At 52.2% G+C, this 115,343-nt stretch carries 102 protein-coding genes and 3 pseudogenes (1 of these 105 running past the window's edge); 49 read left to right on the top strand and 56 right to left on the bottom strand.

Going from position 1 to position 115,343, the window contains the following annotated elements; translation table 11 throughout:
- The 8 genes and pseudogenes from GF617_RS10685 to GF617_RS10645 all read right to left on the bottom strand — a co-directional run.
- A protein-coding gene (locus GF617_RS10685) for a hypothetical protein (protein ID WP_203451642.1) crosses the window boundary here: on the bottom strand, nucleotides 1-1,151 show its 5' portion. It extends 76 nt beyond the left edge of the window; the window shows 1,151 of its 1,227 coding nt (coding positions 1-1,151); its start codon is at nucleotides 1,149-1,151; its stop codon lies off the left edge, out of view.
- Nucleotides 1,152-2,169: 1,018 nt separating this feature from the next.
- Entirely contained in the window at nucleotides 2,170-2,442 is a 273-nt protein-coding gene (locus tag GF617_RS10675) for a hypothetical protein (RefSeq protein WP_203451641.1), read from the bottom strand.
- Nucleotides 2,443-2,540: 98 nt separating this feature from the next.
- Nucleotides 2,541-2,705, bottom strand: a pseudogene (locus GF617_RS10670) (IS3 family transposase); the annotation flags it as partial.
- On the bottom strand, nucleotides 2,656-2,985 hold the full coding sequence (locus GF617_RS10665) for a hypothetical protein (protein WP_203451643.1): 330 nt from the start codon (nucleotides 2,983-2,985) through the stop codon (nucleotides 2,656-2,658). The pseudogene GF617_RS10670 and the gene GF617_RS10665, both read right to left, overlap by 50 nt.
- 64 nt (nucleotides 2,986-3,049) lie before the next feature.
- Nucleotides 3,050-3,535, bottom strand: coding sequence for a helix-turn-helix domain-containing protein (locus tag GF617_RS10660; protein WP_203451640.1), 486 nt, complete (start codon nucleotides 3,533-3,535; stop codon nucleotides 3,050-3,052).
- Between the two features lie 713 nt (nucleotides 3,536-4,248).
- Entirely contained in the window at nucleotides 4,249-6,894 is a 2,646-nt protein-coding gene (locus tag GF617_RS10655; RefSeq protein WP_203451639.1) for a VapE domain-containing protein, read from the bottom strand.
- Nucleotides 6,891-7,247 carry a hypothetical protein gene (locus GF617_RS10650; protein WP_203451638.1) on the bottom strand — a complete coding sequence of 119 codons (357 nt, stop codon included), beginning with the start codon at nucleotides 7,245-7,247 and terminating at the stop codon, nucleotides 6,891-6,893. The genes GF617_RS10655 and GF617_RS10650 overlap by 4 nt, the downstream gene beginning before the upstream one ends.
- A 176-nt stretch (nucleotides 7,248-7,423) precedes the next feature.
- On the bottom strand, nucleotides 7,424-7,612 hold the full coding sequence (locus GF617_RS10645) for an AlpA family transcriptional regulator (protein WP_203451637.1): 189 nt from the start codon (nucleotides 7,610-7,612) through the stop codon (nucleotides 7,424-7,426).
- A 662-nt stretch (nucleotides 7,613-8,274) separates the two neighbouring features.
- Between GF617_RS10645 and GF617_RS10640 the strand changes: the two genes are divergently transcribed.
- Complete coding sequence (locus tag GF617_RS10640; protein ID WP_203451636.1) at nucleotides 8,275-8,703, top strand: DUF6530 family protein; 429 nt, start codon at nucleotides 8,275-8,277, stop codon at nucleotides 8,701-8,703.
- Here the strand turns inward: GF617_RS10640 and GF617_RS27515 are convergent.
- The 4 genes from GF617_RS27515 to fabR form a co-directional block, all read right to left on the bottom strand.
- Nucleotides 8,700-8,930: an AlpA family phage regulatory protein gene (locus GF617_RS27515; protein WP_203451635.1), complete on the bottom strand. Its 231-nt coding sequence runs from the start codon at nucleotides 8,928-8,930 to the stop codon at nucleotides 8,700-8,702. The genes GF617_RS10640 and GF617_RS27515 overlap by 4 nt on opposite strands.
- Before the next feature lie 198 nt (nucleotides 8,931-9,128).
- Nucleotides 9,129-10,454, bottom strand: coding sequence for an integrase family protein (locus GF617_RS10630; RefSeq protein WP_203451634.1), 1,326 nt, complete (start codon nucleotides 10,452-10,454; stop codon nucleotides 9,129-9,131).
- Nucleotides 10,455-10,732: 278 nt separating this feature from the next.
- Entirely contained in the window at nucleotides 10,733-11,092 is a 360-nt protein-coding gene (locus GF617_RS10625; protein WP_181621445.1) for a YijD family membrane protein, read from the bottom strand.
- 10 nt (nucleotides 11,093-11,102) lie between these two features.
- Complete coding sequence (gene fabR / locus GF617_RS10620) at nucleotides 11,103-11,741, bottom strand: HTH-type transcriptional repressor FabR (protein WP_181621446.1); 639 nt, start codon at nucleotides 11,739-11,741, stop codon at nucleotides 11,103-11,105.
- A gap of 196 nt (nucleotides 11,742-11,937) precedes the next feature.
- Here fabR and sthA point away from each other — a divergent pair, with 196 nt between their 5' ends.
- Nucleotides 11,938-13,338: a Si-specific NAD(P)(+) transhydrogenase gene (gene sthA / locus GF617_RS10615; RefSeq protein ID WP_203451633.1), complete on the top strand. Its 1,401-nt coding sequence runs from the start codon at nucleotides 11,938-11,940 to the stop codon at nucleotides 13,336-13,338.
- Here the strand turns inward: sthA and oxyR are convergent.
- From oxyR to argC, 4 genes are all read right to left on the bottom strand, one after another.
- The gene (oxyR, locus tag GF617_RS10610; RefSeq protein WP_181621448.1) at nucleotides 13,312-14,238 is read right to left on the bottom strand and encodes a DNA-binding transcriptional regulator OxyR; all 927 of its coding nucleotides are present in this window, start codon (nucleotides 14,236-14,238) and stop codon (nucleotides 13,312-13,314) included. The genes sthA and oxyR overlap by 27 nt on opposite strands.
- A 322-nt stretch (nucleotides 14,239-14,560) precedes the next feature.
- On the bottom strand, nucleotides 14,561-15,934 hold the full coding sequence (argH, locus tag GF617_RS10605; RefSeq protein WP_203451632.1) for an argininosuccinate lyase: 1,374 nt from the start codon (nucleotides 15,932-15,934) through the stop codon (nucleotides 14,561-14,563).
- 77 nt (nucleotides 15,935-16,011) lie between these two features.
- Nucleotides 16,012-16,788, bottom strand: a complete 777-nt coding sequence (argB, locus tag GF617_RS10600) for an acetylglutamate kinase (RefSeq protein ID WP_181621450.1) — start codon at nucleotides 16,786-16,788, stop codon at nucleotides 16,012-16,014.
- A 6-nt stretch (nucleotides 16,789-16,794) separates the two neighbouring features.
- Nucleotides 16,795-17,799: an N-acetyl-gamma-glutamyl-phosphate reductase gene (argC, locus tag GF617_RS10595; RefSeq protein ID WP_203451631.1), complete on the bottom strand. Its 1,005-nt coding sequence runs from the start codon at nucleotides 17,797-17,799 to the stop codon at nucleotides 16,795-16,797.
- An 88-nt stretch (nucleotides 17,800-17,887) separates the two neighbouring features.
- Between argC and argE the strand changes: the two genes are divergently transcribed.
- The 3 genes from argE (at nucleotide 17,888) to GF617_RS10580 (ending at nucleotide 22,895) form a co-directional block, all read left to right on the top strand.
- Complete coding sequence (gene argE / locus GF617_RS10590; RefSeq protein WP_203451630.1) at nucleotides 17,888-19,039, top strand: acetylornithine deacetylase; 1,152 nt, start codon at nucleotides 17,888-17,890, stop codon at nucleotides 19,037-19,039.
- Nucleotides 19,040-19,301: 262 nt separating this feature from the next.
- Nucleotides 19,302-21,953, top strand: coding sequence for a phosphoenolpyruvate carboxylase (gene ppc, locus GF617_RS10585; protein WP_203451629.1), 2,652 nt, complete (start codon nucleotides 19,302-19,304; stop codon nucleotides 21,951-21,953).
- Between the two features lie 93 nt (nucleotides 21,954-22,046).
- Nucleotides 22,047-22,895: an AraC family transcriptional regulator gene (locus GF617_RS10580; protein WP_181621458.1), complete on the top strand. Its 849-nt coding sequence runs from the start codon at nucleotides 22,047-22,049 to the stop codon at nucleotides 22,893-22,895.
- Here the strand turns inward: GF617_RS10580 and GF617_RS10575 are convergent.
- The 5 genes and pseudogenes from GF617_RS10575 to GF617_RS10555 all read right to left on the bottom strand — a co-directional run bounded on the left by GF617_RS10575 (nucleotide 22,882) and on the right by GF617_RS10555 (nucleotide 27,839).
- Nucleotides 22,882-23,238, bottom strand: a complete 357-nt coding sequence (locus tag GF617_RS10575) for a PTS fructose-like transporter subunit IIB (RefSeq protein ID WP_203451628.1) — start codon at nucleotides 23,236-23,238, stop codon at nucleotides 22,882-22,884. The genes GF617_RS10580 and GF617_RS10575 overlap by 14 nt on opposite strands.
- A 2-nt stretch (nucleotides 23,239-23,240) precedes the next feature.
- Nucleotides 23,241-24,116 (bottom strand): [formate-C-acetyltransferase]-activating enzyme, encoded by an 876-nt coding sequence (locus tag GF617_RS10570; protein ID WP_181621461.1) that lies wholly within the window; start codon nucleotides 24,114-24,116, stop codon nucleotides 23,241-23,243.
- Nucleotides 24,082-26,376, bottom strand: a complete 2,295-nt coding sequence (locus GF617_RS10565; RefSeq protein ID WP_203451627.1) for a formate C-acetyltransferase — start codon at nucleotides 26,374-26,376, stop codon at nucleotides 24,082-24,084. Before GF617_RS10565 ends, GF617_RS10570 begins: the two co-directional genes overlap by 35 nt.
- A 50-nt stretch (nucleotides 26,377-26,426) precedes the next feature.
- Nucleotides 26,427-26,747: a PTS fructose-like transporter subunit IIB gene (locus GF617_RS10560; RefSeq protein ID WP_181621464.1), complete on the bottom strand. Its 321-nt coding sequence runs from the start codon at nucleotides 26,745-26,747 to the stop codon at nucleotides 26,427-26,429.
- A 14-nt stretch (nucleotides 26,748-26,761) separates the two neighbouring features.
- A pseudogene (locus GF617_RS10555) lies at nucleotides 26,762-27,839 on the bottom strand (PTS fructose transporter subunit EIIC).
- A gap of 304 nt (nucleotides 27,840-28,143) precedes the next feature.
- Here GF617_RS10555 and ptsP point away from each other — a divergent pair.
- From ptsP to GF617_RS10540, 3 genes are read left to right on the top strand one after another with little or no spacing between them, the layout of a single operon-like run.
- Entirely contained in the window at nucleotides 28,144-30,645 is a 2,502-nt protein-coding gene (gene ptsP, locus GF617_RS10550; RefSeq protein ID WP_203451626.1) for a phosphoenolpyruvate--protein phosphotransferase, read from the top strand.
- A 14-nt stretch (nucleotides 30,646-30,659) separates the two neighbouring features.
- Nucleotides 30,660-31,322 carry a fructose-6-phosphate aldolase gene (fsa, locus tag GF617_RS10545; RefSeq protein WP_203451625.1) on the top strand — a complete coding sequence of 221 codons (663 nt, stop codon included), beginning with the start codon at nucleotides 30,660-30,662 and terminating at the stop codon, nucleotides 31,320-31,322.
- 12 nt (nucleotides 31,323-31,334) lie between these two features.
- The gene (locus tag GF617_RS10540; protein ID WP_181621468.1) at nucleotides 31,335-32,438 is read left to right on the top strand and encodes a glycerol dehydrogenase; all 1,104 of its coding nucleotides are present in this window, start codon (nucleotides 31,335-31,337) and stop codon (nucleotides 32,436-32,438) included.
- A gap of 52 nt (nucleotides 32,439-32,490) precedes the next feature.
- Here GF617_RS10540 and katG read toward each other — a convergent pair whose 3' ends face one another.
- The 4 genes from katG to metB all read right to left on the bottom strand — a co-directional run bounded on the left by katG (nucleotide 32,491) and on the right by metB (nucleotide 39,619).
- The gene (katG, locus tag GF617_RS10535; RefSeq protein ID WP_203451624.1) at nucleotides 32,491-34,665 is read right to left on the bottom strand and encodes a catalase/peroxidase HPI; all 2,175 of its coding nucleotides are present in this window, start codon (nucleotides 34,663-34,665) and stop codon (nucleotides 32,491-32,493) included.
- A 208-nt stretch (nucleotides 34,666-34,873) separates the two neighbouring features.
- Nucleotides 34,874-35,764 (bottom strand): methylenetetrahydrofolate reductase, encoded by an 891-nt coding sequence (gene metF / locus GF617_RS10530; RefSeq protein ID WP_181621470.1) that lies wholly within the window; start codon nucleotides 35,762-35,764, stop codon nucleotides 34,874-34,876.
- Between the two features lie 259 nt (nucleotides 35,765-36,023).
- Nucleotides 36,024-38,456 (bottom strand): bifunctional aspartate kinase/homoserine dehydrogenase II, encoded by a 2,433-nt coding sequence (locus tag GF617_RS10525; protein ID WP_203451623.1) that lies wholly within the window; start codon nucleotides 38,454-38,456, stop codon nucleotides 36,024-36,026.
- Between the two features lie 2 nt (nucleotides 38,457-38,458).
- A complete protein-coding gene (gene metB, locus GF617_RS10520) occupies nucleotides 38,459-39,619 on the bottom strand; it encodes a cystathionine gamma-synthase (protein ID WP_181621473.1) in 1,161 nt (386 codons plus the stop codon).
- A 279-nt stretch (nucleotides 39,620-39,898) separates the two neighbouring features.
- Between metB and metJ the strand changes: the two genes are divergently transcribed.
- On the top strand, nucleotides 39,899-40,216 hold the full coding sequence (gene metJ / locus GF617_RS10515; RefSeq protein WP_007369220.1) for a met regulon transcriptional regulator MetJ: 318 nt from the start codon (nucleotides 39,899-39,901) through the stop codon (nucleotides 40,214-40,216).
- Nucleotides 40,217-40,264: 48 nt separating this feature from the next.
- On the opposite strand, the gene rpmE is transcribed toward metJ, so the two are convergent.
- On the bottom strand, nucleotides 40,265-40,477 hold the full coding sequence (rpmE, locus tag GF617_RS10510; RefSeq protein ID WP_181621474.1) for a 50S ribosomal protein L31: 213 nt from the start codon (nucleotides 40,475-40,477) through the stop codon (nucleotides 40,265-40,267).
- Nucleotides 40,478-40,683: 206 nt separating this feature from the next.
- Between rpmE and priA the strand changes: the two genes are divergently transcribed.
- From priA to rraA, 7 genes are all read left to right on the top strand, one after another.
- Nucleotides 40,684-42,879, top strand: a complete 2,196-nt coding sequence (gene priA, locus GF617_RS10505; RefSeq protein ID WP_181621475.1) for a primosomal protein N' — start codon at nucleotides 40,684-40,686, stop codon at nucleotides 42,877-42,879.
- A 131-nt stretch (nucleotides 42,880-43,010) separates the two neighbouring features.
- The gene (gene cytR, locus GF617_RS10500; protein ID WP_181621476.1) at nucleotides 43,011-44,036 is read left to right on the top strand and encodes a DNA-binding transcriptional regulator CytR; all 1,026 of its coding nucleotides are present in this window, start codon (nucleotides 43,011-43,013) and stop codon (nucleotides 44,034-44,036) included.
- A gap of 93 nt (nucleotides 44,037-44,129) precedes the next feature.
- Nucleotides 44,130-45,134: a cell division protein FtsN gene (gene ftsN, locus GF617_RS10495; protein WP_181621477.1), complete on the top strand. Its 1,005-nt coding sequence runs from the start codon at nucleotides 44,130-44,132 to the stop codon at nucleotides 45,132-45,134.
- A 92-nt stretch (nucleotides 45,135-45,226) separates the two neighbouring features.
- Entirely contained in the window at nucleotides 45,227-45,757 is a 531-nt protein-coding gene (gene hslV / locus GF617_RS10490; protein WP_014072345.1) for an ATP-dependent protease subunit HslV, read from the top strand.
- Nucleotides 45,758-45,766: 9 nt separating this feature from the next.
- Complete coding sequence (gene hslU, locus GF617_RS10485) at nucleotides 45,767-47,098, top strand: HslU--HslV peptidase ATPase subunit (RefSeq protein WP_181621478.1); 1,332 nt, start codon at nucleotides 45,767-45,769, stop codon at nucleotides 47,096-47,098.
- A gap of 62 nt (nucleotides 47,099-47,160) precedes the next feature.
- On the top strand, nucleotides 47,161-48,087 hold the full coding sequence (menA, locus tag GF617_RS10480) for a 1,4-dihydroxy-2-naphthoate polyprenyltransferase (protein WP_181623859.1): 927 nt from the start codon (nucleotides 47,161-47,163) through the stop codon (nucleotides 48,085-48,087).
- A 92-nt stretch (nucleotides 48,088-48,179) separates the two neighbouring features.
- On the top strand, nucleotides 48,180-48,665 hold the full coding sequence (gene rraA / locus GF617_RS10475) for a ribonuclease E activity regulator RraA (RefSeq protein ID WP_181621479.1): 486 nt from the start codon (nucleotides 48,180-48,182) through the stop codon (nucleotides 48,663-48,665).
- 96 nt (nucleotides 48,666-48,761) lie between these two features.
- On the opposite strand, the gene zapB is transcribed toward rraA, so the two are convergent.
- Nucleotides 48,762-49,001: a septal ring assembly protein ZapB gene (gene zapB, locus GF617_RS10470; protein ID WP_181621481.1), complete on the bottom strand. Its 240-nt coding sequence runs from the start codon at nucleotides 48,999-49,001 to the stop codon at nucleotides 48,762-48,764.
- 398 nt (nucleotides 49,002-49,399) lie between these two features.
- On the opposite strand from zapB, the gene GF617_RS10465 reads away from it, so the two are divergent.
- From GF617_RS10465 to fpr, 4 genes are all read left to right on the top strand, one after another.
- The gene (locus tag GF617_RS10465; protein WP_181621482.1) at nucleotides 49,400-50,245 is read left to right on the top strand and encodes an MIP/aquaporin family protein; all 846 of its coding nucleotides are present in this window, start codon (nucleotides 49,400-49,402) and stop codon (nucleotides 50,243-50,245) included.
- A 21-nt stretch (nucleotides 50,246-50,266) separates the two neighbouring features.
- Nucleotides 50,267-51,775 carry a glycerol kinase GlpK gene (glpK, locus tag GF617_RS10460; RefSeq protein ID WP_203451622.1) on the top strand — a complete coding sequence of 503 codons (1,509 nt, stop codon included), beginning with the start codon at nucleotides 50,267-50,269 and terminating at the stop codon, nucleotides 51,773-51,775.
- A gap of 109 nt (nucleotides 51,776-51,884) precedes the next feature.
- Nucleotides 51,885-52,895, top strand: coding sequence for a class II fructose-bisphosphatase (gene glpX, locus GF617_RS10455; RefSeq protein ID WP_181621486.1), 1,011 nt, complete (start codon nucleotides 51,885-51,887; stop codon nucleotides 52,893-52,895).
- 96 nt (nucleotides 52,896-52,991) lie between these two features.
- A complete protein-coding gene (gene fpr / locus GF617_RS10450; RefSeq protein ID WP_203451621.1) occupies nucleotides 52,992-53,738 on the top strand; it encodes a ferredoxin--NADP(+) reductase in 747 nt (248 codons plus the stop codon).
- Here the strand turns inward: fpr and GF617_RS10445 are convergent, their stop codons facing one another.
- Nucleotides 53,739-54,158, bottom strand: coding sequence for a DUF805 domain-containing protein (locus GF617_RS10445; protein WP_203451620.1), 420 nt, complete (start codon nucleotides 54,156-54,158; stop codon nucleotides 53,739-53,741).
- A 112-nt stretch (nucleotides 54,159-54,270) separates the two neighbouring features.
- Between GF617_RS10445 and GF617_RS10440 the strand changes: the two genes are divergently transcribed.
- Together GF617_RS10440 and tpiA are read left to right on the top strand one after the other, a co-directional pair.
- Nucleotides 54,271-54,867, top strand: a complete 597-nt coding sequence (locus GF617_RS10440) for a DUF1454 family protein (RefSeq protein WP_181621491.1) — start codon at nucleotides 54,271-54,273, stop codon at nucleotides 54,865-54,867.
- Between the two features lie 111 nt (nucleotides 54,868-54,978).
- On the top strand, nucleotides 54,979-55,746 hold the full coding sequence (tpiA, locus tag GF617_RS10435; protein WP_010436926.1) for a triose-phosphate isomerase: 768 nt from the start codon (nucleotides 54,979-54,981) through the stop codon (nucleotides 55,744-55,746).
- Between the two features lie 81 nt (nucleotides 55,747-55,827).
- Here the strand turns inward: tpiA and GF617_RS10430 are convergent, their stop codons facing one another.
- The 6 genes from GF617_RS10430 to cpxP form a co-directional block, all read right to left on the bottom strand.
- Nucleotides 55,828-57,132, bottom strand: coding sequence for an SLC13 family permease (locus GF617_RS10430; RefSeq protein WP_203451619.1), 1,305 nt, complete (start codon nucleotides 57,130-57,132; stop codon nucleotides 55,828-55,830).
- A 73-nt stretch (nucleotides 57,133-57,205) separates the two neighbouring features.
- Entirely contained in the window at nucleotides 57,206-57,955 is a 750-nt protein-coding gene (locus tag GF617_RS10425) for a CDP-diacylglycerol diphosphatase (RefSeq protein WP_181621494.1), read from the bottom strand.
- A gap of 111 nt (nucleotides 57,956-58,066) precedes the next feature.
- Nucleotides 58,067-59,056, bottom strand: a complete 990-nt coding sequence (locus GF617_RS10420) for a sulfate ABC transporter substrate-binding protein (RefSeq protein ID WP_181621496.1) — start codon at nucleotides 59,054-59,056, stop codon at nucleotides 58,067-58,069.
- 236 nt (nucleotides 59,057-59,292) lie between these two features.
- Nucleotides 59,293-60,255: a 6-phosphofructokinase gene (gene pfkA, locus GF617_RS10415; RefSeq protein WP_181621497.1), complete on the bottom strand. Its 963-nt coding sequence runs from the start codon at nucleotides 60,253-60,255 to the stop codon at nucleotides 59,293-59,295.
- A 175-nt stretch (nucleotides 60,256-60,430) separates the two neighbouring features.
- Nucleotides 60,431-61,336 (bottom strand): CDF family cation-efflux transporter FieF, encoded by a 906-nt coding sequence (gene fieF / locus GF617_RS10410; protein WP_181621498.1) that lies wholly within the window; start codon nucleotides 61,334-61,336, stop codon nucleotides 60,431-60,433.
- A 153-nt stretch (nucleotides 61,337-61,489) separates the two neighbouring features.
- Nucleotides 61,490-61,996, bottom strand: a complete 507-nt coding sequence (gene cpxP / locus GF617_RS10405) for a cell-envelope stress modulator CpxP (RefSeq protein ID WP_181621499.1) — start codon at nucleotides 61,994-61,996, stop codon at nucleotides 61,490-61,492.
- A gap of 150 nt (nucleotides 61,997-62,146) precedes the next feature.
- On the opposite strand from cpxP, the gene cpxR reads away from it, so the two are divergent.
- On the top strand, nucleotides 62,147-62,845 hold the full coding sequence (gene cpxR / locus GF617_RS10400) for an envelope stress response regulator transcription factor CpxR (protein WP_006179159.1): 699 nt from the start codon (nucleotides 62,147-62,149) through the stop codon (nucleotides 62,843-62,845).
- Nucleotides 62,842-64,215, top strand: a complete 1,374-nt coding sequence (gene cpxA, locus GF617_RS10395) for an envelope stress sensor histidine kinase CpxA (protein WP_181621500.1) — start codon at nucleotides 62,842-62,844, stop codon at nucleotides 64,213-64,215. Before cpxR ends, cpxA begins: the two co-directional genes overlap by 4 nt.
- A gap of 82 nt (nucleotides 64,216-64,297) precedes the next feature.
- On the opposite strand, the gene yiiM is transcribed toward cpxA, so the two are convergent.
- Complete coding sequence (yiiM, locus tag GF617_RS10390) at nucleotides 64,298-64,972, bottom strand: 6-hydroxyaminopurine reductase (RefSeq protein ID WP_375290001.1); 675 nt, start codon at nucleotides 64,970-64,972, stop codon at nucleotides 64,298-64,300.
- Between the two features lie 70 nt (nucleotides 64,973-65,042).
- On the bottom strand, nucleotides 65,043-65,663 hold the full coding sequence (sodA, locus tag GF617_RS10385; RefSeq protein WP_203451617.1) for a superoxide dismutase [Mn]: 621 nt from the start codon (nucleotides 65,661-65,663) through the stop codon (nucleotides 65,043-65,045).
- 289 nt (nucleotides 65,664-65,952) lie between these two features.
- Here sodA and rhaT point away from each other — a divergent pair, with 289 nt between their 5' ends.
- Nucleotides 65,953-66,987: an L-rhamnose/proton symporter RhaT gene (gene rhaT / locus GF617_RS10380; protein WP_203451616.1), complete on the top strand. Its 1,035-nt coding sequence runs from the start codon at nucleotides 65,953-65,955 to the stop codon at nucleotides 66,985-66,987.
- On the opposite strand, the pseudogene rhaR reads toward rhaT, so the two are convergent.
- Nucleotides 66,988-67,836, bottom strand: a pseudogene (rhaR, locus tag GF617_RS10375) (HTH-type transcriptional activator RhaR).
- A gap of 73 nt (nucleotides 67,837-67,909) precedes the next feature.
- Nucleotides 67,910-68,746: an HTH-type transcriptional activator RhaS gene (gene rhaS, locus GF617_RS10370; protein ID WP_181621506.1), complete on the bottom strand. Its 837-nt coding sequence runs from the start codon at nucleotides 68,744-68,746 to the stop codon at nucleotides 67,910-67,912.
- 301 nt (nucleotides 68,747-69,047) lie between these two features.
- Here rhaS (GF617_RS10370) and rhaB point away from each other — a divergent pair, with 301 nt between their 5' ends.
- The 9 genes from rhaB (at nucleotide 69,048) to rhaM (ending at nucleotide 78,915) form a co-directional block, all read left to right on the top strand.
- Nucleotides 69,048-70,517: a rhamnulokinase gene (gene rhaB, locus GF617_RS10365; RefSeq protein WP_203451615.1), complete on the top strand. Its 1,470-nt coding sequence runs from the start codon at nucleotides 69,048-69,050 to the stop codon at nucleotides 70,515-70,517.
- Nucleotides 70,514-71,773: an L-rhamnose isomerase gene (gene rhaA, locus GF617_RS10360; RefSeq protein WP_203451614.1), complete on the top strand. Its 1,260-nt coding sequence runs from the start codon at nucleotides 70,514-70,516 to the stop codon at nucleotides 71,771-71,773. Before rhaB ends, rhaA begins: the two co-directional genes overlap by 4 nt.
- 118 nt (nucleotides 71,774-71,891) lie before the next feature.
- A complete protein-coding gene (gene rhaD / locus GF617_RS10355; RefSeq protein ID WP_181621511.1) occupies nucleotides 71,892-72,722 on the top strand; it encodes a rhamnulose-1-phosphate aldolase in 831 nt (276 codons plus the stop codon).
- 78 nt (nucleotides 72,723-72,800) lie between these two features.
- Nucleotides 72,801-73,787 (top strand): rhamnose ABC transporter substrate-binding protein, encoded by a 987-nt coding sequence (rhaS, locus tag GF617_RS10350; protein ID WP_181621513.1) that lies wholly within the window; start codon nucleotides 72,801-72,803, stop codon nucleotides 73,785-73,787.
- A gap of 50 nt (nucleotides 73,788-73,837) precedes the next feature.
- A complete protein-coding gene (locus tag GF617_RS10345) occupies nucleotides 73,838-75,340 on the top strand; it encodes a sugar ABC transporter ATP-binding protein (protein ID WP_181621515.1) in 1,503 nt (500 codons plus the stop codon).
- Nucleotides 75,340-76,344: an ABC transporter permease gene (locus tag GF617_RS10340; protein WP_203451613.1), complete on the top strand. Its 1,005-nt coding sequence runs from the start codon at nucleotides 75,340-75,342 to the stop codon at nucleotides 76,342-76,344. The genes GF617_RS10345 and GF617_RS10340 overlap by 1 nt, the downstream gene beginning before the upstream one ends.
- Nucleotides 76,341-77,345 (top strand): ABC transporter permease, encoded by a 1,005-nt coding sequence (locus GF617_RS10335; protein WP_181621518.1) that lies wholly within the window; start codon nucleotides 76,341-76,343, stop codon nucleotides 77,343-77,345. The genes GF617_RS10340 and GF617_RS10335 overlap by 4 nt, the downstream gene beginning before the upstream one ends.
- A 110-nt stretch (nucleotides 77,346-77,455) precedes the next feature.
- On the top strand, nucleotides 77,456-78,604 hold the full coding sequence (gene fucO, locus GF617_RS10330; RefSeq protein ID WP_203451612.1) for a lactaldehyde reductase: 1,149 nt from the start codon (nucleotides 77,456-77,458) through the stop codon (nucleotides 78,602-78,604).
- On the top strand, nucleotides 78,601-78,915 hold the full coding sequence (gene rhaM / locus GF617_RS10325; RefSeq protein WP_203451611.1) for an L-rhamnose mutarotase: 315 nt from the start codon (nucleotides 78,601-78,603) through the stop codon (nucleotides 78,913-78,915). Before fucO ends, rhaM begins: the two co-directional genes overlap by 4 nt.
- A gap of 38 nt (nucleotides 78,916-78,953) precedes the next feature.
- Here rhaM and GF617_RS10320 read toward each other — a convergent pair whose 3' ends face one another.
- From GF617_RS10320 to GF617_RS10305, 4 genes are all read right to left on the bottom strand, one after another.
- Complete coding sequence (locus GF617_RS10320; RefSeq protein ID WP_181621524.1) at nucleotides 78,954-80,219, bottom strand: MFS transporter; 1,266 nt, start codon at nucleotides 80,217-80,219, stop codon at nucleotides 78,954-78,956.
- Nucleotides 80,220-80,263: 44 nt separating this feature from the next.
- Nucleotides 80,264-82,387, bottom strand: a complete 2,124-nt coding sequence (locus GF617_RS10315; protein ID WP_203451610.1) for an alpha-galactosidase — start codon at nucleotides 82,385-82,387, stop codon at nucleotides 80,264-80,266.
- Nucleotides 82,388-82,491: 104 nt separating this feature from the next.
- Nucleotides 82,492-83,487 carry a LacI family DNA-binding transcriptional regulator gene (locus GF617_RS10310; protein ID WP_203451609.1) on the bottom strand — a complete coding sequence of 332 codons (996 nt, stop codon included), beginning with the start codon at nucleotides 83,485-83,487 and terminating at the stop codon, nucleotides 82,492-82,494.
- Between the two features lie 17 nt (nucleotides 83,488-83,504).
- Nucleotides 83,505-84,053 (bottom strand): helix-turn-helix domain-containing protein, encoded by a 549-nt coding sequence (locus tag GF617_RS10305; protein WP_181621528.1) that lies wholly within the window; start codon nucleotides 84,051-84,053, stop codon nucleotides 83,505-83,507.
- A gap of 102 nt (nucleotides 84,054-84,155) precedes the next feature.
- Between GF617_RS10305 and GF617_RS10300 the strand changes: the two genes are divergently transcribed.
- The gene (locus GF617_RS10300) at nucleotides 84,156-84,815 is read left to right on the top strand and encodes an AzlC family ABC transporter permease (protein ID WP_181621529.1); all 660 of its coding nucleotides are present in this window, start codon (nucleotides 84,156-84,158) and stop codon (nucleotides 84,813-84,815) included.
- On the top strand, nucleotides 84,815-85,138 hold the full coding sequence (locus GF617_RS10295) for an AzlD domain-containing protein (RefSeq protein WP_181621530.1): 324 nt from the start codon (nucleotides 84,815-84,817) through the stop codon (nucleotides 85,136-85,138). Before GF617_RS10300 ends, GF617_RS10295 begins: the two co-directional genes overlap by 1 nt.
- A gap of 3 nt (nucleotides 85,139-85,141) precedes the next feature.
- On the opposite strand, the gene GF617_RS10290 is transcribed toward GF617_RS10295, so the two are convergent.
- From GF617_RS10290 to fdhD, 3 genes are all read right to left on the bottom strand, one after another.
- A complete protein-coding gene (locus GF617_RS10290; protein ID WP_181621531.1) occupies nucleotides 85,142-86,173 on the bottom strand; it encodes a methyltransferase in 1,032 nt (343 codons plus the stop codon).
- A gap of 282 nt (nucleotides 86,174-86,455) precedes the next feature.
- Nucleotides 86,456-86,668 (bottom strand): DUF1471 domain-containing protein, encoded by a 213-nt coding sequence (locus GF617_RS10285; protein WP_181621533.1) that lies wholly within the window; start codon nucleotides 86,666-86,668, stop codon nucleotides 86,456-86,458.
- 114 nt (nucleotides 86,669-86,782) lie between these two features.
- A complete protein-coding gene (gene fdhD, locus GF617_RS10280; RefSeq protein ID WP_181621534.1) occupies nucleotides 86,783-87,619 on the bottom strand; it encodes a formate dehydrogenase accessory sulfurtransferase FdhD in 837 nt (278 codons plus the stop codon).
- A 375-nt stretch (nucleotides 87,620-87,994) separates the two neighbouring features.
- Between fdhD and fdnG the strand changes: the two genes are divergently transcribed.
- The 5 genes from fdnG to GF617_RS10255 all read left to right on the top strand — a co-directional run bounded on the left by fdnG (nucleotide 87,995) and on the right by GF617_RS10255 (nucleotide 94,758).
- Nucleotides 87,995-91,054 (top strand): formate dehydrogenase-N subunit alpha, encoded by a 3,060-nt coding sequence (fdnG, locus tag GF617_RS10275; RefSeq protein WP_181621535.1) that lies wholly within the window; start codon nucleotides 87,995-87,997, stop codon nucleotides 91,052-91,054.
- Nucleotides 91,055-91,180: 126 nt separating this feature from the next.
- Nucleotides 91,181-92,083: a formate dehydrogenase subunit beta gene (fdxH, locus tag GF617_RS10270; RefSeq protein WP_181621537.1), complete on the top strand. Its 903-nt coding sequence runs from the start codon at nucleotides 91,181-91,183 to the stop codon at nucleotides 92,081-92,083.
- Nucleotides 92,080-92,715, top strand: coding sequence for a formate dehydrogenase cytochrome b556 subunit (fdoI, locus tag GF617_RS10265; protein WP_014172232.1), 636 nt, complete (start codon nucleotides 92,080-92,082; stop codon nucleotides 92,713-92,715). Before fdxH ends, fdoI begins: the two co-directional genes overlap by 4 nt.
- Nucleotides 92,712-93,641, top strand: coding sequence for a formate dehydrogenase accessory protein FdhE (fdhE, locus tag GF617_RS10260; RefSeq protein ID WP_203451608.1), 930 nt, complete (start codon nucleotides 92,712-92,714; stop codon nucleotides 93,639-93,641). The genes fdoI and fdhE overlap by 4 nt, the downstream gene beginning before the upstream one ends.
- A 202-nt stretch (nucleotides 93,642-93,843) precedes the next feature.
- Complete coding sequence (locus GF617_RS10255; RefSeq protein ID WP_181621539.1) at nucleotides 93,844-94,758, top strand: alpha/beta hydrolase; 915 nt, start codon at nucleotides 93,844-93,846, stop codon at nucleotides 94,756-94,758.
- 30 nt (nucleotides 94,759-94,788) lie between these two features.
- Here GF617_RS10255 and fabY read toward each other — a convergent pair whose 3' ends face one another.
- The 5 genes from fabY to typA all read right to left on the bottom strand — a co-directional run bounded on the left by fabY (nucleotide 94,789) and on the right by typA (nucleotide 99,640).
- Nucleotides 94,789-95,730, bottom strand: coding sequence for a fatty acid biosynthesis protein FabY (fabY, locus tag GF617_RS10250; protein WP_181621540.1), 942 nt, complete (start codon nucleotides 95,728-95,730; stop codon nucleotides 94,789-94,791).
- A gap of 44 nt (nucleotides 95,731-95,774) precedes the next feature.
- Nucleotides 95,775-96,212, bottom strand: a complete 438-nt coding sequence (gene dtd, locus GF617_RS10245) for a D-aminoacyl-tRNA deacylase (protein WP_181621541.1) — start codon at nucleotides 96,210-96,212, stop codon at nucleotides 95,775-95,777.
- Nucleotides 96,209-97,090, bottom strand: coding sequence for a virulence factor BrkB family protein (locus GF617_RS10240; RefSeq protein WP_181621542.1), 882 nt, complete (start codon nucleotides 97,088-97,090; stop codon nucleotides 96,209-96,211). Before GF617_RS10240 ends, dtd begins: the two co-directional genes overlap by 4 nt.
- Nucleotides 97,084-97,683 (bottom strand): glucose-1-phosphatase, encoded by a 600-nt coding sequence (yihX, locus tag GF617_RS10235; RefSeq protein WP_181621544.1) that lies wholly within the window; start codon nucleotides 97,681-97,683, stop codon nucleotides 97,084-97,086. The genes GF617_RS10240 and yihX overlap by 7 nt, the downstream gene beginning before the upstream one ends.
- A gap of 133 nt (nucleotides 97,684-97,816) precedes the next feature.
- Entirely contained in the window at nucleotides 97,817-99,640 is a 1,824-nt protein-coding gene (gene typA, locus GF617_RS10230) for a ribosome-dependent GTPase TypA (RefSeq protein WP_181621546.1), read from the bottom strand.
- A 389-nt stretch (nucleotides 99,641-100,029) separates the two neighbouring features.
- Here typA and glnA point away from each other — a divergent pair, with 389 nt between their 5' ends.
- The 4 genes from glnA to GF617_RS10210 all read left to right on the top strand — a co-directional run bounded on the left by glnA (nucleotide 100,030) and on the right by GF617_RS10210 (nucleotide 104,318).
- Complete coding sequence (glnA, locus tag GF617_RS10225) at nucleotides 100,030-101,439, top strand: glutamate--ammonia ligase (RefSeq protein WP_181621548.1); 1,410 nt, start codon at nucleotides 100,030-100,032, stop codon at nucleotides 101,437-101,439.
- A gap of 185 nt (nucleotides 101,440-101,624) precedes the next feature.
- Nucleotides 101,625-102,674, top strand: a complete 1,050-nt coding sequence (gene glnL, locus GF617_RS10220) for a nitrogen regulation protein NR(II) (RefSeq protein ID WP_181621550.1) — start codon at nucleotides 101,625-101,627, stop codon at nucleotides 102,672-102,674.
- A gap of 11 nt (nucleotides 102,675-102,685) precedes the next feature.
- On the top strand, nucleotides 102,686-104,098 hold the full coding sequence (glnG, locus tag GF617_RS10215) for a nitrogen regulation protein NR(I) (protein WP_203451607.1): 1,413 nt from the start codon (nucleotides 102,686-102,688) through the stop codon (nucleotides 104,096-104,098).
- A 109-nt stretch (nucleotides 104,099-104,207) separates the two neighbouring features.
- Entirely contained in the window at nucleotides 104,208-104,318 is a 111-nt protein-coding gene (locus GF617_RS10210) for a YshB family small membrane protein (protein WP_181621553.1), read from the top strand.
- Between the two features lie 40 nt (nucleotides 104,319-104,358).
- On the opposite strand, the gene hemN is transcribed toward GF617_RS10210, so the two are convergent.
- Together hemN and yihI are read right to left on the bottom strand one after the other, a co-directional pair.
- A complete protein-coding gene (gene hemN / locus GF617_RS10205; RefSeq protein WP_203451606.1) occupies nucleotides 104,359-105,732 on the bottom strand; it encodes an oxygen-independent coproporphyrinogen III oxidase in 1,374 nt (457 codons plus the stop codon).
- A gap of 188 nt (nucleotides 105,733-105,920) precedes the next feature.
- A complete protein-coding gene (gene yihI / locus GF617_RS10200; protein ID WP_203451605.1) occupies nucleotides 105,921-106,439 on the bottom strand; it encodes a Der GTPase-activating protein YihI in 519 nt (172 codons plus the stop codon).
- Nucleotides 106,440-107,005: 566 nt separating this feature from the next.
- Here yihI and yihA point away from each other — a divergent pair.
- Complete coding sequence (gene yihA / locus GF617_RS10195; protein ID WP_181621556.1) at nucleotides 107,006-107,635, top strand: ribosome biogenesis GTP-binding protein YihA/YsxC; 630 nt, start codon at nucleotides 107,006-107,008, stop codon at nucleotides 107,633-107,635.
- Between the two features lie 311 nt (nucleotides 107,636-107,946).
- Here the strand turns inward: yihA and polA are convergent, their stop codons facing one another.
- Nucleotides 107,947-110,736 carry a DNA polymerase I gene (gene polA, locus GF617_RS10190; protein ID WP_203451604.1) on the bottom strand — a complete coding sequence of 930 codons (2,790 nt, stop codon included), beginning with the start codon at nucleotides 110,734-110,736 and terminating at the stop codon, nucleotides 107,947-107,949.
- A 439-nt stretch (nucleotides 110,737-111,175) separates the two neighbouring features.
- On the opposite strand from polA, the gene GF617_RS10185 reads away from it, so the two are divergent.
- Nucleotides 111,176-112,084 (top strand): acyltransferase, encoded by a 909-nt coding sequence (locus GF617_RS10185; protein ID WP_203451603.1) that lies wholly within the window; start codon nucleotides 111,176-111,178, stop codon nucleotides 112,082-112,084.
- Nucleotides 112,085-112,099: 15 nt separating this feature from the next.
- On the opposite strand, the gene dsbA is transcribed toward GF617_RS10185, so the two are convergent.
- From dsbA to GF617_RS10170, 3 genes are all read right to left on the bottom strand, one after another.
- Entirely contained in the window at nucleotides 112,100-112,723 is a 624-nt protein-coding gene (gene dsbA / locus GF617_RS10180) for a thiol:disulfide interchange protein DsbA (RefSeq protein ID WP_181621561.1), read from the bottom strand.
- Nucleotides 112,724-112,750: 27 nt separating this feature from the next.
- A complete protein-coding gene (locus GF617_RS10175) occupies nucleotides 112,751-113,737 on the bottom strand; it encodes a serine/threonine protein kinase (protein ID WP_203451602.1) in 987 nt (328 codons plus the stop codon).
- Nucleotides 113,738-113,812: 75 nt separating this feature from the next.
- On the bottom strand, nucleotides 113,813-114,082 hold the full coding sequence (locus GF617_RS10170; protein ID WP_181621565.1) for a YihD family protein: 270 nt from the start codon (nucleotides 114,080-114,082) through the stop codon (nucleotides 113,813-113,815).
- Between the two features lie 68 nt (nucleotides 114,083-114,150).
- On the opposite strand from GF617_RS10170, the gene mobA reads away from it, so the two are divergent.
- A complete protein-coding gene (gene mobA / locus GF617_RS10165) occupies nucleotides 114,151-114,735 on the top strand; it encodes a molybdenum cofactor guanylyltransferase MobA (RefSeq protein WP_181621567.1) in 585 nt (194 codons plus the stop codon).
- Entirely contained in the window at nucleotides 114,732-115,238 is a 507-nt protein-coding gene (gene mobB / locus GF617_RS10160) for a molybdopterin-guanine dinucleotide biosynthesis protein MobB (RefSeq protein ID WP_203451601.1), read from the top strand. Before mobA ends, mobB begins: the two co-directional genes overlap by 4 nt.
- Nucleotides 115,239-115,343 lie beyond the last annotated feature (105 nt).

The raw sequence follows: 115,343 nt of genomic DNA, 5'->3' as shown, positions 1-115,343 counted from the left end.
TTTTTTAATTTGTGTAGTAATGTGCTTTTTTTATTATCACTAATGAGTAAGTGCTTGCAGAGCACATCAACCAGGTGAAGGTTTCCTTCTAATGTTTTCCCTATCCTGAGGTACGTTTCAAGAGTATTTATCAGATGTTCTTCAATGCTTGATTTGTCCACAAAGGAACTCTTAATAGACGTGAGTCGAGATATTCTTAGCTCGAAAGTTTTTTCCTCTGGAAATATTTGGTCATATGCTTTTTTAGGCATATATCCATCTCTGAAAAGAAAAGCAATTTTTACATCTGGAATGTAAGAGGATTGTTTTTTTATACTCAATGCAAAGCTATTTAATATTGGACCTAATACCATACAACCAATGATTTTTTCAACATTGACTTCTCTGGTGTTGACTGAGTACCAATCATGATAAAATGAAGGTAAAGCATATTCTTTACGATAATCTGGCAGTAACAAATTCGCGGTATTTCCGCGTAGCGCTAGAATATCATTAATTACATTTTCATTTTGCAGGAAATGATGAGCGTTGACTCCAAGTTTTATTGGGGAATGATAATCTGCTTCGATATTATCACCGATATGAAATATTTGTCCTGCTTTAACATTCTCATGTTGAATAACCTTTTTCCACAAGCCATCATATTTACCTACGCCATAATCAGAAGAGCAGTAAATTTTGTCAATAAGTTGATGTGCTTCTGGCGATACAGCTTCGATTATTTTGCTAAGCTGTTGATTACTATAGTAAATATCACTAACGACAATCGTTCTGATATTGCGTTTTTTGGCTTCGCGCAAAATATTTATTGCTGGCTCAAAAACAAAACCATTTTTGATCTCTGCAGTAATTTCATCCCCAACCATTCTCTCTATTTCTGTAGGTGATGATTTCTTTGATACTTCATTATAAATCTCGTAAATCGTGACTTCTTTTCCATTTATTTTAGCCATCTTGCGATGACGAGCTTTGCTCTCAGCTTTTATTCTAGCCTCATCACCAATGGTTAACTGGCAAAAAATATCTGTCGGCTCTGCGACGTATCGCCAAAATAGGGTATCAAAACAGTCAAGCGATAATATTTTTACTGAATTATCTTGAATAAACGACTGTTCGATTTTATTAAAACTTTCTGAGGTAGTCATAATCATATGAAATTCCCATTATCATTGATAACTGTCATTTATCACGCGACGGCAAGCAGAATTTGATAAGAATTTGCTGAAGAGACAATGGTCAGGAAGGCACGACCACTTTGATTTTTCTCCAAGAAAAGACCATCAAACAAGTATCATGATTAAAATCAACTCACCAAAGCGTAACGTAATGAAGAGAAAGTGATGAAGATAGCAGCGAGTGGAGAGGAGCAATCGTAGGAAAACATAGCATTAATGAGCTTAAATCCTCATTTTATCAGGCGATGAACGGCAGCATAAAAGTCTCGGTGGTGATCCCAATTTACTGATAGTGTTTTATGTTCAGATAATGCCCGATGACTTTGTCATGCAGTTCCATCTATTGGGGTCCGCTTGGAAAAGGGAAAATAACCTACGCTAAGACTATTTTTTAACCAAAGCATTCTTGATTGTTGCCCGAACGGTGGTGCTACGACGTTTCTGTGTCCGAAACCGAGCGATTACGTACACCATGCCGTTGATCTGTCCGAAAGTAGGCAAAACCAGAAACGGACAGCCTACCAGTTCCGTACATCCCTTGCGGTCAGGGGGTTTCCGCTCCATTGGGCTTCAAACCCCTACAAGAGATTACTGATGTAGAGTTCTTGAAGTCTCAGCCCAACTACGGCTAAACTGAAAGGACAGAATTTGGTTTCAGCGGTCTTGTACACCCTGTTACCACGGTTCAGAAGTTCCCCAACTTACTGAACCATCGAAAAAACCGTCTCCCCAGGCGGTTTTTTCGTTTACAGGCCAAGAGATTACGCGCAGAACAAAAGGATCTCAAGAAGATCCTTTCAAGGGGCAGAATTCTTTAGCGCCTAATCATTTCAACGTACCATTCGATGATGCTATCAACTTGATGGTCACAACCTTCGAAAAAGCCATTAATGCATTGCTGTTCCAAGAGACAGACTTTAGAAAAAAAAGTCAGATCACTAAAAAGCAATGTAAAGCCCTATTTAGGCCTATAATGTACGTGAAAATTTAATAATTATTCTGGTTTCATTCCACCAAGCTCTCCATAATGTTCTCCTAATTTAACAACAACAATACCATCAGAAATAAAAACTGACGCTTTCTCTGGCCATGATGGCTTCGTTTTTATCACCGAAGATAAAGATAAGGCTTTGCTTTTTGTGGGGGACGAAATGTTAGCAATCATATTCACCCGCATAAATTCTCTGATGCGTAAATTATTTCCACCATCCCACTGGAAGAATGACCCCCCAAAAGCATCAGAGTTTTTCGGCTTCCAAATATTCACACGATTTAATGAACCATGGAAATACACAGGAGTGATCCCATCTTTATATTCAGGGACTGAATTTCTAATCTCACTTACAATGAATCGCCACAGATAATCTAGACACTTCCGAGCCGCTGATAATATTGTTTTTCGTATTCAGTTGGTGGCATATGATCACTCGAACCATGCCGACGCTTACTGTTATAAAACATTTCGATGTAATCAAAAATATCACCGCGAGCTTCTTCTCGCGTTCCGTAGATCTTTTTCTTTATCTGATCTGACACCCATAACGTTTATACGAGCTACTCCATCACGATGCGAATAGCCGGTCGAGTTCACTTGGGTAATTCCATCTTGCCAATCGATATCCGAATTGGCACGCCAATCCCAACCTAACCTTTCGCCTTTTTCTAACATAGATGAGCGGATAAACTCACCAAGTTCGACACTAGGTTTCCCGGATAGTGATGACGGGAAAATAGCTTCTTTCGATGATTCTGCTGCAGATATTAGTGGTATAGGTAGCAAAACAAACAAAACTACGCTCGCGATTTTCATGAGACCTCCATGGCTAGGCTATGTTCAAGATAGTAGCGTCCATTTTCCTTGCTTGTCGTCTGGTTTATTCGCGCTCGATGACCACCTGCACTTTCTTGCCGGTGTCCGTATCAAGCCCCCACGCCAGGCGCTCGCCCTTCTGCGTGATAGAGGTTGTTTCAGCCACCACCTTCGCCATTTTTGCCTTATCGGTGGAGCGCTCACGAACAGCCTCAGCCAGCAGCGCGCGAGATACCTGCCATTCACGCCGGTGCCGAACCAGCAGCTCGGCGCGCTCATCGACGACCTGCTGCTCAGTAATCGCCTCCACGGCCCTCCCCCGCTCTTCCGGTTTTGCGTCCTCCGGAATCTCCGCCAGTCTGGAGGCAACGCGGTGCGCGCGCTCACTCAGCTCTGGGGTAGTCGTCACCCGCACCCATCCATCTGCAGCACTCCAGCGTTCGACGGTGCGGCTGCTAACACCAATTTCCGCGGCGATCTGCTTGATCGTCACACGGCCAGCCTCATAAAGCGTTTTTGCGGTGGCGCGGAGCGCCTTTTTGTCCGCCATAGGTAAGCCCTCAATTGTCGTTCTTTCCGACAGAGTAGCGTCACGCCCTGTCGGTGAGCCTCAATTTTCAGGCGGTGTAAAAAATACGCGGGCGCGACAGATTGCAGATTGCCCTCGCTGGATGCACCAATAATGTGTTCTTTGAACCCATAGCGGCGCGGGGACACTGCAATTTTACCTGTTTTGGGCAGTGTCCCACCCTAACGATATGAAAGTAAAAAAGAAAAACATCCTTGGGACGCTTGGGACGCTAAAACACCCTTTTCGTAAAACTTTTTCTCCATGCGAGTATGTGAGGGGCAAATGTGATATGCCCTACTCCTCGCCTCACGTAAGTATAAAGTTTCCTGTAAAAGTAGTGTCCCAAGCGTCCCAGTGTCCCATCACCTGTTTCATATCTATAAAACAAAAACTTAGAAAACTTAGACCGGGACACTGGAAATACAGGTAGCGTCCCAACGTCCCGCTGGATTTATATTATTTGAGCAATACTGCTGTTCTTTACCCGCCCTCCCCTGAAATTAGGATGAGAGCAATTGGAAAAAGAAGTGTCCCAAGCGTCCCAGCGTCCCAACCGGTAGCCTGCGAAAAAGCAGCGATATCTTTCGCCCGACGCCTCCGAAAGACTGGCGGAAACCGTCAGTAACAAAAAACCCGCCGAAGCGGGGTCTATTTGTCGCGGGGATCTTATGGCGGCACGAAGGCCATCCCGATCAGATTGGTAGCTCGTCATCTGCGTCTACCTTCACCCAGGCGCGGAAGCGGCGGCCGTCGACGCGCACGCGCTCTGATTTCCAGCCGCACTCGATCAATGCGGAAGCAATCAGTTTGCTCTCGTTGATGTCCTTCGACACCATCGTGCGCCCTGTGAAAGCCTCGAAGATGTCGCTGGTTGACAGGTGTGTCGGGCTGTAAAGGCGTGGAGCACCCCACTCACCACCAGAAAATGCTGGTGGGTTATGTGACAGGAACTTGCTAACGCGAACCCCCCACGGGTTATCGACGGTGCGATCGCTCTGCACTTCTTTGGCCTCGGACTCTTCCTCGTCGGTAAGCCACCATTGCTCGCCGCGATGGTAGAGCGCCACAGCTTCTGCCCATAACTGATCGCGCTCGGTCTTTGCCGTCTCGAGGTCAATCTGGGTACACTTGACCGGCCAGAAACGGCGCCCGCCAGTGGTATCCGTCAGGTAAGAGCCGTCGCCCTCTGGGTTGATGGTACCGATAAAGATGCAACGGCGCGGGTGCGACACGGTTCTGCGTCCATATGATGGTCGGTATTTGTCGTCTCCGGACGCCATAAAGCCCTTAATCGCCTTCACCTCGCCGCGGGTCATACCGGTCATTTCGGCCAGCTCCACAATCCAGCGACCTGCGAGAGACTGCATGGAGTCCTTGCTGCCAACCTCGCCGTCGAGACGGTCAGTGAACCATTCCCCGTTTGGTGCCAGCGCACGAACCAGGGAGGACTTGCGCAGTCCTTGCGGCCCCTCCAGAACCAAGGCCGGGTCATGTTTGCAGCCCGGATTGAATGCCCTGGCTACACCAGCGATGAGCGTGCGCTTACCTGCCGCGCGGTTAAAGAGGGTGTCCTGTGCGCCGGCCAGACGAAGCAACCATGTATCGAGGCGAGGCACGCCGTCCCACTTCAGGGATTTCAGGTACTCTGCAACCGGATCTCTGCGGTCACGCATTGCCAGCAATTGAACGGCTTCTGCCGATACGCCAGATCCAACTGCCACGCCGAACTGAGCCTCAGCCCACGCCGCGAGCATATTATCGTGCTCGTCGCGCCACTCTGTTGGCAGTTCACCCCACGGCGTCTCGCGCTCAACGCGGATCTTTCCGGAGAATTCGTCGTACCAGAACACCCCAGACCAAAGTGAATTGCCGTGCATCAGGTCAGCAAGTGTGGGAGCAGTGACCCGCACACGGAGCTGCGCCAGGCACATCTGGCGGCGAATGTAGTCCGTATCCTCAACGCAAGCCAACTCCGGCTTGAACAGCCCGATTTCCATCGACGTTTGGATAAGCCAGTTCGCGGCAGCGGCTCGGTGCTCTTTCAGGCCGCTATCAAGTGCCCACGCCTCCCAGCGCTGCAATGAAGCCAGCTGAAATAGTCCGTGGTCTTTGCCAACCTCGCTGGGTTTCAGCAGAACGATTCCACGGGTATCTTCACGCCAGAACGAGTAATACTGGCCAGCCGTGCCAACACAGCGAAAAGGCATGCCCAGGTTGTCAGGGATCGCAACATTGTTGTCGCTATCGGCCACTGCAATCTCGTTCTGCACCAGCTCCGCTTTTGGGTTCAGCGTCTCCTCAAACGCTCGAGCGACAGCCTCAGCACCTTCACGCTGTGCCAGATCGTTGAAGTCAGAGGGATTGCCGTCCAGTGACTGGAAGTCGGGGATCGCCAGCAGCCCGTTAACAGCTCGCGCCGCCGTCTTTGCCTGGTGAACACCTGGGTTCTCGACTGGAGTCGTGGTCCACCGGTCGTTATCTGCCGCGAGAACGATTACAGCTTCCTTCTCTTTGGCCTTCAGGGTGTTGTGGATAGCCTGTGCCACCACCGGCAGGTTGCCAGCGTCGAAACAGACAAGGACACAATGCCCAGTAGCCTCATGAATGGATGCGCCAGTAGCGTAGCCCTCACAGAGCACGAAAACCGGCCTGCCGTCATGAATCAGCGGCTTGCCGATGGTGTGGAACAGACCGCGCTTGGCACCGTCCGCCTGGTAATCCTTATTGCGGTCTCCCATCGACTTCATTTTGGCCGGGAAGATCGCCTGCATGGAGTGGATATTGCGCTTGCGGTCGCAGATGGGCACCAGCAGCGCATTGTCGGTGATGAGACGAATCTCACCAGTGTCTTTGTTGATCTTCTCCCATTTGCCCACGCGCAGGCCATGAGCCTTCACGCCTTTGGACTTCAGGTAGGGATGATCATCAGACGCGGGTGAGGAAGCGCCCCAGAGCTGGTTGGCAGCAGCAGCAGCGGCTTCATGGCGCGCCTTTTCAGCGGCATCCTTCTCGGCGCGCTCTCTCGCTACGCGTTCCTTGTAAGCCTGCCGCTCTTCAGGCGTCCATTCCTTCGTTTTCTGGTTAGACTGCCACTGGAATTTCTTATCGAAGCCAAAGCGTTTGTTACAACCGAAGATACCGGCTGGCTTTTCATCATAATGCAGGCAGTAGAAACCGTTGAGTGAGCCTTTCGCATCACCCTCGACGTGAAATCGGTGCAGCTTTCCATCGACCTCGATTGCGTCACGGGTCTCGATGCCCTGCGCCATCATTGCGGTGCGGAATGCCGATATGGTGTCAGCAACGCTCATCACTTCCGCCAAGTGGGTAGCGCTCATAAAGTCACCCCCAACGCCTGGCGGCGCTCAATCAGCAGGTCGATAGCGTCTGCCAGCGTCACCTCACGCAACGGCTCGTTCAGGCCGTCTGCGAAGAACACACGTCTGCCGTCTGGAGTCGCTACAATGTGCGCGCAGCCCAGTGTCGGCATCCTCTTGTGGCGGCACACTTCACCGCCAATTACCGGATCGGCACCAAACAGGCGGAAGCGCTGAGTAGGCAGCGGGGAGCCCCGTAGATCTTCACTGTAGATGAATTCACCTGACTCTGTGCGAGCAGAAGAGAAATCGGCCTCAATGATATCTGCGCCGAAGAACGCCAGAACGTGTTCTGTGAAATCGCTATCGTTCATGAGAGGATATTTATTGCTCAAAATATAATCTCCAATTACATCTTTTTTGAGCAAAACCGCTTGACGATTCACGGCTGCAGCGTCAGAATTGCTATTGTCTAGGTAACAAATCAAGTGCGAAGCCGTTATTTTGAACATTCCGGTTTTGCCATAAGAACCCGCATAAAGCGGGTTTTTTATTGCCCATTCGCAGCCATACGGCGCTGCTCAATCAGTTTTTTCACATCATCTATATGCCATGCAGACTTGCCGGCGCTGAGTTTCAGCGGCTTTGGAATGGTGCCGCGCTTGATCTCTGCATACAGCGTCGTCCTCTTGATGCGCAGCAGGTCCATCATTTCTGGAACCAACAAGAATTTACTCATTTCGATCTCCTTAAAGGGCTGCGCCAGAGTCTGGCATCACGACGCGAACACCGGCGAACACCATCAGCCAAAAAAAATGGCCGCAGCGGTTGTCATGAATGCCAGTGGTGTGAACAGCACGATCAGCCGTTCGCCGGGAGTGAGACAGATCAAATCATCGATGTAACGTTTCATTTTCATCTCCAGTGAGCCCTTCCACAGGCTGTAGGGTGCGACTGGTGGCAGTGGAAGAGGCCTGGAGAGACCAATCGATGCGACTCGATTTTTGCCACCAGCCGCAGTTTTGCTTTCTTGGCCAAGGTTTCTCCATCAGTACGGAGCTTGCTTCCTCTTCCTGATACAAAGAATAACGTCCATTTCACGAACACATCAACACATAACCAATTGATATAGCTTACTCTTTTTTGATTAACGACATCACAATAACCAATGTATAAAAAGGGTTTTGCATCTCATTAATCTTTTATGAGCAATCGATTATTAGAAAAATTCTTAAGGGAGGATATTTTTCTTATTCTTCTAATAAGTGAATGTTGGCGAGCTTTGTATCCAATACAATAAGCACAAAGGTCAAAAATAAAACATTCACAAAATTTAATAAATTTACAAAAATCACAAAAATTGATATGGTGATTTAACCCCATTCACTCAGGAAAGAACAAATGCACGCACCTACACATCTGAAGCACACACCAATTTTAGAAGTCTCGGACTACCACCAGATTGATGGCCCATACGAACCAGGAAAAACAGATGCGAAAGCTTTGTCCCTAGGGCTTGCTCAATGGAATGACGCGGGTGAAACAGATCTATCTGTTAAGACCTGGCGTGAAGTAGATGGCCGGTGGTCACGTCTTTCTGAAGAACTGCCGATCCACAGGGCATTAGACCTTGCGACGTTAGCCGTTAGCGCCATTAATCATGCTAAGAACGGTGCTGACCTTTTGGATGAAGGCGCTTTCAAAATTGCCAAATGCAAAACCAATAGCAGCCTGGAAAAACTCATGCACGATAAACTGGGTTGTAAAAACGATGATATCGACTGTTCATTGGCTCGATTAGCGAAAGAGCTTAAAAAACTCGGTTATTAACAAGCCGCACCAGGGGAGGAATCGCGCATAGCGATCCGCTCCTCTATCCATGCCAGCACCTCAGTACTAACCCAGCCCACAGCAGGACGCCGAGAGCTTCTTCCGGATAAAGTGATCGGGCGAGGGAACTCCCCATCAGCAATGAGCGCATACATTGCTGATTGGCTCATGCCGACTAGGGCAAGGACCTGAGCTCTTCGTAGTATAGTTTTTTGTTGTTCCGCCATTTTATGTAAACCTCCGCATTAATTCTCTGAGCGGACGATATAATGACAATTAAAACATAACAATTTGAAAAACATAGACATTCAGCCTATCAAGCTGATGCTCTAGGTTTGTCCAAATCGGAAAAACAGCCACTTAAACAGCGGCTGAATTTTTTAGGGCGCACATAGGGCGCAGAAAAATAGCACTAAATGCTAAATTTAAACTAACGGGACCTTTTTGAAGGTGCCACGGGCATCATTCCATGGTCGACGAACTGAGCGAATGCGGGATGAGTCTATCTTCGAAAGTATTCCTCCCCATGCGTTTAGAACGTCGAGTTGTCCACCAAGCGGATTATCCGGGTCGGGGTGAGAATAAACAGCCATCATCCCAGGTAGAACATGCCCGACCACCCGTTCAATGTCAGCCGCGTTGATCTTTAATCGTGCGGCGCGTTCATGAAGTCGGCTAATGAAGGTGCGTCGCAGATCATGCGGAGTGAACCCATCAATTTCTGAGAGATTATCATCAATACATCGGCGGACCGAAGCTGGGAATATTTGCCGTCCATTCGTAGCTGGCCAAACTAACTCGTTCCCCGGCTCAACAGCAGCAAGCTGCTCGCGCAAAAGCTGTAGCATGTATCGACTCAACGGAAGTATTCTCGTTTCCTTCGATTTCGTCCTACGGTCAATCTCAGTCTTGGGGATCCGCCACGTCCCTTTTTCGATATCAACTTCAGCACGTCTCATCTCAAGGACAGCACTAATCCGCTGGCCACAAGCAAGTGTGAATTTAAGTAGCCGACGATTGCTGTCACGAGTATGCCAAAACGTCAGCTGTGTTAAGAGGTTTCGAATTTCAGACATCCCAAGGTTCCGTTCCGCTACTCCAGTTTTGCCTCCAAAAGACTTCGCTGGTGAATAGCGCAACGGATCATCCTTCAGCATTCCTCTGGTAATTGCATGGCGGATCGTTTTTTTTATGAGCCGGTATGCTGCTGCAATTTTGCCATGCTTGAGTGAACCATCAGTATGCCGCCAAGTAGATCCAGATATTATTTTTGCGAAGTGCCCGGGACCAAAGTCAACGATGGGCACATCTTTAAGCGTAGCCCGGAGATCACGGTCAAAAATCAGGATACTTTCATCCGGGCGTGATTCACCATGTGTCCCACCCAGGTATAGATCGTCAAACACCTGAGCAAAGGAAATTGTATTGATCTTTTCTTGTGCTAATTTTCGTTCAACCTCAAAGCGAGGATTCTTACCAGAAGAGACAAGTTTGCGATGGTTACCAGCCAAATCTCGCGCTTCTTTTAGATTGAGGCCCTTCCTCCCTGATGGATCCGCAGGGCCAAGTGTCACTTTGTCCGGCTTTCCGTAGATCCTAAAACGATAAACCCAACTCATAGCACCGGAAGGACGTACACGCAAAAACAGACCAGGCACCTCACCAGCTCTCTGGAAAAATTCCCTGTCCTCTGGTTTAACGTTTTTGAATGCTTGCGCATTTAATGACGAGCGCTTCTCCGCTCCAGACATAGCAATGCCCCTACGTATCAAAAATGGTACATATTAGGGTACATATTTTTCTTGGAAGATGGGACATAAAAATGGATTAATACGGAAATTACTTTACTCAAAAATGAGTAAAGTAATTTAATATCATGACATTAAGGTGAAACCATATAACATTGAGGAAGCATGTGGAATGCTTAACTTCATACACGCACCACATGGAGTGCGGCGTACTGCTCACGGCGAAGTAATCTGTTTGCCGGATGGCGTTTCGCTGATCCGGCAAACAACATCCATCCACGTTATTCCGTCAATTGATTCTTGCGGCTACGTATGCGCGAGCCAATCCAGAACACCAGCGCCACAGACAGGACCGCAGGCAGGAAATTAGAGCCAATATCCGGATACTCTGCGCGCACAACAGTGCTATACAACAACACGCCCAAAATAAAGCAGGCGGCGGCAAGCCCCGGCAGCCCCACTGGCATTGTTCGATTCTGGTAACGTTGATGCAGGCAATAAACCGTCAGCACCAGCGCGATTAGCGGGAAAATAGAGAATGGTACGATAGAGCTGAAAATAGCCGAAAACGTGCCATTAATTGATAAGCCAGCGATCAATGCCAGCAACAACGTACCTTTATCCTGACCTGACTGTTTCATTACTCACCCTTCACTCATCGGTTTGATGTGCCATCTTTTCTTGTTCACGGCGATACCAGTAATACGCACCTTTGGAAATCATCCGCAGTTGTAATACCAGTCTCTCTTCAAGCTGTTTCCGTTGTTCAATGCCAACATCCAGTGCCTCCGCGCCTGCACTGAAAACAATGGTCACCATCGCTTCGGCCTGTGCTTCTGTGAAGGCTCGCGGCATATGGTTTTCGAGTTCAAGATAGTCGGCAAGTTCCGCAATAAAATGCTGAATCTCGCGCGCGACAGCGGCACGAAACGCGGAGGATGTTCCGGAACGCTCACGCAATAACAGACGAAACGCGTTCGGATTATTACCAATAAACTCCATAAAGGTGGAGACAGAGGTGCGGATCACGCTGCCACCTTTAGCAATACGCTGGCGCGCCTGACGCATCAGTTGGCGCAGCATCAGACCACTCTCGTCCACCATCGTCAGACCCAGTTCATCAACATCACGAAAATGACGATAGAAGGACGTTGGCGCAATCCCTGCCTCACGCGCCACTTCGCGCAGGCTCAGGCTGGCAAAACTTCGCTCAGCACTCAATTGACTGAATGCGGCTTCCACCAGCGAACGCCGGGTTTTCTCTTTTTGTTGTGCTCTTACGCCCATCACAATAGTTGAATCCTTCCAAAGGCCTGATGGCACTATACCAGAGAATAAAATTAATCTGTTTGCCCTGCTTTGTGAAAGATTGTTTACGTGAGGTTTGTGCTCCACTGCGCGAAAAGAGCACAACGATAATTGGGTTATCCGCGCATTGATGTTATGATTCTGTTGCTTTTATGTATAAGAACAGGTAAGCCTTACCATGCCACACACCTACGATTACGATGCAATAGTTATTGGTTCCGGCCCAGGCGGCGAAGGTGCTGCTATGGGGCTGGTGAAGCAGGGAGCCAGGGTAGCGGTAATAGAGCGCTACCATAATGTTGGTGGCGGTTGTACCCACTGGGGCACAATCCCTTCTAAAGCCCTCCGCCACGCCGTCAGCCGCATTATCGAATTTAACCAAAACCCCCTTTACAGCGATCACTCCCGACTTCTGCGTTCCTCATTTGCCGACATACTGAATCATGCTGACACAGTAATTAACCAGCAAACACGGATGCGTCAGGGATTTTATGAGCGTAACCATTGTGAAATCCTGCAAGGTAACGCCCATTTCGTCGACGAACACACGCTGGCGCTGGAGTGTCACGACGGCTCTGTAGAGACAATTACCGCAGAGAAATTCGTTATTGCCTGTGGTTCACGCCCTTATCACCCGGCAGATGTTGATTTCTCTCACCCACGCATTTACGACAGCGATTCCATTTTGAGCCTGCACCATGAACCCCGCCATGTACTCATCTATGGTGCAGGGGTTATCGGCTGTGAATACGCGTCGATTTTCCGTGGAATGGAGGTGAAAGTTGACCTTATCAACACCCGCGACCGTCTGCTGGCATTTCTCGATCAGGAGATATCAGATTCTCTCTCCTATCACTTCTGGAACAGTGGCGTCGTCATTCGCCATAACGAAGAATATGAGAAAATCGAAGGCTGTGATGACGGCGTAATCATGCACCTGAAGTCCGGCAAGAAACTCAAAGCCGACTGCCTGCTGTATGCCAATGGACGTACGGGTAACACCGATTCGCTGGCGCTGGAAAACATCGGCCTCGAAACCGATAGCCGTGGGCAACTGAAGGTCAACAGCATGTACCAGACGGCGCTGCCAAATATCTATGCTGTGGGTGACGTCATTGGTTATCCGAGTCTGGCATCTGCTGCTTACGATCAAGGACGCATTGCCGCACAGGCGCTGGTGAAAGGTGAGGCAACCGCCCATCTTATCGAAGATATTCCGACCGGGATTTACACCATTCCGGAAATTAGCTCCGTCGGAAAAACAGAGCAGCAACTGACGGCAATGAAAGTGCCTTACGAGGTAGGTCGTGCGCAGTTTAAGCATCTGGCTCGCGCACAAATCGTGGGGATGAGTGTGGGAACACTGAAGATTTTGTTCCATCGCGAAACGAAAGAGATCCTCGGTATTCACTGTTTCGGTGAACGCGCCGCGGAGATCATTCATATCGGCCAGGCGATAATGGAGCAAAAAGGTGGTGGTAACACGATTGAGTACTTTGTTAACACCACCTTTAACTACCCGACAATGGCGGAAGCCTATCGGGTAGCGGCATTAAACGGTCTGAACCGCCTGTTTTAACGCGCTGTCAAAGTGGCCATCCATTGAACTACGGATGGCCTCTGCCAGCTGTTCATAGCGGCTACGCAGCGGCGAACCAGGGCGATAGACCAGCCCGATGGTACGGCGTGGTTCCGGTTTAATACACGGCAGATACACCACACCATCTCGCTTGCGTTCATGCGGAACGGCCAGCGCAGGCAACAATGTGATACCACTTCCTGCCGCGACCATATTACGCAGCGTTTCCAGGCTGGTTGCACGGAAATGGGTATCTTCATCCGCACCCGCTTCAAAGCAGAAGCCCATTGCCTGATCGCGCAAGCAGTGACCATCTTCCAGCATCAGCAGTTTTTCGCCCGCCAGATCGGCCATTGGAACCCGCTCACGATTCGCCCACGGGTGATCCTCATAGATCGCCAGCATCATCGGCTCATCAAACAGCGGCACTTCGATGAAGGCCTCACTCTCTTTGACCAGCGCCAGAATCGCACAATCGAGCTTACCGCTGTCTAACTGCGCCAGCAGCTGATGGGTTTGCGCTTCATGCAGGTACATTTCGAGTTTCGGGAAGGTCTGGTGCAACATCGGAATGATGTGCGGTAACAGGTACGGGCCAACGGTTGGGATCAGGCCAATATGCAGTGGGCCAGACATCGCCTCCCCCTGCTGGCTTGCCATTTCCTTGAGCACTTTGACCTCGCGCAGCACAGTGCGCGCCTGATCCACCAGCAACAAACCGGCCTGGGTGAACAGCACTTTACGACTGGTGCGCTCCAGCAGCATTACGCCCAGTTCATCCTCCAGCTTACGGATTTGACCGCTAAGCGTAGGCTGACTGACGTGGCAGGAATCTGCCGCGCGGCGAAAATGACGATGCTCGGCTAACGCTACCAGGTATTCAAGATCACGAATATTCATTATTCATCCTCCGTCGCCACGATAGTTCATGGCGATAGATAGCATAGCAACGAACGATTATCCCTATCAAGCATTCTGTTGAATAATACGCCACATAGACAAGACGGCACGTGTTTGACCCTTGGCGTGCCGAACTGTCAAACGAGTTTCTCTCAAAACTCGAACAACTAAAGCCAACGTGAACTTTTGCGGACCCCGTGGTCCGCATTTTTTTGCGTAAAAATCTGGGGTAAACGCAAAATGGCAACCGAAGTTGCCATTTTTAGTGTTTGCCTCCTCTCCCGCCGGGAGAGATCGGGGTGAGGGCATCAACCCACACGGATCAAACTAACCGGTTTTTCGCATCCGCAATGGCCTGTGCAACCTGCTTAGGCGACACCCCACCTTTCGCGGCGCGCTTATCCAGGCACGACTGCAACGCCAGAATCGGATAAACATCATCCCCAATAACCGCACTAAATTTCTGCAGATCGGCCAGCGTTAACTCTTCCAGCGGCTTCGCCTGGCGAATGGCCTCAACCACCGCCTCACCCACAATATGGTGTGCTTCACGGAACGGCACGCCTTTGGCTACCAGGTAATCCGCCAACTCAGTAGAATTCGCGTACCCCTGCTGCGCCGCTTCCTGACAACGTGGACGTTTCACCTGAATACCATCCAACACCAGCGCGCCCATGTGCAGACAATCCAGCCAGGTGTCGAGTGCGTCGAATAACCCTTCTTTGTCTTCCTGCATGTCTTTGTTGTACGCCAGTGGCAAGCCTTTCAGCGTCATCATCATGCCCGTCAGCGCGCCCTGCACACGACCACACTTACCGCGGATCAGCTCCAGCGCATCCGGGTTTTTCTTCTGTGGCATCAGGGAAGAACCTGATGTCACGCGATCTGACAACTCAACAAAACCTGCTTCACCAGAGTTGAAGAAGATCAGGTCTTCAGCGAAACGCGACAAGTGCACCATACCGATGGAAGCATTCGAGAGCAGCTCCAGAACATGGTCACGGTCGGATACGCTGTCCAGACTGTTGCGTGTAGCGGATGCAAAACCCAGCCAGCCTGCCAGCTGTTCACGGTCGATCTCATACGCCGTACCCGCCAGCGCACCGCTGCCCAATGGACTAACGTCCAGACGTTTCAGGGTATCCTGCAAACGGCTTGCATCACGTGCCAGCATCTCAACATATGCCAGGCTCCAGTGAGCAAACGTCACCGGCTGAGCACGCTGCAGGTGGGTATACCCTGGCATCACCGCATCCTGATTGTTCTGCGCGGTCTCGACCAGAGCACTCTGTAATTGACGATTCGCTGCCAGCAGCTCCACCACCGTATCTTTACACCACAGTTTCAGGTCGGTCGCGACCTGATCGTTACGGCTACGCCCGGTGTGCAGTTTCTTACCCAGTTGGCCGACTTTGTCGATCAGTTTGCCTTCCACCCAGCTGTGAATGTCTTCGGCATCACTTTTCAGGATCTGCTGCGGGTCCAGACGCACCTCTTCCAGCAGGTTGTTCAGCGCCTCTTCCAGCTGCAGTTGTTCATCCGCAGTCAAGACGCCCACAGTGACCAGCGCTTTGGACCAGGCCACAGAGCCGACGATATCCTGTTCGGCCAGGCGGTAGTCGAAGCGCAAAGAGTCGTTGAACTGTTTGAACCGCTGATCCGCTGCCTGTGTAAAACGCCCACCCCAAAGTGCCATAACATGCTTCCTTAATATCTTTGAATGACTTTGCCCGGTGGCACTGCGCTTACCGGGCCTACAAAACAATAAATCGATTACGCCAGAATACGCGTGCCAATCGGCGTGCCGTTAAACAACGCCGGAAGTTGCTCCGCATGACGCCACGAGGCGATATCCACCGGACGGCCGAGCGTACGCGCAGCATCCAACGCCGCATTCACTTTTACAATCATGCCATCGGTAATAATGCCCTGAGCAATCAGTTGCTCTGCTTTTGCGGCAGTCATTTCCGCAATACGCTGGCCTTTGCCGTCCAGAATGCCGCTCACATCGGAGAGCAGGATCAGGTCTGCACCCAGCGTCGCCGCCAGTGCCGTAGCAGCCTGATCGGCATTCACGTTCATCAGTTGACCTTCTTCTGTCACACCGATGGAGCTAACCACTGGCAAGAAACCGCCTTCCAGTAAGGTGTTAATCAGATTAGGCGAACCCGGCTGCGCCAGTCCAACGTGGCCGAGGTCTTCGTCGAGCTGGGTCACTTTTACGCTATCGCCATCGCCCAGATAGAGGCCGACAGAAGCGATATGGTGTTTCTTCGCCCACGCCAGCAACGTTTTGTTTGCCGTCCCTGCCAGTGCACCGGTAATGATGTCAATCTGATCGGCTGGCGTTACACGCAGGCCATTTTTCTTTTTCACTGGCAGGTTAAGCCCTTTCATCAGCTCATCCACCACACAACCGCCGCCATGAACAATCACCAGAGGACGTTGGTGTGATTCGCGATAGTTAACCAGCGCGGTAAACAGACGCTCCAGCGCTTCTTCGCTGTCCAGCAGTACACCACCGAGTTTGATAATTAATGGGTTCATCATCACACCTTAAATAAGAGCCTGCGTTTCAGCGAAGCCAAAACGAATATTTGCACACTGCATTGCCTGTGCGGCAGCGCCTTTGAGTAAGTTATCTTCTGCGGCGACCACAATCAGGTGCTCGCCCTGAACAGCAAAGCCGATATCACAGAATGGCAGACCGACCACATTTTTCAGGGCTGGCACACCTTTGTCATACAGACGCACCAGCGGTTTATCCGCATACGCCTGAGTAAAGACGTCACTCACCTGTTCTTTTGTCACACCCGGTTTCAGGCGGCAGGTAATGGTTTCCAGAATCCCACGCGGGAAATTACCCAGATGCGGTGTGAAAATAACCTCTGCACCCAGGTGGGTCGTGATTTCAGGGTGATGGCGATGGTTGAACACCCCATACGGCTGAAGGCTGACTTCACAGAAACTGTTTGATATTGCCGCCTTACGGCCCGCACCGCTCACACCACTGGTGGCGTTGATCACTGGCCACTGGTTCAGATCCAGCAGGCCTGCATCGATCAACGGCTTCAGGGAAAGCTGTGCCGCCGTCGGGTAGCAACCCGGTACGGCAATCAGGTTCGCCTCTTTCAGTTTGTCTGCGCTCCACTCCGCCAGCCCGTACACCGCTTTCTCAAGCAAATCGGGATGCTGATGGGTGAAACCATAATATTTTTCATAGAACGCACCGTCGTTTACGCGGAACGCACCAGAGAGGTCGAACACCACACAACCTGCCGCCAGAAACTGCGGAGCCAGGTCATGGCTGACTTCGTGAGCAGTGGCTAAAAACACCACGTCCACGCCATCTGTGAACTCGCTGATATCGGACATCGGCTGCAACGGCAGGTCGACGATCCCCTTAAGTTGTGGATGCAAATCGGAAATTAACTTTCCTGCATCATTGCTTTGCGCTGACACGGTCAAAGCGGTTATGGTCATATGAGGATGGCGATTCACGTAGCTTACAAGCTCTGCGCCCGCATAACCGCTAGCGCCTACAATCAGCGTATTCAACATCAGGTTCCTTTATGCTCAACGTTAATGTATTTTTATTCACATTTATTGCATGAATATTGATACTATCACGACCTAAGGTGTGTCAACAATGAAAATGAACTTACCGCCATTTATCGAGATTTACCGCGCCCTGATTGCCACGCCGTCCATCAGCGCAACCGAGGAAGCGTTGGATCAGAGTAATGAGTCTTTAATCAATCTGCTGGCGGGTTGGTTTAGCGATCTTGGGTTTAACGTTGAGGTTCACCCCGTACCTGGAACCCGTCACAAATTCAACCTGCTCGCCAGTACCGGACAGGGCGCAGGCGGCTTGTTGCTGGCCGGCCATACCGATACCGTCCCCTTTGATGATGGTCGCTGGACGCGCGATCCCTTCACCCTGACCGAGCACGACAACAAGCTCTATGGCCTGGGTACGGCCGATATGAAAGGCTTCTTCGCCTTTATCCTCGATGCACTGCGTGACGTCGACGTGACGACGCTGAAAAAACCGCTCTACATTCTGGCGACTGCTGACGAAGAAACGAGCATGGCGGGCGCTCGTTACTTCTCTGAAAACACCGCAATCCGTCCAGATTGCGCCATCATTGGTGAGCCAACCTCCCTGCAACCGATTCGCGCGCACAAAGGCCATATCTCAACCGCTGTGCGGGTAATGGGCCAGTCAGGCCACTCCAGCGATCCGGCGCGCGGGGTTAACGCCATTGAACTGATGCACGACGCGATTGGCCGCATTATGCAGTTGCGTGACTCACTGAAAGAACGCTATCACCATGATTCATTCACTGTTCCGTATCCAACACTGAACCTCGGTAGCCTGCACGGTGGGGACGCATCAAACCGTATTTGTGCCTGCTGCGAACTGCACATGGATATTCGCCCACTGCCTGGTATGACGCTGAGCGATCTGGATGGTCTGTTGAATGAGGCTCTGGCTCCTGTAAGCGAGCGCTGGCCAGGACGGCTGACGGTCTCTGAGCTGCATCCACCGATCCCAGGTTATGAATGCCCACCAGACCATCAACTCGTTGAAGTGGTCGAAAAGCTGCTTGGCGAAAAAACTGACGTGGTGAACTACTGCACCGAAGCGCCGTTTATTCAGACGCTGTGCCCAACGCTGGTTCTTGGTCCTGGTTCCATCAACCAGGCTCACCAGCCAGATGAATATCTGGAAACTCGCTTTATTAAACCCACGCGTGAACTGATTACCCAGGTTGTGCATCATTTCTGCTGGCACTAAAACTGCCCCCTCACCTCAACCCGATGGGCAGAGCGTGAGGGGTAAAAATCCCGCGATCTTCGTCACATTCTCATAAGCATCGCTTATCTGACGCAAAGCGAATTAAATTTCGTAAATTACCCACATTTATTCGTTTGCTGAACCGTTTTCGCAGCAATTGACGACGGGGGTTTTACGTGGCTTTATAAAGGGAGATGACAAAATAATGTCCAAAAGATTGTCGACTGGGCATAAACAAAAATGATGGGGTGACTGGGTTTTTATGAACGAACAATATTCCGCGTTGCGTAGTAATGTCAGTATGCTCGGCAAAGTGCTGGGAGATACCATCAAGGATGCGCTGGGAGAGAATATTCTCGACCGCGTTGAAACCATCCGTAAGCTGTCTAAATCCTCCCGAGCAGGAAACGAGGCCAATCGTCAGGAACTGCTTACCACCTTACAGAACCTGTCAAATGATGAGCTGCTGCCTGTTGCCCGAGCCTTCAGTCAGTTTCTGAACCTGGCAAATACCGCCGAGCAATATCACAGCATTTCGCCAAAAGGCGAAGCTGCCAGCAACCCGGAAGTCATTGCCCACACGCTCAGAAAACTCAAAGACCAGCCAGACCTCAACGAAGCGACGATCAAAAAAGCGGTTGAATCTCTTTCTCTGGAGCTGGTTTTGACCGCCCACCCAACTGAAATCACCCGCCGCACGCTGATCCACAAAATGGTGGAAGTGAACAACTGCCTGAAGCAGTTGGATAACAAAGACATTGCGGACTATGAACGTAACCAGCTGATGCGCCGTCTGCGTCAGCTCATTGCCCAGTCCTGGCACACCGACGAAATTCGTAAGCATCGCCCTAGCCCGGTTGATGAAGCGAAATGGGGCTTTGCGGTGGTGGAAAACAGCCTGTGGGAAGGTGTACCTAACTACCTGCGCGAGCTGAATGAACAGTTGGAAGAAAACCTCGGCTACCGTCTGCCGGTAGACTTTGTTCCAGTCCGCTTCACCTCATGGATGGGAGGTGACCGCGACGGCAACCCGAATGTAACCGCTGAAATCACTCGCCACGTGTTACTGCTGAGTCGCTGGAAAGCGACGGACCTGTTCCTGAAAGATATTCAGGTGCTGATTTCCGAGTTGTCGATGGTGGAAGCAACGCCTGAACTGCGCGAGCTGGCTGGCGAAGAAGGTGCGAGCGAGCCATACCGTTATCTGATGAAAAAACTGCGTGGTCAGTTAATGGCGACGCAGGCCTGGCTCGAAGCCCGTCTGAAAGGCCAGCGCCTGCCAAAACCAGAAGGTCTTCTGAGCCAAAACGAACAACTCTGGGATCCGCTTTACGCTTGTTATAAGTCTCTTCAGGCCTGCGGCATGGGCATCATCGCTAATGGTGAGCTGCTCGACACTCTGCGTCGCGTGAAGTGTTTTGGCGTACCACTGGTGCGCATTGATGTGCGTCAGGAAAGCACTCGCCACACCGAAGCGCTGGGCGAACTGACTCGCTACCTCGGCATCGGCGACTATGAAAGCTGGTCAGAAGCCGACAAACAAGCCTTCCTGATCCGCGAACTGAACTCCAAACGTCCTCTGCTCCCACGCAACTGGGAACCCAGCAATGAAACCCGCGAAGTGCTCAACACCTGTAAAGCGATCGTTGATGCACCGAAAGGATCGGTTGCCGCCTACGTGATCTCCATGGCGAAAACCCCTTCCGACGTGCTGGCCGTTCATCTGCTTCTGAAAGAAGCGGGTATTGGCTATGCCCTTCCAGTTGCTCCACTGTTTGAAACCCTTGATGACCTGAACAACGCCAACGATGTGATGACGCAGTTGCTGAACATCGACTGGTATCGCGGCTTTATTCAGGGCAAACAGATGGTAATGATTGGCTATTCCGACTCCGCAAAAGATGCGGGCGTAATGGCAGCATCCTGGGCGCAATATCAGGCGCAAGACGCACTGATCAAAACCTGCGAGAAAGCCGGTATTGAACTGACGCTGTTCCACGGTCGCGGAGGCTCGATTGGTCGTGGCGGTGCGCCTGCTCACGCCGCACTGCTCTCCCAACCGCCGGGTAGCCTGAAAGGCGGGCTTCGCGTAACCGAACAAGGCGAGATGATCCGCTTTAAATACGGCTTGCCTGAAGTCACTATCAGCAGCCTGTCGCTGTACACCAGCGCGATTCTGGAAGCGAACCTGCTGCCGCCGCCTGAGCCGAAAGCATCCTGGTGTCATATCATGGATGAGCTGTCTGATATCTCCTGTGATCTGTACCGTGGCTACGTTCGCGAAAACAAAGATTTCGTGCCTTATTTCCGCTCGGCAACGCCTGAACAGGAACTGGGTAAACTGCCGCTAGGTTCACGCCCGGCCAAACGCCGCCCAACCGGTGGCGTCGAGTCTCTGCGTGCCATCCCGTGGATCTTCGCCTGGACGCAAAACCGTTTGATGCTGCCAGCCTGGCTGGGTGCTGGCGCTGCACTGCAAAAAGTGGTGGCGGATGGCAAACAGAGCGAACTGGAAACCATGTGTCGCGACTGGCCTTTCTTCTCCACACGTCTTGGCATGCTGGAGATGGTGTTCTCAAAAGCCGATCTGTGGCTGGCAGAGTACTACGATCAGCGCCTGGTAAAACCAGAGCTATGGGCGCTGGGGAAAGAGCTGCGTGAACTGCTGGAAGGTGACATTAAAGTGGTCCTGGATATCGCCAACGACTCACATCTGATGGAAGATTTACCGTGGATTGCCGAGTCCATCCAGTTACGTAACATCTATACCGACCCGCTGAACGTTCTGCAGGCTGAGTTGTTGCACCGTTCCCGTCTGGCAGAGGAAGAAGGCAAAGAGCCTGATCCTCGCGTAGAACAAGCGTTAATGGTGACGATTGCAGGTGTTGCCGCAGGTATGCGTAATACCGGCTAATCACTTTTCAGCGCTCATCAGGCCACACGATGTGTGGCCTTTTTTTATGCTTACAGGTAAGGTTTCTCTTTGGAAAACGTGGAAGGGAGCGCCATGCAGCAAGATATCAGCCAGATCCTGACAGACCTCATCAATGGGGCATTGCCCCTGCATCAGGTCTATTTTGCAAATGCCGCCACTCCTGCACCAGAGCTCGCGCTACAGGTCGATTTTCCCCGGCTGGAAATTGTGCTGGAAGGTGTTGTCGAAGACAGTGCCTCGTCGGCCTTACAAAAAAATGATGTTCTGTATGTTCCCGCCGGAGGCTGGAATCACCCTCAATGGAAAAACCCTGCAACGACGCTGAGTATTCTTTTTGGTAAACAACAGCTGGGCTTTAGCCTTCTGCACTGGGATGGCGTCGCTTTCCGCAATCTGGCGAAACAACACGTTGCACGACGTGGCCCCCGCATTGGCTCATTCCTGCTGCAAACTCTTCATGAAATGCAAATGCAGCCTCATGAACAGCAAACGGCGCGTCTTATCGTCGCCAGTTTAATCAGCCACTGCATCGATCTCCTTGGCAGCCAGATTCAGACCGCATCGCGCAGTCAGGCACTGTTTGAGGCTATTCGTGTCTATATTGATGAACATTATGCCGCCCCTCTCACCAGGGAATCTGTCGCCCAGGCGTTTTACATCTCACCGAATTATCTTTCGCACCTTTTCCAGAAAACTGGCGCTGTAGGTTTTAATGAATATCTGACCCACACCCGACTGGAGCACGCGCGTCAGTTATTGAAAGGATATGATTTAAAAGTGAAAGAAGTGGCGCACGCCTGCGGATTTGTCGACAGTAACTATTTCTGCCGATTATTTCGTAAGAATACGGAGCGTTCACCGTCGGAATATCGCCGGCAGTATCACAGCCAGCTCACCGGAAAACCTGCTACTCCACAATGACGTGAGTGTGCTGCGGCGCGGTTAATACTTTGCGCACCACACTCATCACCTTTTGCGGGTCGCGTAAAAAGGCGTTGATACCACACTTCACAGAGCGAGAATGTTCAAAGCGTTCACTTCCTGCCAGTTCAATGTCAGTGATAAGTAACACGACATCGGCGCGTCGAATGTCGCCATCAGTCAGCTCATTTTCGATACCTAACGCGCCCTGCGTTTCAATGTGAACGCTCCATTTCTCTTGCTGACAGAGCTTTTCAAGCCTTTCAGCGGCCATATAAGTATGCGCAACACCGCTTACACATGCGGTAACAGCCACCAGATGACGCCCTGTTATCACTGTCATTTTCACCCCCCTATGGTGACACTGAATCCTGCACGTTCAGCCATAAGACGCATCGCCGCAACATCATCTTCTGTTGGAGGAACAACCTGTTGCATCGTCCATTGCTGCCCCAGCAGGCGATACTTCGGCTCACCGTACTGATGAAAAGGTAATAAATGCAACTGCCTTATTCCGGTTGGTATCAGAAACGCCAGAACTTGCATCATATTTGCTTCACTCAGTGTATAGCCTGGTATCAGCGGCACACGCGGGATCACGTTCACGCCTTCAGCCACCAGTTGCCGCATATTCTCCAGCACTCTGGGTAAATTCATCGCGATGATCGAATTCGCCTGATCTGGGTCCATCATCTTAAGATCAAAAAGCACTTCATCACACTGGCGTGCCAAGGGTAATAAGCGGGACAAGGGCGCATCACCTGCAGTCTCTATCGCGGTATGCAGACCATAACGGCGCAATCGTTGTAGCAACCGCGTCGCAAATGGGGCTTGCATCAGCACTTCTCCCCCAGACAATGTCACCCCACCGCCCGATGAGCGGAAGAAAACATCGTCTTTCATCACTTCATATTCAAGCTCATCCAGAGTGATATCCCGCCCAATACGCTCAAACGCACCGGACGGGCACTCATCCGCATCGCGAAGGCATGTTGCACAATGCAGACATTTGCTTTCCCTGCGAACAGTCTCAATCTTAGGGGAGATCGATTCGGGATTAGCACACCATGGGCATTTGTGTGGACAGCCTTTAAAAAAAACCACCGTACGGATACCCTGTCCGTCGTTCAGGGAATAGCGCTGAATGTTGAAAATACGCGCCACATCGGCGCGTGTATCAATCACTTCACAGCTGATGCGCGGTGCGGCGAATAATGTCATCCTGGATCTCCTTTGACAGCTCAACAAAGAAGGCGCTGTACCCGGCAACACGGACCACCAGCCCGGCGAAATCCTGCGGACGCTGCTGTGCTTCTCGCAGCGTATCGGCATTCACTACGTTGAACTGGACATGCTGTAATTTGAGCTGAGTAAATGCACGCAGAAAATCGGCCAATTTCTGTAGCCCTGCATCACCTTCCAGCGTCGCAGGCGTGAATTTCACGTTCAATAATGTGCCATTGGACAAAAGATAGTTATCCAGTTTACTGACCGATTTCAGCACCGCCGTTGGCCCTTGCATGTCCTGTCCAAGCATCGGCGAAAGCCCACCATCAGCTAGCTGTTCGCCAGCAAACCGACCATCCGGTGTCGCACCGACAACCGCACCGAGCGGAACATGGGCCGACACGGTGTAAGATCCCGGCGTAAACTGTCCACCGCGCGGGTTACGATATTTCTCGACCTCTTTGCAGTAATGTCTCAGCAATTCAGCACTGATATTGTCAACATCGTCGATATCATTACCGTATTTTTCGAAGCGGTTGATCAATCGTGCACGCACTTTTTCACCTTCAGGAGTGGCAAAGTTTGCTTTTAACACTGCCAGTAACTCATCGAAACTTAAGCGCTGCTGCTCAAACACCAGCCCTTTTAAAGCGTGTAACGAGTCACTCAGGTTCGCAATCCCAATGCCCTGGACACCAGAGAAGTTGTAGCGCGCCCCACCTTCCGTGATGTCTTTCCCTTCTTCCAGACAATCGCTGATGAAGGAAGAGAGCAGTGGAACTGGAGCCCAGTCACGGTGGCCGATATCACAGATATTGCTGCCTTCAACCATCAACGCGATGTAATGATTAATTTTGTTGCGAATATGCTCAAGCAGTCCTTCATAATTAAGTTCAGAATTGCCTTCGTTCTCCTGCATGGCAATTTCCATCACTTTCAGCAGGTTGAACATGGCGATATCGTGAAGACCATAGGTTTTGCCTGGAATGGAGAGTTCAACGCAACCGACAACCGCGTAGTCGCGTGCGTCTTCCAGTGACACCCCACGGTTCAGAAACGCCGGAACAACCACCTCGTCGTTGAAAATCTGCGGAATGCCCGTTCCCAGACGAATGGTCTCTGCGGTCTTAAGCAGGAAAGGTCTATCAATAAGCTCATTTATCCGAACGCCAAGGTTGGGCTGCGGAAGTTGCACGTTTTGATAAGCGTCCAGACACAAGAATGAAAGCACGTTTACCGCACTACGCCCACTCTCTGTAAGCCCGCCCAACAAAGCCGTGTAACCGGTCGGGAAACCGGCAAAATAACGTGCGCTACTGGTAGAGCGCAACAGGACCACGTCGTTGCATTTCACCCATAACGACTCCAGTAACTCTTTCAGGAACCCGGCATCTTCTCCCTGAGTCAGAGACGCCTGATAAAACGGCAGCATATACTGATCAAACCGCCCAATAGAGAGCGAACTGGCATTGGATTCGTACTGCAAAATGACATTCATGTACCAGAAAAGCTGGCATGCCTGCCAGAACGTTTGTGGCTTATATTGCGCGTTATGGCGTGAGTTTTCTGCAATCTGGAGCAGTTCTTCGCGTCGGGATGAATTGCTCAGCACAGCCATCTCTTCCGCCAGCACCGCATAACGCAGAATGTGGCGCTGAGATGCCTCAAGCAGAAGCAGTGCTGCCGCGTAAAACATATTGTGTGGATCGCGTTCGCAGTGCTCACGCATTTCCGCCACCAGCCCACCCAAACCGTTGTTCAGGAGTCGCGGGTAATCGATGATGATATGCCCCTGCCCTTTATCCGTCTGGTTGACACTAAAAATTTGTGTCCCTACGGCGGCCTTCACATCGTCCGTCATCTGACTATTGATGAAATCCTTCATGGACCGCTTTTCCCAATAGGGATAAAGCACCTCGCGATACGTCCGCTTATCTTCTTCGCTGATCTCAAAACGGTCCTGTGGACGCGTGGAGAATTGATCCAGCTCTTTAAGCAACCAGTACGGATCCATTTCTGGGGACATGATTCCCGCACGTGGCTTAACGGTACGGTTTCCGGCAATCAGTTCCTCATCACGAATCGCAATATTGACATGGTCAAGAATGTACGCTGTGGCTTTTGCGCGGCGAAGAATAACAGGCTCACCTTCCGTCTGTTGATGGCTTGCCGTGTAAAGCAGTGCACGTTCAAGCGAGATGTCGCGCGGGTTTGCAAACAGTGCGTCTTTTAAACGCTGGGTACGATTCGTCATGGGGAACTCCTGTAACAGAAAACAAACCCGCCCCGAAGGGCGGGAGGACATCAGGCGGTTTGCGCCAGGTGGGCATCAATTTTGTTCATGATGGCGTCGGCACGTTTTACCGCATCGCTGATGTTGACGCGTACGATGGTTTTTCCGGTAAAGCGCTCTTCGAATTTAATGCCGATATCTTTGGTCAGAATAACCATATCCGCAGCGGCGATATCTTCAGCGGTCAGTTCGTTTTCAAGGCCAATCGACCCTTGCGTCTCCACTTTTACCTCCCAGCCTTTCGCTTTTGCGGCGCTTTCAAGCGCTTCGGCTGCCATATAGGTATGCGCAACACCTGACGGACATGCTGTTACAGCGATAATTCGGGCCATGTTCTCTTCCTCAATCAGTTAATTTCGAAATCCAGATCCAGGTCATCCTCTTTTTCCTCGACCTGTTTCGTATTCTTGCGAGCAATACTTTTCAGCACATTGACGCTAATCGCCGTCACCACCGCCCCCACGGCAACCGCGGCGAGATAACCCAACTTACCTTCTACAACAGGCAGAACAATCAGTCCTCCCCATCCGGCATAACACTGTGCACCCAGCATTGCCGCCGTTACCGCACCACAAGCCGAGCCCGCATGATGGAAGGAATGACGCGCAGAGGATCAGCAGCGGCAAACGGAATCGCCCCTTCAGTGACACCCACACACCCCATCACCAGCGCGGCTTTACCCGCTTCACGTTCTTCGCCAGTAAAATTCTTACGGTTAATCAGTGTGGCCAGGCCTAACCCCAGCGGCGGAACACAGATACCCACTGCGGCAATGGCCACAACGGTGTAGACGCCCTGAGCCACGCAGATCAGCATGAAGGCATAGGCAACTTTGTTAATTGGCCCCCCATATCGAAGGCCAGCATGAGCCCCATAATGACTGCCAGCACCACAATGCTTCCCTGCTGCATCCCTTGCAGCCATTGGGTCAGCCCGGTGGTCAGCGCACCAACAGGTTCGCCTAATCCCCACATCATGATTCCGGCGGTGATGAAGGTCCCAATGATGGGAATGATGAAAATAGGCATGACAGAGCGAAGTACTTTGGGCACTGGCAATTTCTTCAGGTAATAAACAACGATTCCCCCCAGAATTCCGGCGATAATCGCTCCAAAGAAACCTGCGCCAAAGCTGTTCCCGACCCATGCAGCTATAGCACAAGGGGCCAACGCAGCACGTTCAGCAATCGAATACCCGATATAAGCAGCAAGGAAAGGAACCATCAGCGTTAACCCTGCGACACCGAGATCGAAGAGTTTTTTCAGATTAGGATCCGTTGCGGCATCCGGTACAGCACCCTTGCCGTACAACATGACCGATACCGCCAGCAAAATGCCACCCGCAACGACGAAAGGGATCATGTGCGACACCCCTGTCATCAGATGCTGCCGCGTGTTCTTGAGAATATGCACCAACTCTTTCATATGTCGCTCCCGGACAATATCCGTAAAGATGTTGTGGCAAACAATAGGCAATCAGACTCAAAGCTGACAGTGGATAAAAAGGCCATTTACTGGATTTTTGTAATGTACGAATGAAAATGCGATCCGCTTCGAAATTTCCCTACCGCTAGCCATTAAGCGAAGGATTACAACATGTGAGTGAAATCCCACTTTTCACCGAACATTACATTTATCCAGTTTTTGGCAGATTTATCACATAGCGCATTCCATCACCACGCTCGTATGCTTTCCCCAATGAATGACTATTGGTTTCAGGAGTGTCGTTATGCCTCTGGTAGTGGAATTTATCTGTGAATTACCCAACGGTGTTCACGCTCGTCCGGCAAGTCACGTGGAAACGTTGTGCAATACGTTTGCCTCTCACATTGAGTGGCACAACCTGCGTACTGATCGCAAAGGTAACGCCAAGAGTGCACTTGCACTCATTGGTACAGATACGTTGGCCGGCGATACCTGCCGTCTTTTGATTCACGGTGAAGATGAACAGAGCGCACATGCGCAACTGGAACAGTGGCTTAAAGAAGAATTTCCACACTGTGATACACCGCTTACTGAGGTGATCAACAGCGAGCTTGACCCCCTTCCTGAATCCCTCACACGCCTCAACCCCACTCTGTTCCGCGCCCTACCCGTTTGCAGCGGAAGTGCTCAAGGCATACTGACGTTACTGACCTCACTGGATCTGAACGCACTGCCCAACTTACCTGAGGCGGGAAGTGCAGAAGAAGAGCAGTCGGCACTCGACAAGGGCTTAATCCTGCTGGTGAAAAACATTGAGTTACGCGCACTGGATAGCGACAGCACCGCCAGTGCCATCCTTGACGCGCACCGTTCACTGGCGACAGATACCTCTCTTCGCCAGCACCTTCTTTCCGGGGTAAACCAGGGACTCAGTTGCGCGCAGGCCACTATTGCAACGGCCAACCATTTTTGCGACGAATTCTCCCGCTCAAGCAGCAGCTACTTACAGGAGCGCGTGTTAGATGTCCGCGATGTTTGCTATCAGCTTCTCCAGCAAATCTATGGCGAAGAGCGTTTCCCTGCTCCGGGCCAACTGACACAGCCAACCGTATGTCTGGCCGATGACCTTACGCCAGGCCAGTTCCTCGAGCTCGATAAAACCCTACTCAAAGGGTTGTTGTTAAAAAGCGGCGGCACAACTTCCCACACCGTTATTCTTGCTCGCTCTTTTAACATCCCAACGCTGGTCGGTGTTGACAGTGAAAGCCTGCTCCAGTGGCGCAATCAGCCCGTATTTGTCGATGGTAATGCCGGCGCAGTGGTGGTTAACGCCAGCGAAGCCGTAGGGCGTTACTACCAACAAGAAGCATGGGTTCAGGAAGCGATACGCCAGCAGCAAAGTATCTGGCTGGATCGCGAGGCTCGCACATCTGACGGGTTACGCATTGAGATTGCCGCAAACATTGCACATGTGGTAGAAGCACAAGCAGCTTTCGGTAATGGCGCTGAAGGCGTTGGCCTGTTCCGTACCGAAATGCTCTATATGGACCGCGCCAGCGCACCTTGTGAAAATGAACTGTACAACATTTTCTGCCAGGCACTCGACTGTGCAAACGGGCACAGCATTATTGTTCGTACGATGGATATCGGCGGCGATAAACCTGTGGATTATCTGAATATCCCGGCAGAGAACAACCCATTTTTGGGCTACCGCGCGGTACGTATTTATGAAGAGTATTCTGCACTTTTCACCACTCAACTCAGAGCGATCCTTCGCGCATCAGCGCATGGTAGCCTGAAGATCATGATCCCAATGATCTCCTCAATGGAGGAGATTCTGTGGGTTAAAGAAAAACTCGCCGAGGCGAAGCAACAGCTGCGTGCCGAACATATTCCCTTCGAAGAGACCATCCCGCTCGGCATTATGCTGGAAGTACCTTCGGTGATGTTCATCATCGATCAGTGCTGCGAAGAGATTGATTTCTTTAGCATCGGCAGTAACGACCTGACGCAGTACCTGCTGGCAGTTGACCGTGATAACGCCAAGGTTACGCGCCACTACAACAGCCTGAACCCGGCATTTTTACGCGCACTGGACTATGCCGTACAAGCCGTACATCGCCAGGGAAAATGGATTGGTCTTTGTGGTGAACTGGGTGCGAAAGGTTCAGTACTGCCACTGCTGGTTGGTCTGGGGTTGGACGAACTGAGCATGGGGTCGCCTTCCATCCCGGCGACAAAAGCGCGCCTGGCACAGCTTGATAGCCGCGCCTGCCGCCAGTTGTTGAACCAGGCGATGGCGTGTCGCACTTCGCTTGAAGTGGAGCATCTGCTTGCACAATTCCGCATGAATCAGCAGGACACACCGCTGGTAACACCGAAGTGCATTTCGCTGGATAATGACTGGAACAGTAAAGAAGAGGTCATGAAAGGCATGACCGACAACCTGCTGCTGGCAGGTCGATGCCGTTATCCCCGCAAACTCGAAGCTGACCTCTGGGCACGCGAGGCCGTTTTCTCAACCGGCCTCGGCTTCAGTTTTGCCATCCCGCACAGCAAATCTGAACATATTGAACAGTCCACTATCAGCGTTGCGCGCCTGAAAGCCCCCGTTCAGTGGGGTGATGAAGAAGCGCAATTCATCATCATGCTCACGCTGAACAAGCATGCCGCAGGCGATCAACATATGCGTATTTTCTCTCGCCTGGCTCGCCGCATCATGCATGAAGATTTTCGCAGCACGCTGGTCAACGCTAGCTCTGCTGAGGCAATCGCCACCCTGCTGCAACGTGAATTAGAACTGTAAAACGAGGAAGAGTGATGGAATTGTATCTGGATACCGCCAACGTAGCAGAAGTCGAACGCCTGGCTCGCATTTTTCCGATTGCGGGTGTAACCACTAACCCAAGCATTGTGGCTGCCAGCCGAGAGTCCATCTGGGACGTATTACCACGCCTGCAAAAAGCCATTGGGCCTGAAGGCATTCTGTTTGCTCAAACCATGAGCCGCGACGCGGAAGGCATGGTGGCTGAAGCCAAACGCCTGAACAACGCCGTGCCGGATATTGTGGTTAAAATCCCGGTAACAGCTCAGGGGCTTATCGCGATTAAAACGCTGAAGAAAGAAGGTATTACCACACTGGGAACGGCTGTTTATAGTGCAGCACAAGGTTTGCTGGCTGCACTGGCAGGGGCAAAATATGTCGCGCCGTATGTTAATCGCGTCGATGCGCAAGGCGGTGACGGTATTCGTATGGTGCAAGAGCTGCAATCACTGCTGGAATTTCACGCGCCAGAAAGCAAGGTGTTGGCCGCCAGCTTCAAGACTCCCCGTCAGGCGCTTGACTGTCTGCTCGCTGGATGTGAGGCAATCACACTTCCTTTAGATGTAGCGCAACAAATGCTCGGGACTCCGGCGGTAGAGTCAGCAATAGAGAAGTTCGAGCAAGACTGGAAAAACGCGTTTGGTAACCTCAACCTCTAAGGGAGATATGTTATGGACCGTATCATTCAATCGCCAGGAAAATATATCCAGGGTGCTGATGCTCTCACTCGCCTCGGCGACTATCTGAAACCACTGGCAAAACGCTGGCTGGTTGTGGGCGATAAATTTGTTCTGGGCTTTGCAGAAGAGACATTACGGAAAAGTTTCAAGGAAGCAGATCTTCACGTTGAAATTGCACCCTTTGGGGGCGAATGTTCACAAAATGAAATCGATCGTCTGAGAAAACTGGCAGACAGTGCAGACTGCATGGCCGTGCTGGGAATTGGCGGCGGCAAAACGCTTGATACCGCAAAAGCACTGGCGCACTTTATGGACGTTCCCGTTGCCATTGCGCCGACGATTGCCTCAACCGACGCGCCATGCAGCGCCCTTTCCGTTATTTACACCGACAATGGCGAGTTTGATCGCTACCTGATGCTGCCGCATAACCCAAACATGGTGATTGTCGATACCAAAGTGGTTGCGGGTGCGCCAGCACGTCTGTTGGCTGCCGGGATTGGTGATGCACTGGCGACATGGTTCGAAGCCCGAGCCTGCTCGCGTAGCGGAGCGACCACGATGGCGGGTGGTAAATGCACCCAGGCTGCATTAGCCCTTGCTGAGCTGTGTTACAACACCCTGGTTGAAGAGGGTGAAAAAGCAATGCTGGCAGCGGAGCAGCACGTAGTCACTCCTGCGCTTGAACGCATAATCGAAGCCAATACGTATCTGAGCGGTGTAGGCTTTGAAAGTGGTGGCCTGGCTGCCGCACACGCTATTCATAACGGTATGACCGCCATCCCGGATGCACACCATTTCTATCATGGTGAGAAAGTCGCATTTGGCACGCTCACTCAGTTGGTTCTGGAAAATGCACCTGTTGAAGAGATAGAGACGGTTGCTGCACTTTGCCACAGCGTGGGCCTGCCTATTACTCTGGCACAGCTAAATATCAAAGAGGATATCCCGGCGAAAATGCGCCTGGTTGCAGAGGCTTCCTGCGCTGAAGGTGAAACCATTCACAATATGCCAGGTGGAGCATCAGCGGATCAGGTTTATGCCGCGTTACTGGTCGCTGATCAGTACGGCCAGCGTTTTTTGCATGAGTGGGAATAAGCTGCTCGATAATAAAAAACCCCGCATCGGCGGGGTTTTTTATGAGCATCAATTACTGCAGATCGAAACGGTCGAGGTTCATGACTTTCACCCATGCCGCGACGAAGTCTCTGACAAACTTCTCGCTGGCATCGCTGCTGGCATAAACTTCGGCCAGAGCACGCAGCACAGCGTTAGAACCAAACACCAGGTCAGCACGCGTTGCCGTGTGTTTCACTTCACCGCTCAGACGATCGCGCCCTTCGAACAGCTCTGCGGACTCATCCGTTGCTTTCCACTCGTTGCGCATATCCAGCAGATTCACGAAGAAATCATTGCTGAGGACACCCACACGATCGGTAAAGACACCGTTCTGGCTACCGTCAAAGTTAGCGCCCAGAACACGTAACCCACCGACCAACACAGTCAGCTCTGGCGCGGTCAGGGTCAGTTGCTGCGCTTTATCAATCAACAGAGATTCTGTGGTTGATGCATCAACCTGCGCACGATAGTTACGGAAACCATCGGCAATCGGTTCAAGCAGGTTAAACATCTCGATATCCGTTTGATCCTGCCGTGCATCCACACGACCTGGCGTAAACGGTACGTTGACGTAAACACCAGCAGCTTTTGCCGCTTGCTCAACACCGACGACACCCGCCAGCACAATAATATCAGCCAGTGAGGCTTTATTGGTGGTGCGCTGAATAGCTTCCAGAGCCGGTAATGCACGAATCGCAGCCGCATTCACATCCCAGTCGCGTTGTGGAGCCAGGGCCAGACGCGCGCCGTTAGCGCCACCACGTTTATCACCGCCACGGAAAGTCGAAGCCGATGCCCAGGCCACAGAGACCAGTTCGCTCACTGACAAACCGGATGCAGCAATCTCCGCCTTCAGGTTATCGATATCCTCTTTTGAAGGATTGAACACAGCCTGCGGCAGCGGGTCCTGCCAAATCAGATCTTCTTTTGGAACTTCCGGGCCAATGTAACGTGCTTTTGGTCCCATATCGCGGTGCGTCAGCTTGAACCATGCACGGGCAAAGGCCTCGTTAAATGCTTGCGGATCGTTCAGGAAGCGACGGGAAATCTTCTCGAAATCAGGGTCAAAACGCAGCGTCAGGTCGGTAACCAGCATGGTCGGCTTGCGTTTTTTCGATGGATCGAACGGGTCAGGAATCAGGTCTGGTGCATCAATGGCTTCGAACTGGATAGCACCAGCCGGGCTGCGCGTTTGTACCCACTCATATTTGAACAGGTTTTCGAAGAAGTAGTTACTCCACTGGGTCGGGGTTTGCGTCCAGACCACTTCCAGACCAGAGGTAATGGCATCCGCGCCGACACCGCTGCCGTAAGTGCTTGCCCAGCCCAGGCCCTGAGACTCAATGGGTGCAGCTTCCGGGTCAGCGCCTACATGAGTCGCTTCGCCAGCACCGTGTGTTTTACCCAGTGTGTGACCGCCCGCAATCAACGCGACCGTCTCTTCATCGTCCATCCCCATATTGCCAAAGGTGGCACGGATAGCCGCCGCCGCAGACAGAGGTTCACCGCTGGCATTGGGTCCTTCCGGGTTGACGTAAATCAGGCCCATTTCGGTTGCGGCTAATGGTCGTTTGGCCAGAGCTTCAGGATCACGATGCGCCAGCCAGGCTTTTTCATCACCCCAGTTTACGTCCAGATCAGGTTCCCAGACGTCTTCACGCCCCGCGCCAAAGCCAAACGTACGGAAGCCTGAGTTTTCAAGCGCGACGTTGCCCGCCAGGATAAACAAATCAGCCCAGGAAATTTTCTGGCCATATTTCTGCTTGATAGGCCACAACAGACGGCGGGCTTTATCGAGGCTTACGTTATCCGGCCAGGAGTTCAGCGGCGCAAAACGCTGTTGACCGCGTCCTGCACCACCGCGCCCATCAATGGAGCGATAAGTACCAGCACCGTGCCAGGCCATGCGAATAAACAGGCCCGCATAGCTGCCCCAGTCGGCAGGCCACCACGGTTGAGAGTCGGTTAAGAGTGCTTTGAGATCGCCCTTCAGGGCAGAGTAATCGAGTTTGCTGAATTCTTTGCGATAGTCGAAGTCTTCACCCAATGGGTTAGAACGACTGGAATGCTGATTAAGAAGATCTACACGGAGTTGTTTTGGCCACCAGTCGCTGCTTGTTGTACCTGCTCCTGCGCTCTGATCGTGGCCGCCCTGATGAAAAGGACATTTGCCGGTAGATGACGTGTTGTTGGTATCGTCTGACATGCTCTTGTGCTCCCTTTACAGTGTTACCGTTACGATATATGCCCTTATTGATAAGGTATAGTTGAGATAACCCACAGATTCGATAGTTAATTCCGTTTAATTTCACATGGAAAATATGTGACTTTTGTACGTCAAAGGCAGCATCGCTGAAATGGCAGGAAAATAAAACCCTTATAAATCAAAAAACCCTCCGAAGAGGGCTTTATTCTTACACGCCAGGTCGAACGCCGAGCGTGTGGCAAATGGCGTAACTCATCTCCGCGCGGTTCAGTGTATAGAAGTGGAAATCCTTCACTCCTTCACGACTTAAAATCTTCACCATGTCCATCGCGATATTCGCCCCCACCAGCTTGCGTGTTTCTGGGTCATCCTCCAGCCCTTCGTACATTTTAGACATCCACAGAGGAATGCGCACGTTGGTCATATCGGCGAATTTTTTAGCCTGTTTAAAGTTAGAGACCGGCAGAATGCCTGGAATAATTTCAACATCGATACCGGCAGAGACACAGCGGTCACGAAAACGCAGATAACTTTCCACATCAAAGAAGAACTGCGTGATCGCGCGGTTTGCACCCGCATCCACTTTACGTCTCAGGTTGAGCAGATCCGCCTGCGCGCTTTTTGCTTCCGGGTGAACTTCAGGATATGCAGCAACCGAAATATCAAAATCGCCCACTTCTTTCAGCAACGCCACCAAATCCGTTGCGTACATCTCAGGCTTTCCGCTGCCAGGAGGCAGGTCACCGCGCAAGGCAACAATATGGCGAATGCCGCTGTCCCAGTAATCCTGAGCAATTGCCCGTAACTCGTCACGGGTTGCATCAATACAGGTCAGGTGAGGGGCAGCTTCAAGACCCGTACGATCTTTAATGCCTTTGATGATGCTGTGCGTACGGTCACGTTCACCCGAGTTGGCTCCGTAGGTTACGGAGACGAATTTAGGCTTCAGGCTGCTCAGGCGATCGATAGAGCTCCACAGGGTTTGCTCCATTTCACTGGTGCGCGGCGGGAAAAATTCAAAAGAGACGTTAATCTGGCCGTTTACTTCGGCCAGGCTCTGATTCAGGGCTTCCCGCTGGTTGGCGTGAAAAAAGCTCATACCTTACCTCATCAATCGCGTGTCATTGTTTGTTGTGTTTCGAACTTCTATACGTTTAGACGTCCAGATGTAAAAATGACGGAAAAGCGGGATGGCGTCAACAGAAATAATCACTAATAACAGTGAGGATTGCTCAGGGAAGATGAGGAACGTTCATGATGGTGGGTGGGTGCAGTCTGTCCACCCGCCCTCAAGTCCTCTCCCTCAGAAAGAGGGAGAAAACCATCCTATCTTCGTAAGGGAGAGGAAAAAGAAAGGGTTACAGCAGGTTAGCCAAACGGTTGATGTCGGACTGGATTGCACCAGCAGTAACATCACGCCCCGCCCCTGGGCCACGGATAACCAGCGGATTATCACGATACCAACGGCTTTCGATGGCGAAAACATTATCGCACGGGAGTAGCGCCGCTAACGGATGTTCCGGGCGGACCGCTTCCACACCAACTCGCGCCTTACCATTGGCATCAAAACGCGCGACATAGCGCAGCACCAGACCCATTTCACGCGCAGCTTCCAGGCGTTGTACCATCTGATCGTTCAGCTCTTCGCCATTTTCAAAGAAGTGATCAACCGACCCCTCCTCGCAACCGGCCGGAACCAGCGATTCAACACGCACCTGGCCGGGTTCAATGTCGTAGCCCGCCTCACGTGCCAGAATCACAAGCTTACGCATGACATCTTTACCGGAAAGGTCAACGCGTGGGTCTGGTTCAGTCAGCCCTTGCTGCCATGCCTGGTCCACCAGATCGGTGAACGGCACAGTACCGTCGAACTGCAGGAACAGCCAGGAAAGCGTACCAGAGAAGATACCGCTGATTGCCAGAATGCTGTCACCGCTATCAATCAAATCCCGTACGGTATGGTTGACCGGCAGCCCCGCACCGACCGTCGCGTTATAGAGCCAATGACGCCCGGTTTTTTCAAACGCGTCGTGGATCTGACGATATTTGTCCGTACTGCTGGCCCCAGCCAGTTTATTGGCGCTAATCACGTGGAAACCATGGCTGGCGAAGTCCAGGTACTGATCGGCAAGCTGTTCGCTGGCAGTAACATCAAGCACCACCAGATCATCGTACGGATGCGCACGCATCCACAGGAACAGTGACTCTTCATCCTGTTCAACCGCTTCATCATTAAAGAAGGCAAGCGCACGGCTGGCGTCCAATCCTTCGTAGTTCAGCAGGCTACGGCTACTATCCACAACACCTGCCAGTACAAATTCAAAACCGGTACGTGCCGACAAAGTAATTTGCTCACGCGCAAACAGCTCCAGCCAGCGAGAGCCAATGTTACCTTTACCGAAAAGCACCAGCCCGATACGTTTTTCAGCACGGAACAGTGTGGTATGCAGACCCTGAATCAGGCTCTCCGTCGGACCTTTACGCAGAACAGCCACCAGGCTAATGCCCTCTTCCGACTGCCAGGTAAACTCCACCGGCTGGCCTTTCAACTGCTGCCAGAAACGGTGACAGTGCAGTGGGTTACGGGTGACACCCGCCCCCACCATCGCCACCAGCGCCAACCCCTGACGCAGACGAAGCTCACCCGGTAACCCCGCTTCATCCAGGATTTTCAGGGCGCTATCAGCCACTTCGGCGGTGTAGCAGAATTGCAGCAACTGGCGGTCATTGTGCACCCCGACAGCCAGCGGACGGACCTGAGCACGTTTCAGGATCGTGTCGACATCCTTGTGCGCCAGTTTGAAATCCTGGCCCGCAGGCACGTGAAACTCAATCAGACAGATATCATCGTGGCTGGTGACAATGCGTGCGCCAGTACCGGAGGCCAGCACTCGCTCAATACGCGTGGAACCTTGATCCGGCGTGTAGCTACAGCGTAATTGCAGGTCGATATCACTGCCCGAAACAGGTTGCAGCGTACGGGCGTGCAGGACCGGCGCAGCCAGGCGCGCCAGTTCGCTGGCTTCGTCCAGACGCAGTAACGGCAGCAGGCAAGCATCTTTGACCTTGCGCGGGTCAGCGCTATAAACCCCCGCCACATCACTCCAGATGGTGACGCGTGAAACACCTGCCAGCGCACCAATTTGCGTTGCTGAGTAGTCAGAACCGTTACGCCCCAACAGCACCGTTTCACCGGCGTTACTGCGGCTAATAAATCCCGTGACCACAATGCGTTTACCCGGATGCTGAACCAGGAGTTGTTGCAGCAAGGGATAAGATAAGCCTTCATCCACCTGCGGTTGTGCGGCACGTTCAGCGCGCAGGAAATCACGCGCGTCCAGCCATGCAGCTTCCAGCCCTTGCTGTTGCAGGACAGCCGCCATCAGGCGTGCAGACCAGACCTCACCATGCCCCACAACTTCGGCATAGACCGCATCGGTGATCCCGCTATCCAGCAGTGCTGCCAGACGCTCAAGATCGTGGATAAAAGCGCTGATCAGGCCGTCAGCTACATCGGCTGGTAGCAAACCGGCAATCAGTTCACTCTGATAACGGCGTAATGACTGTTGAACCTGATGCGCAGAAAGGCGATCGGTCTGACTTAATTTCAGCCAGCTAATCAACTGGTTGGTGGTGCTGCCAGCCGCAGAGACAACCATCATGTCCCCCGGCTGAGAATACTCTGTCATGATCCCCGCGACACGCAGGTAACACTTCACATCAGCAAGACTACTACCACCAAACTTGTGCAGTTGGCGACCCTTCGCCCCTGCCTGCGCTATCACACTCATGATTACCCCTTGGCTGCGACCTGGAAGCCATTTTCCAGATCGGCAATTAAATCTTCAGAATCTTCAATACCGGTTGAGATACGCAGCAGCGTCTCAGAAATCCCGGCGGCGGCACGTGCTTCTGGTGCCATACCTGCGTGTGTCATGGTCGCGGCGTGGGAGATCAAGCTTTCGACCCCGCCTAACGATTCTGCCAGCGTAAACAATGACAACCCGCTCAGGAAACGACGTAGTGTTTGCTCATCGCCATCCAGTTCAAAACTTAACATTGCGCCAAAACCCTTTTGTTGACGCGCGGCAATCTCGTGCCCCTGATTCTCCGGCAACGACGGGTGATACAGCTTTTTCACCAGCGGCTGTGTTTGCAGGAAATCAACAATCGCCTGAGCATTGCGCTGTGCCACTTCCATACGAGGCGAAAGTGTACGAATTCCGCGTAACAGTAGATAGCTGTCGAACGCACTCGCGGTCACGCCAATGTTATTGGCCCACCATGCCAGTTCGGTGACAACATCCGGATCTTTCGCAATCACCACACCTGCGACCACATCAGAGTGACCGTTTAGATATTTAGTGCATGAATGCAATACCAGATCCGCACCCAGTGCCAGCGGGTTCTGAAGGGCCGGACTGAGGAACGTATTATCCACTACACTTATCGCTCCCGCATCCCTTGCGAGCTGACAAATTTTCGCAATATCGACAACGCGCAGCAACGGATTGCTTGGACTTTCCACTAAAACCAGCTTCGGTTTCTCTGCCAATGCCTGTTTCAGTGCCTGTTCGTCGTTTTGATCAACAAACAACACGCGATAACACCCGCGTTTTGCCAGGCTATCGAACAGACGGTAACTGCCGCCATAACAGTCGTGTGGCGCAACCAGCAAATCGCCAGGTTTCAGGAAGACCGTAGTCACCAGATGAATAGCCGACATCCCGGTGTTGGTTAGCACCGCACCCGCACCACCTTCCAGCTCAGCCAGCGCCCGCTGGGTGACATCACGCGTAGGGTTGCCACGACGCGAATAGTCATGTGCGCGGGGTTCATTAAATCCGGTGAAGTTATAGGTACTGGAAAGATGAATCGGCGGGACAACACAGCCGTATTGCTCGTCATCATTCAATCCGCTACGCACTGCGATGGTGGCCTGTTTACGCGTCATGGTGAAGGCTTCCTGGCTAATTAGGGGAAAAGTTAGCCATCAGAGTAAACATTGAAAGTATGGACGTCAATACATCTGGACATCTAAACTTCTTTGCGTATAGATTGAGCAATGCGCAAATAGCCGTTAAAATTATATGCTTTAGTGCACGCTGCAGCGGCAATATTCGTGCCACGGTATCGTCTCTACGGTAAACTACGTAAGATTACGGTTCAAAACCCCTGAGTACACGCGGCTTTGCACCTTTAGATTAATGACAGAGAGGATTAAAGGTATCTCATGGCTGAATGGAGCGGCGAATATATCAGCCCATACGCTGAGCACGGTAAGAAGAGTGAGCAAGTAAAGAAAATTACGGTATCCATTCCTCTGAAGGTGTTAAAGATCCTCACCGATGAACGTACGCGTCGTCAGGTGAACAACCTGCGCCACGCAACCAACAGCGAACTGCTGTGCGAAGCGTTTCTGCATGCGTTTACCGGTCAACCGTTGCCTAACGATGAAGATCTGCGCAAAGAGCGCAGTGATGAAATTCCGGAAGAGGCGAAGGTGATCATGCGTGAACTGGGTATCGACCCAGATACGTGGGAATACTGATGTGCAGATGCAAAAAAAGCGCCTTTCGGCGCTTTTTTTTCGGGGTGCTTATTTAGCGCCCGGGATGCTGAAACGCTTGTTGAAGCGGTCAACACGGCCACCGGTTGCAACATCACGCTGCTTACCAGTGTAGAACGGGTGGCACTGGCCGCACACGTCCAGGTTCAGATCGTGACCCACAGTAGAGCGGATTTGGATCGCGTTACCGCAAGAACAGTTTGCAGTAATCATTTCGTATTTCGGGTGAATATCTTTTTTCATGGGAGAACCTCAGTTAAGGCCGCGTCGCTCTTCCAGCCCTAACGCCAGACACCACGCGATGTTAATAGTATAGGCTTTGACACAGCATAAAGCGCATCAAAGGCGGCGAATCATACAGAATTTGACCACCGTATGCAAACTGATCCGCACGCCACCAGAGACTAATGTGTATACTAACGCGCCACTTTTCAAGTCAGGAAGATTCGATGCCCGTCGCCCACGTTGCCCTGCCCGTTCCGCTTCCGCGAACCTTTGACTACCTGCTGCCTGACAGCATGAATGCCAAAGCAGGCTGTCGCGTGACTGTGCCCTTTGGCAAACAGCAGCGCGTAGGGATCGTCGTGGCGGTGAGTGATAAAAGTGAACTGCCCCTCAACGAACTGAAATGTGTTGTCGACGTACTGGACAACGAACCGGTATTTTCGATGAGCGTCTGGCGGCTCCTGCTGTGGGCGGCAGATTACTACCATCACCCAATTGGCGATGTGCTCTTTCACGCGCTTCCGATTTTACTGCGTCAGGGCAAAGACGCCAGCCATGCACCAATGTGGTACTGGTTTGCCACCGAACAGGGGCAAGCGGTAGACATTAACAGCCTGAAACGTTCGCCAAAACAGCAACAGGCCCTGGCTGCACTTCGTCAGGGACGCGTATGGCGTCACCAGGTTGAAGCTCTGGACTTTAATGACGCAGCACTTCAGGCACTGCGTAAAAAAGGTCTGAGTGAACTGGCAAGCGAAGCACCGGCACTTCAGGACTGGCGCAACAGCTTTGCCGTGCCGGGTGAACGCCTGCGGCTTAACACTGAACAGGCCACCGCCGTGGGCGCAATCCATAGCGCATCGGATCATTTTTCCGCCTGGCTTCTGGCGGGAGTGACCGGTTCAGGTAAAACCGAAGTCTATCTTAGCGTTCTGGAAAATGTGCTCGCCCAGGGTAAACAAGCTCTGGTTATGGTTCCGGAAATCGGTCTGACACCGCAAACTATCGCCCGTTTTCGCGAACGCTTTAACGCGCCCGTTGAAGTACTGCACTCGGGTTTAAACGACAGCGAACGCCTCAGCGCCTGGCTCAAAGCTAAAAATGGCGAAGCGGCTATCGTGATAGGCACGCGTTCGTCGCTGTTTACGCCGTTCAAAAATCTGGGTGTCATCGTTATAGATGAAGAGCACGACAGCTCATATAAACAACAAGAAGGCTGGCGCTACCACGCACGTGATCTTGCCGTTTACCGCGCCCACAGTGAACAAATCCCGATTATCCTCGGTTCAGCCACACCAGCCCTGGAAACGCTGCACAATGTGCGCCAGCGGAAATACCACATGTTGCGCCTGACCCGCCGCGCCGGGAATGCACGCCCGGCCATTCAGCATGTGTTGGATCTGAAAGGTCAGCAGGTACAAGCCGGGCTAGCCCCTGCATTGATCGCCAGAATGCGCCAGCATTTGCAGGCGAATAACCAGGTAATTTTGTTCCTTAACCGACGCGGATTTGCACCGGCACTGCTGTGCCACGACTGTGGCTGGACAGCAGAATGCCCACGTTGCGACCATTACTATACGTTGCATCAGGCACAACGCCATTTGCGCTGCCACCACTGTGACAGCCAGCGCCCGGTTCCTCGCCAGTGTCCATCATGCGGATCAACGCATCTGGTTCCGGTCGGACTGGGTACTGAGCAACTGGAACAGTCCCTGGCGCCTTTTTTCCCCGACGTGCCAATCTCGCGTATCGACCGTGATACCACCAGCCGCAAAGGGGCACTGGAACAACAGCTGGCCGAAGTCCATCGCGGCGGAGCACGCATTCTGATTGGTACGCAGATGCTGGCAAAAGGACATCACTTCCCGGATGTTACTTTGGTGGCCCTGCTGGATGTTGATGGCGCATTATTCTCAGCCGATTTCCGTTCTGCAGAACGCTTTGCACAGCTTTATACTCAGGTCGCCGGACGTGCGGGACGAGCAGGAAAACAGGGCGAAGTGGTTCTGCAAACGCACCACCCGGAACATCCGTTGCTGCAAACCCTGTTGCATAAGGGCTATGACGAATTTGCTGAGCAGGCGCTCGCAGAACGCCAGACAATGCAACTGCCCCCCTGGACCAGCCACGTCATTATCCGCGCCGAAGATCATAACAATCAGCAAGCGCCGCTTTTTCTGCAACAGTTGCGTAATCTGCTACAAGCCAGCCCTCTGGTCGATAATCAGCTGTGGGTTTTGGGGCCAGTACCGGCACTCGCGCCAAAACGGGGTGGCCGTTTTCGCTGGCAAATTTTACTCCAGCATCCTTCCCGTATCCGTTTGCAACATATCGTCAGCGGAACGCTGGCATTGATCAATACGCTGCCAGAAGCACGCAAGGTAAAGTGGGTTCTCGACGTCGATCCGATTGAAGGCTAATGAGTGATGCGAGATGGATCGAAAAAATTTAACGAACCTCACACTTTTTATGAAAATTCTGTAACCGCTTCCATAAACTATCTGTAAAAATGAAGACGTCAGAAGTTCGGTGGTTAGGCGAGGAGAAGACGTTGAAGTCCAGGAAAGAGGTTGCGACAGCGACCATGAAAGACGTTGCCGAGAAAGCACAAGTTTCGACGGCAACCGTGTCCCGCGCATTAATGAATCCGGACAAAGTCTCCCAGGCAACCCGTAACCGGGTGGAACAGGCGGCGCTGGAAGTCGGTTATTTCCCTCAGGCTATGGGACGTAACGTGAAGCGCAATGAATCGCGAACGATTCTGGTGATTGTACCGGACATCTGCGATCCCTTTTTCAGCGAAATTATCCGTGGTATCGAAGTCACGGCGGCTGAACAAGGTTATCTGGTACTGATTGGTGATTGCGCTCACCAGAACCAGCAGGAAAAGACCTTTATCGATCTCATTATCACTAAACAGATCGACGGCATGCTGTTGCTCGGCTCTCGTCTGCCCTTTGATGCCAGCATTGAAGAACAACGCAATTTACCGCCGATGGTCATGGCCAACGAATTTGCCCCTGAACTGGAACTGCCCACCGTCCATATCGATAACCTGACGGCTGCATTTAACGCCGTAAACTATCTCCAGGAACTGGGACACAAACGTATCGGTTGTATTGCCGGGCCTGAAGAGATGCCCTTATGCCATTACCGCTTACAGGGGTATGTTCAGGCGTTGCGCCGCACCGGAGCAACCGTCAATCCGCACTATATCGCACGCGGTAATTTCACCTTCGAAGCAGGCGGACTGGCGCTGGAAAAATTGCTGGCATTACCCGAACCTCCTACCGCCGTGTTCTGCCACAGTGACGTGATGGCATTAGGAGCATTGTCCTATGCCAAACGTCGCGGACTGCGCGTACCAAAAGATTTGTCGATTATTGGTTTTGATAATATTTCATTATCGGAATTTTGCGATCCACCTCTCTCAACTGTCGCACAACCTCGCTATGACATTGGCCGTGAAGCTATGCTTTTGCTGCTGGATCAACTGCATGGTCAAACGGTTAGCAGCGGATCACGTCTGCTGGACTGCGAATTGATCGTTCGCGGTTCGACCCAGGCATTGACTTAAAGTAAATGTCTTTAGGACACCCTTATCTGGTCAAAGCCCCGCCGCTTAAGTAACATGGCGGGCTGACGAACGAATAAATACAGCGAAACGATAGTGGCACAACGAGATTATGTACGTCGCGGCCAGCCGGCACCTTCGCGACGCAAAAAGAGTAGTTCACGGAGCAAGCAACGTAGCCTGTCTGCTGTCTCACCAGCAATGGTCGCTATTGCCGCGGCTGTACTGGTGGCCTTTATTGGTGGGCTTTACTTTATCACCCATCATAAAAAAGAAGATTCTGAGGCGCTTCAGGGTAATAAAGTGGCCGGAAATGGCTTACCGCCAAAACCTGAAGAGCGCTGGCGTTATATTAAAGAGCTGGAAAGCCGACAGCCTGGCGTTCGCGCGCCGACTGAACCGTCTGCCGGTGGTGAAGTCGTGAACCCGAATCAGTTGACCGATGAGCAACGTCAGTTGCTGGCACAAATGCAGGCCGATATGCGCCAGCAACCCACGCAACTGAACGAAGTTCCGTGGAATGAACAAACGCCAGAGCAGCGCCAGCAAACGTTACAGCGTCGTCAGGCTCAGCAACAGATTCAACAGCAGCAATGGGCGCAAACCCAGCCGGTGCAGCAACCCCGTACGCAACCGCGCGTAACGGAACAGCCATACCAGCAGCCGCAACAGCAGCAAGTTCGTACAGCGCAGACCCAGCCTGTTTCGCAGCCGCCAAAAGCACAGCCGCAGAAACAAACTGCTCAGGCGCAGCCGTATCAGGATCTGTTGCAAACGCCTGCACACACCACCGCGCAGCAGCCAAAAACGCAACCTGCCGCACCGGTTACGCACGAGACAGAAGCACCGAAACAAACCGCAGAGAAAAAAGACGAACGTCGCTGGATGGTACAGTGTGGTTCGTTTAAAGGCGCTGACCAGGCAGAGACCGTACGTGCGCAATTAGCTTTCGAAGGGTTTGATTCACGCATTACCACCAATAACGGCTGGAATCGCGTCGTGATTGGTCCGGTCAAAGGCAAAGAAAATGCAGACGGCACAATATCCCGTCTGAAGATGGCAGGTCACACAAACTGCATTCGTCTCGCCTCTGGGGGTTGAAACCCCCAAAATCCCCCCCATCTATCATTCTATTCAGCCCTGAGCACTGGCTCAGGGCCCTTATTCCGAATATGTAACCAGGGGGTCTGCTCGTGACAACAATAGTAAGTGTACGCCGTAACGGCCAGGTGGTAATCGCCGGTGATGGCCAGGCCACGCTGGGTAATACCGTCATGAAAGGCAACGTGAAAAAAGTGCGTCGTCTGTATAACGACAAAGTGATCGCCGGTTTTGCGGGCGGTACAGCGGACGCCTTCACGCTGTTTGAACTGTTTGAACGTAAGCTGGAAATGCATCAGGGTCATCTGGTAAAGGCTGCCGTGGAACTGGCGAAAGACTGGCGTACCGACCGCATGCTGCGCAAGCTGGAAGCACTGCTGGCTGTGGCCGATGAGACTGCTTCGCTGATTATCACCGGTAATGGTGATGTCATTCAGCCAGAAAATGACCTGATTGCTATTGGCTCTGGTGGCCCGTACGCCCAGGCCGCAGCCCGCGCTCTGTTGGAAAACACGGACATGAACGCGCGTGATATTGCTGTGAAGGCGTTGGATATTGCAGGGGATATCTGCATCTATACCAACCACAACCACACCATCGAAGAATTGACCTCTAAAGCGTAAGGATCTCCCATGTCTGAAATGACCCCACGCGAAATTGTCAGCGAGCTGAATAAACACATTATCGGCCAGGACAACGCTAAGCGTTCTGTGGCGATCGCCCTGCGTAACCGCTGGCGTCGTATGCAGCTTGATGAAGAGCTGCGTCACGAAGTGACCCCAAAAAACATTCTGATGATTGGCCCTACCGGCGTCGGTAAAACCGAAATTGCCCGTCGTCTGGCGAAGCTGGCCAACGCGCCATTCATCAAAGTCGAAGCCACTAAGTTCACAGAAGTGGGCTATGTGGGGAAAGAAGTTGACTCCATCATCCGTGATCTGACCGACTCTGCCATCAAGATGGTGCGTGTTCAGGCTATCGAGAGAAACCGCTATCGTGCCGAAGAACTGGCCGAAGAGCGTATTCTGGACGTGTTGATCCCGCCGGCTAAAAACAACTGGGGCCAATCCGAACAGCCTCAGGAACCATCTGCTGCACGCCAGGCATTCCGCAAAAAACTGCGCGAAGGCCAGTTAGACGATAAAGAGATTGAGATCGACCTTGCCGCTGCACCGATGGGCGTTGAAATCATGGCGCCTCCGGGTATGGAAGAGATGACCAACCAGCTGCAGTCTATGTTCCAGAACCTGGGCGGCCAGAAGCAGAAACCCCGTAAGCTGAAAATCAAAGACGCGATGAAGCTGCTGATTGAAGAAGAAGCAGCGAAACTGGTGAACCCGGAAGAGCTGAAACAAGATGCTATTGATGCGGTTGAGCAACACGGCATCGTGTTTATCGACGAAATCGACAAAATCTGTAAACGCGGCAATGCATCCGGCCCGGACGTTTCCCGTGAAGGTGTACAGCGCGACCTGCTGCCACTGGTAGAAGGCTGCACCGTCTCCACTAAACACGGGATGGTCAAAACCGACCATATTCTGTTTATTGCTTCCGGCGCGTTCCAGATTGCCAGCCCGTCTGACCTGATCCCAGAGTTGCAGGGTCGTCTGCCGATTCGTGTCGAGCTTCAGGCGCTGACCACCGAAGATTTTGAACGTATTCTGACTGAACCGAATGCCTCCATCACTGTGCAATACAAAGCACTGATGGCAACTGAAGGTGTGAACATTGAGTTCACCGAAGACGGGATTAAACGCATCGCTCAGGCAGCATGGCAGGTAAATGAAACCACCGAAAACATCGGTGCTCGACGTCTGCATACCGTGTTGGAACGTCTGGTGGAAGATATCTCTTATGATGCCAGCGACCTGAGCGGTCAAAGCATTACCATTGACGCAGATTATGTGAGTAAGCATCTGGATGCGTTAGTGGCAGATGAAGATCTGAGCCGTTTTATCCTATAATCGCGGTTACTGCATTCTCATCACTGTTAATGGGGCTGAAAAGCCCCATTTTTATTGGCTAAATAACTATGACTGATATCAGCCGTACTCAGGCGTGGCTCGAAAGTCTTCGCCCTAAAACACTCCCTCTGGCATTTGCCGCGATTGTCGTAGGCTCCGCTCTCGCCTGGTGGCAAGGTTATTTCGACCCTCTGGTTGCCGGGCTGGCGCTTATCACAGCGGGCTTACTGCAAATCCTCTCGAACCTTGCCAATGACTATGGCGATGCCGTCAAAGGCAGCGACAAACCCGATCGTATTGGGCCGCTTCGTGGGATGCAAAAAGGGGTGATCACCCAGGCACAGATGAAACGCGCGCTGATTATCACCGTGGTATTAATTTGCCTCTCTGGGTTAGCACTGGTCTCGGTCGCCTGTAAAACGCCGGCTGATTTCATTGGCTTTATGGTGTTGGGTATCCTCGCCATCGTCGCGGCCATCACTTATACGGTGGGCACGCGACCCTATGGTTACATTGGTCTGGGTGATATTTCCGTATTAGTCTTTTTTGGCTGGCTAAGTGTCATGGGGAGTTGGTATTTACAGGCGCATACACTGATTCCCGCACTTTTCTTACCCGCAACGGCGTGTGGTCTTCTGGCAGCAGCCGTACTGAATATTAATAATCTGCGCGATATCGAGAGTGACCGTGAGAACGGTAAAAACACGCTGGCGGTACGTCTGGGCCCGGTAAATGCTCGCCGTTATCACGCCTGCCTGCTGACTGGCGCCCTGGTCTGTCTGGCACTGTTTAACCTGATTTCTCTGCACAGCATCTGGGGCTGGCTGTTTGTTTTGGCCGCGCCGTTACTCATTAAGCAGGCACGTTTTGTGCTGCGTGAACTTAACCCAGCGGCCATGCCTCCCATGCTGGAGCGTACAGTCAAAGGGGCATTACTGACTAACCTGTTGTTCGTAATAGGGATTATCTTAAGTCAGACGATCCGTTAACTGACAAATATCAATTAACAATTGATGATTTTGCCAACAATGCAATTCGCGCGATATACTGAAAACATTCGCAGCAACTGAACGTTAAGCCTATGAAATACGATACCTCCGAGCTTTGCGACATCTATCAGGAAGATGTCAACGTCGTAGAACCTCTGTTTTCCAACTTTGGGGGACGGTCGTCGTTTGGCGGACAAATCATCACGGTGAAATGTTTCGAGGATAATGGGTTGCTGTACGATCTCCTCGAACAAAATGGCCGTGGCCGCATTCTGCTGGTTGATGGTGGCGGCTCTGTGCGTCGTGCATTGATCGATGCAGACCTTGCCCGTCTTGCCGTGCAAAACGAGTGGGAAGGGATTGTGGTATATGGCTCAGTGCGCCAGGTGGATGACCTGGAAGAGCTGGACCTTGGTATTCAGGCCATCGCAGCCATCCCGGTTGGTGCAAGTGGTGAAGGCATCGGTGAAAGCGACGTGCGTGTCAATTTCGGCGGCGTAACTTTCTTCTCTGGCGACCACCTCTATGCCGATAATACCGGCATTATCCTTTCCGAAGATCCGCTGGATATCGAGTAACAAAGAGTTTCAACGCATTTCGCGTGAACCATAAAAAAAACCGGGTGGCGGCGACGCCTTACCCGGCTTATGTTCATCTGCATTTCCCGAAAGAAATTAGACCTCTTCCATACGTCCCAACAGCGCCTGCAGACGATCCTGCCAGCCGCTTTGCTGCTCACGCAGTTGACTGTTTTCGCGTTCAAGTTCTTCGCGACCATGCTGAGCAGACTGCACTTCCTGCGACAGCGTGTTGTTCTTCTCTTTCAGCTCTTCAATTTCCATTTGCAGCAGCGTGATGGTGTCAATAGCCTGCTGTACTTTCGATTCCAGTTTCTCAAACACTTCTAAAGACATGATCCTACCTCTCCTGAATTGCAAGGCGACGCTTTAACGTAAACGCGCATCATATATATGCCGATTGTATGAAGCCCCGCCTCCCCTGTCCAGCGGCACACCGCGTAGATCGCGGTTTGCAACACTTTTCGGCCTGGTCCTGGTGCGTTCGCACCATATACCCCTAAATTGTTAATAGATTCGTTAATGAAATGATTCAGCTCACATTCTTACTTTGATGCAAAAACGCGCTTTATGGCGCGAAAACGCTCATTTTATGACGCAGTACACACATTTTGATTTCGATATTTCTCGTTTTTGCTCGTTAACGATAAATTAACACCATGTCTACAGGACATCGTGGCTGTCACGGGCGGTCGCGCTAACAATAAACATTCATTTTTCTTCAGGATCCGATTATGAGTCAAACATCAACCTTAAAAGGCCAGTGCATCGCCGAGTTCCTTGGTACCGGGTTGTTGATTTTCTTCGGGGTAGGCTGTGTTGCTGCACTGAAAGTGGCCGGGGCCAGTTTCGGTCAGTGGGAAATCAGTATTATCTGGGGTCTGGGTGTGGCAATGGCCATTTACCTGACTGCAGGGGTTTCCGGTGCACATCTTAACCCGGCGGTGACCATCGCGTTGTGGCTGTTCGCGTGCTTCGACCGACGCAAAGTTGTACCTTACATCGTTTCACAATTTGCCGGCGCATTTTGCGCAGCAGCATTAGTTTACGGGCTTTATTACAATCTTTTCATCGACTTCGAACAGACGCATCATATGGTGCGCGGCAGTGTCGAAAGTCTTGATCTGGCAGGTATCTTCTCAACGTATCCGAACCCGCATATCAATTTTGTGCAGGCCTTCGCGGTTGAAATGGTGATTACCGCTATCCTGATGGGCGTCATTATGGCGCTGGGTGATGATGGTAACGGCATCCCACGTGGGCCACTGGCCCCGTTGTTGATTGGTCTGCTGATTGCGGTGATTGGTGCATCAATGGGCCCATTAACGGGCTTTGCGATGAACCCGGCACGTGATATTGGCCCAAAAACCTTCGCCTTCTTTGCAGGATGGGGTGACGTAGCCTTCACCGGCGGTAAAGATATTCCTTACTTCCTGGTGCCACTGTTTGGCCCAATCGTAGGGGCTGCGCTGGGTGCATTCGGCTATCGCAAATTAATTGGTCGCCACTTACCGTGCGACACCTGTGTGGAAGAGGAGAAGGACATGACTTCTGCCGCACAACCAAAAGCTTCGCTGTAATCTGACTACGGGACAAAAACCATGACCGAAAAAAAATATATCGTTGCGCTCGACCAGGGCACTACCAGCTCCCGCGCGGTCGTAATGGATCATGATGCGAATATCGTCAGCGTATCACAGCGCGAATTCGAGCAAATCTACCCGCGTCCAGGCTGGGTAGAGCACGACCCAATGGAAATCTGGGCAACGCAAAGCTCTACACTGGTAGAAGTCCTGGCGAAGGCCGATATCAGTTCAGACGAAATTGCGGCGATTGGTATTACCAACCAGCGTGAAACAACCGTTGTGTGGGAGCGTGAAACCGGTAAACCAATTTACAACGCTATCGTCTGGCAGTGCCGTCGTACCGCAGAAATCTGTGAGCAACTGAAGCGTGACGGCATGGAAGAGTATGTTCGTAGCGCAACCGGTCTGGTGGTTGACCCGTATTTTTCTGGCACAAAAGTGAAGTGGATTCTGGATCACGTGGAAGGCTCACGTGAACGTGCTAAACGCGGTGAATTGCTGTTCGGAACCGTGGACACCTGGCTTATCTGGAAGATGACCCAGGGACGCGTCCACGTTACCGATTACACCAACGCCTCGCGTACCATGCTGTTCAACATCAACACGCTCGAATGGGATGACAAAATGCTGGACGCGCTGGACATCCCGCGCGCCATACTGCCAGACGTACGTAAGTCTTCCGAAGTCTATGGTCAGACCAACATCGGGGGTAAAGGCGGCACACGTATTCCTATCTCTGGTATTGCGGGTGACCAGCAGGCGGCCCTGTTTGGCCAACTGTGCGTCAAAGAAGGCATGGCGAAAAACACCTACGGAACGGGCTGCTTTATGCTGATGAATACCGGCGAGAAAGCGGTGAAATCAGAAAACGGCTTGCTGACCACTATCGCCTGCGGTCCACGTGGTGAAGTGAACTACGCGCTGGAAGGTGCAGTATTTATGGCTGGCGCATCCATTCAGTGGCTGCGCGATGAGATGAAACTCATCAGCGATGCATTTGATTCTGAGTACTTTGCCACCAAAGTGAAGGACACCAACGGCGTGTATGTCGTGCCTGCTTTCACTGGCCTGGGCGCTCCGTACTGGGATCCGTATGCGCGTGGCGCGATTTTCGGCCTGACGCGTGGGGTGAACTCTAACCACATCATCCGCGCGACGCTGGAATCCATCGCTTATCAGACCCGCGATGTACTGGAAGCAATGCAGGCTGACTCCGGTATCCGTCTGCACGCACTGCGCGTAGATGGCGGCGCTGTCGCTAACAACTTCCTGATGCAGTTCCAGTCCGACATTCTGGGTACTCGCGTAGAACGTCCAGAAGTGCGCGAAGTTACCGCGTTAGGTGCGGCCTATCTTGCTGGCCTGGCCGTCGGCTTCTGGCAGAATCTGGATGAATTGCAGGAAAAAGCGGTTATCGAACGCGAATTCCGTCCGGGGATCGAAACTACCGAGCGAAACGTCCGCTACAGCGGCTGGAAGAAAGCGGTGAAACGCGCTCTGGCGTGGGAAGACCACGAAGAGTAATTCCCCTCACCCTCACCTTCTCCCCTTTGGGGAGAGGGTTACCCAGACCGCGCCCCTCTCCACTCTGTGATAAACTTCGTGCAATTCCTTTTGACTGCACGAGTATCAAATGAGACGTGAACTTGCTATCGAATTTTCCCGCGTAACCGAAGCCGCCGCTCTGGCTGGCTATAAATGGTTGGGCCGTGGCGATAAAAATATCGCTGACGGTGCAGCCGTCCATGCCATGCGCATTATGCTTAATCAGGTCAACATTGATGGCACGATTGTCATTGGCGAAGGCGAAATTGACGAAGCCCCCATGCTCTACATCGGTGAAAAAGTCGGGACCGGCAAAGGAGATGCCGTTGATATCGCAGTCGACCCCATCGAAGGCACGCGAATGACCGCGATGGGCCAGGCCAATGCGCTGGCGGTACTGGCTGTGGGTGATAAAGGCTGCTTTCTCAATGCGCCCGATATGTACATGGAAAAGCTGATTGTCGGCCCGGGTGCAAAAGGCGCTATTGACCTCAGCCTTCCGCTGGAAGAGAACCTGCGCAATATCGCCGCTGCACTGAATAAACCGCTTAGCGAGCTCACCGTGACCATTCTGGCGAAACCGCGCCACGATGCCACCATCGCTCAGATGCAAACGCTCGGCGTGCGCGTGTTTGCGATCCCTGATGGCGACGTTGCCGCCTCAATTCTGACCTGTATGCCAGACAGTGAAGTGGATGTGCTTTACGGCATCGGCGGTGCGCCTGAAGGCGTCGTATCTGCCGCCGTTATCCGTGCGCTGGATGGTGATATGCAGGCTCGTCTGTTGGCTCGTCATGATGTTAAAGGCGACAGCGAAGAAAACCGCCGTATTGGCGAACAAGAGCTGGCACGTTGCGAAGCAATGGGGATTGAAGCCAATAAAGTACTTTCACTGGATGAGATGGCCCGCAGTGATAACGTTATTTTCTCGGCGACCGGTATTACCAAAGGCGATCTGCTGGACGGCATTACCCGCAAGGGCAATATGGCAACAACTGAAACGCTGCTGATCCGCGGAAAATCACGCACTATCCGCCGTATTCAGTCTATCCATTATCTCGATCGCAAAGACCCTGACGTGCAGACCCACATTCTGTAAAACCGTTTGATCGATAGAGCTTTCCAGCCCAAATGGGCTGGAAATCTTCACCACAAGTACGGAAGATAGAACAGAGAAACAGCACAGGAGAAGATCATGGCGGACTGGGTAACAGGTAAAGTCACAAAGGTACAATTCTGGACCGATGCGCTCTTTAGCCTCACCGTGCATGCCCCCGTTCAGCCGTTTACGGCCGGGCAATTTGCCAAACTGGGTCTGGATGTCGACGGCGAGCGCGTGCAGCGCGCATATTCTTACGTCAACGCACCGGATAACCCGGACCTTGAGTTTTATCTTGTCACCGTCCCGGACGGCAAACTCAGCCCACGCCTCGCCGCGCTAAAACCTGGCGATGACGTGCAGATTGTGAGTGAAGCGGCTGGTTTCTTCGTGCTGGATGAAATTCCGGATTGTGAAACTCTCTGGATGTTGGCAACCGGTACAGCCATTGGCCCTTATCTTTCGATTCTGCAGTACGGAAACGATCTGGAACGGTTTAAAAATATCGTACTGGTTCACGCCGCACGCTATGCCGCAGACCTGAGCTATCTGCCATTGATGCAGGAACTGGAAAAACAGTATGGCGGGAAACTCAGGATCCAGACGGTTGTCAGCCGTGAAACCGCCGCAGGTTCACTGACCGGGCGCGTCCCGGCATTGATTGAGAGTGGTGCGCTGGAAGAGGTTGTTGGTCTGCCGATGAATACCGAAACCAGCCACGTGATGCTGTGCGGAAATCCGCAGATGGTGCGAGACACACAACAACTCCTGAAAGAGACCCGACAAATGACGAAGCACCTTCGTCGTCGACCGGGCCACATGACCGCTGAACACTACTGGTGATCAGCGGTACTTCACCTCAAGCGTATCTTTACCGTACTTGTTTTCGTTCTGGGAGCCGACCATCGCGCCCAGATCGATAATCATCATCACAAAGATGATCGCCGGAACGAGTTTCCCCACGGCCCAGGGTAAAATTGATGGCAGCATTGACCAGTTACCTGCCACCAGCATCCACGCCAGCACAACCTGCAAAGCCCACAGCCCCGAACGTCCGCGATCGTGAAGGCGTTTCACGACAACCGCCGCCGTTGGCCAGAGCAGGCACACCAGTGCAAACGCCGCAGTTTGCGTGCTTAACCACGCATTATAGGCGACGAAAAACAGGAGCAGCATGGCAACAACCCACGTCACCATCCAGATCCAAAAATCACGGCGTCCAATACGCCCTTTGAATGAAAACAACCACTGCTGTATGGTCATGTAAGGTTCCTTATTATCGTATAACGCGCATTTTACCCTGGAGTTGTGACCTTTTGACAAGCCGAGCAGATATCGTTTTAATCATGGACAGTTACGACCAGGGACATTATTGATGAAAAGATGGGCTCACTCTCTTTTACTGTGTTTAACAGCGCTGAGCGCCAGCTTTTCTCTGCACGCCGCCGACACCACTACCCCGACAACTGCGCCTTATTTACTGGCGGGTGCGCCGTCATTTGATCAGTCCATTAGCCAGTTTCGGGAAACTTTCAATCGCGATAACCCGACGCTGCCACTGGATGAATTTCGCGCCATTGATAGCGCTCGCGACACGCCAACGCTGACCCGCGCTGCCAGCAAAATTAATGAAAATTTATACGCCTCCACGGCACTTGAGCGCGGCACGTTAAAAATTAAAAGCATGCAGATAACCTGGCTACCCATTCAAGGGCCAGAGCAAAAAGCGGCGAAGGCAAAAGCGCTTGAGTATATGAGCGCCATCCTGCGTGCTTTCACACCTGCACTCACCAAAGCGCAAAGCCAGCAAAAACTGCAAAAGCTCCTCACGTTGGGCAAAAACAAACGTTATTACGCGGATACGGAAGGTGCTGTTCGCTATGTTGTCGCAGATAACGGTGAAAAGGGACTGACCTTCGCTGTTGAACCGATTAAGCTGGCACTATCTGACGCACTCGGAGGGGCGAATTAATGACAAAAAGCAAAGCCTTTCGAGGGAAAATCTCTATACTGATTCACAGACCATGCTGCCCGACAGGGCGGCCATATTCCTTAATTCGCTGACAAAGCGTGGAGAATTGAAATGCGACATCCTTTAGTGATGGGTAACTGGAAACTGAACGGCAGCCGCCACATGGTAAACGAGCTGGTTGCGAACCTGCGTAAAGAGCTGGCTGGTGTCACTGGCTGTGCGGTTGCCATCGCTCCGCCGGATATGTACCTGGATCTGGCTAAACACGCCGCAGACGGCAGCCACATCGTGCTGGGCGCGCAGAACGTCGACGTTAACCTGTCTGGCGCATTCACCGGCGAAACATCTGCTGAAATGCTGAAAGATATCGGTGCTAAATACATCATCATCGGCCACTCTGAGCGTCGTACTTACCACAAAGAATCTGACGAGTTCATCGCGAAAAAATTTGCTGTGCTGAAAGAGCAGGGTCTGATCCCGGTACTGTGCATCGGTGAAACCGAAGCAGAAAACGAAGCAGGCAAAACCGAAGAAGTGTGTGCACGTCAGATCGATGCAGTGCTGAAAACTCAGGGCGCGGCAGCATTCGAAGGTGCAGTGATTGCGTACGAGCCAGTATGGGCTATCGGTACAGGCAAATCTGCAACCCCAGCTCAGGCTCAGGCTGTCCACAAATTTATCCGTGACCACATTGCTAAAGCAGACGCGAAAGTGGCTGAGCAAGTGATCATCCAGTACGGCGGTTCTGTAAACGCGGCTAACGCAGCAGAGCTGTTCACCCAGCCGGACATCGATGGCGCGCTGGTTGGCGGTGCATCCCTGAAAGCTGACGCTTTCGCGGTGATTGTTAAAGCAGCAGAAGCCGCTAAACAGGCGTAATGCTGTTGTGGCGGTCAGCACTTTGCTGACTCGCCCCGCCAAACAGAAGGCCCGGTAAGCGTTAGCGCTACCGGGCTTTTTTTACAGTTTTCCCAGGAGGATAAACCACACATAATCCAGCGGCAGCAGCACCAGATAAGTCGCGACCGCCAGCGCCAGACAAAGCAACATCCCTGCCCTTGCCGGCACTTTTCCTAGCCCCATAGCCACCACAATCGGTGATGCCTGATACGGCAGAAGCGGTGTGGAATAGCCCAACACCTGAATCATGATCACCGACAACAGCGGAAAGCCAGTTGCATCTGCAAAACTCTGCGCCAGCGTGGTATATAGCGCCGGGACGCCATTAGCAGTCATGATGAAGTTCAGCACCGTCGTGATACCAGTGAGCGCCAGGAAGCTGGTAAAGGGTTTATCCGCATCAAGCGGCATCACTTGCAGCAGAGCATCGCCAACCGCAGATCCTATACCGGTTTGCGTCACGGTGATCGCCAGCCCAAGAATGCCTGCAACATAGATACAGGTGCGCATATTCACCCCCGTCGAAAACTCTTCCCCGGTAATAAAACCAATACGTGGCAGCAAAACAATCACCGAGGCCGCCAGACCGGTCCACGCAGGCCCCACTCCATGCCAGCTCTCCGTAACCCACATCACCAGCACCACCGCCAGCAGCCAGGCGAGACGTTTTTCATCACGCCCCATTGGTTCCGGTGGCGTAAGATCCTGTGGCGGTTTTGGGCTACCAGGGAATAGCCAGCAGATCAGGCCAATCAGAATCAATCCTTTCAGGATCCCCAGTACAGGGGTATGCAGCAGCAGATACGGCACGTAGTTCAGGTGGATGCCATAAGAGCCTTCTGCCGCGCCGCTCATCACGAGGTTAGGCACGTTGGCGGGGAGAATCGTTGCGGAGAGCTGGAATGTACCAAAGCCCACAGCCAGTGCCAGGCCAAACCATGCCCGTGAACCGTCTGTAATACTGGCGCGTTTCGCCATCGCCGCCACAATCGGCATCAGCAACGCGATACGCCCCATGTTCGACGGCATCACAAACGCCAGCGCGTAACTCAGCAATACCACGCTTGCTACCATCAGCAGCCAGGAGTCGGTCAATTTGGCGGACAGCGCCCGCGCGGCCCTGTCCGCCAGACCCGTCTTACGAATGGCGACGCCGAGGACAAATCCGCTGAACACCAGCCAAAATGCCGACGACGCGAAACCGCCAAAAATCACATCAGCGGGCGCAATTTTTGCCATCATCGCTGCCGTAAAAAACAGCAGCGCGGTAATAAATTCCGGCAGGAGCGATGTCGCCCACAGCACGATGGTAATGCCAACGATCAGCGAGGGCAGAAACAGAGGGTGAGTAAACCAGAGCGACATACCTGTCTCCTGTAGATTTTTTCAGCAAGTCTACGGCGACAGGCAGTGCGAGTAAACGCTATTTATGGTGGGGTCAATTCAGGATATCGCATTGATGATCCTGTAATTCCTCAGCAGATGCACGGTTAAACATAAACAGATTACGTTCGGTTGCCAGCAGAACAAACGAGCCGTCAGACTGCTGTACCATCGCCAGCGCAAAACGCCCCATATGGTCGCGCGCTTCAGGAACCTCTTCCGCCAGCATCAGGAAGGGACTGCGCTGCACCAGCTCGTTCTCCGTGACCCGACGCGCGAGATACTCATGTCCTTCCAGCCCGCCCGGCAACGGCAGCCACTGGGTGCTGATCTCCCCCTGGCTGGTATTGAGCTTCTCACGTACATCCGGGCGCAGGCAGGAAATATGAATATGGAAATGATTTTGCGTCCGCCCTGTCGGCGAATTGATGGTCAGCGAAATCGCACTGTCAGGGACTTTTGAGCCATGCTTCAGGCTCATAAAGCTGCGCGACTGCCACGCCAGCCAGAAGAAGTTGGGGGTATGAGGCTCCGTCAGAAGCGGACTTTCCGTTCCATTGATGCGATACGTCGGCATCAGCAGATATTGCAACGGCCCGTTGCGATCTTTGAAAATCACATAGCCCGCGTCCGTTTTTACCTGAGCACAAGGTGCGGGATGACGATTTTGCAGCTGATTCGGCACACACTGTTCAAGCACGATATGGCGTAACGCATCCGGGTTACCGGACTTTTTCCAGAACCAGCCACCGGCAGCGAGCGCAATGACGACCAGCGTCAGTAAAAGATAACCTGCTTTTTTCATTACCCATTCCCTGAATCCGTTTGACGTGAAAGAGTAACGCAAAATGATGACCAAATAAAAAACCCGGTGGATTTCTCACACCGGGTCACCGTGTCATTCATTTTCAAACGCTTAGCGTTTGCTGATCTGGTCGAACGTTCCGCCATTTGAGAAGTGTTCTTTCTGCGCTTTCGCCCAGCCACCGAACTCATCGTCAATGGTGAAGAGTTTCAGTTTAGGGAACTCGCTGTCATATTTCTTCGCCACTTCGGGATCGCGAGGGCGATAGAAGTTCTTCGCGGCGATTTCCTGGCCTTCCGGTGAGTAGAGATACTTCAGGTAGGCTTCAGCCACCGCTTTGGTATCTTTCTTCTCAACAACTTTGTCCACAACAGAGACCGTTGGCTCAGCCAGAATAGATTCGCTTGGGGTCACGATTTCAAACTTGTCTTTGCCCAGCTCGTTTGTCGCCAGCAGTGCTTCGTTTTCCCATGCAATCAGCACGTCACCAATCCCACGTTCAACGAAGGTATTGGTTGCACCGCGAGCACCAGAATCCAGCACTTCTACATTTTTAAACAAGGATTTGACGAAGTCCTGCGCTTTTGCCTGGTCACCGTTATTGTGATGCAGCGCGTAACCCCAGGCCGCCAGGTAGTTCCAGCGTGCGCCACCAGAGCTTTTCGGGTTCGGGGTGATAACAGAAACGCCCGGTTTGATCAGGTCATTCCAGTCATGAATTTGTTTTGGGTTGCCTTTGCGCACCAGAAAAACGATGGTCGACGTATAGGGTGCGGAGTTATCCGGCAGGCGCTTGATCCAGTTCTTATCGATACGGCCACGCTCGGCAATCGCATCGACGTCGTATGCCAACGCCAGGGTGACCACATCAGCTTCGATACCGTTGATAACAGACGTTGCCTGCTTACCGGAACCACCATGAGACTGGCGGATCACCACGTTGTCACCGGTTTCCTGTTTGTAGTGTGCAGCAAATGCTTTGTTGTACTGATCGTAGAGTTCACGCGTCGGATCGTATGACACGTTCAGTAACTGGATATCCTTTGCCAGAACGCTGGTCGATGCCAGCAATAATGTTAAACCCACGCCCCATTTATTCATCGCCCAGCTCTCTTATGTAGTGTTTTGATGAATGCAGCGTGCCAGAAAGATATCCAATGATTAAAGAATAAAAAAAGATTGGCTATAACGTAGAGGAATAAAAAGTGACTTTGAGCGGGCGGACACCTTTACTCACGGGAGAGAGGAAATATAAAAAAACGGTAACCATTAGGTTACCGTTTTGCATTGACCTCGCAGGCCCGATAAGCACAGCAGCACCGGGCAACAGACAATGATCAGTACAGTTTTTTCGCGCAGTCCAGCCAGTCACCTTTGAATGGACGCTTCATGTTTTCAATTGCGTCGATAATGTCGTGGTGAACCAGTTTTTCGTTCTGAATACCAACGCAACGACCGCCAAAGCCCTGCAGCAGCAGGTCAATTGCGTACGCCCCCATACGGGATGCCAGGATACGATCGTATGGGCCAGGGGAACCACCACGCTGGATATGACCCAGTACCGTTGCACGGGTTTCACGTTTGGTTTCGGTTTCAATGTACTTCGCCAGTTCGTCTACATCACAGATGTGCTCAGTGATAGCAACGATCGCGTGTTTTTTACCTTTCGCGATACCGGCTTTGATTTCGTTAACCAGATCTTCACGGCTGAATTCCACTTCAGGAACCACCACGAACTCACAGCCCCCGGCGATAGCCGCTGCCAGCGTCAGGTCACCACAGTAACGACCCATAACTTCAACAATGGAGATACGCTGGTGAGAAGAAGAGGTATCACGCAGACGGTCAATGGCTTCCACCACTGTACCCAGTGCGGTGAAGTAACCGATGGTGTAGTCAGTTCCTTTGATGTCGTTATCGATAGTGCCAGGCAGACCGATGCATGGGAAGCCCATTTCAGTCAGACGTTTTGCACCCATATAGGAGCCATCACCACCGATAACAACCAACGCGTCCAGGCCACGTTTTTTCATGTTCTCGATAGCCACTTCACGGACGTGCTCATCACGGAACTCAGGGAAGCGCGCAGAACCGAGGAATGTACCGCCACGGTTGATCATGTCAGACACGCTGTAGCGGTCTAGCTGTACCATGCGGTCTTCATACAGGCCCAGATAACCGTCATAGACACCAAACACTTCCAGACCTTCCGTCAGCGCTGCACGGACAACACCGCGAATTGCAGCGTTCATGCCCGGCGCATCACCGCCGCTTGTCAACACACCGATTTTCTTAATCATGACTACCTCTGAACTTAGGAATGCAAAATTGAAATCTGTTGCCAGAAGAAAACTATTCAACCAACGAATACTGCAAATAGTATATCAATCACTTCCAGCTGAATTGATTCAGGTCAGACCAAATGGCGGTAATTTATACACAAAATGCTGGCCTGGCTCACTTTTTTACAACGAATTACGAAAGCTCAAAATGCCCTTTGCCTTCCTTAGGCACGACTGAACAGGGGTCCTGGTGAATGATGACGTCTGAACCAGGAAAACGCTGCAAAATCGCCTGCTCAACCTGCTCAGCCACCAAATGCGCCTGAACCAGTGGCAGATTGTCTTCCATTTCTAAATGAATCTGAATAAAGCGGGTCGGCCCTGACTGCCGCGTACGAAGATCGTGCGCCCCACTGACGCCCGGCCAGGAGGTCACGATATCAAAGATTTCTTGTCGTTCAGTATCGGGAAGCGCGCGATCCAGAAGCGATTGCACCGCTTCATAACCCATACGTAACGCACTATATAAAATATAGATCCCAATCCCTAACGCGAATAATGCGTCGGCACGATGCCATCCATACCAGGCAAGACCAAGCGCAATAAGAATAGCGCCATTCATCATAACATCAGACTGATAATGAAGCATATCTGCCCGCACTGCCTGGCTTTGCGTTTTACGCACGACCCAGCGCTGGAACGTAACAAGAACAAGAGTGCTTATAAGCGCGATAATAGTAACCACGACACCCACTCCCGGATCATTCATTGGTGTCGGTGATGCTAAATGCTGGATGCCGGTTAAAAACAAAAATAGCGCAGAGCCAGAGATAAACATACTTTGCGCCAGCGCCGCGAGTGATTCCGCTTTCCCGTGACCAAAGGTATGTTCGTCATCCGCTGGTTGTAATGAGTAACGCACCACCAGCAAGTTAGTGAGCGAGGCGGCAATATCCACCAGCGAGTCCACCAGTGCAGCCAGAATACTGACCGAGCCGGTGTACCACCACGCAAAAATTTTAATGATCAGCAAACACGATGCCATGATGGTCGCCGCAATTGCCGCCCGGCTCACCAGCCGTCCATAGGATTGATTCATAAACACTCCAGTCATCTCATGCCGCTAGTATAACGGATGCAAAGGGAGTCAAAGGATGAATAAACGGTGAACAAACCTGAATGAAGGGCAAAAAAAACCCCCACATCATGTGGGGGAAGACAGGGATGGTGTCTATGGCAAGGAAAACAGGGTTTACTGGTTACTACGGGTACTGCTGTTGCTACTGAAAAGCGTCGTTTCTGAGCTTCGCTGCATCCGTGCAACCTCACGCAACTGATCCATTCGTTGCTGATGTTTCTCGTTCAGAACCGCTTGCTGCTCGGGCGATAGCAGGTGGAACATCTGGTTGCGGACCCTGGCCATTTCGACCTGGCGGGCAACCTGTACCTGTGCCATCTTTTCTGCCTGAGCGCGCACAGCGCGTTCATCAAAATTTTCTGCGGTGACAAGGCGATGCATTGTCTCCATTTCGCTAACATTAACAGGGGGCTGATCGTGTCTTGCCCTCTGCATCAGATCTCGCATCTGTTGGCGCTGATGCTCGGTTAAATTTATGCCGTCAAACATATGGCTTTGGCTGCTATGCTGCGCTGTGCCCTCTGTTGAGGACTCGTTGTTGCCGATAATAGCTACAGCAGCCTGGCTAAACGCACTGAACGCCAGCGTTGAGGCCATGACGGCAGCGGTAACTTTGCGCATCACTTGCTCCCAAAATCTTTCGTGTCGCGATTCAACGAGAGACAGTCTACGATTCAGGCTGCAAACATGCGTCAGGGGGTGTAAAACAACGTAAAGTCATGGATTAGACAGCCTTGATGTCGTAATTTCTGCCTCGGAGGTATTTAAACAATGAATAAAATCCTGTTAGTTGATGATGACCGAGAGCTCACATCCCTTTTAAAGGAGTTGCTCGACATGGAAGGTTTCAACGTTCTGGTTGCCCATGATGGCGAGCAGGCGCTGAGTCTCCTTGACGACAGCATCGATTTACTTTTACTCGACGTCATGATGCCGAAGAAAAACGGCATTGATACATTGAAAGAGTTACGCCAGACGCACCAGACTCCCGTGATTATGCTGACCGCACGCGGCAGCGAACTTGACCGTGTCCTCGGCCTTGAGCTGGGCGCGGATGACTATTTACCTAAACCGTTCAATGACCGTGAACTGGTTGCCCGTATTCGCGCGATCCTGCGTCGCTCTCACTGGAGCGAACAGCAGCAGAACACTGACAACAGCTCACCAACGCTGGAAGTGGACTCCCTGAGCCTGAACCCAGGCCGCCAGGAAGCGAGCTTCGATGGCCAGACGCTGGAACTGACAGGCACGGAGTTCACCTTGCTCTATCTCCTGGCACAACATCTTGGTCAGGTGGTATCGCGTGAACACTTAAGCCAGGAAGTGCTGGGCAAACGCCTCACACCGTTTGACCGCGCCATCGACATGCACATCTCTAACCTGCGCCGTAAGCTGCCGGAGCGTAAAGACGGTCACCCATGGTTTAAAACCCTGCGTGGTCGCGGTTATCTGATGGTTTCCGCTTCATGATAGGCAGCTTAACCGCCCGCATCTTCGCCATTTTCTGGCTGACGCTGGCATTGGTTTTAATGCTCGTTTTGATGTTGCCAAAACTCGACTCACGCCAAATGACGGAGCTTCTCGACAGCGAGCAACGTCAGGGCGTGATGATCGAGCAACACGTTGAAGCCGAGCTGGCAAACGATCCGCCAAACGATTTGATGTGGTGGCGCAGGTTATTTCGCGCCATCGATAAGTGGGCCCCTCCCGGACAACGTCTGCTGCTGGTGACCAGCGAAGGCCGCGTTATTGGCGCAGAACGCAATGAAATGCAGATCATCCGCAACTTCATTGGTCAAGCGGATAATGCCGATCATCCGCAGAAGAAGAAATATGGCCGGGTCGAGATGGTCGGCCCCTTCTCCATCAGGGATGGGGAGGATAACTACCAACTCTATCTGATTCGCCCGGCAAGTAGCTCCCAGTCTGATTTTATCAACTTGCTGTTTGACCGCCCGCTGTTGCTGCTGATTGTTACGATGCTGGTCAGTTCACCGCTGCTGTTATGGCTGGCGTGGAGCCTGGCAAAACCGGCCCGTAAACTCAAAAATGCCGCCGACGAAGTCGCTCAGGGCAACCTGAGACAGCATCCTGAACTGGAAGCAGGGCCGCAGGAATTCCTGGCTGCCGGGACCAGTTTTAACCAGATGGTGACGGCACTTGATCGCATGATGACGGCGCAGCAACGTCTGCTCTCAGACATCTCGCACGAGCTTCGCACTCCGCTTACGCGGCTCCAGCTCGGAACGGCATTACTCCGACGCCGCAGCGGTGAAAGCAAAGAGCTGGAACGTATCGAAACGGAAGCTCATAGACTGGATAGCATGATCAACGATCTGCTGGTGATGTCGCGCAATCAGCAGAAAAATGCGCTGGTCAGCGAAACGGTAAAAGCCAACCATCTGTGGCATGAGGTGCTAGACAACGCCGCTTTCGAAGCAGAACAGATGGGCAAATCGTTCACCGTCAACTTCCCGCCGGGGCCATGGCCGCTGTACGGTAACCCTAACGCGCTGGAAAGTGCGCTGGAGAATATCGTGCGTAACGCCCTGCGCTACTCGCACACGAAGATTGAAGTGGCGTTCTCGGTGGACAAAGACGGTATCACCATCATTGTGGATGACGATGGTCCTGGCGTGAGTCAGGAAGACCGTGAGCAGATTTTCCGTCCGTTCTACCGTACCGACGAGGCTCGCGATCGTGAATCTGGTGGTACGGGGCTGGGTCTGGCCATTGTTGAAACCGCCATTCAGCAACATCGCGGCTGGGTGAAAGCCGATGATAGCCCGCTGGGTGGGTTGCGGTTAACGATCTGGTTGCCATTGTATAAGCGTTCGTAGTACGAACCCTAACCCTCTCCCGGCGGGAGAGGGAATTACCCGGTGCGCTCTTTTCACTCTCGCTCTTTTGGATGAGGGGGCGTCATTTCCCCCACAATCTCCGCGAATTATCTTCGATCTTCCCGCTACTACGTCGATTTTGCATTGTTCTCGTCCAGCTTGTTGAAAGCCCTGCCGCCGACAACAACCGATGATACTGCTCATCGTCAAAGGGCATATGCCAGGCGATGGCGCAGGCCTCATAAACGGAAACATCACTCAGACGCGACGCCAGTTCCAGCGGTGCATCTGCAAAGACCTGTCCGGCCAAAATAACGCGATACAACCAGCCGGTTTTGCCTGCGCTTTGCAGTTGCGCCGACATATCGTTGATGCCGAAGTGATAGTTGAGCTTAAAACACGGCGAACGCGGCTGCGTGACCTGAATCAAGGCATCGCCCCAGCGGAAAATATCGCCGATAAAGACGTTTTTCTCGGTCAGCCCTTCCGTAGAAAGGTTCTCACCAAAAGCCGGCGCCACAAACAGATCAGCCTGTTCAGGAAACTCACGGATCCAGTGGAGATAGTGCTCGCGAGGATAATGACACAGCGCGCGGTCAGGCCCGCCGTGGATTTTTTTTTCGGCCTGTTCGTCACCCGCAAGCCCGAGATCGGTTAGCGTCAGCCCACCGTCGACCTGAATTTTTGCAATGGCACTCGGGCGGCTGCCGTCGTAATCCCTTACCTTGCCTGTATACACATTCACCGGGTAATGCATCGCTGCTCCTTTATGCAGATACAAAAAAAGCGAGTCATCAGACTCGCTTCTCACAGGCGTCAATGCAACCTTATTTTTTAGCGGCGAAACGTGCTGCTGCTTCGTCCCAGTTCACCACGTCCCAGAAGGCTTTGATGTAGTCCGGGCGACGGTTCCGGAATTTCAGGTAGTACGCATGTTCCCATACGTCCAGGCCCACAATGGGGAAACCAGATGCGCCGGAGATGGCTTCACCCATCAGAGGGGAATCCTGGTTAGCGGTAGAAACCACAGCCAGTTTGTCACCTTTCAGTACCAGCCACGCCCAGCCAGAGCCGAAACGGGTTGCTGCTGCTTTTTCAAACTCTGCTTTGAAAGCGTCTACGGAACCGAAATCACGCTCGATGGCTGCTTTCAGGTCGCCCTGCAGCGTAGTGCCGGTTTTCAGGCCTTTCCAGAACAGGCTGTGGTTAGCGTGACCACCTGCGTTGTTACGCAGAACGGTTTTCTTGTCAGCGGGCAGTTGATCCAGTTTAGTGATCAGCTCTTCAGCAGACAGGCTGGCGAATTCTGGCAGGCTTTCCAGCGCAGCGTTCGCGTTGTTAACGTAAGCCTGGTGATGTTTGGTGTGATGGATTTCCATCGTCTGCTTGTCGAAATGCGGTTCCAGTGCGTCGTAGGCATACGGCAGGGATGGCAGTGTATAACTCATAATCCTCTCCATTATTGTCGGGCGGCACAGCTGTTAATGCCGCGTAAGCAGTTGGTTCATTATAGTTAATTAAATGATATTGAAAATGATTATCAATGCCGTAGTTTTTATAAGGTTATCGTTTTTTGTGCAAATCAAGAATCTGTGAGTCTGCTCACGCGGTTAACGCGCTGATTGCCATCCAAAAGAAAAGTGCGGCAACCTTCTGAAGGTTCTCAAACCGCCTAATTTTTACACTCATCAAGTCGGCGGGAAGCTACCGACATATAAAAACGATGAGGATGTAAAAATGAATCATGCGATTACGATGGGTATTTTCTGGCATTTGATAGGCGCAGCCAGTGCAGCCTGTTTCTATGCCCCGTTTAAAAAGGTTAAACATTGGTCATGGGAAACCATGTGGTCCGTTGGCGGAACGGTTTCATGGCTGATCCTGCCCTGGACCATTAGCGCCATGCTATTGCCCGATTTCTGGGGCTACTGCTCCTCCTTTAGCGCCTCCACGCTGCTGCCGGTTTTCCTGTTTGGTGCAATGTGGGGCATCGGTAATATCAACTACGGCCTCACCATGCGCTATCTCGGTATGTCGATGGGTATCGGTATCGCGATTGGTATCACGCTGATTGTCGGCACATTGATGACCCCAATCCTCAACGGGAATTTTGATGTGCTGATCAACACAGAAGGCGGAAGGATGACGCTGCTGGGCGTGATGGTTGCCGTCATTGGCGTCGGGATTGTCACGCGCGCGGGTCAGTTGAAAGAGCGCAAAATGGGCATCAAGGCCGAAGACTTCAACCTGAAGAAAGGCCTGCTGCTGGCAGTGATGTGCGGTATTTTCTCCGCCGGAATGTCATTCGCCATGAACGCCGCCAAACCGATGCATGAAGCCGCTGCCGCGCTGGGCGTTGACCCGCTGTATGTCGCCCTGCCGAGCTACGTGGTGATTATGGGCGGCGGTGCGCTGGTGAACCTGGGATTCTGTTTTATTCGTCTGGCAAAAGTGAAGAATTTGTCGGTAAAAGCCGATTTCTCGCTCGCAAAAAACCTGATCATCACCAACGTATTGCTCTCTGCCCTCGGCGGCCTGATGTGGTATTTGCAGTTCTTCTTCTACGCCTGGGGCCATGCCAGTATTCCCGCGCAGTATGACTACATGAGCTGGATGCTGCACATGAGCTTTTACGTGCTGTGCGGTGGGCTGGTTGGGCTGGTACTGAAGGAATGGAACAATGCCGGGCGTCGTCCGGTTGGCGTACTGAGCCTAGGTTGCGTGGTGATAATCATCGCCGCCAATATTGTCGGCCTCGGTATGGCGAACTGATTACGCCGCTTTCCGACTACGATGACGCCACTGAACCGGCGTCATCCCCACCTCGCGGTTAAACACCACCGAAAAGTAGTTACTGTCCTCAAAGCCACAACGCATTGCCACTTCACTCACCATCAGCTCCGTATGTTGCAGCAGATACTGCGCGTGGCAAATTCGAAGCTGACGAAGGTAGTGGTTCACCGTCATCCCGGTCTGGGTGCGGAACTGCTGGCGTAGCGCGCGCTCGCTGCACTGTTCCTGCTCACAAAATTTCTCCAGCACAAAACTGCGGTTGAGGCTGCCAGCAAGCGTCGTGATCAATTTATCCAGCAGGGCTTCCTGCGCCGTCGCGGACGGGTTATCGGTGGCGTAGCGATAGCGTTTAAGCATCATCACCAGTTGAGCAAACAGCAGCTCCGCCATCTGGTTAGCCAGGCTATCGCCCTTCTGACTCTCCTGTTCAAGCTGGGTGATCACCTGGCGAACCGGGTTCATACCGTTACTGCTCAAACGCCAGTGGGATGCGCCTTTAGCCTCGGTAAAACCTGGAATAGTCGCAGCCCAGTCAAGGTTGAGTTTGAGCCTGTCCGGGCAATAAATCACATTTTGCAGAACCAGATCGTTTACCGAGGCGTAGGAGTGCTTATCTTCCGCGCGGATGTAAAACAAGTCACCGCGCGTAATGCGATAAGGCCTGTCGTTAAGAACGTGCAAACCGTTACCTCACCACACCAGCACCAGTTCACAAAACTCGTGGGTATGTTCCGCAAAGACATTTTGCGGATAGCGATCAGCCACCGCGACGGCTTGCCCGGCAGAGGCAAAAAAATCATCTTTGCGAAGGATTAACTGAGTAGCCACGGCAGGACCTCAACGGCGAATAACCTGACATTATTAGCCTTTTTGCGGTAAAAAAACGGTGACTGCCCTCGCGTTACTGCAGTGGCGTGTCCTTGCCCTGGCGAATATCACGTGGCGACCAGCTAAATTCTCGGCGAAAGAGCGTCGAAAAGTGGTTACTGTCGCCAAAACCACAGCGATAAGCAATATCCGTCACGCTCTCGTCAGTATGGCGCAACAGATGGCGGGCCTTAATCAGCCGCAGGCGGTTGAGATACCGCTGTGGGGTAAGCCCGGTTTGCAGTTTTAGCTGCCGATGCAGGGTTCGCAGCGACAACGAAAAATGCTCCGCCAGCATTTCCCAACAAACATCTTCAGAAAAGTGATCCTCAAGCCAGGCCATCAGCTGATTCAACCGGGCATCATTATTCCCCAGACCTTCCACCAGACTGCTACGGCGCAGCAGAACCAGCAGTTGCATGAACAACAGCTCACGCGTGGCGATGGCATGCGTTTCCAGCCCATCTTCACTCTGTTCCATCTGGCTCACCAACTGGCGTACCTGCTGCAATGTGGCCTGATTCACCCGCCAGTGTGACGGGTAGTGTCCGTCCTTCTCCTGCGGCAGCAGTTGATTAAGCCCGGAGAGAAACTGGAACGCATCCGGCGAGCGATAGAGCACGTTGGTCAGGCACAGGTTATCGGTATGCTCATACAAATGGCGATCATGATCGCGCACAAAGCAGACCGTCCCCCCGCTGATGGTGTACGGCTGGCCGTTAAACACATGGATACCCGTTCCATGCTCAACAATCACAATTTCATGAAAATCATGATGATGCTCAGGAAATGCAGCCTGAGGGAGCCGTGGCTCAATCGCAACGGGCGAACCTCCCGAAGGAAAAAAATCCACGCTGTGTAGTACGGTCATAACGGCCCCCACCAATGAGAAATGTTCTCAAAATAGTAATTAAGGCTCTCCGTACTCACCTTAAATTTTCAGCAGTAAAGCGCGCAAAAGCTGTCCGTTTTTCAAGAAACGGATGGAAAGATCGGGAAATGCGGCAAGCGTCACACTGCCTGCAACGCCCGTCATTACTGGAAACTGTGAACTCCCTCACGTTCATCTTTGCTTTCTTGCCAGCCACGGATTTCCGCTGTCAGTAGCGAGAAGGTGGCTTTTTCTTCCCTTTCTTACACTCAACGCCAATGACTTAACGAAGGATCCGACCATGACTTTTCGCCATTGTGTGGCTGTCGATTTAGGCGCATCCAGCGGCCGTGTAATGCTGGCCACCTGGGACTGCAACCAGCGCACGCTTTCGCTTCGCGAAATTCACCGCTTTGTTAACTGCCTGCAAAAACAGGACGGTTTCGACACCTGGAACATCGACGGCCTGGAAGCTGACATTCGCACCGGGCTGAAGAAAGTCTGCGATGACGGTATCCGAATCGACAGCATAGGCATTGATACCTGGGGGGTGGATTATGTCCTGCTGGACGATCACGGTGAGTGTGTCGGCCTGCCTGTCTCCTACCGTGACAGCCGTACCGACGGTCTGATGGCACATGCCATGGCGCAGCTTGGTAAGGCGAATATTTACGGTCGAAGCGGCATCCAGTTTCTCCCCTTCAACACGCTGTATCAGCTGCGTGCGCTGATCGAACAGCAGCCAGAGCTGGCGGCTCAGGTTACACATGCTCTGCTGATCCCGGATTATTTCAGCTACCGCCTGACGGGCAACATGAACTGGGAATACACCAACGCCACCACCACTCAACTGGTGAACATTAACTCGGATAACTGGGATGAGAGCCTGCTGAACTGGACGGGGGCATCGCCAGCCTGGTTCGGTACGCCAACGCACCCCGGTAATGTGATCGGTCAGTGGATTTGCCCGCAGGGTAATGCGATTCCTGTGGTCGCCGTCGCCAGCCACGACACCGCCAGCGCGGTGATTGCCGCGCCGCTGGCCAACAAAGATGCCGCCTATCTCTCATCCGGAACCTGGTCACTGATGGGCTTTGAGAGTAAAACCCCGTACACCAGCGATGCTGCAATGGCCGCCAATATCACCAACGAAGGTGGAGCGGAAGGCCGCTACCGGGTACTGAAAAATATCATGGGTTTGTGGCTGCTCCAGCGGGTGCTTAAAGAGCAAAACATAACCGACCTGCCACAACTCATCGCCGACACCGAACAAATGACGGCGTGCACGTTCCTGATTAACCCGAACGACGATCGCTTTATTAATCCGGCGCACATGAGTGCCGAGATCCAGGCCGCCTGCTTCGATGCAGGACAGCCCGTTCCCTCCAGCCCTGCTGAACTGGCACGCTGCATTTTCGACAGTCTCGCTCTGCTGTATGCCGACATCCTGGCCGAGCTTGCCGCCCTTCGCGGTAAGCCATTCAGCCAGCTACACATTGTCGGTGGTGGCGGCCAGAACCTGTTACTGAACCAGCTTTGCGCCGATGCCTGCGGTATTGCCGTCGTCGCCGGCCCCGTAGAAGCCTCAACGCTCGGCAATATCGGCATTCAACTGATGACGCTGGATGAGCTTTCTAACGTTGACGATTTCCGCTCGGTGGTCACAGCAAATCACCGTCTGACCACCTTCACCCCTAATCCCTGCCATGAAATTGCCCGCTACCGGGCGCAGTTTCAGCAAAAACGACTGACTAAGGAGCTTTGCGCATGACCACTCAACTTGAACAAGCCTGGGACCTGGCTAAACAACGTTTCGCCGCCGTCGGCGTGGATGTCGACGAGGCGCTGCGCCAACTCGACCGTCTGCCCGTATCCATGCACTGCTGGCAGGGTGATGACGTCGCCGGTTTCGAGAACCCAGGCGGTTCGCTAACGGGTGGCATTCAGGCGACCGGTAACTATCCAGGCAAGGCGCGGAACGCCGCCGAACTGCGTGCCGATCTGGAGCTGGCATTGAGCCTGATCCCAGGTCCAAAACGTCTCAACCTGCATGCCATCTATCTGGAGTCTGACGAACCCGTCGCACGAAATGAGATCAAACCAGAACACTTTAAGAACTGGGTGGAATGGGCTAAAGCCAACAAGCTGGGACTCGATTTTAACCCGTCCTGCTTCTCGCACCCACTGAGCGCCGACGGGTTTACCCTCGCTCATGCTAACGATGAAATCCGCCAGTTCTGGATAGACCACGTCAAAGCCAGCCGCCGCGTCTCTGCGTACTTCGGCGAACAACTCGGCACACCGTCGGTAATGAATATCTGGATCCCGGACGGCATGAAAGATATCACCGTTGACCGCCTGGCCCCGCGCCAGCGCCTGCTGGCTGCACTGGATGAGGTCATCAGCGAGAAGCTGAACCCGGCACACCACATTGATGCCGTCGAGAGCAAGTTGTTCGGCATTGGCGCAGAAAGCTATACCGTCGGCTCTAACGAGTTCTACATGGGTTACGCCACCAGCCGCCAGACCGCACTGTGCCTGGATGCAGGCCACTTCCACCCAACAGAAGTGATCTCTGACAAAATCTCTGCGGCCATGCTGTACGTGCCCCGCCTGCTGCTGCACGTAAGCCGCCCGGTGCGCTGGGACAGCGATCATGTGGTCCTGCTGGATGACGAAACCCAGGCCATCGCCAGCGAAATCATCCGTCACGACCTGTTCGACCGGGTACACATTGGCCTTGATTTCTTTGACGCCTCCATCAACCGCATTGCAGCGTGGGTGATCGGTACACGCAACATGAAAAAAGCCCTGCTGCGCGCTCTGCTGGAGCCGACCGGAGCCCTGAAAAAACTGGAAGAAAACGGCGACTACACCGCACGTCTGGCCCTGCTGGAAGAACAAAAATCTCTGCCGTGGCAGGCAGTGTGGGAGATGTACTGCCAGCGCAACGACGCTCCGGCAGGCAGCCAATGGCTGGATAACGTCCGGGCGTACGAGAAAGACGTGTTGAGTCAGCGCGGGTAACACAACCCTCGCTCCGCCCTCTCCGTAAAAGGTGAGGGCGCGCAAACCATCCCCTCGCCCCTTCAGGGAGAGGGTTAGGGTGAGGAAACTCTCACCGCGATAACTGGAAAAGAAAACTATGCAGACCATCACTAACGCCTGGTTCGTCCAGGGCATGATCAAAGCCACTACCGATGCCTGGTTAAAAGGCTGGGATGAGCGCAACGGCGGTAACCTGACGTTACGTCTTGACGACGCAGATATCGCACCGTTTGAAGCGGAGTTTCATCAGAAGCCGCGCTATATCGCGCTGAGCCAGGCCATGCCGCTGCTCGCGAACACCGCGTTTATCGTCACCGGCTCCGGTAAATTCTTCCGCAACGTCCAGCTCGACCCGCAGGCCAATCTTGGCGTGGTAAAAGTGGACAGCGACGGCGCGGGCTACCACATTCTTTGGGGGCTGACGGACGATGCTGTGCCGACATCAGAGCTTCCGGCGCACTTCCTTTCCCACTGCGAGCGTATTAAGGCAACCAACGGGAAAGATCGCGTGATCATGCACTGTCATGCCACCAACCTGATAGCACTGACCTATGTGCTGGAAAATACGACAGATTTCATCACCCGCAAACTGTGGGAAGGCAGCACCGAATGCCTGGTGGTGTTCCCGGACGGCGTGGGCATTCTGCCGTGGATGGTTCCGGGTACGGACGAAATCGGTCAGGCCACCGCCGTTGAGATGCAACAACACTCACTGGTGCTGTGGCCATTCCACGGCGTGTTCGGCAGCGGTCCGACGCTGGATGAAGCCTTTGGTCTGATCGATACCGCTGAGAAATCAGCAGAAGTGCTGGTGAAGGTCTATTCCATGGGCGGCATGAAACAGACCATCACGAAGGAAGAACTGATTGCACTGGGTAAACGTTTTGGCGTTACCCCAATGCAGTCCGCGTTAGATCTGTACAACTAAAAACATCGCGCCCCGCTCATTGAGACGGGGCGAAACACACCTGCAAACCCTACAAAACTAACTCGTGGAGTATAAGCAATGAAAATAAAAGCAAGCTTGATCCTCACCGTTGCCGCACTGGCGTTGTCCGGTTCCGCTTTAGCAGAAGTCAAAATCGCTCTGGTGGCGAAGTCCTTAGGAAATGGATTCTTCGAGGCAGCGAACGTTGGCGCACAGGAGGCAGCCAAAGAGTTAGGTGATGTAAAAGTGATTTACACCGGGCCGACCACCACAACCGCAGAGGCGCAGATCGAGGTGCTGAACGGGCTGATCGCCCAGGGCGTGGATGCGATCGCCATCTCGGCTAACGATCCGGATGCCTTAGTCCCCGTCCTGAAAAAAGCGATGCAGCGCGGCATTAAGGTGGTGTCATGGGATTCCGGCGTAGCGAAAGCCGGTCGTCAAATCCACCTGAATCCATCCAATAATGCCCTGATTGGCGAAACCAACATCAAGCTGGCGGCCGATGCGCTGAAAGCGCTGAATGTCGGGAAAGGCGACGTGGCGGTACTCAGCGCCACACCAACCTCCACCAACCAGAACACCTGGATTGCGGAGATGAAAAAAGTGCTGCCGCAATACCCGTCCGTCAATCTGGTCACGGTGGCATACGGCGATGATCTGTCCGATAAAAGCTACCGCGAAGCCGTTGGTCTGCTGAAAACCTACCCTGACCTGAAAGTGATCGTTTCGCCGTCTTCCGTCGGTATTGTGGCTGCCGCACAGGCCGTCAAAGATCAGGGCAAGATCGGCAAAGTGTACGTAACAGGGTTGGGTCTGCCGTCTGAGATGGCGGGCGCGGTGAAATCCGGGGCGAGCAAAAGTTTCGCCATCTGGAACCCGATTGAACTCGGTTATGCCGCCACTTACCTCGCCGATGACCTGGTGAAAGGCACAGCGACCAAAGGTGAAGCCAGCATGGGTAAGCTCGGCAAAGTGAAGCTGGATGCTGATGGCAACGGCGCGATGGCGGAACCGTTCGTCTACGATGCCAGCAATATTGATAAGTTCTCGAAAATCTTCTGATCCTTTCGCCCTCTCCTCATAGGGAGAGGGCGATACTACGGAGAACTATCATGACACCACTCCTTCAGCTCAACGGCATCACCAAGGTTTTCCCCGGCGTGCGTGCTCTTGAGAATGTCCAGCTTGAGTTATGGCCCGGTAAGGTCACCGCGCTTATTGGCGAAAACGGCGCGGGCAAATCCACGCTGGTCAAAGTGATGACCGGCATCTATCAACCTGAAGAGGGCGAGATCCTCTACAAAGCGATTCCAATTCACCTCCCGACGCCGGAATCGGCACATAAAGTCGGGATCACCGCCATCCATCAGGAAACGGTGTTATTTGATGAACTGTCGGTCACCGAAAATATCTTCGTCGGCCAGTATCTCTGTAAAGGCTTTTTCAACACGCTCGACTGGCCGGAAATGCACCGCCGGGCGCAGGATATTCTTTCCCGTCTTGATGTCCCAATTGACCCGCGCGCGACACTCAAAACCCTGAGCATCGCCCAGCGCCATATGGTGGCTATCGCCCGTGCACTGTCGTTTGAGGCGCAGGTCGTGATCCTCGACGAACCCACAGCCGCACTGTCACAACATGAAATTCTGGAGTTCTACCAAATCGTTGAGCGCTTAAAACAGGAAGGCAAAGCGATCCTGTTTATCTCCCACAAATTCGACGAGATTTTTGAGCTGGCCGATCACTACACCATTTTGCGTGACGGGGTATTCGTTGGCGCGGGCGCGATGAACGAGATCACCGAGGAGCGGATGGTGTCGATGATGGTCGGGCGCGCCATTACCCAGACCTTCCCCAAAGTGGAGTGTGAAAAAGGGCAGACGGTGCTGGAGGTGAAAAACCTTTGTCATCCGACGGAGTTTGCAGCTATCTCGTTCTCCCTGCGTAAAGGTGAAATTCTTGGCTTCTACGGGCTGGTCGGTGCAGGCCGCACCGAGCTAATGCAGGCGCTCTCCGGCGTCACACGCCCGTCTTCTGGCGAAATCGTGCTGAACGGTAAAGCACAACATTTTCGTCAGCCAGCCGATGCCATCCAGGCCGGTATTGTCTGCGTGCCAGAAGAACGACAGAAACAGGGCGCAATTATCGAGCTGTCCATTGCCCAGAACATCAGTCTGCCGCAGCTCAGCAAACTCAACCCAAATGGGATGCTGCATGACAATCGCGAGTGGCGACTGGCAGATGAGTACGCCAGACGTTTGCAGGTGAAGGCCTTCAGTTGGAAACAACCGGTCGAAACCCTCTCTGGCGGCAACCAGCAAAAGGTCGTGATCGGTAAATGGCTGGCTACGCATCCTGACGTGATCATCCTTGATGAGCCGACAAAAGGCATCGATATAGGCTCAAAAGCGGCCGTTCATCAATTTATGTCTGAACTGGTTGGTCAGGGGCTGGCGGTGATCATCGTCTCATCTGAACTGCCGGAAGTGATGGGGATGGCCGACCGAATCATCGTGATGCACGAGGGATTAATGGTGGCGGAATATCAGGCCGGTGAGGCCACCGCAGAAACCATCGTCAGTGCGGCCAGCGGCGCAAAACAGGAGGCAGCGTAATGCTCAGACAACTGCTGAAACACCGCGAAGCGCTGCTCGGGGCAGTCATTTTTCTGATGATGCTCGCCATCGGCAGCCGCGTGCCATCGTTTATTGCCCCTGGGAACCTGGTGGAGATGTTTAACGACACCTCTATTCTGATCATCCTCGCCCTCGGCCAAATGATGGTATTGCTGACCAAAGGCATCGATCTGTCCATGGCGGCAAACCTGGCGCTCACCGGGATGATTTTCGCCCTCATCAACTTCCACTACCCCAGCGTCCCGGTGTGGATGCTGCTGCTTCTTGCCACCGCCTTCGGCCTGCTGATGGGGATGATCAACGGGTTGCTGGTGTGGAAACTCGGTATTCCGGCCATTGTGGTAACGCTGGGAACCATGAGTATCTATCGCGGGATTATCTTTTTACTTTCCGGCGGTGGTTGGGTGAACTCTAATCAAATGGGCGCGGACTTCCTCGGGCTCCCGCGCACTGCAGTGCTGGGGCTACCGGTGCTGAGCTGGTGTGCTGTCGCCGCTCTGCTGGTGGTGAGCTATTTCCTGCGCTATAGCCGCACCGGGCGCGCGCTTTACACCGCAGGGGGTAATGCCACAGCGGCGTATTACACCGGGATCAACGCAGGAAAAATGCAGTTCGTCAGCTTCTGCCTGTCCGGGGCACTGGCGGGATCCTGCGGCTATTTGTGGATTTCCCGTTTTGCCGTCGCGTATGTCGATGTTGCTAACGGCTTTGAACTGCAGGTGGTCGCGGCGTGTGTTATTGGCGGGATCAGCACCATGGGCGGCACAGGGCGCGTGCTCGGCTGTCTTTTCGGCGCACTGTTTCTCGGGGTAATCAACAACGCGTTGCCGGTGATCGGCATCTCTCCTTTCTGGCAAATGGCGATTTCCGGCACGGTGATCGTGATTGCCGTCCTGCTCAATGAACGGGGCAATAAACGCAAAGGGCGGTTGATTCTGCGCGATGCGGCGCTGGCGCGTCAGAAACTGGCGGTGAAATCATGAGCAAAATGATGACCACTGAAGAGATCAAAAACGTCCCTGCTGCACCCGGGCTCCTCCAGCGGTTGCTGTGCTGGGAAGGCTTTCTGCTGGCGGTAACGTTGACGGTGTTTGCGGTTAATGCCATGGCATCGCCCTATTTCCTCAACATCTGGAATCTCTCCGATGCGACGTTCAACTTCACCGAAAAAGCGATCATCGTCCTGCCTATGGCCATGCTGATTATCGCCCGTGAAATTGATTTGTCGGTGGCCTCCACCATCGCGCTGAGCTCCACGGTAATGGGCTTTTGCGCTGCAGCAGGAGTGGATACCCCGCTGCTGATCTGTGTGGGATTAGGCGTCGGTCTGTTGTGCGGGGTGTTCAACGGCATTCTGGTGACGCGCTTTAACTTGTCTTCCATCGTTATCACCATCGGGACCATGAGCCTGTATCGCGGCATTACCTACATCCTGCTGGGCGATCAGGCGCTGAACCGCTACCCGGAGAGTTTTGCCTGGCCAGGGCAAGGCTATGTCTGGGGCGCGCTGTCCTTTGAGTTTGCTCTGTTCATCGTGCTGGCTTCCGTATTTGCCTTTATGTTGCACCGCACTAACTTTGGCCGTCGTACCTATGCCATCGGCAATAACCCGACCGGCGCGTGGTACTCGGGTATCAACGTCAAACGTCACAATTTGATTCTGTTTGCCCTGGTGGGGCTAATGTCCGGTCTGGCGTCGGTGCTGCTCACCTCACGCCTGGGCAGTACGCGTCCGACGATTGCAGTGGGATGGGAACTGGCGGTGGTGACGATGGCGGTTCTCGGCGGCGTCAATATTCTCGGCGGCTCCGGCAGTATGGTAGGGGTGATTATCGCCGCCTTCCTGATGGGGCTGGTGACCTTTGGCCTGAGCCTGCTTAACGTGCCCGGTATTGTGATGTCGGTGATCATCGGCACGATGCTGATCGTGGTGATTTCACTGCCGATTATTACCCGCCGGATTATGCAACGAAGACGAATGTAACCCCCTCATCTTCACCTTCTCCCCCAGGGGAGAGGGGACTGTTTGGTGCGGCCTTTCGGGTCGGGGTGAGGGGAACGGATTACCCAAAATCATCATTAAGGAGAATTATCATGAGCTTTATGTTGGCACTGCCAAAAATCAGCCTGCACGGCGCAGGTGCAATTGGCGATATGGTTAACCTGGTGGCGAATAAACAGTGGGGCAGAGCGCTGATTGTCACCGACGGACAACTGGTAAAAATGGGCCTGCTCGACAGCCTGTTTGCCGCGCTGGATGCGCATCAGATGTCATATCACCTGTTTGACGAGGTATTCCCTAACCCGACGGAAGCGCTGGTGCAGAAAGGATTTACAGCCTATCAGGACGCCGAATGTGACTACGTGATCGCCTTTGGCGGCGGGAGCCCAATCGATACCGCCAAAGCGATTAAAATCCTCACCGCCAACCCCGGCCCGTCAACCGCCTACTCCGGCGTCGGCAAAGTCAAATACGCAGGCGTGCCACTGGTGGCAATTAACACCACTGCAGGCACGGCGGCGGAAATGACCAGTAACGCGGTGATTATTGATAGTGAGCGTCAGGTCAAAGAGGTGATCATCGATTCGAACATCATCCCGGATATCGCCGTGGATGACGCCAGCGTGATGCTTGATATCCCGGCATCCGTCACCGCGGCAACGGGCATGGATGCGTTGACCCATGCGATTGAAGCCTATGTCTCTGTGGGTGCACATCCGCTGACCGATGCCAACGCACTGGAGGCCATTCGCCTGATCACGCTGTGGCTGCCAAAAGCGGTGGATGACGGGCACAATCTGGAGGCGCGTGAGCAAATGGCCTTCGGTCAGTATCTGGCGGGCATGGCCTTTAACAGCGCCGGTCTCGGTCTGGTTCATGCTCTGGCACACCAGCCAGGCGCGACGCACAACCTGCCACACGGCGTGTGTAACGCTATCCTGTTGCCAATCATCGAAAACTTTAACCGTCCGAACGCGGTGTCACGCTTTGCCCGCGTGGCACAGGCGATGGGCGTTGATACCCGTGGTATGAGCGACGAAGCAGCCAGCATGTCGGCGATTCAGGCGATTCGTGACCTGAGCGCCCGCGTCGGTATTCCGTCTGGCTTTAGCAAACTGGGTGTAACCAAAGCCGATATCGAAGGCTGGCTGGATAAAGCGCTCGCCGACCCATGCGCACCCTGCAACCCACGCACCGCCAGCCGTGATGAGGTGCGTGAGCTGTATCTGGAGGCATTATGATCCGCAAAGCCTTTGTAATGCAGGTGAACCCGGACGCGCATAAAGAGTACGAACGTCGCCACAGCCCTGTCTGGCCTGAACTGGAAGCGGTGCTGAAAGACCACGGAGCGCACCATTACGCCATTTATCTCGATAAAGAACGCAACCTGTTGTTTGCGACCGTTGAGATTGAATCGGAAGAGCGCTGGAACGCGGTGGCCAACACCGATGTCTGTCAGCGCTGGTGGAAACACATGCGTGAAGTGATGCCCTCGAACCCGGACAACAGCCCGGTAAGTGCCGAACTGAAACCGGTATTTTATCTGGCGTAATGCGTTAACGCTGCCGCGCTCGCGGCAGCGTCATTTTCTTAACGGGCCTCCACCGTGTTACGGCTGGCAGCAATCTCTTGTCTGCTACTCAAGGTAAACGCCGACACCACCGTAATCGCCAGTACAAAACAGCCCAGCATCAGGTAGGTATCCTGGAAACCGATCCGGTCATACATATTCCCGGCGAACGCGGAGAGGAAAATCGCCGCGGACTGTTTGGCAAACTGGAAACCAATCAGATAAATGGTCGCCGACAGACGGGTGTCGAATACGCCAGTGATGTACTTAAATGCCCCCACCAGCAGGAACGGGACTTCCAGGGCATGCAGCATTTTCAGGGCGATGACTTCCACAACGGTCGTGGCAAACGACGAACCAATAATACGCGTCGCCATAATCAGCCCGGCAATCAGCAACGTATTTTTCGCGCCGATGCGATTAATGATCCACGGCGAGCAGAACATGATGATGGCGTTGCAAATTTCCCCAGCGGTGGTCGCAAAACCAAAGGCACGAGTGCCTTCCTGCGGGGTGGCAAAGAACGATTTAAAGAAGGTGGCAAACTGCTGGTCGAAGACGTCATACACGCAAGCTACGCCAATCACATAGAGAATAAACATCCACATTCTGCGCTGACGGAACAGGTTAAAGACCGTTTTCGCGGTGATTTGCGGCTGGTTTGCCCCCAACGCATCCATAACTTGCGCAGTCTGGTTGGGTTTCGGTTTCGCCACCACCAGTAACAACATCAGTAGCAGTGCCGCGCCCGACCCCATCCAGAACACATACGACGGATCGATACCAAACAAAATGCCGCCGGTCGACGCACACAACCCCCAGCCCAGACAGCCGAACATGCGCGCCTTACCATATTCAAAAAAGCTGTTGCGGCTTACTCGTTCGATGTAAGCCTCTATCGCTCCCGATCCCGCCGAGAAGACAAAGCCGATATACAGCCCGCCGCTCAGTGCCCCCAGCCAGATACTGGTTTTCAGCAGCGGAGCGAAAACATAGAGGAAGAAAGGCGCAAACAAGAACAGCAAGACAGAGATGATCCACAGCAGGTGCTTTTTCAGCCCCAGCTTATCTGATATCACGCCCAGAACCGGCTGGAACGCGATAGCAGAGAGCGAGATGCAGGAGAAAACGATACCGGTATGGGTTTTATTCAGGCCGATGATATCCGACAGCCAGATAGGCAGGAACGGAAAGCAGGTAGCCATAATGAAGAAGTAGAGAAAGAAGAACAGCCCGAAGATCCAGAAATTAGGGTTGTCCTTGTGGGTACAGGTTGTTGTGTTCATTATTTTTATCCTCAACGGAGGGCCGGTTACCCGACCCATCACCCTTACACGCGTTCGACGCCAATCAGAATGGCGGTTTCCGGATCCAGAATCGGCAGCGCAATGCCCGCCTGCATCAACCACTCACCGCTTACCGTTTGCGGCGCTTCCATCCATGCCGGGAGTTTGCGCATGGTGTGTCCGCCCTCGCCCGTTATACGAATATTCGGGTGATCGAGCAGTGTGATGCGGTATTGCGCGCGGGCCTCCAGCCCTGGCATGCGCAGCGGCATCATCAGGGTGTAATCCGGCATCTGAAGCTGGCTGACAATAAACAGCCCCCGCGTTTTATCTTCACTCACAATCCCCTGCGCCAGCGTCGTGGTATCCGGCATGTCCACACGCCACTGCGTACCATGATGGATAACCTCGCGCCATTGCTTATGCAATGCGGCATAACGTCGGTAACCTTCCCGCTCCTGGGCGTCTACCGTAAGGGGATCCAGCTCCAGCCCCATATGGCCGAACAGCGCCGTCAGCCCCCGAAATTCTATGCTGTGCTGGCGGAAGGTCGCGTGGCATTTATGATGACCGATATGCGCCCCCATGACCTCCGGCGGGAAGAAGTAGCTCATCCCTCGCTGAATAGTGTTCCGCTCCAGTGCATCGTTGTTATCGGACGCCCAGAAGCGGTGGCTACGGGTCAGCACTTCATAATCAATTCGCCCGCCCCCTGAGGAGCAAGACTCAAATTCGATATGCGGGAAGCGTTCACCCAGCACGTCCAGCAGACGATAAAACTGACGAGTCTGTGCGTCGGCAGCCGCTTTACCATTATGCCCAGGCTGCACGAGTTCGCGGTTCATGTCCCACTTCACATAGTCGACCACGTGTTCTCCCAACAGCCAGCTCATACGTTCAACCAGATAATCAAAGGCTTCCGGAATATTCAGATTGAGCACCAGTTGATGACGTCCGGTTGCCTGCGTGTATCCCGGCAGAGCCAGCACCCAGTCAGGATGGGCTCGATACAGATCTGAGTCTGGGTTGATCATCTCCGGCTCAACCCAGATACCAAACTCCATTCCGAGGTTTTTGACGTGGTTAATCACGGGCGTCAGACCGTTCGGGTATTTTTTCTCATCCAGATACCAGTCGCCCAGCGCACGGTGGTCATCGTTACGCCCTTTGAACCAGCCATCGTCGATAATAAAACGCTCCACGCCCAGTGCCGCCGCCTCATCCGCCATGCGCATGATGTATTCCGGATCGTGGTTAAAGTAGATCCCTTCCCAGGTATTGAGATGCACCGGGCGGGGTTTGTTTTCCGGGAAGCGAATAATGTTGTCGCGCAGGTAGCGGTGGAACTGCTGGCTCATGCCGTTCAGACCGCGCGCGGAGTAGCTCGCAAAAAGGCGCGGTGTCCAGAGAGTCTCACCCTCTTCAACCGCCATTTCGCCAGGCAGATAGAGTGCTTCGGCTTGCAGATAGCGACGACCGTCGGTTTTCGCTTCAGCGCGTAAACGATGATTACCGCTCCAGCCAAGATGGACACCCCAGACATCACCCTGCATTTCGCAAAATGACGGCGTACCGGAAATCAGCGCCGGGAAGTGTTCATGAGAGGTTTTTCCGCGACGGTTTTCAATCACAACGCTGTCGTGATCAAGGTGAACCCGGTGCGGCTGAAATTCGCGGATCCAGCGTCCATGAAAGGCCATCACTTCCTGCGCACGCTCGGCAATCGGCAATGTGACAGCAAAGCGGTCCACCTGCCATGCCTGCGCTCTGAGGTTGGTCAAACCATGACGGACCACCAGCACTCCGCTGTCGTCAAGCACCAGTTCGCTGGTCAGGCGCAATCCCGCGTGCGTATCTTCCGCGGTAATCGTCAGGCTTTGCCCCTGTGGTTGTGCATGGGTCGTTTTGAATACCGGTGAACCGTCCAGCCCCTGCCGATGTCCTTCAATGCCCGGGGAGCCAAACAAACCGTGGCCCAGTTCCGCCATCAGCGTTACCGGTGAGTCAACATCCAGCCTGCCATTGGCAATGGGACGAGAAAGACTTTCTACATCCTGCGGCGAAAAGTGCTGAAGGTGAGGCCCCCAGTAGAGAATTTCGGCGAATGGGTGGGTCTTAATCACCACATCAACCGTCTTACTTTCGAGTCGTAAAATGGATTCGTGCATCAGACATCTCCTGTCATCGGGATGTCGTGAGTGTTGATCCGAAACGTTTCGGATACAAACCAAAACGTTTCGGATCTGTGATCGGGTTTAGAAATTTGGCGAAATTAGGCCGTCTGGCCTGGGGAAAACGCAGGCTGCCAGAGCACCTGAAGTTCGGAAACGTCATCGCCGTTAATTAACTGACGCACCATATCCGCGATCTGTTTCCCCACCCCCTGACGAGTAGACTGGACAACGGCGGCCACGTCGATATCAACAATGCTGTCCTGCGGCAAACCGTCATACACCACCAGAGAAACCGCATTATCCCCGATTAAACGCCCGCATTGCGCCAGCGCCATAGCGGCCCCGTCTCCGTGCGTATTGCAGTCGGTGATAATGGCGGTAGGAGGATCCTCAAGGGAGAGCAGTTCATGGGTTGTGGCATAGCCCACGCGGCGTGAAGGTGGCATAGCACGTAGCCATTCACTGGATAAACCCACTTCCCGCAATGCATCCAGGTAGCCCTGACGACGCTGGGTGATAAAGGCCTGATTATTACTTTCACCCAGTAGCGCAATCCGCTGATGGCCTTTCTCAATCAGCCAGCGAGTGGCCTGATAGGTCCCCGCGTAGTTGTCGAAATCAAACCACGCGTAGGGCTGTGATAACTGGCTACGGCCCAGCGCCAGGAAGGGAAAACCAGCAGCCTGAAGCTGTTCAAGACGCGGATCATGATCGAGCGTATGGGCCACAATCAGCGCATCGACACGACGGCTTTGTACCATGCGCATATAGCTGTGCTTGTCGGCCAGATCATCATCAGCAATCAACAGCAGGTCGATCTCATGTTGCGCAAGTTCGTGACTAATTTCGCCGACCATGTCCATAAATACGCTGTTATTGAGCGGAACAGGATGGACCGGAAACACCAGCCCCACGGCATCAATTTTGCCCATTTTAAGACGTCGGGCAAAGGTATTTGGCCGATAGCCACGCCGTTGGGCTTCTGCTTCCACGCGGGCACGCGTCTCGCGGGAAACATCATCATACCCGTTGAGGGCACGGCTGACCGTCGTCACGGACAACCCCAATTCTTTGGCAATGGCTTTAAGCGACATGATTTTCCGTTTCTTCGTTAATTTTGTTCGGCGACCAGAAGCGCATGGGTATCCGGTTCCAGCGCCTTAAAGATATGCGGCTGGTCTGCCGGATAGCAGATGTAATCCCCTGTGCTCAGCTCTTCAGGTGCATCAAGTAAACCGACCATGGCCCGTCCTTGCGTCACGATAATATGTTCAACCGAGCCCGGCAGATGTGGCTGAGAGATACGGTCTGCGCCTGGCTGAGTCAGCAACAGGTAAATATCGCGACGAGCTCCAGGGGGACACGCGGCCAGTAAAATTGCTTCGTAGTTAGCCTGCCCGGCAATCACCTTCGTCCCTTCTCCACGGCGGATCACCTGGGTTGTCGGCAGCTGCGGTTCCAGCAAACGCGCAAAAGGAATATCCAGCGCCACGCAAAGCGACCAGAGCGTCTCCAGGCTCGGGTTGCCGTTTCCTGACTCCAGTTGCGAGAGTGTGGATTTGGCGATCCCGGCACGACGGGCAATTTCCGCTAATGAAAGCCCGGTTCGCAGGCGTTCTCGCACCAGACTTTTGGCAATCACGCTGATTGGCTGCGGCATAAAACGCCCTCTTGTTCTGTAAATCGAACGAATCGTTCATCTTGTAAAACGACATTGATACGTTCATTATAATGGATACACGTTCGATATGGCTAAAATTGTATGAAGCATCACCTCTCCTGCCTTAAAGGCGACACCATAAAAGCAATCATTCTGGTTTGCCTCGCCGTTGGCGTTGTCGGCATGTCATACGGCTCGCTGGCGATGGCCTATGGTTTCCCGGTCTGGGTTCCCTTTGTGCTCTCTATTTCTGTGCTGGCGGGGGCGTCAGAATTTATGTTTATCGGCATTGTAGCCAGCGGGGGCAATCCCCTGGCCGCTGCTGCAGCCGGTTTACTGGTGAACGCTCGACACGTACCGTTCGGCGTAACAGTGCGCGAACTGGTAGGTAAACGGGGAATGAGCCTGCTGGGCTGTCACATCATGAACGACGAGAGTGTGGTATTTGGTCTGTCACAAAAAACCCCTGAGCAACGTAAAGCCGCCTACTGGCTGTGCGGCCTGGGCGTTGCCATTATCTGGCCACTCGGCGCACTTTTGGGGGCAATGGTAGGCAAGCTGTTACCCGCTCCCGAAACCATCGGACTGGATGCGGTATTCCCGGCGATTCTGCTGGCGTTAGTCGTTCCTGCCTTTAAAAATCGTACGACACTTATTCGTGCCTGTAGTGGAGCGGTTCTGTCGCTCGCGGCTGTGCCGTTTGCCCCAGTCGGCTTACCGGTGCTGCTCTCGTTACTCGGCCTTGCCGCGAGGAAAAAATAATGGAAAACATGACGGTCTTTATTCTTGGTATCGCCATCCTTTCAGCAGGAACCTATCTGATGCGTCTTGGTGGGGCAAAGCTCGGCAATCGGCTGGCGCTCTCCGAACGTTCCCAGGCACTGCTCTCTGATGCCGCGACGGTATTGCTCTTCTCAGTGGCGCTGGCGACAACGTTTTATGAAGGGGAGCATTTCGCCGGGATGGCTCGCGTGTTTGGCGTAGGGTTTGCGGTATTCCTGGCCTGGCGAAAAATGCCATTAATTGTGGTGATCGTGGCGGCAGCAGTCGTTACTGCGCTGCTGCGCCTCATGGGGCTAAGCTAACACTCAGGCAGCAACAGCCTCGACAATAGACAAATAGGTCTCTGTTTTGATGATCCTTTCAAGCCGGAGCCCTGATTTTGCAAGCATATCGCGCAGCTCCGTTTCCGTCCTGATGCGACCGCCATCAAAGCTCGCCAGCAAAAGCAGATCGATTTCGCATCCACCAAGAGAATTTTCGCCCTCAGATACGACTGGCTCCATAATCACTATTTTGCCATTAGGTAACATAGCATTACGGCAGCAACGCAAAATTTTTATGGCTTCCGCATCCGACCAGTCCATAACAATATATTTCAGTATATAAATATCCCCGGCAGGACATTTTTCAAAGAAACTGCCGGGCGTTAATGTCCAGCGAGAATTGTCATCAAGCTGATGAAGCATATTTCCACTTAGCACATCCGGGCGATCAAATAATATCCCCTTCAACGTTGGATTTTTCCGTAATATATTCAGTAGCATATTTCCATAACCACCGGCGACATCCACTACCGTAGTATGTTCTGGAAATTCAACATTGCGAACCAGCACCTCATTCTCCACTTTTGACATAGAAGACATACCTGAGTGAAAAAGAGTATCGCCCGAAGCGTGATCCTGCTGCGACCAGTAGTCATAAAATGCCATACCAAAAATTGACTTAAACACATTTTTACCGCGAACCCTGTCGGGGAGTTCAAATACCGGCAGCCAGAATGTTGTGTCCGTCAGCATCAGGATGGCATCGCGCAGCGAATAAGGATTATCAGTTCGCAGAAACTCCGCGGCAGATGTAAGTGTAAAACATCCTTCTGATTTTTCTTCGAATACACCGCGCGAGGCCAGTATTCGCATCATTCTGCACAGTGAGATTGCATCCACATTCAGTTCGCCTGCAAGCTGGTCAGCGGTTTTTTCACCCTCAACGAGTTTATCAGCAACACCCAGAACCGCAGCAGATCGCAGAGCGGCGCTCCACAGATAAAGCATGGAGTTCTCAATGACTGAGAATGCTATTTTTTCATACTCTGGAGGCATACCATTTTTAAGCAGCATTTATCCGTCCTCGGAATAAAAAGTATCGGAATAATCACAAGAGATTATTACCACACCCCTGTTTGGGCTCGCGATAAATTGTAGGCGGGGGAATGTTATTCGCTGGAAAAACTGTTTGTAGCGCTGTAAAGATAACTTCGTTTATTTATCAAATGATAATTTTTTATGTCAATATATAGATACGGTGCGATTTTTTATTTATTTCTTGATAACTGAATTAGGATCACAGACACAGGCCAAAAAAAAGCGCCCCGAGGGCGCTCTTTCGACGGTGTGACTCGATTATTTGTTCAGTTCAGCCGTCATATGGACCAGGTTACCGGAAAAAGCTTCGGTAATTTTGTAGGATGATGCACCCGCGTCTTTCGCCTGTGCTGCAATTTTGGCTTCCGCGCCATCAATGGTAGAAGAGGTTGCGGTAACAGTTTGCGCAGCGAAAGAACCGAAAGAAGTAGCCAGAGCGATAACTGCAACAAAAGTTTTGATGTTTTTCATGAGATAAACCCTTTCAATAAGTTGTTTGGATAAGGCGCATTTCCTTGATGTGATAAATAATAGACCCCATCACCATCAACTAAAAGCGGAAGGATTTGCTCTCATCATTCAAAATTACTGATTAACAATTAATCGCTGCGGATGGGTATAGATCGTTGCCCTTCCAGGTTTGCAAAATCCCACCAGTGTCAGGTTGCAACGCTCCGCAACCTCCACCGCCAGTGTGGTCGCGGCAGAAACCGCAAACAGAATTTCAATGCCACACATCGCCGATTTTTGCACCATCTCGTAACTGGCACGACTGGAGACTAATGCCGCACCTTGCTGCCAGATTTCGCTCTCACGCGCGCGACGCCCAAGCAGTTTATCCAGTGCAACATGTCGCCCGACATCTTCATGCCCACCCGCAATCTCACCTGACGGTAAAACCCAGGCCGCGGCGTGAGTGCATCCGCTCAGTTGCCCAATCGGCTGAACATCATTGAGATGCTCAAGTGCAGAGTCGAGGTGAGCCAGGTTAAACGTCTGAGTAAACGGCAGGGGCGTTATGGGTTTACCGATATCATTGAGTTGCTCAACACCGCAGACACCACAGCCAGTGCGTCCCGCCAGCGCCCGACGGCGCTCTTTTAGCCCCATAAAACGGCGGCTGGAGAGTTCAATTTGCACTTCCAGTCCATTACAGGCCTGAACCACATCCATGCCAAAGATCTCCTGCGGGTGCTCGATAATGCCTTCCGACAGAGAAAAACCTATCGCAAACAGCTCCAGATCTTTAGGCGAGGCCATCATCACAACATGCGAGATACCGTTATAAACCAGGGCAACAGGGACTTCTTGCGCCAGAAAATCGGGCGTAGCAAGCGTAATGTGGGGCGGTCTGTGTACCGACAATTCCACAGTGCCCTCAGGCAGTGGCGAAGACCGGGTAACACGGTTTTGTTTAGACACAGCGGTATTCCTGAACAACCACAGAAGTGAGCCTGCTATTGCACCATAAACCGCAGACCTCACGCATAGTATGGATCAATTTTTCGGCTCTCATAGACATCAAGTTTACCTACTCATTTAGGAGTGACACAACCGAAGCACTGATACAGACCGGTAACACTCAGGGTAAATTTCGTGATTAATATCACACTTTATAATCAACAGAGTGATAATACGTTCACTTTGTTTTAACGCGATTGGAACAGGCTTACCGACATTGTGGTATTCTGATGATATCCCTCGTGGAATTGAGGGAATAACGCAAATTTTATCCTTTGTGGCTATTTTGCGACCGCAAAGCGAAACACTAAGCAATGTCGAAACAAGGAGTGACCCATGCAGGTCAGCAGAAGGCAGTTCTTTAAGATCTGCGCTGGCGGTATGGCAGGCACAACGGCGGCGGTACTGGGCTTTGCTCCCGGTGTAGCGCTGGCGGAAACGCGGCAGTATAAGCTGTTGCGTACCCGTGAAACCCGTAATACCTGTACGTACTGCTCTGTCGGTTGCGGGCTGTTAATGTATAGCCTCGGCGACGGTGCGAAAAACGCCAAAGCATCCATCTTCCATATCGAAGGGGACCCGGATCACCCGGTTAACCGTGGTGCACTGTGCCCTAAAGGGGCTGGTCTGGTGGACTTTATCCACTCAGAAAGTCGCCTGAAATTCCCTGAATATCGCGCACCAGGCTCCGATAAATGGCAGCAAATCAGCTGGGACGATGCGTTTGACCGTATCGCAAAACTGATTAAAGAAGACCGCGACGCCAACTTTATTGCCCAGAACGCTGATGGCGTAACGGTCAACCGCTGGCTCTCCACCGGGATGTTGTGTGCTTCCGCATCCAGTAACGAAACCGGCTATTTAACCCAGAAATTCACGCGCGCACTCGGTATGCTCGCGGTCGACAACCAGGCGCGTGTCTGACACGGACCAACGGTAGCAAGTCTTGCTCCAACATTTGGTCGCGGTGCGATGACCAACCACTGGGTCGACATCAAAAACGCCAACCTTATCGTGGTAATGGGCGGTAACGCCGCTGAAGCGCACCCTGTCGGGTTCCGCTGGGCGATGGAAGCCAAAATCCACAACGGTGCGAAGCTGATTGTTATCGATCCCCGCTTTACGCGTACTGCGTCAGTGGCGGATTTCTACACCCCTATTCGTTCAGGTACTGACATCACATTCCTGTCAGGCGTATTGCTGTACCTGATGACCAACGAAAAATATAACCGTGAATACACCGAGGCTTATACCAACGCCAGCCTCATCGTGCGTGAAGACTATAGCTTCGAAGATGGTCTGTTCAGCGGTTATGACGCCGAAAAACGCAAATACGATAAAACCAGCTGGAACTACGAGCTGGATGAAAACGGTTTTGCGAAACGCGATACCACGCTGCAACACCCGCGCTGCGTGTGGAACCTGCTGAAAGAGCATGTTTCCCGCTATACCCCGGACGTTGTTGAAAACATCTGTGGTACGCCAAAAGCGGACTTCCTGAAAGTATGTGAACTTATCGCCGAAACCAGTGCTCCCGATAAAACCACATCGTTCCTGTATGCGCTCGGCTGGACGCAACACTCCATCGGTGCGCAGAACATTCGCACCATGGCGATGGTTCAGCTCCTGCTCGGCAACATGGGGATGGCGGGCGGTGGCGTAAACGCCCTGCGCGGTCACTCGAACATTCAGGGTCTTACAGATTTAGGGCTGCTTTCCCAGAGCTTGCCTGGTTATATGACATTGCCAAGCGAGAAGCAGACCGACCTTCAGACCTACCTGACGGCCAACACGCCAAAACCGTTGCTCGAAGGCCAGGTGAACTACTGGGGCAATTATCCGAAGTTCTTCGTCTCGATGATGAAAGCGTTCTTCGGTGATAAAGCGACAGCCGACAACAGCTGGGGCTTTGACTGGTTGCCGAAGTGGGATAAAGGTTACGACGTTCTGCAGTACTTCGAGATGATGAACCAGGGCAAAGTGAACGGCTATCTGTGCCAGGGCTTCAACCCGGTGGCGTCGTTCCCGAACAAGAACAAGGTTGTGGCATCACTGTCAAAACTGAAGTTCCTGGTCACAATTGACCCGCTCAACACCGAAACTTCGACTTTCTGGCAGAACCACGGCGAGTCCAACGACGTTGATCCATCGACGATTCAGACAGAAGTATTCCGCCTGCCGTCGACCTGCTTTGCCGAAGAGAATGGCTCTATCGTGAACTCCGGTCGCTGGTTGCAATGGCACTGGAAAGGCGCTGACGCCCCAGGCATCGCCATGAACGACGGCGAGATCCTGGCGGGCATTTTCCTGCGTCTGCGTAAGATGTACGCCGAAGAAGGCGGGGCATGTCCGGAACAAGTTCTGAACATGAGCTGGAACTACTCAACGCCGGAAAATCCTGCACCAGAAGAAGTGGCAATGGAGAGCAACGGTAAAGCGCTGGCGGATATTATCGACCCGGCAACCGGCACGGTGCTGGCGAAAAAAGGCGAGCAGTTAAGCACCTTCGCGCATCTGCGTGATGATGGCTCGACGACCAGCGGCTGCTGGATCTTCGCCGGTAGCTGGACGCCAAAAGGCAACCAGATGGCTAACCGCGATAACGCCGACCCGTCAGGGCTGGGAAATACGCTGGGTTGGGCATGGGCATGGCCGCTGAACCGCCGCATTCTGTATAACCGTGCTTCCGCTGACCCGCAGGGTAAACCGTGGGATCCAAAACGTCAGCTTCTGAAATGGGATGGCGCAAAATGGGGCGGTGTGGATATTCCGGACTATAGCGCTGCCGCACCAGGCAGTGATGTCGGGCCATTTATCATGCAGCCTGAAGGGATGGGACGTCTGTTTGCTATCGATAAGATGGCGGAAGGTCCGTTCCCCGAACACTACGAGCCATTTGAGACGCCGCTGGGGACTAACCCGCTGCACCCGAACGTTATCTCTAACCCGGCAGCCCGTATCTTCAAGGGTGATTTTGAAGCGCTGGGTAAAAAAGATAAGTTCCCGTACGTGGGCACAACCTACCGTCTGACCGAGCACTTCCACTACTGGACAAAGCATGCGTTGCTTAACGCCATCGCACAGCCGGAACAGTTTGTGGAGATTGGTGAAAAGCTGGCGAATAAGCTCGGCATCGCACATGGCGATACCGTGAAGGTCTCCTCTAACCGTGGCTACATTAAAGCAAAAGCGGTAGTGACCAAGCGTATTCGCACGCTGAATGTTCACGGTCAGCAGGTTGACACCATCGGCATCCCAATCCACTGGGGCTATGAAGGTGTGGCGAAGAAAGGGTTTATCGCGAACACCCTGACGCCGTTCGTCGGTGATGCAAACACGCAAACACCGGAGTTTAAAGCCTTCCTCGTGAACGTGGAAAAGGTGGATACCCAATAGATTTCAGGTTGCAGGCAGACGGTGACGCCATGCATTTCGGGAGCGTAGAAAAACGGCGCGACCGGAATGCATAAGGAAACCAACGCACCTGCGCACTGAAAGATGAAGGGTAAACGGAGATGAATTATGGCTTACCAATCTCAAGATATTATCCGTCGTTCCGCGACTAACGGTTTCACGCCCGCGCCACAGGCGCGGGACCACCAGCAGGAAGTGGCGAAGCTTATCGACGTGACCACCTGTATCGGCTGTAAAGCTTGTCAGGTGGCTTGTTCAGAGTGGAACGACCTCCGTGACGAAGTGGGTCACAACGTCGGGGTGTACGATAACCCCGCCGACCTGACCGCCAAGTCCTGGACGGTGATGCGTTTCTCGGAAGTGGAGCAGAACGACAAACTGGAATGGCTTATCCGCAAAGATGGCTGCATGCACTGTGCGGATCCGGGCTGTCTGAAGGCATGCCCGTCAGAAGGGGCTATTATTCAATATGCCAACGGTATCGTCGACTTCCAGTCCGAACAGTGCATTGGCTGCGGCTACTGCATTGCGGGCTGCCCGTTTAACGTGCCGCGACTGAACCCGGAAGACAACCGCGTCTACAAATGTACGCTGTGCGTCGACCGTGTGACTGTCGGCCAGGAACCGGCCTGCGTGAAGACCTGCCCAACCGGCGCTATCCACTTTGGCTCTAAAGAGGATATGAAAACGCTGGCGGCAGAACGCGTGGGTGAACTGAAAACCCGTGGTTATGACAATGCAGGTCTGTACGATCCTGCCGGGGTTGGCGGCACGCATGTGATGTATGTGCTGCATCACGCCGACAAACCGAATCTGTACCACGGCCTGCCGGAAAACCCGGAAATCAGCGCCACCGTGAAATTCTGGAAAGGTATCTGGAAACCACTGGCAGCCGTCGGTTTTGCTGCCACCTTCGCAGCCAGTATTTTCCACTACGTCGGTGTCGGCCCGAACCGTGCGGAAGAGGAAGAAGACAACCTGCATGAAGAGAAAGACGAGGTGCGCAAATGAAAAAACGTGACACCATCGTGCGCTATACCGCGCCGGAGCGTATCAACCACTGGGTCACCGCCTTCTGTTTCATGCTGGCGGCCATAAGCGGACTGGGGTTCTTCTTCCCGTCCTTCAACTGGCTGATGCAAATCATGGGGACGCCACAGCTGGCGCGTATTCTGCACCCGTTTGTGGGCGTGATTATGTTTGCATCGTTCATCATCATGTTTTTCCGTTACTGGCACCATAACCTAATCAATCGGGATGATATCTTTTGGGCGAAGAATATTCGTAAGATCGTCGTCAACGAGGAGGTAGGTGACACCGGGCGTTATAACTTCGGTCAGAAATGCGTATTCTGGGCGGCGATTATCTTCCTGGTCCTGTTGCTGGTCAGCGGTGTGATCATCTGGCGTCCGTATTTTGCGCCTGCTTTCTCAATCCCGGTGATCCGATTTGCGCTAATGCTGCATTCATTTGCCGCAGTCGCGTTAATTGTGGTTATCATGGTGCATATTTACGCCGCCCTTTGGGTGAAAGGCACTATAACCGCGATGGTGGAAGGATGGGTAACCAGTACGTGGGCGAAGAAGCACCACCCACGCTGGTACCGAGAGGTCCGCCAGAAACAGGAAAAGTCATCTGAATGAGTATTCGCATAATCCCGCAAGATGAGCTGGGTTCGAGCGAGAAACGCACGGCGGAGTACATTCCGCCGTTGTTATTCCCCAGACTCAAAAACCTCTACAACCGCCGCGCAGAACGTCTGCGCGAGCTGGCAGAGAACAATCCGCTTGGCGATTTCCTGCGTTTTGCAGCGTTTATCGCCCACGCACAGGAGGTGGTTTTGTACGACCACCCTCTGCAAATGGATCTGACTGCGCGCATAAAAGAAGCCAACGATCAGGGCAAACCGCCGCTGGATATCCACGTACTGCCGCGTGACAAGCACTGGCACAAGCTGCTGCACTCGTTGATTGCTGAGCTTAAGCCTGAGATGAGCGGCACTGCACTGGCCGTGATTGAGAATCTGGAGAAAGCATCAGAAAATGAGCTGGAAGAGATGGCGAGCGCATTGTTTGCCTCTGATTTTGCGTTAGTCAGCAGTGATAAAGCCCCCTTTATCTGGGCTGCGCTGTCACTCTACTGGGCACAAATGGCCAGCCTGATTCCCGGGAAAGCCCGGGCCGAGTATGGTGAAGCACGCCAGTTTTGCCCGGTATGTGGTTCAATGCCCGTTGCAAGCATGGTGCAGATCGGCTCCACGCAGGGTTTACGCTACCTGCACTGCAATCTCTGTGAAACCGAGTGGCACGTGGTACGCGTGAAATGCAGCAACTGCGAGCAGACCCGTGATTTGCACTACTGGTCACTGGAAAATGAGCAGGCTGCAATAAAAGCGGAAAGCTGTGGCGACTGTGGTACTTACCTGAAAATCCTTTATCAGGAAAAAGACCCGAAAGTCGAAGCCGTTGCGGACGATCTCGCCTCACTGATTCTGGACGCCAAAATGGAACAAGAGGGCTTTGCCAGAAGCTCCATCAACCCGTTCCTGTTCCCGGGTGAAGGAGAGTAATCTCCTGTAACAGTGCCGGGCGGCGCAAGCATGCCCGGCCTACAATACTCACTCCGGCCTCCCCACAACAGAAAATTTAAAACGTCCGGTTCGCTTTTGCGAGCCTCTTTCCAGATTTTCATCCCCACCAAAATCCGCCATTTCCTTCAGCTAAAAACCAGGCTATAACACTGTTTATTAATACAGTATTCAGAGGTATTAAATGGTACTGGAAAAAGGAATTGGGGCACTGGTTCAGGACTTTATCGCCGCAGGACGGCCTTCTTCACGCAAGCAGAATATTGATGACCGGAGAGCGGGGTATGTCGACAGCACGGTGCTTGCGGGGGAGACAGAGATACGCGTCAAAGTAGAAACGCTGACGCTTGAAGGTATCACCTTCCGTGTCTTTTCCCCCTTAAACTCAGCGGAAACGCTACCTGCCGTAATCTACTATCACGGCGGATGTTTTATCAGCGGTGGCTTTGCCACTCATGATAATCAGCTCCGCCAGCTGGCGTATTACGGAAGCTGTCGGGTGATTGCGGTTCAATACAGGCTTGCGCCAGAACACACCTTCCCGGCCGCACATGACGATGCAGAAAGAGGGGCGAATTTGATCTGGCAGTATGCCGGACGTTTTGGTGTGGATAAAAAACGTCTCACGCTGTGCGGAGATAGTGCGGGAGGCCATCTGGCGCTGGTGACAGCTCTGCGGCTAAAAGCAGCAGGAATATGGCAGCCCGCGCAGCTTATTCTGATCTACCCGATGCTTGACGCCACAGCCAGTTTCGGCAGCTATACCCGCAACGGCGTGGACTTTATCATTACCCGCGATACGCTGCTCAGCGGTTATGAAATGTATCTGGCTAATACTGAACGCCAGCATCCTGAAGCCAGCCCACTGTGGAGAAAGGATTTTAGCGGCCTGCCTCCGGTACACATCATTACAGCTGAATTTGATCCGTTATGCGATGAAGGCAAAGCGCTGTATCAACATTTGACGGCGCAAGGCGTGGAATGTACTGCTCAACACTGGCTCGGGGTTATTCATGGGTTCTTCCAGCTTGGCGGGATCAGCCAGTCTGCACGGGATGTGATACGAGACATCGCCTGGCGGATCGGTTCAGAACGCTAGCCCGGCGAGCACGCCGGGCATGGCCGGGGGTTACTCTTCCTCGTTACCGCCCTCTTCATACGCACCAAAGGGCTTGGCGGGAAGAACAATATAGGTTCCTTCAAATACAGCACCGGAGGTTTCATCGCCAAAGAGTTCAACCTGCATCTGGACGCGCGCTTTACGGCCACGCGCCAGGCGATCGAGATCGCCACCCAACGAACCAAGATCGGCGACTGCGCTGGGTTTACCGCTGATGGGCGAACTGTAACGAATGTGTGCATCAGCGAGAATAATCGTGCCGCCAAGATGACGCTCTCGCAACATCAACCAGATCAGCCCCCAACCAGTGAGAGTAGCAAGCGAGAACAGACTGCCGGCAAATAACGTGTGATGTGGGTTTTGATTACCAATTTCCGGCATGGTGGTTATGAATTTTTTCCCGGTGTACTGCTGGATGCGAACACCCATCTTTTCACTGAGCGGGATATGCTGATACCAGGCCTGCTGCAACTGCCCACACCAGTCAGCACGGTGCAAAATATCATCGAGCGTTGCGACGGGTTTGATCATCAAAAAGTGGCGAACAGGCGTGGTTTGTGGGGTGGTGATTTCCCCCTGGTTAACAAAACCCAGTTTGGCAAAAAACTCTACCGCATCTTCGCGAGCACTACAGGTCACGCGTTTTACGCCTTCCTGCCGGGCGACAGATTCCAGCGTCATCGCAATCAGTGTCCCAAGACCTTTATCCTGTACTGAAGGATGTACAGCCATAAAGCGGATAGATGCTTCATTATCGGCATTGATATACAAACGCCCGACAGCGACAATGTTGCCCTCTTCATCCACTACCATCTGGTGATGGGCCATTGCGTCCCAGGCGTCACGTTCAGAACCCTTTGGTTGATGTAATGGCTTGCGCAGCATTTCCCAGCGGAACTGGTAATAAACGTCTAACTCGTCTTCCGTTTGCGGTACTCGAAGGTGATACATAGCTGTACTCTCTCTTGTTACCCGCGGCCACGCCGCCAGTTGGCTCATACCTGCAGCCAGAATGTAACGGGGCCATCGTTCACCAGCGAAACCTGCATATCTGCAGCGAATCGTCCGGTTTGAGTATTCATATCCTGTTGGCGACAACGCTCAACAAAATAGTCATAGAGTGCTTCTGCACACTCCGGAGTTGCGCCTTTCGAGAACCCCGGACGCATACCACGTTCTGTATCCGCAGCCAGCGTAAATTGCGAAACCACCAGCACACTGCCACCCGATTGCTGAACATTCAGGTTCATTTTACCGTCTGCATCGCCAAAGATACGGTAACCCAACACACGCTCACACAAGCGGTTGGCTTTTTGCTCGTCATCTTCCTTTTCGACACCTAACAACACCAAAAGTCCGGGGCCAATTTCACCCGTCACTTCCCCCCCCACGGTGACGCTGGCCTGGGTTACGCGCTGAATCAATGCAATCATGGTTGGTCTGCTTCTTGTTGTTTTTCAGCTTCTGCTGTTTTTTTAAGTTCGCGGTATATTCCGAGAGTGACAGTTATTTCTGCACCAAGCAAGACGATACACCAGGTCCAGTACACCCATACAAACAAAATGGGGATAACCGCCAGCACGCCGTAAATCAGCTGATAAGACGGGAACATGGTGATGTAAAGGGCAAAGCCTTTTTTCCCCAGTTCAAAGAGAACTGCCGCGACTAATGCCCCAACAACCGCATCCCGGTTAGGCACTCGGGTGGTGGGAACGACGCTGTACAACAGCCAGAACGAGAGCCACGATAAGATCAGCGGGAAGATACGCAGCACATTGTCGATCACGCCGTTTAGCTCGCTTGCCCAGCGTAATGAGAGCAAATATGAACTGATCGCCAGACTGGCCCCGGCCAGTAACGGCCCGAGAGTTAAAATCATCCAGTACACTGCAAACGAGTACACGCGAGGCCGCACCCGTTTACTTCGCCAGATGGTATTCAATGCACTATCAATGGCATACATCAACAACAACGCCGTCACGATCAAGCCACATGCGCCAACGGCGGTCATCTTGTTAGAGTTCGCGACAAACTGCTCAATATAGTTCTGAATGACATCGCCAGTCGCAGGAATAAAATTGGCAAATACAAAGTGTCGAAGCTGCAAACTGACATCTGCAAACATCGGAAAAGCAGAAAAAAGCGCAAAGATCACCGCCACCAGCGGCACGATGGAGAGTAACGACACATACGCAAGGTTACCCGCCAGTGTCGTCATATTGTCCTCATCAATGCGATGCCAGAGGAGTTTTAGCCATGCCCGAAGTGGGCGGGTATGGTGCGTTGCTTTTTGATGAACGGTTTTTAACATAACAGCTTCGCGAAATAGTCCGGTATCGTCTCTTTTCCGGTCACCAGAATTGACGTGATACCTAACTGGTTAGCTCCCTCTATATTATCGACATTGTCGTCAAAAAAGACCGCATCAGCCGCAGAGAATCCTTCCGCCTGAAGCACTGCCTGATAGATCCGCGCTTCCGGTTTGCGCATTCCCATCTCCTGGGAAAGATAAACTTTATCCGCTGCGGCATAAATTTCAGGGTACTCATCGGGCCAGAAGGTGGTATGCAGGCGATTCGTGTTCGACAGAACAACCACACGATGGCCCTGGCCGCGGAGTTTTTGCATAATACCGGTCACTTCTGGGCGGATCGCAACAAATACCGCCTGCCAACCGTGAGAAAACTGCTCGTAACTTAACGGCAGATCCATCTCATGGCAGAAGCGCTCAGCAAACTCTTCGTCACTGATCTCACCCCGTTCGTGCTGGTGGAAAGTCTCACTCATCGTAAAACTTTGTTTTAGCCTCGCCAGTGGCACACGGCTGAAATCACTCCATGCACCCAACACCCGATTAAAATCGATATCGACGATTACATTTCCTAAGTCAAAGATATAAAGCATGTTTATCTCCTTTTCGCCGTGGAAAAGTAACTGTAGCGGGAAAGATAAGCTTTGGCTATGCGCTGCTACGTATGGCTGAAAAAGAAAAACCCCGCCACAAAGGACGGGGTTTGCATACCAGCAGAAGAGAAAATTAGTCTTCTTTCGGACCGCGCATAGCACGTTTACGGTCGTTCTCAGTCAGGTGACGTTTACGAATACGGATAGACAGTGGCGTCACTTCTACCAGTTCGTCGTCATCGATGAATTCCAGAGCTTGCTCCAGAGTCATTTTGACTGGTGGAACCAGAACGGTTGCTTCATCAGTACCAGACGCACGCATGTTGGTCAGTTTCTTACCGGTCAGGCAGTTTACAGTCAGGTCATTAGAACGACTGTGAATACCGATGATCTGGCCTTCGTAAACTTCTGCACCGTGGCCCAGGAACAGCTTACCGCGGTCCTGAAGGCTGAACAGTGCGAACGCAACCGCTTTACCCTGACCGTTAGAGATCAGTACGCCGTTGTTACGCTGACCCACTTCGCCCGGACGAACATCATCGTAATGGCTGAAGGTGGAGTACAGCAGACCCGTACCGGAAGTCATGGTCATGAATTCTGAACGGAAGCCGATCAGACCACGGCTTGGGATCACGTAGTCGAGACGTACGCGGCCTTTGCCATCTGGATTCATGTTTTTCAGGTCGCCTTTACGCTCACCCAGAGCCTGCATAACAGAACCCTGATGCTGCTCTTCAACGTCCAGTGTTACGTTTTCGAATGGCTCTTGTTTACGGCCATCGATTTCGCGGAAGATAACTTTCGGACGGGAAACCGCCATTTCGAAACCTTCACGACGCATGTTCTCGATAAGAACAGACAGGTGCAGCTCACCACGACCAGATACACGGAATGCATCCGCGTCAGGCGTTTCTTCAACACGCAGCGCAACGTTGTGCACCAGCTCTTTGTTCAGGCGGTCAAGGATCTGACGAGAGGTAACGAACTTACCTTCTTTGCCACAGAACGGAGAGGTGTTGACGTTGAAGAACATAGAAACGGTTGGCTCATCAACAGACAGTGCTGGCAGTGCTTCAACAGCCTGCGGGTCACAGATCGTGTCAGAGATGTTCAACTCGCCCAGACCGGTGATAGCAATGATATCGCCTGCTTCTGCCACGTCAGTTTCGATACGTTCCAGACCCAGGTGGCCCAGTACTTTACCGACTTTACCGTTACGGGTTTTGCCTTCGCTATCAATGATAGTGACCTGCTGGTTTGGCTTCACTTTACCGCGTTTGATACGACCAATGCCGATTACACCAACATAGTTGTTGTAATCGAGCTGAGAGATCTGCATCTGCAGCGTGCCGTCGAGATCAACGTTTGGTGCAGGAACACGGTCAACAATCGCCTGGTACAGCGGGGTCATGTCGTCAGCCATGTTTTCGTGGTCCAGACCTGCGATACCGTTCAGCGCAGAAGCGTAAACGATAGGGAAGTCCAGCTGCTCGTCGGTCGCGTCGAGGTTAACGAACAGGTCGAATACCTGGTCAACAACCCAGTCAGGACGCGCGCCAGGGCGGTCAACTTTGTTGATAACAACAATTGGCTTCAGACCGTGGGCAAATGCCTTTTTGGTAACGAAGCGCGTTTGCGGCATTGGGCCATCCATTGCGTCAACGACCAGCAGAACGGAGTCTACCATGGACATTACACGTTCAACTTCGCCACCGAAATCGGCGTGCCCTGGGGTATCAACGATGTTGATACGGTAGTCATTCCATTTGATAGCGGTGTTTTTCGCGAGGATGGTAATCCCACGCTCTTTCTCCAAATCGTTGGAGTCCATCACACGCTCTTGAGTTTCGGCACGCGCATCAAACGTACCGGATTGCTGCAGCAGCTTATCAACCAGGGTAGTTTTACCATGGTCAACGTGCGCGATGATGGCGATGTTACGCAAATTTTCGATCACAACTTTGCCTCAGGCATTTAGAAATAGCGCGTTATTGTACACGGATTAATCGCACTACAAAACAGGATCACAAACATCCCCCGCAAACAAGTATCGCAGAGTTGCTTTGTGATCGCTTTCACGGAGCGTAAAAAGGGCACTTTAACGTAAATTGCACCAATATGGTGCTCCATGTTCACAGTGGAGCACTATACTGGTGCAACATAACCATCGTGGTGCAGCAGTTTTGCACTATGGTGCGCATGATAACGCCTTTTTGGGGTGTTTTAAAAGTTGGCACAGATTTCGCTTTGTATAAATACGGCAAAAAGGCGGCAGCAATGCCAGCCTTACACAGAATTTGAAGACCTCGTTACCACGACGACAATGACCAATCTGGAGAGTTAAGTATGTCCGCTGAACACGTTTTGACGATGCTGAACGAACATGAAGTGAAGTTTGTTGACCTGCGCTTCACCGATACCAAAGGCAAAGAACAGCACGTCACGATTCCTGCACATCAGGTAAACGCCGAATTCTTTGAAGAAGGCAAAATGTTTGACGGCTCCTCAATTGGTGGCTGGAAAGGTATCAACGAATCCGACATGGTTCTGATGCCTGACGCAACCACGGCGCTCATTGACCCGTTCTTCGAAGAACCTACACTGATCATCCGTTGCGATATCCTCGAGCCAGGCACACTGCAAGGCTACGACCGCGACCCACGTTCCATCGCAAAACGTGCTGAAGAGTACCTGCGTTCTACTGGCATCGCAGACACCGTTCTGTTTGGGCCAGAGCCAGAGTTCTTCCTGTTTGACGACATCCGTTTTGGCGCATCCATCTCTGGTTCTCACGTTGCTATCGATGACATCGAAGGTGCATGGAACTCTTCCACCAAATACGAAGGTGGTAACAAAGGTCACCGTCCAGGCGTGAAAGGCGGTTACTTCCCGGTTCCTCCGGTCGATTCTTCACAGGACATCCGTTCGACCATGTGTCTGATCATGGAAGAAATGGGTCTGGTTGTTGAAGCGCATCACCACGAAGTAGCAACTGCTGGCCAGAACGAAATCGCGACCCGCTTCAATACGATGACCAAGAAAGCGGACGAGATTCAGATTTACAAATATGTGGTCCACAACGTTGCACACCGTTTCGGTAAAACCGCAACCTTCATGCCAAAACCAATGTTCGGCGATAACGGTTCCGGTATGCACTGCCACATGTCCCTGTCCAAGAACGGTACTAACCTGTTCTCTGGTGACAAATATGCCGGTCTGTCTGAGCAGGCGCTGTACTACATTGGTGGCGTAATCAAACACGCTAAAGCAATTAACGCCCTGGCAAACCCAACCACCAACTCATACAAGCGTCTGGTCCCTGGCTACGAAGCACCAGTAATGCTGGCTTACTCCGCCCGTAACCGCTCTGCTTCTATCCGTATTCCAGTGGTTGCATCTCCGAAAGCACGTCGTATCGAAGTGCGCTTCCCGGATCCAGCGGCTAACCCATACCTGTGCTTCGCAGCACTGCTGATGGCGGGTCTGGACGGCATTAAGAACAAGATCCACCCAGGCGAAGCGATGGACAAAAACCTGTACGATCTGCCTCCAGAAGAAGCGAAAGAGATCCCACAGGTTGCAGGTTCTCTGGAAGAGGCATTGAACGCACTGGACGCAGACCGTGAGTTCCTGACGGCCGGCGGTGTCTTCACTAACGACGCTATCGATGCTTACATCGCGCTGCGTATTGAAGAAAATGACCGCGTGCGTATGACTCCGCACCCAGTTGAGTTCGAACTGTACTACAGCGTTTAAGTTTTAACGGGTTTTGCGCGACCTTTTACGTGCAAGCCCGAAAGCCGTTTTTTGTTGCCGTGGAAACTTTCAGCCCATCTTCGGATGGGCTTTTTTCTCCACCAACAAACTGATCTCACGCGCTTTTCACGACGGAAAAGCTATACTGCACTAAATTAGTGCAAACAACTCCAGGAGACTGCTGAATGGCAACTGGCACGCTGCCCGATGCTGGGCAGATCCTCAATTCTTTAATAAACAGTATATTGCTGGTCGACGACGAGCTGGCCGTGCATTACGCCAACCCGGCGGCACAGCAACTGCTCGCCCAAAGCGCGCGTAAACTGTTTGGTACACCACTTCCGGAATTGTTGAGCTATTTTTCCCTGAATATTGGGCTGATGCAGGAGAGTTTGCAGGCCGGACAGGGGTTCACCGATAACGAAGTGACGCTGGTCATTGATGGCCGCTCCCACATTCTTTCCCTGACTGCGCAACGGCTGCCTGAAGGACTTATTTTGCTGGAAATGGCGCCAATGGATAACCAGCGTCGCCTGAGCCAGGAACAGCTCCAGCACGCACAGCAAATCGCGGCTCGCGATCTGGTTCGCGGTCTTGCCCATGAAATAAAAAACCCGCTTGGTGGCTTACGTGGCGCTGCGCAGCTACTCACCAAAGCACTGCCAGACCCGGCGCTGGCCGAATACACCAATGTCATCATTGAACAGGCCGACCGTCTACGCAACCTGGTCGACAGACTGCTGGGACCGCAACAGCCTGGTATGCACGTATCAGAAAGCATTCATAAAGTGGCTGAGCGAGTAGTGAAACTCGTTTCGATGGAGCTACCGGAAAACGTCACACTGGTTCGCGACTATGACCCAAGCTTGCCTGAATTGGCGCATGATCCCGACCAGATTGAGCAGGTTTTACTGAATATCGTTCGAAATGCCTTACAAGCTTTGGGCCCTGAAGGTGGGGAAATCGTGCTGCGTACCCGCACCGCCTTCCAGCTCACATTACATGGCGTGCGCTATCGCCTGGCGGCACGTATTGATATTGAAGATAACGGTCCGGGTATTCCTTCCCATCTACAGGATACGCTGTTTTATCCCATGGTGAGTGGCCGCGAAGGTGGGACCGGACTTGGGTTATCTATTGCCCGTAATTTGATCGATCAACACTCTGGCAAAATTGAATTTACCAGTTGGCCTGGTCATACCGAGTTTTCGGTTTACCTGCCAATTAAAAAATAAAGGTGACGTTTATGCAACGAGGGATAGTCTGGGTAGTCGATGACGATAGCTCCATCCGTTGGGTGCTTGAACGCGCACTCACAGGGGCGGGATTAAGCTGCACGACATTTGAGAACGGCAGCGAAGTGCTCGACGCACTCACCACAAAAACCCCGGATGTTCTGCTTTCCGATATTCGCATGCCGGGGATGGACGGGCTGGCGCTCTTAAAACAGATCAAACAACGCCACCCTATGCTTCCGGTCATCATAATGACAGCACATTCCGATCTGGATGCCGCCGTTAGCGCCTATCAACAAGGGGCATTTGATTATCTGCCAAAACCGTTTGATATCGATGAAGCGGTAGCCCTGGTTGAGCGTGCGATCAGTCACTATCAGGAACAACAGCAGCCCCGTAACGCTCCCGTTTTTGGGCCAACGACGGATATCATTGGTGAAGCACCTGCGATGCAGGATGTTTTTCGCATTATCGGTCGTCTGTCGCGCTCTTCCATCAGTGTGTTGATTAACGGCGAGTCAGGAACCGGTAAAGAGCTGGTCGCGCATGCTTTACATCGCCACAGCCCACGAGCAAAAGCGCCATTTATCGCACTGAATATGGCGGCAATCCCAAAGGATTTGATTGAATCAGAGCTATTTGGTCACGAAAAAGGGGCATTTACTGGCGCAAATACGATTCGTCAGGGTCGCTTTGAACAAGCCGATGGCGGAACACTGTTCCTTGATGAGATCGGTGATATGCCGCTGGATGTCCAGACTCGCCTGCTGCGCGTACTGGCCGATGGACAATTCTATCGTGTAGGCGGTTATGCTCCGGTAAAAGTTGATGTCCGCATTATTGCCGCAACGCACCAAAACCTGGAACAACGCGTACAGGAAGGTAAATTCCGCGAAGATCTGTTCCACCGCCTGAATGTCATCCGCGTCCATCTGCCCCCCCTGCGTGAACGTCGGGAAGATATCCCTCGCCTGGCGCGTCACTTTTTGCAGGTTGCCGCACGTGAACTCGGCGTGGAAGCTAAACAACTTCACCCGGAAACCGATGCAGCACTCACGCGTCTGGCATGGCCTGGTAACGTTCGTCAGCTGGAAAACACCTGCCGCTGGCTGACTGTGATGGCTGCTGGCCAGGAAGTCTTGATTCAGGACTTACCGAGTGAGTTGTTTGAAGCAACTGTACCAGACAGCAGTACCGGGCATACATTGCCAGACAGTTGGGCAACACTGTTAGCCCAATGGGCCGATCGCGCGTTGCGTTCCGGTCATCAAAACCTGTTGTCTGAAGCTCAACCAGAAATGGAGCGCACCTTACTGACCACTGCGCTTCGTCATACTCAGGGCCATAAACAGGAAGCAGCACGACTGCTGGGATGGGGTCGTAATACCCTGACACGTAAGTTGAAAGAGTTAGGAATGGAGTGATTTTTACCATTGTGTAAAGATTACAAATTGAGCGCAAATTGGCGTTATTTTGCGCTTTACTGTTCCGATGAGTTTTGTATGATCGTGCCCGGAAATTGGGGGGATCATCATGCTGGAATCATTAGTGAATTTGCTCTCGAGCGGAGCTGCGGAAAGCCACACGCCGCAAGCAGCCGTTGCCGCGGTGTTGTGTGCGGCACTGGTTGGGCTTTTTAGCTAGACGGTTTGCCGGGTAATGCTTCGCATACCCGGCAATACCATTAGATAACGCGCGAAAACTGCTGCAGACGCGCCTTCTGACGCAGATAGGCGTCAAAGCACATACAGATATTACGAATCAATAAGCGCCCTTTTGGCGTCACCTCAATCCCGCTATCCGTGACATCCACCAGCCCATCTTTTGCCAGTGGCGCAAGTAGCTTCAGGTCTTCCGCAAAGTAATCGCTGAATTGCAGATCCCAGTGTAGTTCCACGTCACTGAAGTCGAGACGGAAATTGCAGATAAGCGCTTTAATCACATCACGACGAATGCAATCGTCACGCGTTAACGCGATACCTCGCCACAGGGCGTTTCCAGTTTCATCAACCTGCTGATAATACTGCTTTAGCTCTTTCTGGTTCTGTGCATAGCAGTCGCCCATCATGCTGATGGCGGATACGCCCATACCCAGTAAATCTGTATCACCTTGCGTGGTGTAGCCCTGGAAATTACGATGCAATACCCCTTCTCTCTGCGCGATTGCCAGCTCATCATCAGGACGGGCAAAGTGGTCCATACCGATAAACTGATAACCTGTCTCAGTCAGTGACGTGATGGTTTCCTGCAAAATATCCAGCTTCTGCTGAGCAGAAGGCAGATCGGCATCTTTGATTTTGCGCTGAGCAGCAAAGAGCGTTGGCAGATGAGCATAGTTAAATACGCTCAGGCGATCGGGGTTCAGCTCGGCCACACGTTTCAGCGTGAAGGCGAAACTCTCCGGCGACTGCTTTGGCAGGCCATAAATCAGGTCAATGTTGGTCGAGGTAAAACCGATGTCGCGCGCATGGTTAAGCAAGGCAAAGATAAACTCTTCGTCCTGCTCGCGATTTACCAGACGTTGTACTTCTTTGTTGAAATCCTGCACACCCATACTCAGGCGCGTAAAGCCTTCGGCGCGTAAGTGATCCAGTACATCCAGCTCTATTTCCCGCGGATCGACTTCGATCGAGATTTCAGCATCCGCATTGAAGTTAAAGTTGGAGCGCAAAAGCGCCATTAAACGGCTGATCTGCGCTTTATTCAGATAGGTTGGCGTACCACCGCCCCAGTGCAACTGGCTGACGTGACGACCGGCGAAAAGCGGTGCACGATGCAGAATTTCATGTTCGAGCGCATCAAGGTATTGATCGGCCTTGTGCTGCTGGCGGGTAACGATTTTATTGCAACCGCAGAAATAGCAGAGTTTATGGCAAAAAGGGATGTGAACATACAGCGATAATGGCCGCTCAGGATAGCGCGCAGCCGCCTGCTGAAAATCAGCCTCACCGAAAGCTTCAGAAAACTCCAGCGCGGTTGGATAGGACGTATAACGTGGCCCGGAATAGTTATATTTCTGGATTAGGGCCAAATCCCAGTCGATAGATGGTACAGACATGCTCACTCCTTCCGTTGGTGTCGCGTTCGTATACGGCGGCCCGTCCTGACCCCATTGCGGGTCATCATTCGGGTGCGCAGCCACTTCTGTCGCCGCGACAACCGCCGTAGTTTAACGAATAACCACACCAGATAACATATAACCGGAAGGGTTATAAGCAGGACTATCGAGCCTGCTGAGTGCAAATGTTAGTTTCCACCTTTCAGAAGACGCATCATATCTTCCTGCTTTTCGTCTTCTTCTTCATCTTCTTCGTCATCGTCGTAAGACAGACCCAGTTTTTGCATCAGCTCGTCGATACGATCCAGCTTGGCATCCACCCATGACTGCTCTTCAGCGGTCAAAGATTCACCCTCTTCAAGACGTTCCAGCAGCGCATCCAGGCGCTCATCATTCTCCAGCAAATCCAGCTCAGCCTGCGGTGAAAGCATAGGTTTCTCGCTCTTTGGTTTGTGCTGCTTGGTTACCGGGGTGTCCGTCACGCCCAGTGGAATTGGTGTTTTGCTGCCAATACGAGGATCTTTCTGTTTGCCGTTTTGAGCAGAAGAGCCTGATGCGCTGCTGCCATTGGCACGGCTTCCAGAGGCATGACCACTGTGCTTTTTCGCACGTTTACGGTCGCGAGCTTCCTGGTTCAATTCTTCACGTGTTTTGCGACGTGCTTTTGTGGGGCGTTTAGTGCCCGATGCGGAAGTCGGTTTTTTCATGATGTTTTATCTTTAAGTCGTTTTCTTCAGTATAGAATTGCGGCGAAATCTAGCAGAAAGCAAGCAAAGAAAAAAGGCGACAGAGCAATCTGTCGCCTTTTTTCCTGACTCACAGCCCTTAGCGGGCCAGACATTCCTTGTTTGCCAACAACAAACCCTGTTTATCCTTTGGCTGCTACCGTCCTTGATACGGTTCCCTTTCCTGTTTAAACGCCTCCAGGCGCTGGTCATCCTGACAATCCTGAGTCTTCGCCTCCTGGCGCTCCTGACCCTTATCCTTAAGTCGTTATCCTGTTGGCATCCTCGCCTTGACGCACACTTTACCTTGTTCCATTAAACTAACAAGCAATGAGAGGGCATAAAAATAGCTTTTCAGACAAACACCCAAAACTAATACATTGATTTATAAACACTTGTTGTTTTTTAAGTCTGCGATTTCTCTTAAATATCCTAATACATCTATGGCAAATGTCTTACAACTCTGACATCGGTATACCTATGAGGAAAGCCTTTTGGCTGCATTCAGGTATAATCCTTTTCAGAATAAGATTTACGGAGACGAGCACGTGACTACCCTGAATTATCAACAGACGCACTTTGTTACCAGTGCGCCTGATATTCGCCACTTACCTTCAGATACCGGTATCGAAGTGGCATTTGCTGGCCGTTCCAATGCGGGAAAATCCAGCGCCCTGAATACGCTGACAAACCAAAAGAGCCTGGCGCGTACGTCCAAAACACCAGGTCGAACCCAGTTGATTAACCTTTTCGAAGTTGCCGAGGGTAAACGCCTGGTCGATTTACCTGGCTATGGCTATGCGCAAGTACCGGAAGAGATGAAGATCAAATGGCAGCGCGCGCTGGGGGAATACCTCGAAAAACGCCTGTGCCTGAAAGGTCTGGTGGTACTCATGGATATTCGCCATCCATTGAAAGATCTCGATCAACAGATGATCCACTGGGCGATTGAGAGTGATATTGCTGTTCTGGTGCTGTTGACCAAAGCCGATAAACTGGCGAGCGGGGCGCGTAAAGCACAAGTTAATATGGTTCGCGAAGCGGTGATGGCATTTAACGGTGATGTGCAGGTTGAACCGTTTTCATCGCTGAAAAAGCAAGGCGTGGATAAGTTACGTCAAAAGCTGGATGGCTGGTTTAGCGAGCTGGAACCCGCAACCGAAGCGGAAGAAGAGTAATACCAGACGCGGCAATGTCCGCGTTTTTTTAGCTTATTTTTTTGTTTGCCGCAATAAAAAACGCCCCAGTCATTACTGACTGGGGCGGCTAAAATATTCAGCCAAATCCGATTACGTGAAGTAAAAGGTCTGAAAGATAGAACATCTTACCTCTGTACCCTACGTCGTTAACTCTACTCTTTTTTTATCGCTCGACAAAGCACTTTTTGTAGTTTTTTTTCACTCTTTACATAGGTAATTCTAATGATCATCACAAAACACGCGTTGTTATGTTGCTAAGTTACATAAAAATCACGTTATTCATTGAACGCTTAGTGAGCGAGATCCCAATTTTCTCCACTGCCCACTTCCACCAGAAGTGGTACGTCAAGTTTCATGCTGCTTTCCATCAGTTCGTGGATCTTCTGCGAGACTGAATCAAGATCATCTTTGTGCACTTCGAACACCAGTTCATCGTGTACCTGCATAATCATGCGCACTCGCGGTTTCTCTTTTTCCAACCAAGCATCAACAGCAATCATTGCCCGTTTAATGATGTCAGCAGCGGTTCCTTGCATTGGTGCGTTGATAGCTGCACGCTCCGCCCCAGCACGACGCGCCGCATTGCTGGATTTGATGTCCGGCAGATAAAGACGACGGCCTTCCAGCGTTTCGACGTAACCTTTTTCCTTCGCCTGCGCGCGCGTCCGCTCCATATAATCCAGAACCCCCGGATAGCGCTCGAAGTAGAGATCCATATACTTCTGTGACTCTTTACGTGGAATGTTTAATTGGCGTGAAAGGCCAAACGCGCTCATACCGTAGATCAAACCAAAGTTGATCGCTTTCGCACTACGACGTTGTTCATTCGTCACACTATCCAGCGATAGTCCAAAGACTTCTGCAGCCGTCGCCCGGTGGATATCCTTCCCTTCCGCAAAGGCTGTCAGCAGGCCTTTATCACGCGATAAATGCGCCATAATACGCAACTCAATTTGTGAGTAGTCGGCAGAGACAATCACATAATCGTCTGGCGCGATGAACGCCTGGCGAATACGACGCCCTTCTTCATTACGTACGGGAATGTTTTGCAGGTTTGGATCGGTCGATGAAAGCCGACCAGTCGCCGCAACCGCCTGATGGTAAGACGTATGAACACGACCCGTTTTCGGGTTTATCATCAACGGAAGTTTATCGGTATAGGTCGATTTCAGCTTAGCCAGACCGCGATACTCCAGAATGACTTTAGGTAACGGGTAATCTAGCGCCAGCTCTTCGAGTACCTCTTCTGACGTCGATGGCGCACCACCCGGTGTTTTTTTCAGCGGCTTAATACCCTGTTTTTCAAACAGAATAGTTTGTAATTGCTTAGGCGATGAAAGATTAAATGGCTCACCTGCAATGTCATGCGCTTTTTGCTCAAGCTCAGACAGGCGGACAGCAAGCTCACCAGAGTGATGATGCAAAACAGCAGGATCAATTTTTACGCCATTGCGTTCAATACGGGATAATACCGGAACCAGTGGCATTTCAATGTGCTTAAAGACATTGAGTGGGCCTTCCTGTTTCTGCAGTTTCGGCCACATTTTAAGATGCAATTGCAACGTGACATCCGCATCTTCTGCCGCATAACGGCCCGCTTCTTCCAGCGCAATCTGGTTAAACGTCAGTTGATTTTTGCCCTTCCCGGCAATTTCTTCAAACGTAATGGTTTTGTGCTTGAGCCAACGGTCCGAAAGGGAATCCATATCATGACGGCCAGCAACGCTATCCAGAATGTAGGACTCCAGCATTGTATCGAAGGCAATGCCACGCAGTTCGATGCCGTAATTTTGCAAAATGCCACGATCGAACTTCAGATTTTGCCCGACTTTAAGCACCTTCTCGTCTTCAAGAAGCGGCTTGAGCAATTCAAGCGCACGCGCACGCGGGATCTGATCTGGCGCATCCAGGTAGTCATGTGCCACAGGTACATACGCAGCAATACCAGGCTCAGTTGCAAACGAGAGGCCGACCATATTGGCAGAGATATTGTCCAGGCTATCAGTTTCTGTATCAAACGCGATGACAGGTGCGTTCTTAAGCTTTTCGATCCAGGTTATCAACTGGGTTTCATCGAGCAGGGTTTCATAGCGTTCAGAAGAAAGTGTACTGGTCTGCTCTTCTGCTTCTTCTGCCTCAGCCACAATCGTTTCTTTTGGTTTTACAGCAGATTTTACACCTTTAGCCTGCATCCATTTGCCAGCTTCCAGGTCTGTCGTCCAGCGCTTAAATTCGTACTTTTTAAACAGGGTTAGCAACTCATCTGTTGCAGGTTGCTGTACTTCAAGCTGTTCACATCCCAGTTCTAACTCAACGTCAGTTTTGATGGTTGCGAGTTTATAAGAGAGGTAAGCCAGCTCTTTATTTTGCTCCAGTTTAGCCGCCATGGTTTTCGCACCACGGAACGTCAGACCGGCAATTTTATCCGATTCCTTGTAAAGGGTATCAATCCCCCCCAGCCCTTGCAGTAATGCTTGCGCCGTTTTCTCACCAACACCCGGCACGCCTGGGATGTTATCTGAGGAGTCGCCCATTAAGGCAAGAAAATCAATGATCAGCTCCGGTGGCACACCGTATTTCGTGACCACTTCTTCTGGCCCAAGGATGGTATTAGTCATGGTGTTAATCAAGGTGATACCAGGCGTAACCAACTGCGCCATATCTTTATCACCCGTACTGATCAGCACCGGACGCCCCATTTTTTCGGCTTCCCTCGCCAGTGTCCCGATCACGTCGTCAGCTTCGACACCGGAGACTGCCAGCAGTGGTAGCCCCATTGCTTTAACCATGGTATGCAACGGTTCAATTTGCGCGCGCAACTCATCCGGCATAGGAGGACGATGGGATTTGTAGTCTTCAAACAACTCATCGCGGAAAGTTTTACCTTTGGCATCAAACACAACGGCAGCATGGGATGGTTGATATTGCAGAATCAGGCTGCGTAGCATGTTAAGCACGCCATACATCGCGCCGGTGGGTTCTCCTGCACTATTGGTCAGAGGAGGAAACGCATGATACGCCCGATACAGGTAAGAAGAGCCGTCGACGAGAATAAGAGGGTTTTCTGGGATCTGAACCATAATGTCCGTGCCTTTAATCAATTTATGGATAAAGGATGCCACAGAAGGATGAAAACATCAGTTTTTAGCACCAAATACCACAAAAGATTTTACGATCGTCAGGATCCCTCGCAAAATTGAACTGTGGATAAGTTTGTGCATATTTTCGATACACCTGAATAAAAGTTATCGCCAATATATGATAGTTTATAATTTACTCTTTATTATCATGTTGTTATGAATGGATCTTCATTGCATATTTCCATCTGGTGATAATCTGTCCGATGTGGATATAAGCCTCGCCTCTGGCCTAACTATAGATAAGGCCACAATGGAGAGGAAAATGTCTCAAACTGTCAGTATGAAAGGACCATTATGTCGTCTTTTTTCTGGTAAAATCAGCGCCCAGCGCCGGAAAGCCGATCGCTAAATTACAGCTAACCATCTGAAAAAGCTCATCATGTCGAGATTACTCGCTGCGATAACAATACTGTTAAGCATCATTTTAACTATTCTGGTTACCATCGCCTGTTCTGTGCCGATCATTATCGCCGGAATAATTAAATTACTGTTGCCTGTCCCCTCTGCCTGGCGTGCGGTTTCGGCATTCTGTAATTTTATGATGTACTGTTGGTGCGAAGGACTTGCCGTACTGCTCTATCTGAATCCCCACCTGAAATGGGACGTGGAAGGGCTGGAAAGGCTGAACAAAAAAAACTGGTATTTACTGATCTGCAATCATCACAGTTGGGCAGATATCGTGGTTTTATGCGTGCTTTTCCGCAAACATATCCCAATGAACAAGTATTTCCTGAAGCAGCAGTTGGCCTGGGTCCCTTTTATTGGCCTGGCATGCTGGGCGTTGGATATGCCGTTTATGAAGCGCTATTCACGCGGTTATTTACTTCGTCATCCGGAACGTCGTGGAAAAGATGTCGAAACAACACGTCGCTCATGCGAAAAGTTTCGGTTTCACCCCACAACCATAGTCAACTTTGTTGAAGGATCTCGCTTCACCGAAGTAAAACGTCTTCAGACTCGCTCGCCTTACCAACATTTATTGCCGCCAAAAGCCGCAGGCATTGCAATGACACTTAATGTTCTTGGCGAGCAGTTCGACAAATTACTCAATGTCACTCTGTGCTACCCGGAAAATGATAAAACTCCGTTCTACGATATGCTCAGCGGAAAGCTAACGCGCATTGTTGTCCGTGTTGACCTCATCCCGGTGAACGCTGAACTGCATGGTGATTACGTGGGCGATAAAAACTTCAAACGTCGTTTCCAGCTCTGGCTCAATACACTCTGGAAAGAGAAAGATGAACAGATAGAAGAGATAAAATCTTCATACAAAAACGCCGGTCAATGACCGGCGTTTTTCTTTTTACTTCTTCTCGACCAGATATTTCACTGTATCTGCATATTGCTGCACGAAGATGTCCATGCTGCTGGTATCCATGCCCTGCATATTCAGCTGATATTTACCGTTAACATACATTGCCGGCACACCCTGAAGCTGAAGGTCTGCAGCCGCTTTTTCCTGTTGAGCGACCAGTGATTTCACAACAAAGCTATTCCACGCCGCATCATAATCTTCACCTTTCACGCCAGCATCAACAAATACCTTACGGATATCCGCGGTGGTTTGAACAGTCTGAGTTTTCTGAACGGCCTCGAACATTGGGGAGGTGATTTTGTCTTCCACGCCCAGCGCAATCGCAACCGCCCACGCCTGAGTCAGGTCTTTGCCCAGAGGGCCCAGAAACTCAACGTGGTACTTGGTCATTTTAGTGCCTTCAGGCAGCTTTTTTTTCACGTTATCAGAGACATGAAGAACTTGCTCGAACTGATAGCAGTGTGGGCAATAGAAGGAGAAAAACTCCAGTACCTGAGGCTCACCGGCAACAGGCTTATCAAGGGTGATGTACTGTTTACCGTCGGTAAACTGCGCAGCAGAAGCGCTAAATGCCAGAATCATACCTGCCAGCGCGAGCCATATTTTTTTCATAATCAACTTTCTCCTGGGTGTGTCCGATTAATACATTGGCGTTAATTGCAGAGGCGGTTCCTGCAGAACCTTAACCTGCTCAATAAATATGGATGTCTGGTTACGCCAGTAATCTTCCCCGGTTAGCCACGGGAAGTTTCTGGGAAAAGCGGGGTCGTCCCAACGCCTGATTAACCATGCGAGATAATAAACAAAACGCATTGCCCGTAAAGGCTCTATCAAGGCAATTTCGTCTGAATTAAAGGGGCTAAACTCTTCATAAGCCTCAATGATAGTTTCAAGCTGCATACGCTGCTCAGCTTTATCGCCATTGAGTAACATCCACAGATCCTGGATCGCAGGCCCCATGCGGGCATCATCAAGGTCAACAAACAGTGGGCCATCACGCCAGAGAATATTACCGGCATGGCAATCACCATGCAGACGAAGAGCTGGCGTATCATCTCGCCAGCAGGCTTTTACTGTTTCGATAAGTTTATCTGTCGCAGCAAGGAAATCATCCTTCAACGCACCGGGAATAAGCGCAGACATTTCGAATACCTGGCGTGGTTCGAGAAGATATTCCTGAATGCCCATCGTTGGACGAGCAATAAACGGTTTTTTGCGTCCCGTCTGATGAATTCGGCCAAGATAACGAGCAACCCATTCCATTTGGTCAATATTATCAGCTTCAAACTGGCGACCACCGAGGCTCGGAAATACTGCGTAATAGAATCCCTGATGCGTCAGCAATGTTTGGCCATCGAATTTTAATGGCGCAGCAACGGGAACATCATCGGTCAATAGATCATGTGCAAACTGATGTTCTTCCTGGATTTGCTCCGCAGACCAGCGCTGGGGGCGATAGAACTTAACGACAAAGCGCTGACGATCCTCATCCTGAAATTGATAGACGCGGTTTTCATAGCTATTTAAGGGAGTTAACCCGGAGTCCACTCGAATCCCCTGTTCGAAAAGGGCATCCATAATGGTATCCGGGTGTAATGTCTGGAAAGTAAAAGCCTGGTCGTTCATCCGATCATCCGGAAATTATACGAATGATTCAGGATATCATTTTGTGGCGATTTCGGTGTCGCCTCTTACAAGCTTTTACTCTTTAATTACGCCACGTGCGCGCAACAATGCGGTTTTAAAATCTTCCTCATAATCTTTCTGGATACCAGGAATAACGGCATCTTTTGTCGAGTCACGCATTTTAAGGTGATAGATCAGGATGTCATCAGAAAGGTCTGTCAATTCACCGTCATAGCCTGACTCTTTCGCCAGTTTCTGTAAAAATTGCATCAGGTTCAGCTCTGGCTCTTTTTGCCAGGCTGGCTGGAGGAGTTCAATAACTTCATTCAGACGTTTACATTTCATGGTGGTGCTCCTTTCATTTAGAAAGACACGTTAGCAGGGTCAATCCCACAATAAAAGAGGCGATATTTGTGAATCAGTGCCGGAAAATTATCGGAGTCGTGCTGGCAGGCGGAAGAGCGACGCGGATGGGTGGGAAAGATAAGGGCTTGCAGACGCTTAACAACAAACCGTTGTGGCAACATGTAGCGGACGCACTTCAGGGCCAGGTGGCCGAGATCGTCATCAGTGCTAACCGTCATATAGAGATTTACCGCCAAAGTGGCTATCCAGTTTATCAAGATACTCTCATCGATTATCCTGGGCCACTTGCCGGTATGCTCTCTGTTATGCAGCAATCTGACGGTGAGTGGTTTCTGTTTTGCCCCTGCGATACGCCCTTTATTCCATCTTGTCTCGCCGAACGACTGGCGAGCCAGAACAATGAGGTCCCGGCGGTATGGGTACATGATGGAGAGAGAGATCACCCAGTTATTACATTGATTCACAGAAAATTAATCCCAGACCTGCAGGCATATCTGGTTTCTGGGGAACGCCGCGTGATGGTGTTCATGCATCAGGTTGGCGGCCATTCAATTGACTTTAGCGATCTAAAAGATGCCTTTATGAACGTGAATACAATAAAAGATTTGCAGATGATGCAGGAGAAAAAATGATTCCCGTTTTAGCCATTTCTGCCTGGAGTGGTACAGGCAAAACCACCTTGTTAAAAAAATTGATACCCGCTCTTTGTTCCGCAGGAGTCCGGCCAGGGTTAATCAAACATACTCATCATAATATGGATGTCGATAAACCCGGCAAAGACAGCTACGAATTACGAAAAGCTGGAGCTGCACAAACAATCGTCGCAAGTCGTCAACGATGGGCGCTGATGACCGAGACACCCGATGAAAAAACGCTGGATCTGGGTTTTCTTGTCAGCCGAATGGATCATTCGGCGCTGGATTTGGTCCTGGTCGAAGGATTCAAGCATGAGTCGGTGGCAAAGATCCTACTTTTCAGGCGCGATGCAGATCATGATACGTGTGAATTAACACTGGATGAGCATGTTATTGCTGTCGCCAGCGACACTGGGCTATCACTTCCAGTACCGGTTTTGGATCTGAATGATACTGACGGGATGGTTAGCTTTATTCAGCAGTGGATGACAAGCCGTTAGGTCTGTTTTTTCGTTCATACTCACAGACGCAAAAAACCCCGGACCTTACGGACCGGGGTTTCCTGCTTAATTGATGCCTGGCAGTTCCCTACTCTCACATGGGGA

Source organism: Lelliottia sp. RWM.1 (genome assembly GCF_016859735.1).
Taxonomy (GTDB): Bacteria; Pseudomonadota; Gammaproteobacteria; order Enterobacterales; family Enterobacteriaceae; genus Enterobacter.
This window is presented reverse-complemented; position numbering and strand designations above follow the sequence as displayed.

What these genes read in the sequence shown, in the direction of transcription:
- GF617_RS10575 (WP_203451628.1), bottom strand. Translation starts at nt 23,238, where the DNA reads ATGACAGTGATAACAGGGCGTCATCTGGTGGCTGTTACCGCATGTGTA.
- fucO (WP_203451612.1), top strand. Translation starts at nt 77,456, where the DNA reads ATGAGCTTTATGTTGGCACTGCCAAAAATCAGCCTGCACGGCGCAGGT.
- cpxR (WP_006179159.1), top strand. Translation starts at nt 62,147, where the DNA reads ATGAATAAAATCCTGTTAGTTGATGATGACCGAGAGCTCACATCCCTT.
- dsbA (WP_181621561.1), bottom strand. Translation starts at nt 112,723, where the DNA reads ATGAAAAAAATATGGCTCGCGCTGGCAGGTATGATTCTGGCATTTAGC.
- GF617_RS10560 (WP_181621464.1), bottom strand. Translation starts at nt 26,747, where the DNA reads ATGGCCCGAATTATCGCTGTAACAGCATGTCCGTCAGGTGTTGCGCAT.
- metB (WP_181621473.1), bottom strand. Translation starts at nt 39,619, where the DNA reads ATGACGCGTAAACAGGCCACCATCGCAGTGCGTAGCGGATTGAATGAT.
- sodA (WP_203451617.1), bottom strand. Translation starts at nt 65,663, where the DNA reads ATGAGTTATACACTGCCATCCCTGCCGTATGCCTACGACGCACTGGAA.
- fdhE (WP_203451608.1), top strand. Translation starts at nt 92,712, where the DNA reads ATGAGTATTCGCATAATCCCGCAAGATGAGCTGGGTTCGAGCGAGAAA.
- GF617_RS10665 (WP_203451643.1), bottom strand. Translation starts at nt 2,985, where the DNA reads ATGAAAATCGCGAGCGTAGTTTTGTTTGTTTTGCTACCTATACCACTA.
- rhaT (WP_203451616.1), top strand. Translation starts at nt 65,953, where the DNA reads ATGAATCATGCGATTACGATGGGTATTTTCTGGCATTTGATAGGCGCA.
- GF617_RS10425 (WP_181621494.1), bottom strand. Translation starts at nt 57,955, where the DNA reads ATGAAAAAAGCAGGTTATCTTTTACTGACGCTGGTCGTCATTGCGCTC.
- rhaD (WP_181621511.1), top strand. Translation starts at nt 71,892, where the DNA reads ATGCAGACCATCACTAACGCCTGGTTCGTCCAGGGCATGATCAAAGCC.
- glnA (WP_181621548.1), top strand. Translation starts at nt 100,030, where the DNA reads ATGTCCGCTGAACACGTTTTGACGATGCTGAACGAACATGAAGTGAAG.
- GF617_RS10345 (WP_181621515.1), top strand. Translation starts at nt 73,838, where the DNA reads ATGACACCACTCCTTCAGCTCAACGGCATCACCAAGGTTTTCCCCGGC.
- rhaM (WP_203451611.1), top strand. Translation starts at nt 78,601, where the DNA reads ATGATCCGCAAAGCCTTTGTAATGCAGGTGAACCCGGACGCGCATAAA.
- fdoI (WP_014172232.1), top strand. Translation starts at nt 92,080, where the DNA reads ATGAAAAAACGTGACACCATCGTGCGCTATACCGCGCCGGAGCGTATC.
- GF617_RS10645 (WP_203451637.1), bottom strand. Translation starts at nt 7,612, where the DNA reads ATGAGTAAATTCTTGTTGGTTCCAGAAATGATGGACCTGCTGCGCATC.
- GF617_RS10655 (WP_203451639.1), bottom strand. Translation starts at nt 6,894, where the DNA reads ATGAGCGCTACCCACTTGGCGGAAGTGATGAGCGTTGCTGACACCATA.
- GF617_RS10295 (WP_181621530.1), top strand. Translation starts at nt 84,815, where the DNA reads ATGGAAAACATGACGGTCTTTATTCTTGGTATCGCCATCCTTTCAGCA.
- polA (WP_203451604.1), bottom strand. Translation starts at nt 110,736, where the DNA reads ATGGTTCAGATCCCAGAAAACCCTCTTATTCTCGTCGACGGCTCTTCT.
- metJ (WP_007369220.1), top strand. Translation starts at nt 39,899, where the DNA reads ATGGCTGAATGGAGCGGCGAATATATCAGCCCATACGCTGAGCACGGT.
- glnL (WP_181621550.1), top strand. Translation starts at nt 101,625, where the DNA reads ATGGCAACTGGCACGCTGCCCGATGCTGGGCAGATCCTCAATTCTTTA.
- fsa (WP_203451625.1), top strand. Translation starts at nt 30,660, where the DNA reads ATGGAATTGTATCTGGATACCGCCAACGTAGCAGAAGTCGAACGCCTG.
- GF617_RS10255 (WP_181621539.1), top strand. Translation starts at nt 93,844, where the DNA reads ATGGTACTGGAAAAAGGAATTGGGGCACTGGTTCAGGACTTTATCGCC.
- hslU (WP_181621478.1), top strand. Translation starts at nt 45,767, where the DNA reads ATGTCTGAAATGACCCCACGCGAAATTGTCAGCGAGCTGAATAAACAC.
- ptsP (WP_203451626.1), top strand. Translation starts at nt 28,144, where the DNA reads ATGCCTCTGGTAGTGGAATTTATCTGTGAATTACCCAACGGTGTTCAC.
- yihX (WP_181621544.1), bottom strand. Translation starts at nt 97,683, where the DNA reads ATGCTTTATATCTTTGACTTAGGAAATGTAATCGTCGATATCGATTTT.
- argH (WP_203451632.1), bottom strand. Translation starts at nt 15,934, where the DNA reads ATGGCACTTTGGGGTGGGCGTTTTACACAGGCAGCGGATCAGCGGTTC.
- GF617_RS10630 (WP_203451634.1), bottom strand. Translation starts at nt 10,454, where the DNA reads ATGTCTGGAGCGGAGAAGCGCTCGTCATTAAATGCGCAAGCATTCAAA.
- fpr (WP_203451621.1), top strand. Translation starts at nt 52,992, where the DNA reads ATGGCGGACTGGGTAACAGGTAAAGTCACAAAGGTACAATTCTGGACC.
- sthA (WP_203451633.1), top strand. Translation starts at nt 11,938, where the DNA reads ATGCCACACACCTACGATTACGATGCAATAGTTATTGGTTCCGGCCCA.
- rhaS (WP_181621513.1), top strand. Translation starts at nt 72,801, where the DNA reads ATGAAAATAAAAGCAAGCTTGATCCTCACCGTTGCCGCACTGGCGTTG.
- GF617_RS10310 (WP_203451609.1), bottom strand. Translation starts at nt 83,487, where the DNA reads ATGTCGCTTAAAGCCATTGCCAAAGAATTGGGGTTGTCCGTGACGACG.
- katG (WP_203451624.1), bottom strand. Translation starts at nt 34,665, where the DNA reads ATGTCAGACGATACCAACAACACGTCATCTACCGGCAAATGTCCTTTT.
- fdxH (WP_181621537.1), top strand. Translation starts at nt 91,181, where the DNA reads ATGGCTTACCAATCTCAAGATATTATCCGTCGTTCCGCGACTAACGGT.
- argE (WP_203451630.1), top strand. Translation starts at nt 17,888, where the DNA reads ATGAAAATGAACTTACCGCCATTTATCGAGATTTACCGCGCCCTGATT.
- priA (WP_181621475.1), top strand. Translation starts at nt 40,684, where the DNA reads ATGCCCGTCGCCCACGTTGCCCTGCCCGTTCCGCTTCCGCGAACCTTT.
- rhaA (WP_203451614.1), top strand. Translation starts at nt 70,514, where the DNA reads ATGACCACTCAACTTGAACAAGCCTGGGACCTGGCTAAACAACGTTTC.
- metF (WP_181621470.1), bottom strand. Translation starts at nt 35,764, where the DNA reads ATGAGCTTTTTTCACGCCAACCAGCGGGAAGCCCTGAATCAGAGCCTG.
- GF617_RS10445 (WP_203451620.1), bottom strand. Translation starts at nt 54,158, where the DNA reads ATGACCATACAGCAGTGGTTGTTTTCATTCAAAGGGCGTATTGGACGC.
- GF617_RS10570 (WP_181621461.1), bottom strand. Translation starts at nt 24,116, where the DNA reads ATGACATTATTCGCCGCACCGCGCATCAGCTGTGAAGTGATTGATACA.
- GF617_RS10285 (WP_181621533.1), bottom strand. Translation starts at nt 86,668, where the DNA reads ATGAAAAACATCAAAACTTTTGTTGCAGTTATCGCTCTGGCTACTTCT.
- GF617_RS10240 (WP_181621542.1), bottom strand. Translation starts at nt 97,090, where the DNA reads ATGTTAAAAACCGTTCATCAAAAAGCAACGCACCATACCCGCCCACTT.
- yiiM (WP_375290001.1), bottom strand. Translation starts at nt 64,972, where the DNA reads ATGCATTACCCGGTGAATGTGTATACAGGCAAGGTAAGGGATTACGAC.
- GF617_RS10185 (WP_203451603.1), top strand. Translation starts at nt 111,176, where the DNA reads ATGTCGAGATTACTCGCTGCGATAACAATACTGTTAAGCATCATTTTA.
- glpX (WP_181621486.1), top strand. Translation starts at nt 51,885, where the DNA reads ATGAGACGTGAACTTGCTATCGAATTTTCCCGCGTAACCGAAGCCGCC.
- yihI (WP_203451605.1), bottom strand. Translation starts at nt 106,439, where the DNA reads ATGAAAAAACCGACTTCCGCATCGGGCACTAAACGCCCCACAAAAGCA.
- GF617_RS10650 (WP_203451638.1), bottom strand. Translation starts at nt 7,247, where the DNA reads ATGAACGATAGCGATTTCACAGAACACGTTCTGGCGTTCTTCGGCGCA.
- GF617_RS10640 (WP_203451636.1), top strand. Translation starts at nt 8,275, where the DNA reads ATGCACGCACCTACACATCTGAAGCACACACCAATTTTAGAAGTCTCG.
- argB (WP_181621450.1), bottom strand. Translation starts at nt 16,788, where the DNA reads ATGATGAACCCATTAATTATCAAACTCGGTGGTGTACTGCTGGACAGC.
- rhaS (WP_181621506.1), bottom strand. Translation starts at nt 68,746, where the DNA reads ATGACCGTACTACACAGCGTGGATTTTTTTCCTTCGGGAGGTTCGCCC.
- GF617_RS10175 (WP_203451602.1), bottom strand. Translation starts at nt 113,737, where the DNA reads ATGAACGACCAGGCTTTTACTTTCCAGACATTACACCCGGATACCATT.
- GF617_RS10315 (WP_203451610.1), bottom strand. Translation starts at nt 82,387, where the DNA reads ATGCACGAATCCATTTTACGACTCGAAAGTAAGACGGTTGATGTGGTG.
- GF617_RS10465 (WP_181621482.1), top strand. Translation starts at nt 49,400, where the DNA reads ATGAGTCAAACATCAACCTTAAAAGGCCAGTGCATCGCCGAGTTCCTT.
- GF617_RS10440 (WP_181621491.1), top strand. Translation starts at nt 54,271, where the DNA reads ATGAAAAGATGGGCTCACTCTCTTTTACTGTGTTTAACAGCGCTGAGC.
- GF617_RS10170 (WP_181621565.1), bottom strand. Translation starts at nt 114,082, where the DNA reads ATGAAATGTAAACGTCTGAATGAAGTTATTGAACTCCTCCAGCCAGCC.
- GF617_RS10210 (WP_181621553.1), top strand. Translation starts at nt 104,208, where the DNA reads ATGCTGGAATCATTAGTGAATTTGCTCTCGAGCGGAGCTGCGGAAAGC.
- glnG (WP_203451607.1), top strand. Translation starts at nt 102,686, where the DNA reads ATGCAACGAGGGATAGTCTGGGTAGTCGATGACGATAGCTCCATCCGT.
- GF617_RS10300 (WP_181621529.1), top strand. Translation starts at nt 84,156, where the DNA reads ATGAAGCATCACCTCTCCTGCCTTAAAGGCGACACCATAAAAGCAATC.
- GF617_RS10580 (WP_181621458.1), top strand. Translation starts at nt 22,047, where the DNA reads ATGCAGCAAGATATCAGCCAGATCCTGACAGACCTCATCAATGGGGCA.
- GF617_RS10305 (WP_181621528.1), bottom strand. Translation starts at nt 84,053, where the DNA reads ATGCCGCAGCCAATCAGCGTGATTGCCAAAAGTCTGGTGCGAGAACGC.
- fabY (WP_181621540.1), bottom strand. Translation starts at nt 95,730, where the DNA reads ATGTATCACCTTCGAGTACCGCAAACGGAAGACGAGTTAGACGTTTAT.
- GF617_RS27515 (WP_203451635.1), bottom strand. Translation starts at nt 8,930, where the DNA reads ATGGCGGAACAACAAAAAACTATACTACGAAGAGCTCAGGTCCTTGCC.
- argC (WP_203451631.1), bottom strand. Translation starts at nt 17,799, where the DNA reads ATGTTGAATACGCTGATTGTAGGCGCTAGCGGTTATGCGGGCGCAGAG.
- GF617_RS10335 (WP_181621518.1), top strand. Translation starts at nt 76,341, where the DNA reads ATGAGCAAAATGATGACCACTGAAGAGATCAAAAACGTCCCTGCTGCA.
- rhaB (WP_203451615.1), top strand. Translation starts at nt 69,048, where the DNA reads ATGACTTTTCGCCATTGTGTGGCTGTCGATTTAGGCGCATCCAGCGGC.
- rraA (WP_181621479.1), top strand. Translation starts at nt 48,180, where the DNA reads ATGAAATACGATACCTCCGAGCTTTGCGACATCTATCAGGAAGATGTC.
- hemN (WP_203451606.1), bottom strand. Translation starts at nt 105,732, where the DNA reads ATGTCTGTACCATCTATCGACTGGGATTTGGCCCTAATCCAGAAATAT.
- pfkA (WP_181621497.1), bottom strand. Translation starts at nt 60,255, where the DNA reads ATGATTAAGAAAATCGGTGTGTTGACAAGCGGCGGTGATGCGCCGGGC.
- dtd (WP_181621541.1), bottom strand. Translation starts at nt 96,212, where the DNA reads ATGATTGCATTGATTCAGCGCGTAACCCAGGCCAGCGTCACCGTGGGG.
- cpxP (WP_181621499.1), bottom strand. Translation starts at nt 61,996, where the DNA reads ATGCGCAAAGTTACCGCTGCCGTCATGGCCTCAACGCTGGCGTTCAGT.
- GF617_RS10320 (WP_181621524.1), bottom strand. Translation starts at nt 80,219, where the DNA reads ATGAACACAACAACCTGTACCCACAAGGACAACCCTAATTTCTGGATC.
- fieF (WP_181621498.1), bottom strand. Translation starts at nt 61,336, where the DNA reads ATGAATCAATCCTATGGACGGCTGGTGAGCCGGGCGGCAATTGCGGCG.
- GF617_RS10565 (WP_203451627.1), bottom strand. Translation starts at nt 26,376, where the DNA reads ATGACGAATCGTACCCAGCGTTTAAAAGACGCACTGTTTGCAAACCCG.
- zapB (WP_181621481.1), bottom strand. Translation starts at nt 49,001, where the DNA reads ATGTCTTTAGAAGTGTTTGAGAAACTGGAATCGAAAGTACAGCAGGCT.
- GF617_RS10660 (WP_203451640.1), bottom strand. Translation starts at nt 3,535, where the DNA reads ATGGCGGACAAAAAGGCGCTCCGCGCCACCGCAAAAACGCTTTATGAG.
- GF617_RS10525 (WP_203451623.1), bottom strand. Translation starts at nt 38,456, where the DNA reads ATGAGTGTGATAGCGCAGGCAGGGGCGAAGGGTCGCCAACTGCACAAG.
- tpiA (WP_010436926.1), top strand. Translation starts at nt 54,979, where the DNA reads ATGCGACATCCTTTAGTGATGGGTAACTGGAAACTGAACGGCAGCCGC.
- GF617_RS10625 (WP_181621445.1), bottom strand. Translation starts at nt 11,092, where the DNA reads ATGAAACAGTCAGGTCAGGATAAAGGTACGTTGTTGCTGGCATTGATC.
- GF617_RS10430 (WP_203451619.1), bottom strand. Translation starts at nt 57,132, where the DNA reads ATGTCGCTCTGGTTTACTCACCCTCTGTTTCTGCCCTCGCTGATCGTT.
- GF617_RS10540 (WP_181621468.1), top strand. Translation starts at nt 31,335, where the DNA reads ATGGACCGTATCATTCAATCGCCAGGAAAATATATCCAGGGTGCTGAT.
- GF617_RS10290 (WP_181621531.1), bottom strand. Translation starts at nt 86,173, where the DNA reads ATGCTGCTTAAAAATGGTATGCCTCCAGAGTATGAAAAAATAGCATTC.
- glpK (WP_203451622.1), top strand. Translation starts at nt 50,267, where the DNA reads ATGACCGAAAAAAAATATATCGTTGCGCTCGACCAGGGCACTACCAGC.
- GF617_RS10340 (WP_203451613.1), top strand. Translation starts at nt 75,340, where the DNA reads ATGCTCAGACAACTGCTGAAACACCGCGAAGCGCTGCTCGGGGCAGTC.
- GF617_RS10420 (WP_181621496.1), bottom strand. Translation starts at nt 59,056, where the DNA reads ATGAATAAATGGGGCGTGGGTTTAACATTATTGCTGGCATCGACCAGC.
- ppc (WP_203451629.1), top strand. Translation starts at nt 19,302, where the DNA reads ATGAACGAACAATATTCCGCGTTGCGTAGTAATGTCAGTATGCTCGGC.
- rpmE (WP_181621474.1), bottom strand. Translation starts at nt 40,477, where the DNA reads ATGAAAAAAGATATTCACCCGAAATACGAAATGATTACTGCAAACTGT.
- oxyR (WP_181621448.1), bottom strand. Translation starts at nt 14,238, where the DNA reads ATGAATATTCGTGATCTTGAATACCTGGTAGCGTTAGCCGAGCATCGT.
- mobB (WP_203451601.1), top strand. Translation starts at nt 114,732, where the DNA reads ATGATTCCCGTTTTAGCCATTTCTGCCTGGAGTGGTACAGGCAAAACC.
- cpxA (WP_181621500.1), top strand. Translation starts at nt 62,842, where the DNA reads ATGATAGGCAGCTTAACCGCCCGCATCTTCGCCATTTTCTGGCTGACG.